Genomic DNA, 111,437 nt, shown 5'->3' with positions numbered 1-111,437 from the left:
ATGTGCTCAGCTTCCCGATGGACGAGCTGCGTCCGGGTACGGAAGACCGCCCCACGGCCCCCGGGCTCCTCGGCGACATCGTGCTGTGCCCGCAGGTGGCGGAGGCGCAGGCTCAGGCCGCGCGTCACACGCTGATGGACGAGCTGATCCTGCTCACCACCCACGGCCTTCTCCACCTTCTCGGATTCGATCACGCCGAGCCCGACGAGGAGCGTGAGATGTTCGGACTGCAGAAGGAACTGATCCAGGGCTTCGCCGCGGCTGAACGTCGCCGATGACGGCCGCCCTCCTTCTCATCGCCGCCGTCCTGCTGGTGGCGTTCGGCGGTCTCATGGCGGCGATCGACGCCGCCTACGGTGTCGCCTCCCGAGCCAATCTCGCCGACATGGCGACCGAGGGCCGCCGGGCCAAGGCGCTCGGGCGCATCGCCGTCGATCTGGACGCGCACGTCAACGCGGTCGCGTTCATCCGCGTGCTCGCCGAGGTGACCGCTGCGGTGCTGGTGACAGTCGCGTTCACGATGCTCATCGACAACAACTGGTGGGCGATGCTCGCCGCCGCGCTGCTGATGACGGCGATCACCTTCGTGCTCGTCGGCGCGAGTCCACGGTCGTTCGGACGCCAGCACGCCGAGGGCATGATCCGCGGCACCGCCTCGATCGTGCGCGGGCTCCGCATCTTCCTCGGACCGCTGGCGCAGGGCCTCGTCGTGCTGGGCAACAAGGTCACACCCGGCACGGGCCGCAGCTCCTTCGCCAGCGAGGACCAACTGCTCAGCATGGTCGATGAGGCGGCGTCGAACGATCTGATCGAGGAGGACGACCGCGACCTCATCCACTCGGTGTTCGACTTCACCGACCAGTTCGTCCGCGCCGTCATGGTGCCGCGCACGGAGATGGTGACCGTCGACGCCAGCGCGAGGACGGATGAGGCGATGTCGCTGTTCCTGAACCGCGGCGTCTCCCGAATGCCTGTCGTGGACGATGACGCCGATGACGTCGTCGGCGTGCTGTACCTCAAAGACCTCGTGCAGTTCGCGTACCGTGACGACAGCGCCTGGCGGGCCGCGTCCATCCGGCCGATCGCGCGACCGGCGACCTTCGTGCCGGAGTCGATGCGCGCTGAGACCCTCCTGCAGCAGATGAAGCGCGACGCCGTGCACGTGTGCCTCGTGATCGACGAGCACGGCGGCATCTCCGGCCTCGTCACCCTGGAGGATCTGATCGAGGAGCTCGTCGGCGAGATCTCAGACGAGTACGATCAAGTATCCGCAGAGTTCGTCGATCTCGGTCACGGACGTTACCGCGTGAGTGCCCGTCTCTCCCTAGAGGACGTGGGCGACCTCTTCGGTCTCGAACTCGAGGACGAGGACGTCGACTCGATCGGCGGTCTGCTCGGCAAGGCGCTGGGACAGGTCCCGCAACCCGGTGCGACGGCGACGGTGGAGGGCCTGGTCCTCACCGGTGGAGCCTCTCGCGGTCGAGGCCGGGGGATCGCGACGGTGTTCGTGGAACGTGCGGCAGGAGACCCTGGCGCTTCGCAGGATGAAGGAGATCGACACGATGACTGACGACACCCGAAGCGGGTTCGTGACCTTCGTCGGCCGCCCCAACGTCGGCAAGTCGACGCTGACGAATGCGCTCGTCGGCGAGAAGATCGCCATCACCAGCGAGAAGCCCCAGACCACGCGTCGAGCGATCCGCGGCATCATGAATCGCCCCGAGGGGCAGCTCGTCATCGTCGACACCCCCGGCATCCACAAGCCGAGGACGCTGCTCGGTGAGCGACTGAACGACCTGGTCGAGCAGGTGCTCGGCGACGTCGACGTCATCGGTTTCTGCGTGCCCGCGAACGAGAAGGTGGGCCCGGGCGATCGCCGCATCGCCGCGTCGCTCGACGGCTATCCGCGTGCCAAGAAGATCGCGATCGTGACGAAGACCGATGCTGCGGCGCGCGACGAGATCACCGAGCGTCTGCTGGAGGTCGATGCGTTGCGCGAGGACTGGTCCGCGGTCATCCCGCTCTCGGCGTTGACGAGGGACCAGCTCGAGGTTCTGTCCGACGAAATCCTCCTGCTGATGCCGAAGGGACCCGCCCTGTATCCGGAAGGCATCACGACCGACGAGTCGCAGGAGGACCGCATCGCCGAGATGATCCGGGAGGCGGCTCTCGAGGGCGTCCGCGATGAGCTTCCGCACTCGATCGCGGTCGTGATCGACGACATCGCGCCGCGCGAGGGCACCGATCTCACCGACGTGCACGCCTCGATCGTCGTCGAGCGCGACAGCCAGAAGGCGATCATCATCGGACACAAGGGCAAGCGGCTCAGCGAGGTCGGGGCGCGAGCCCGCGTCGGCATCGAGGCGCTGATCGGCACCCGGGTGTTCCTGGGCCTGCATGTCAAGGTGGCGAAGGAATGGCAGCGCGATCCGAAGCAGCTCGGCAGGCTCGGCTTCTGACATGAGGCCGGGTCGCACGTCGATGGCGGCGGGAAGGCCGCCGACCCCGGAGACATGAACTTCCGCAGCGATGACCCGAATCCGCTGCGGAACGAGGTCTTCACGCAAGTTTTCGACGCTCACTGGGCGGCGGTACGACACCACATCGAGGGAGTGGTCGGCGACGAGGCGGAAGTCACAGAGATCGTCTCGGAGGTGTTCCTGTCCGCCTGGTCCCGGCTCAGGCCCGCGCGTCCGCCCGGTCGGGTCTGGCTGCTTCGCGCCGCCGACCGGCGTCTGCGCTCTCGTTCCCGTCGATCATCGACGCCGAACGGCGCCCTCGACGCCGTGCACAGCGGAGTGTCCGGCGGCGACGAACAGCCGGGGCTGACGGGTCGCCGCGAGGTCATTCGAGCTTTGGGTGTCCTCACTCCACTTCAACGGCGTATCATCATGCTCACGTACTGGGATGGACTCGCGGTGGGGGAGATCGCGGAATTGCTGCGCGCTTCTGAGTCCCGAGTACGAAAGACGCTGGGCGTCGCGCGGGGACGTCTGCGCGACGAGCTGGGCCTGGAGGGGGCGGACAACGGGTGATGACTGACAACGCCGTGCTCGAGCGGATGCTGATCGAGGCCGACCCCGCACCGACCCCACGCGACGCGCCACCCGATGCCCGTGCTCTCGCGACCCGTGACCGCATCCTCCGCAGCGATACCGCACCGAAGCGGCGTCGGGCGCAGACGCTCGGGTGGGCGGGCGGGCTCACGGCCGTCGCCGCCTCCACCGCGTTGGTGATCGGGGTGCTCTCGCCGCAGGGCGCGGCCGTCGCCGGCACGCCCGCACCCCTAGAATTCAGCGGATCGAACACGATCGCGCAGCTCGTCGACGACGCGGAGACGGCACTCGCCGAAACCCCGGGGCCGACGGCTCCGATGCGAACGGTCAGGACGGCCTCCTGGGGCTTCCAGGTCGATGTCGACACGAAGACCACGACGGTCGTGCCGCAGCTCTCCACGCTCGTGTGGGAACCGGACGGCTCCGGGCGGATGACCATCATCGCCGGTGTGCCGTACGACCCTTCCGACGCGGTCGCCAGCAATGCCGCCGAGGTCTCGAGCAGCGGAGAGGTCGTCACCGATCTGGTGATGGAGCCGGGGGATTTCGACACTCCCTGGACGACGGTGCCCGGCGAGACCCGTGACGACATGGTGGCGGTGCTCGAGGCATTCGGCATGCCGGCAGACCCCACGGCGTTCGACGTCGAGATGGCGCTCACCTCGGTTCTCGACCAGTGGACGCTGACCGACGCGCAGCACGCGCAACTGCTGCTCCTGCTCGAGGAGGCCGGTGGTGGCGAAGCGCTGGGGAACACGACCGATCGCCTGGGGCGCCCCGTGACCGGTGTGCGCGTCCAGTCCCCGGACGGTACCGTGAGCGACCTGCTCCTGGTGTCGCGCGATACCGGACGGATCGTGGGCGTCGAGCGCACGGTCCTGAAAGCCGATGACGTGTTCCCCGCGGGCGCGATCATCTCGTATCAGATGTGGGATCTCGATGAGGAGACCGTGCGATGAAACGCACCACCCTTCTGGCCGCTGCCCTGCTCGTGCTCGTCATGACACTGGGGGCAGCCCCTGCCATGGCCGCCGCCGAAGACGACCGTGAGGTCGACCCCCTGGTCGCGGCGGTGCTCGATGAGGTGCCGGGCGGTGTCATCATCGACGGGCGGCACGCGGTGTGGCCCAAGCTCGACATGGAGCTCACCGTGCCCGCAGCCTCGGGCTTGACATCGTGGTCGGTCGGGAGCTGCACGACCGGCAGGATCTGCGCCTACAGCAGCACTTCGCTCGGCGGAGCATCCCTGACGTTCGGCACCTGTGCCGTGCACACGATCCCGTCGAGCTTCGCGGTCAAGTCCGTCGCCAACGCCCGGGGCTCCGGCTCCGTCCAGGTGCGCAACGGGTCGACCGTCCTGAGGACCGTGGCCGCCGGCGGCTGGAGCAATGTCTCCGGCACGGTCACCAACCTCCGCTGCCTCGTCTGAACCGTGTCGCAGTCGATGTCATCCGGGGAGCTGCCGCTGGCGCAGCACTGGGTGGCGACTGCGCCCGGAGGACCGGAGTCGTGGGAGTTCGTCGAGGAGCGCCTGTCGGCACCCGGGCACGGTGAGGTCACCATCCGAGTGCACGCTGCCGGCGTGAACCCCGCCGACGCGAAGCATGTCGCGTCCGGCCGGCCCGGCCTGGAGTTCCCCGTTCCGATCGGGTACGAGGTGTCCGGTGCGCTCAGCGCGGTCGGTCCGGACACCCGGATCGGCTCCGGCTCCGCGGTGATCGGCGACGAGGTCATCGCGTTCCGGGTGCGCGGCGGCTACGCGACAGAGGTGACGGTCCCGGCGGACAAGGTGTTCGCGAAGCCGTCCACGCTCACGCATTCGGAGGCGGCGAATCTGCTTCTCATCGGCACCACGGCGGCGGAGATGCTCGCGGTCACCGGGGCTGCGCCGGGGGAGACCGTACTGCTCCACGGTGCCTCGGGGGCGGTCGGTGTGAGCGTCCTTCAGCAGGCTCGGCTCCGCGGCATCCGCGTGATCGGCACCGCGAGCGCCGACCGGTTCGACGAGGTACGGCGATTCGGGGGAGAGCCCGTCCGATACGGCCCGGGGCTCGCCGACCGGGTCCGTGAAACGGCAGACGGACCGGTGGTCGCCGCGCTCGATGCCGTCGGCACTGACGAGGCCGTCGACGTGTCACTCGAGCTGGTCGCCGATCGCCGTCGTATCGTCACGATCGCCGCGCTGGGGCGCGCCGAGGCGGAGGGGATCCAGGCGATCGCCGGATCCATGCCCGCCAGTGCCCGGTTCCGCGATGAGGTGCGCAGCGAGCTGATCGCCCTCGCACAGAACGGCGACCTCGTGGTGCCCGTCGCCTGGACCTTCCCGCTCGACGAGGCGCGTCAGGCCCACCGTGTGTTGGCGACCGGTCACCCCGGCGGGAAGCTCGCCCTGATCCCGTAGGTCAGTCGATCTCGCGCAGGGCGGAGGTCACGACCACCACGTCCGCGCCGTATTCGGCATCCACCGCATCCTGGATCGTGCCGTCATCCCACACGACCTGCAGCCAGACGTATCCTCGATCCGGCCCGACCGTGAGCGCATCGGCCCCGAGACGCGCGGAGATGTCGTCCTGCACCCGCGTCAACTCGTCTTCGGCCGTCGAGCCCTCGACGCCGCCGGTCGGGTCCTCCGGAGCGACCGTGTCGTACAGCGCGAGCATGATCGGCGCGTCGGTCCGGGCGAGCCGCTCACCGTCGTACATGGCATACACGGCATACGCGCCCCAGGTCGTCTCCCCGCTGGTCTCGCTGCCGTCGACCCCGTCCCAGGTCCAGTCGTCCAGCGGTACGCCGCTGCACTGCGGCGGGTACGACTCCATGATCGCGCCCATGCACAACGCCACGCCGCCCGCGTCTTCCAGCACGGTGCCCACCCCGATCACGCGCCCCTCCGGCGGCTCGGGATGTGCGTTCTCGAGGCGCTGATCCGACGGGACAGTCGTGCTCGTCGGCGCCGCGGAGCTGCCGGGTCCTGCGGTGCAGGCGGTCAACGCGAGGAGTCCGACGGCGGATGCCAGGGCGAGGATCAGGCGACGCTGCGATGTGCTCATAACGGGGAGTGTCACCGGCCGCCGGATCGTCTCACACGCGTCGAAACCGCCACACCATCCCTGCTAGCATGACCACATGCCTTTCGGCGGTCTGCTTCTTCTTAGCTGCCGCGACGAGTCCTAAAGCTAGGGCCTTCCTCGTCGCGGCGCTTGTGTTGGCCCGTTCATCTTGACGAAGAGAAGAAGCCCCATCATGCAGAACACTCAGCGCCCGACGGCGATGCCGATTCACAAGTACCGGCCGTTCCACGAGCAGATCAACGTCCACCTGCCTGATCGCACCTGGCCCGACGCCCGCATCACCGAGGCGCCGCGCTGGTGCGCCGTCGACCTCCGCGACGGCAACCAGGCCCTCATCGACCCGATGTCGCCCGAGCGCAAGCGCGTCATGTTCGAGCTGCTCGTCAGCATGGGCTACAAGGAGATCGAGGTCGGCTTCCCGTCGGCGAGTCAGACCGACTTCGACTTCGTGCGACAGCTCATCGAAGAGAACCTGATTCCCGACGACGTCACCATCCAGGTGCTGACCCAGGCGCGCGAGCACCTGATCGAGCGCACCTACGAGTCGATCGCGGGCGCCAAGCAGGCCATCGTGCACCTGTACAACTCCACGAGTGTGCTGCAGCGCGAGGTGGTGTTCCGCACCGACAAGCAGGGCATCATCGACATCGCCCTCGAGGGCGCGCGCCTGTGCCGCAAGTTCGAGAAGACGATCCCGGACACGCAGGTCTACTACGAGTACTCGCCCGAGAGCTACACGGGCACCGAGCTCGAGTTCGCCGTCGACATCTGCAACCAGGTGATCGAGATCTTCGAGCCGACTCCCGACCGCAAGGTGATCATCAACCTGCCGGCCACCGTCGAGATGGCTTCGCCGAACGTCTACGCCGACTCGATCGAGTGGATGAGCCGCCATCTCAACCACCGCGAGAACGTCATCCTGTCGCTGCACCCGCACAACGATCGCGGCACGGCCATCGCCGCCGCCGAGCTCGGCTACATGGCCGGCGCGGACCGCATCGAAGGATGCCTGTTCGGCAACGGGGAGCGCACGGGCAACGTCGACATCGTCGCGCTGGGCATCAACCTGTTCACGCAGGGCATCGACCCGCAGATCGACTTCAGCGACATCGATCAGGTCAAGCGCACGGTCGAGTACTGCAACCAGCTGCCCGTGCCCGAGCGCAGCCCCTGGGCCGGCGACCTGGTCTTCACCGCGTTCAGCGGCTCGCACCAGGATGCGATCAAGAAGGGCTTCGAGGCGATGGAGGCCCGGGCGAGCGCGGAGGGCGTCACGGTCGACGAGATCGAGTGGGCGGTGCCGTACCTGCCCGTCGATCCGAAGGACCTGGGGCGCTCGTACGAGGCCGTCATCCGGGTCAACTCGCAGTCCGGCAAGGGTGGCGTCGCCTACCTGCTGAAGTCGGATCACGCGATCGACCTGCCGCGCAAACTCCAGATCGAGTTCTCCGGGGTCGTGCAGGCCAAGACGGATGCCGAGGGCGGCGAGGTCACATCCGACCAGATCTGGTCGATCTTCAACGACGAGTACCTGCCCGCCGACGACTCGGCGGCCAAGTGGGGCCGGTTCGAGTTGCTTGCGACGCAGACCCGCAGCGACATGTCCGGTGATGTGGTGCTCGATGTGGTGCTGCGCGACGACGACGAGCAGGTCTCGGTGTCGGGCAACGGCAACGGCCCGGTGGCGGCATTCGTCGAGGTGCTGCGTGGTCAGGGCTTCGACATCACCGTGTACGACTACGTGGAGCACGCCCTCAGCGCCGGAGGCGACGCACAGGCCGCGGCCTACGTCGAGCTGCAGGTCGGCGACCAGCGCCTGTGGGGCGTCGGCATCGACGGCGACATCTCGACGGCATCACTCAAGGCGATCGTCTCGGGTGTCAACCGCTCGATCCGCACGCGGCAGCAGGAGCTCGCGGCGGTCTGACAGTCCGCGCAGGAACGCCCCCTCGGTGACGACCGAGGGGGCGTTCGTCATTCCCTGTTCAGACCCACTGGACGAGCTGCCAGACGATGCCGTTCGGATCGGCGAACTGGCAGTAGCGCTCGCCCCACGGCTCGGTCTCCGGGGGAGTGATGACACGCGCACCCGCCGCGTCGATGCGGGCGAACTCCGCATCGATGTCCTCCACGACGAACACGAGCAGGGTGCCCTGACCCGCGGAGCCGGCGATCTCCTGGGGTCGGAAGCTTCCCAGGCCGGTCTCCAGGAAGATGAGGTTCGGTGCGTCCGGGTGCTGCAGCGAGACGAATCCCTCGGCGGACATCGCCTCCTCGAATCCGAAGTGGGTCTTCGCGAACGCGGCCGACGCGGCGATGTCGTCGACGTTGAGAGAGATGGCGGTCTGAGTGATGTTCACGGTGTCTCCTGTCTAAACTACGTACAACGTACATGGTTAAGAGATCCCGTGAGAGGATTATTCCGACATGGCCAAGAATCTGGTGGATCTCCTCTGGCGGGACGAATCGTCGGCGGCCGCGGGCGGTCGTCGTGGACCTCGGGCCCGACGTTCGACGGCGGAGGTTATCTCGCGGGCGATCGAGCTCGCCGATCACACCGATCTGGACGCCGTGACGATCCGCGCCCTCGCACAGTCACTCGAGCTGCCGCCGATGTCGATCTACACGCACGTGAACAGCCGTGCAGACCTGCTCGTCCTGATGGTCGACGTGGTGCACTCCCGGATGCGGGTTCGCTCGGTCGAGGAAGTCGGCTGGCCCGCGCGTGTGCGCGCGGTTGCCCAGGACAACCTCGACCTGCTGCGAGGGCATCCCTGGGTGCTCGACATCGCGGACCAGCGTGCCGCGCTCGGGCCCGGCACGATCGCCAAGTACGACCGTGAGCTGCATGCGTTCGATGACACGGGGCTGGGCGACGTCGAACGCGACGCGGCACTGTCCTTCCTCCTGGACTTCGTGCGAGCTGCGGCGACCAGGATGCGGGAGAGCGCCGAGAAGGAGCAGTTCGGCGCATTTTGGGCGGAGGCGGGCCCGCGTCTCGCTACCTACCTGGGGGAGGACTACCCGCTCGCGCAATCGGTCGGTCAGGCCGCGGGCGAGTCCCTGGGGACGCCCTACGATGCCGCAGTCGCGTGGGAATTCGGTCTGGCGAGGGTGGTCGACGGCCTCCGTGCGATCATCGGCGAGCGCCCGGGATCCTGAGATCGAGGCTCAGATGTCGGCGCTGGGCTTGACGATCGCGATGGCGCCCGTCTCCGCGGCCACCTTGCGGCGGTAGATGCGGCGCTGCTCCGGCAGGGAGACGTCGAACGTGACGGCGAGGATGCGGATGACGGTGGTCACGGCGATGCCGGCGATGGCAGCGATCGTGATGGGCATGCCGAGCGCCACGGCGATGACGATGAACGTGCATCCGGCGCCGGCCGCGACGGCGTAGAGCGAGCCGACGTGCATGATCGCGGTCGGCAGCCCCATGAGCATGTCGCGCAGCACGCTGCCGCCCACGGCCGCGCACACGCCGATGAACACGGCCGGCACCTCGGGGATGCCGAAGGCGAGAGCTTTGCTCGTCCCGAATGCGCCGAACATCCCGATGACCACCGCGTCGAGCACCACGATCGCCGTGTTCAAGCGGGTGAACAGACCCGCGAGAAGCATGCCGAGGAGCGCGGCCCCCGCCGCCGTGACGAGATACCACTGGTTCTGCAGGGTGGCCGGCGTCTGCCCGAGCAGGATGTCGCGGATGAGACCGCCGCCCATCCCGATCATGATGCCGATGATCGCGACGCCGAGCCAGTCGAGGCGTCGCTGACCCTGGAACCCCGACGCGAACATCGCGCCCTGGACGCCGCCGAGGCCGACGCCGAGCAGGTCCGCCCACAGCGGAATGGTGAAGAGCGGTTCGGTCACCCGTCCATTCTCCTGTACGGAGGATAATCGAGGGGTGCCCACCTACCGAGACGAAGCGGTGATCCTGCGCACTCACAAGCTCGGTGAGGCGGATCGCATCGTCACCATGCTCTCGCGGCGTCACGGCAAGGTCCGCGCGGTCGCGAAGGGAGTGCGTCGCACGTCGTCGAAGTTCGGCGCCCGGCTCGAGCCGTTCATGGTCGCCGACGTGCAGCTCTACCAGGGGCGCTCGCTCGACATCGTGCAGCAGGCGGAATCACTCGGCTCGTACGGCACGGACATCGCGGCGCATTACGACCGGTTCACCGCGGCGAACGCGATGGTGGAGACGGCCGACCGCCTGAGCGACGCCGAGGCCACCCCCGATCAGTATCTGCTCCTCGTGGGCGGGCTGAGGGCGCTGTCGCGCGGAGAGCACGTCGCGCGCAGCATCCTGGACTCCTACCTCCTGCGGGTCATGTCGCTCTCCGGGTGGGCGCCATCGCTCGACGAGTGCGCCCGTTGCGGGACCCCGGGGCCGCACGCACGATTCGTCGCGCAGCTGGGCGGACTGGTGTGCACGAACTGCGCCCCGGCCGGAAGCCCTCGCGTCGGGGAGAAGACGCTGACCCTGCTCCGCGCCTTGATCTCGGGGGAGTGGGACGTCATCGATGCGTCCGCGCACGCCGACACCGCAGCCGCGTCCGGACTCGTCTCCGCCTACGCCCAGTGGCACCTGGAGCGCGGCATCCGCTCGCTCGCCCATGTGTCGGACATCTCGTCGGAAGGACCACGATGAGCCCGAAGCCCTACACACACAAAGACGCGGTGCCCTATCGTCCGCTGGATTGGACCGGTGTGCACCCGCCGGCGTTCCGGGCCGTGCCCGAGCACGTCGCGATCGTCATGGACGGCAACGGCCGCTGGGCCAACCGCCGAGGTCTCAACCGCATCGAAGGCCACAAAGCGGGCGAGGAGGTGCTGCTCGACGTCGTCGCCGGCGCCATCCAGGCCGGGGTGAAGCATCTGTCCGTGTACGCGTTCTCGACCGAGAACTGGGCGCGCTCTCCCGAGGAGGTGCGCTTCCTCATGGGCTACAACCGCGACGTGCTGCACCGCCGCCGTGACCAGCTCAACGAGTGGGGGGTGCGCATCCGCTGGGCGGGCCGCAAGCCGCGGCTCTGGGGCAGCGTCATCAAGGAGCTGCAGCACGCCGAACAGCTCACCCGCGGCAACGACGTGCTCACCCTCACGATGTGCGTCAATTACGGCGGACGGGTCGAGCTCGTCGACGCGATGCGGGCGATCGCGGAAGACGTCGCCGCCGGGCGCGTGAAGCCCAAGGCCATCACCGAGAAGATGATCCGCCGGAACCTGTACGTGCCCGACATGCCCGACGTCGATCTCTTCCTCCGGAGCTCGGGGGAGCAGCGCACCTCGAACTTCCTGCTGTGGGAGTCGGCCTACGCCGAGATGGTGTTCCTCGACACGCTCTGGCCGGACTTCTCGCGGGAAGAACTCTGGCGGGCGATCGGCATCTACCTGTCGCGGGACCGTCGCTTCGGCGGCGCGATCGACACCCCTGACTCACCCGCCTGAGCCCGGAGCCACTGCTCGGTCTCGTTCGGAGTCCGGAGCCGGACGATCGTGAGCTGCGGGAAGCGCAGGGTGTAGTCCGGCATCCGCTCGGTCCAATGCCCCAGGGTCTTGGTCTGCCAGGCGAGGATGTTCTCGTCGGGATCGCTGCGGAACATCTGCCAGATCGGTTTCTCGACGTTGTCGTTCCACATCCGCGTGCGCAGGATGCTGCGGCGAAGCGTTCGACGCAGCAGGCGTGAGCGCACCACGCGGTACGGATAGTCCAGCCAGATCGCGAGGTCGGCGCGCGGCGTGAGGATCTCGTCGGTGCCCTTGCTCGTGTACTGCCACTCGGTGACCCAGCGGTCCTCGGCCGCGAAGGAGCGCACATCGTCGAGGAACTCGGGCCGCGGAGCCCAGTTCGGCCCGTGGAACAGGCCGTCGATCTCGATCTGGCGCAGTCCCCACACGCCGGCGACGCGGCGCGCGAGAGTGGTCTTGCCGGAACCCGTGACACCGGCGACCAGGACCCGCTCGGGCCGGAAGGGAAGCGGGTCGGCGGCGGTGAGCATCCGAGAATCCTACCGATGTCGCCTCCGCAGCCTCGGAATAGCTCGGGGGCGCATGCGGTTGGATGAAAGTGTGACTGAACCCATCTCCATCGACATCTGGTCCGACATCGCCTGCCCCTGGTGCTACATCGGCAAGCGCAACCTCGAGAAGGGTCTCGAAGCGGTCGCTGCCGATGAGGACGCGCCGCAGGTCAACATCACCTTCCACTCGTTCGAGCTGTCGCCCGACACCCCGGTCGACTTCGACGGCGACGAGATCGACTTCCTCGCCGGGCACAAGGGCATGCCGCGCGAGCAGGTCGAGCAGATGCTGTCGAACGTGACCGGTGTCGCCGCGAACGCGGGGCTCGAGTACCGCTTCGACATCCTGCAGCACACCAACACCGTGAAGGCGCACGAGCTGCTGCACTTCGCGAAGGCCGAGGGGCTACAGCACGAGATGGAGGAGCGGCTCATGTCCGCCTACTTCACCGAGGGCAAGCACGTCGGGCGCATCGATGACCTCGTGGCACTCGCGACCGAGGTGGGCCTCGACGCCGACCGCGCCCGCACGGCGCTCGAGAGCGAGCAGTACCTCCCGGCCGTGCGTCAGGATCAGGCGCAGGCACGCGCCTACGGCATCCAGGGCGTCCCCTTCTTCGTCGTCGACGGCCAGTACGGCATCAGCGGTGCACAGCCGCCGGCCGCGTTCGAGAACGTGATCCGCGACCTGTGGGCCAAGCGGGACGAACCCGTCGAAGCCTGAGAACTGCCGGACACCACGACGCCGGGGACCCGAACGGGTCCCCGGCGTCGCCTTGTGTGTGCGTCAGACGCGCTGCTGCCGCGGGGCGAGAGGCAGCGGCTCCATGGGCTGGTCGTTCGCCGTGAGGTCGATGCCGAGCTCGCGCGCGTAGACGACGCGGGTGGCGATCGTCACCTCGTCACCCGCCTCCTTGAGCTCGAACACCCGACCGCCGCGCATGCGGTTGCGCTCCGCGCCGTCGAGACCGTATGCGCCGAAACCGGTGCCGGGGGCATAGCCGAGCATGACGCCGTAGTAGTCGCCCACGTAGTCGTTGATGTGGTCATGGCCGACGAACACGCCCTTCACGTCGCCGCGCTCGAGGATCGCGTTGAACATCCCCGAGTTGAACGGACCGGGGCACTCATCTTCGTTGCGCTCACCGACGATGGCGTGCCGGGCCCTGCCGCGCGCGGCATCGGCCTCCGTGCGGGTGTCCACGCCGCCCCACCACATGAAGCGGTGCTCCCACAACGCGATGTGCAGGAACATCAGCCCCGGCACCGTGCGCCCGCGACGCTGTTCGAGACGCTGCGACTGCTCGCGGTACCAGGCCACCTGGTCCATCCGCAGCCAGTCCCAGGTCGGGTATCCGGCGAAGTCCTGGCCGTCGATCGTGCCGGGGGCGTAGCGCCCCGAGTCCATCAGCCACAGCGCGAACGCCTCGCGGTTCTTCCGGGCGGCCGAGCCGATCGACACGATCGTGTTGCTCGTGCCCGTCACGCCCCGCGTGCTCTCGGCATTCACGTTGTACTCGTACGAGCGGTAGATCTTCAGCATCCCCGCCTCGTCCACGCCCGACTGCGGGAGCGAGTCCTCGTCGTGGTTGCCGTACGTGACCGCCCAGGGGATGCGCCGGGATTCCATCGGCGTGACGACGTTGTTGATCGCCTGTTTCACCGCGAGCCGGGTCTCGCATCCGCCGGTGATCACGTCGCCGTTGATCACGACGAAATCGGGCTTCTCCTGGTCGAGCACCTTCTCCATCAGCTCGACCGTGCGACGGTCGGTGAGCTCATCGTCCTGCGTGTCGTTGAACTGCACCACCTTGAAGGTCCCGTCGGCACGGAACCGCAGACCGCGGCCTGGCCCGGCGCCTGCCGGGGCGATGTCCGTGGCAGCAGCCGCTGCGGCGGTGCCGACCGGCAGGGCGGTTCCGAGAGCGCCGAGCGCTCCAGCGGTGAGGACGGTGCGCCGGCTGATCGGCAGACGGTCGGGCATGTGTGGTCTCCTTCGTCTTCGGGCGATGTTCGCCGCGGTGAGACTAGGGAGGCCAGATGGCGTCGGACTGACGAGGAGGTGAACGAGACCCGTGTTCGAGCGCGGATCAGCGCGGGGCGCAGCTGACGTGGAGGTGAACGGCGCGGGCCGCTGCGTTCGATCCGGTCGCGTCTAGCGGGTCAGTGCCGCCTCGATCGCGCTGACGATCTCCGGTGCGTCCGGCTTCTGCTTCGGGCGGAAGCGCACGACGTCACCGTCGGGCAGCACGAGGAACTTCTCGAAGTTCCACTCGACCCGCCCGGCCTTGCCGCCCTGGTCCGGGGTCTCCTTGAGCGCCTTGTAGAGCTCCGACGCGTTCTTGCCGTTCACCTTGACCTTGTCGTTGACGGGGAAGGTGACGCCGTAGGTCGTCGAGCAGAACTCGAGGATGTCGTCGACGGAACCCGGCTCCTGGCCGAAGAACTGGTTGCAGGGGAAGCCGACGACGGTGAAACCGCGGTCGCCGTACAGGCGCTGCAGCTCCTCGAGCTGCTCGTACTGGGGGGTGAGTCCGCACTTGGACGCCACGTTGACCACCAGCACGACGTCGGCGCCGAGATCGTCGAGCGTCTTCTCCTCGCCCTTGGCGTCGGTGAACGGGATCGAACGGAGCGCGGAATCGGTCATATTCACAGCTTAGGTCGCAGCATCCCTCCTGGCTCCGCGTCTGGGAGAATGAACAGGACATGACTCTCGCCACCGCCCCCGCCCGCCCCCTTCGCATCGGCCCGATCGACCTCGACGTGCCGGTCGTCCTCGCACCCATGGCGGGTATCACCAACACCGCCTTCCGGCGCCTGTGCCGCGAGTACGGCGCCGGGCTCTACGTGAGCGAGATGATCACCTCGCGTGCGCTGGTCGAGCGCAACGAGACGACCATGCGTCTGATCCGGCACCACGAGTCCGAGACGCCGCGGTCCATTCAGCTCTACGGTGTCGACCCGAAGACGATCGCCGAGGCCGTGCGCATCATCGTCGCGGAAGACCACGCCGACCACATCGACCTCAACTTCGGATGCCCGGTGCCCAAGGTCACCCGCCGCGGTGGGGGAGCAGCGCTCCCGTGGAAGTCGAAGCTGTTCGCCGACATCGTCGACCAGGCGGTCAAGGCCGCCGGTGACGTGCCGCTGACGGTCAAGATGCGCAAGGGCATCGACAAAGACCACCTGACCTTCCTCGATGCCGGGCGCGCGGCGGAGGACGCCGGTGCAGCTGCGGTGGCCCTGCACGCGCGCACCGCGGGCGAGTTCTACTCCGGATTCGCCGACTGGAACGCGATCGGCGAACTGAAGCAGGCCGTCACGAGCATCCCCGTGCTGGGCAACGGCGACATCTGGTCCGCCGACGATGCCGTGCGCATGATGGCGCAGACCGACTGCGACGGTGTCGTGGTCGGACGCGGGTGCCTCGGACGCCCCTGGCTGTTCGGCGAGCTCGCCACCGCATTCGGTGGCGAGGGCAAGACGGTCGACGCCACGCTCGGGTTCGTCGCGAACGCCTTCCGTCGGCATGCCGAGCTGCTGGTCGAGTTCTTCGAGGACGAAGATCGCGGCTGCCGCGACATCCGCAAGCACGTCTCCTGGTACTTCAAGGGATACCCGGTCGGTGGTGACATCCGCACCGGGCTCGCCACCGCATCCAGCCTCGCGGAGATCGACGACTTCCTCGGGCGACTCGATCACACCGCTCCGTATCCCGGTGCGGATGCCGAGGGGCAGCGCGGACGTTCCGGACACCCGAAGCGGACGGCACTGCCGGACAAATGGCTGGAGTCGCGAGAGCTCGCCTCGTCGGCCTCGGAGATGATGCGTGGAGCGGAGATCGAGAACAGTGGCGGTTGACCCTCAGGTCGGCCTGCGCGCCGACGGCTACGACGCGCGCGATGCCGAGCGCTTCTTCGCCGAGACCCATCGATCCGAGCGCAACGACTTCGCCCGCGACCGCGCACGCGTGCTGCACTCTGCCGCGCTGCGCCGGCTCGCGGCGAAGACACAGGTGCTGAGCCCGGCCAGCACGGCCGACTTCGCCCGCAACCGCCTGACGCATTCGCTCGAGGTGGCGCAGGTCGGGCGGGAGCTCGCGGTCGCCCTCGGCGTCTCAGCCGATGTGGTCGACACCGCCTGCCTGAGCCACGACCTGGGCCACCCGCCGTTCGGACACAACGGCGAGCGGGCGCTCAACGAGTGGGCGGAGCCGATCGGCGGGTTCGAGGGCAACGCCCAGTCGCTGCGGATCCTCTCCCGGCTCGAGGCCAAGGTGCTCGACGACGATGACCGTTCGGTCGGCCTGAACCTGACCCGCGCCAGCCTGGACGCGACGTGCAAGTACCCGTGGACGGTCGACAGCCCGGTGCCCGACCCCGGTGGGCGGCTCAAGTTCGGCGTGTACCCCGAAGACGAGGCCGTGTTCCGCTGGATGCGCGAGGGAGCGCCCGGCCGCCTGCGGTGCATCGAGGCCGAGATCATGGATCTCTCCGACGACATCGCGTACTCGGTGCACGACTTCGAGGATGCGATCGTCAATGGCTACGTCGATGTCGCTCAACTGGCCGACCCGCGTGCGCACGACGCGCTCCTCGGCCGCATCCAGCAGTGGGTGGGCTACGACTTCACGCGCGACGAGCTGGCGGATGCGCTGTACCGCCTATCGTCGCAGCCGATGTGGCTGGCGTCTTTCGACCGTTCCCGGCAGGCGCTCGCCCGTCTCAAGAACCTCACGAGCGATTTGATCGGCCGCTTCGCCAAGGCCGCGGTCGCCGCCACCAAAGAGGCGTACGGAAGCACGGCACTCGTTCGCTACAACGCCCATGTCGTCGTCCCGCGGGTGATCGAGGTGGAGATCGCCGTGCTCAAGGGCATCATGGGTCAGGCCATCGTCACGATCGAGGCCCGCAAGGGGGTCTACAAGGAGCAGCGACGCGTTCTGACGCGGCTCGCCGAAGCGCTGTGGTCGACTGACGCCCTGTGGTCCGCCGGATCCGACGTGCTCGAGCCCGCGTTCGCCGCGGACTTCATCGCGGCGGAGAACGACGCCGAGCGTGCCAGAGTCGTCGTGGATCAGATCGCGAGCCTCACTGACCAGAGTGCGATCGACTGGCACAACCGGCTCGTGGGAGAGATCGATCCGGCCGAGGTGGGCATCTGGACTCCTCGTCACGCCCGACCCGGGGCTCGCGCGCACGCCGAGAGGCGGCCCATCGCCGAAGGGGCGCGCTGATGCCGCGGATCCGGCAGGCCGATGTGGACGAGGTCAAGGCGCGCACGAACATCGCCGACATCGTCGGTGAGCGCGTCGCGCTCAAGTCGGCGGGCGTGGGTTCGCTCAAGGGGCTGTGTCCCTTCCACGACGAGAAGAGTCCGAGCTTCCATGTGCGCCAGCAGGTGGGCTACTACCACTGCTTCGGCTGCGGCGAGTCGGGCGACGTCTACTCGTTCCTGCGCGAGATGGACCACGTCAGCTTCACCGAGGCTGTCGAGCGTCTCGCCGGCCGCATCGGGTACACGCTGCACTATGAGGACGGGGGAGCGGCTCCGGAGACGAGCGGCCGCAGCCGCCTCTACGCGGCCAACACCGCGGCCGCGGAGTTCTTCCGTGCCCAGCTCCTCACACCGGATGCGGAGGCCGGCCGCCGCTTCCTCGGGGAGCGCGGCTTCGACGCCGGAGCCGCGGCGCATTTCGGCGTCGGCTTCGCGCCGCGCGGCTGGGACGGCATGCTCAAGGCGCTCACCGCGCAGGGCTTCACGCGTGAAGAGCTCAGCAACGCCGGACTGGTCTCCACCGGGCAGCGCGGCGTCTACGACCGGTTCCGCGGGCGCCTGGTGTGGCCGATCCGCGACGTCTCGGGTCAGACGATCGGGTTCGGCGCGCGCAAGCTCTTCGACGACGACAACGGTCCGAAGTACCTGAACACGCCCGAGACCCCGATCTACAAGAAGGCCCAGGTCCTCTACGGGCTCGACCTCGCCAAGCGCGACATCGCGCGCGGCGACCCCCGCCGCGTCGTGGTGGTCGAGGGGTACACCGATGTGATGGCCTGCCACCTCGCCGGTCTCACCACGGCCATCGCGACGTGTGGCACGGCCTTCGGCACCGACCACATCAAGGTGCTGCGGCGCGTGATGGGCGATGACAACGCCTCGGGCGAGGTCGTCTTCACCTTCGACGGCGATGAGGCCGGCCAGAAGGCCGCGCTACGCGCCTTCACGGAGGACGATCGGTTCAATGCGCAGACCTTCGTCGCGGTCGCGCCCGACGGCCTCGACCCGTGCGATCTGCGTCTCCAGCGCGGTGACGCGGCCGTTCGCGGGCTGATGGACACCAAGCAGCCGATGTTCGAGTTCGCGATCGACCGCAAGCTGGGTGGCTTCGATCTCTCCACTGTCGAGGGGCGCGTCGGTGCGCTGAGGGCTGCCGCGCCGATCGTGGCCGAGATCCGCGACCAGCTTCTCCGCCCGGGTTACGAGCGTGTTCTGGCGCGGCGACTCGGGATGGATCCCACCGAGGTGCGCAGTGAGGTCGAGCGGGCGGCGCGCGGCGGTTCCACGCCGCAGCACGTACGTCGCGAGGCTCCGCAGGTCGATCCCGCGACCGGGGCATCCGTCGTGGCACCGGTCACTCTCGCGAGCCTTCCGCGCAGCCCCGATGTCGCCGTCGAACGCGACGCGCTGATGGGGGCTCTGCAGTATGGGCATCAGGTCGATCAGGCCCTCCTGAATCGGGCGCTGGGAATGCCGTTCCGCACTCCGGGTCTCGACGCCGTGCGCGAGGCCGTGGCAGCGGCCCCCGACCGCACCAGGGCCGGCTGGGTGACGGAGGCCGTCAACAGCGTCCGCGAGCCCTACCGCTCGCTGGCGGGTGAGCTGCTGATGACGCCTTTCCCCGCTCGAGACGAGGAACGTGCCGTCGCCACCGTGGCCGACCTCGCCCGACGACTCGTCCTGCGCCAGCTCGAGCGCGACAAGCAGGAGCTCCTCGGCGCCGTGCAGCGCGTGCCGGCGGATTCCGATGGGGGCCGTGCACTGCGGATGCGCCTTCGCGACATCGATGCCGAGCGTCAGCGCTTCGCCGAGTCGTAACGCTGTCCGGCACCGCGAAGACGGCAGGATGGACACATGTCCCGCAGGCCAGAATCCACGAACGCGATCGATAGCTCCGATCTCGTGATCGACCGGATCGGCCACGGGATGCCGACCCGCGCCGTTGACGGCGTCACCTTCTCTCTCGCTCCCGGGGGACTGATCTGCGTCGCCGGCCCCACGGGTTCCGGGAAGTCGACTCTGGTCGCCGCTCTCGCCGGTTCCACCGACCCCTCGGTGAAGGTCGTCGGCGGAAGCGCTCAGGTGTGCGGCGTCGACGTGCGCCGGCCGGGACGCAAACACCGCATCCTCACTTACCGCACGGGCTTCGTCCCGCAGGGGGCGGGTGCGGACCTGCCGCCGCGGCTGACCGTGAACGAGGTCATCGCCGAGCCGATCCTCGTCCGCGAGCGCAAGGTCAACACCAAGGCGCTCTCGATCCGCGTCGCGACCCTCCTGGACGAGTTGCACCTCCCGCTCGGCACTGCGGCCAAGTTCCCGTACGAGCTCAGCGCCGGCATGCGCCAGCGTGTCGCGATCGCGCGCTCGTTCGTCCTGGAGCCGAAGGTGCTGATCGCCGACGAGATCCTCGCGAACCTCGACCTCGAAGTGCGACCGGTGGTCTTCGATGCCATCACCCGACGCCGTAAGGAGCAGGGGATGGCCGCGCTTCTCGTCACCAACGATGCGGACTTCATCCGCGAGCTCAACGCCGAGACTCTGATGCTGCGTGCCGGTCACGTGGTCGCCCGTGGCGTCGGACGGGACCTGCTGTGGGTGCCGAATGCGGAGTCGGATTCTCGCCGCTGAGCACGACACGCCCGGCATCCGTGAAGGGTGCCCCGGTGTCATGAAGTCGGTCCGGAGTTTGCTAAGCTTGTCGAGTTGCCCGCTGAGCGGGCACATTCCTCGGTAGCTCAATTGGCAGAGCAGCCGGCTGTTAACCGGCAGGTTCTTGGTTCGAGTCCAAGCCGGGGAGCCAACGAGAAAAGCCCCCTCCACGGAGGGGGCTTTTCTCGTTCAGGTGCGGGGTCGAACAGTTGATCCGAGGAGAAGAGCCCCTTCGGCCGAAGGGGCCCTTCTCGTCAGCGGGGAAGACGGTGTCAGCCCACGCCCTCCATGGCGCTCGTCTCGGTGTTGCCGATCCTCGCGATCACGTCGGGTCGACGACGCGAAAGGTAGAGGTACCGGGTCAGCGCGAGGGCGACGGTGGCCAGGAAGATGTACGGGATCACGTTGTACGGGAACGCCGGGACTGGCCAGACGTTCGCGAAGAACACGTACGCCATGGTCACCACCGCGATGGTCGCGCACACCTTCACGAGACCGTTGCGCATCTTCGCCCGCTGCGTGTAGACGACGCAGGCGATCGCGACGAGGGCATAGGCGACCATGTAGCCGTAGGTGCCCCAGGTGTTCACCCAGACGAGGATGTCGCCGGTCGCCGCGCCCGAGATCAGCAGCACGATGTCGACCGCGATCGCGGCTGCGCCGGCGATGATCAGCACACGGTGCGGGGTCAGGTGCTGCTCATGGGTGCGACCGAACCGCTCGGCGACCACGCCCTCCTTGCCCATGACGTACACGATGCGTCCGATCACGTTGAGCGGAGCGACGACGACCGCGAAGAACGAGGCCGAGACCCCGATCGTGAGGGCGGCGGCGAACCAGCTCGGCATGCCGATGAGAGCCGACATGCTCTCCAGCGGGCTGGCTGAGGTGGCGAGGTCGTCGCCCAGCACCGTGATCTGCGTATACGCGGCGAACACGTAGAGGACACCGACGCCGAGCGCGCTCCACATGATCGCGCGGGGGATCGCCTTGTACGGCTCCTTGGCCTCGCGACCGAGTGCGTCAGCGGAGGAGAACCCGACGAACCCGAGAATGCCGAGCACCATGCCCGACGCGACCCCCTGGAACGAGGATCCGGTGGCGAGCACCTGAGCGGGGTCCCACGCGGCGGGTCCGGCCCAGATGAGCGCTGCGACCAGGAGCACGAGGATGATGCCCACGGAGAGGAGTTCGAGAACGAGCGAGATGCGCGCGGACAGGCGGATCCCGCGGATCGTGAACAGGGTCGCCAGTCCGCCGAGGATGATCGCGAGCCCGATGTCCCATCCGAGTCCCTGAGCGGGAAGCCCGAGCATGCGGAGGAACTGCGCCATGTAGCTGACGGAACCGCTGAGGGAGGCGGACGCGATGCCGAAGCAGCCGATCAGCAGGGTGACCCCGGCGAGGAAGGCGCCGAACGGTCCGAGTCCCTTCGACACGTACGTGTACAGCGACCCGGCAGATGCGTGCTTGCGGGCGAACACGACGACGCAGTAGCCGACGCAGAGGATGACGATGGTCGCGAGGGCGAAGGCGTAGATGGTGCCGTTGCCTGCACCGAGGAAGATGGCCGCCGCGGTGAAGGCGATGACGGCGCTGGGGGCGATGTTGGCGATGGCCTGGGCCGCGAGTTCCGGCCCGCTCATGACGCCGGTGCGAAGACCGGCATCCTTGGGGGCACCAGGCGGGGCGACGACGGTGTCTGACATGGTTCTCCTGTATTCGGGTTTCAGGGTGGGGATGCGGTGTGCGGTCAGGGGATGAGGAGCGTGCGAAGTGCCGAACCGGTCTCGAGATCGTCGAGCGCGGCTGCGGCCTCGGAGAGCGGTCGCCGTCCGGAGATCAGCGGGTCGATCTTGAGCTGCCCATCCATGTAGCGGTCCACGAGCGCGGGAACGTCGATGGAGGGCCGGACGGAGCCGTAGTTCGATCCGAGGATGCGCTGGTCGGCTTCGGCGAGGACGAGGGGTTCGAAGGAGGCGCGCGCCCCGGTCGGCGGGAGACCCACGATCACCGCGGCGCCGCCGAGTCCGAGCATCTGGATCGACTGCTCCGTCGTGATCGTGCGTCCGATCGCATCGAAGGCGTAGTCGACCCCGTCGGGGATCAGCTCGCGCAGCTGTGCGACGGCATCGCCCTGCGAGGCGTCGATGCGGTCGGTCGCGCCGAACTGCAGGGCGAGCTGGGTCTTCTCGGGGCGTACGTCGATCGCCACGATGCGCTCCGCACCGGCGAGGCGTGCTCCTTGGACCACGTTGAGTCCCACGCCGCCGCAGCCGATGACCGCGACGGTGGCACCAGGCTCGACGGCGGCGGTGTTGAGTACGGCGCCGACCCCCGTCGCGACAGCGCAGCCGACGACGGCGACGACGTCGAGCGGTGCGTCGTCGCGGACCTTCACGGCACCGGATGCCGGGACCACGACCTCCTCGGCGAAGGAGGAGACACCGAGATAGTGGTGCAGCGGCTCGCCGTCGCGGCTGAGACGCGAGGTCCCGTCGAACAGCACACCGAGCGGTGCGACCACGGTCGCGACCTTCTGGCAGCGAGCCTCGTGCCCGGCGCGGCAGTATCGACACTCGCCGCACGGCGGCACCCAGCTCAGCACGACGTGATCGCCTACGGCGAGTGTCGTGACGCCTTCGCCGAGTTCGGTGACGACGCCGGATCCTTCGTGGCCCATGACCAGGGGAGCGGCGGCGTCCCACTCACCACGCTTGACGTGCAGGTCGGAGTGGCACACGCCGGCGGCGGCGATTCGCACGCGGACCTCGCCGGCGCGCGGGGGTGCGAGGTCGACGTCGACGAACTCGATCGGAGACTGCGGATCGCGGAAGACAACAGCTTTCATGACATCCTTCGGGTGGAGAGGGGATGCGCACGATGCTAGGAGAGCGCGCCCGGTCAGAGCATCCGACAAATGTGTGAAAGGCGTGGCCTGCACTCGACATTTCGTATGATCGAGACATGGTTCGTGATGTCGTCTCCGTAGCGCGGTACCTCGACGGCGAACTGCTGCAGGGCGAGGTCCCGAGCGCCCGGCACGTGAATTCGGTCGTCAGGATCGATTCGTTCGGCGTCCCGACCGATCGACTCTTCGCGACACTCGTGACGACAGATGAGCAGCCGATCCTCGCGCTCATCGACGATCCGGAGCGAGCCGCACTCCTGAGGGAGGTCGTGCTCGTCACGAGCGCCGACACACCTCCTCTGCGTCAGGTGCTCTCCGCAGCGCGGATCACCGCGATCGTTGGTGCACGTACATCGCAGGAACTGCTCATGCCTCGGCTCACGGCCCTCCTCGCCGTTGACCAGGCCGCGGAGGCGAGAGCGATCACCTCGGCGATGCGGGTTCTCACGCTCGCGGCTCGACGCAGCGGGATCACGGGCGTCATCGCCGAACTCGCACACCGGATCGACGGGTGGGCCGTGCTCCTCGACCGGCATGGCGAGGTGATCACGACGGCGGGAGCGGGAAGCCTGCACATCGACGACGCGATGGCGGTCGCGACCGGCCGCCCGGTCCGTGTGCGTCACCGCGCCCTGCAGGTCCATCCGGTGGGGCCGGGGCAGGACATCAGCGCACGACTCGTCACCGCTCCGCGAAACGACAGCTCCGGTCGAGGGAGAGAGCTCAGCTCGCAGGCCGCGGCGCTGCTCGACCTCCTCATGAGAACGCGCGACAGCAGTCATCTCGAGCGTCTCGGCCGATCGATGATGCTCGAAACGGTTCTCGAGGGCGGCGACGGAGCCATGCGTCTGCTCCGTCGCTGGGGCGTGCACGAACGGACGCTGGTGGGATTTGCTCTGGCATCGCGCACGAGCGGCGTCGATGTCGAGCATCTGCTCGCGCTCTGGCTCGACGAGCTGGGTGCCGAGCACGTTTTCACGTCTCAGCGCGGTTTCATCCATGGGCTCCTGCGCGAGGAGCACGCGGAGGAGATCGCGCACAGGGTCCGTGCTTTCGCATCGACGCTCTACCTCGGTCTCGGGCGGTCGGCCGGCACGGATGAGCTGGCGCGAAGTGTCGATGAGGCGCGTCAGGCGTGCGAGGCGGCCCGTACCAGTGGTGAACGCGTGGTGAGCTACGCCGCGATTCCGACTGTTTCCTTCGTGCTTGAGCAACTCGCCCCGGAGCAGGCGCAGCGGATCGGCCGACTGCTCGATCCGCTCCGTTCGGGGGATCAAGGAACCGAACTCATCGAGACGCTGCGGGTCTTCCTCGCCACCAACAGTGCGTGGGGCGAGAGCGCCAGCCGCCTGCAGATCCACCGACAGACCCTGACGGCACGCATCCGGCGGATCGAGGATCTGATTGGGCTGTCGTTGGCGGACCCGGATGATCGTGTCGCCGCGTGGCTCGCGCTGCGCGCATCGGACGGCTGAGAGCCACCGGTGAGGCTGTGTGGTCAGCGCGCGGCGCCTTCGAGCGTTCCCTCGGTCTGCCCCGCTGGGTCGACCAGCACGCAGTAGACGACGCGCCCGCCGGGCTGGTCCCATGTCTCCTCCGTCGGGGGGATGAGATACACGCCGAGCGCGGATTCCTGCCGCGGTACCCCGACGAAGTCCGTGAACGGATCCCCGATGCAGTCGAGGGTGGCGGCTTCGATCGCTTTCTGCGAGAAGGCGCCGCCGGGCATCTCGATCTCGTGGAAGACCTCTTCGTCGTGGGGTTCGGCGCAGGGGACGACTTCCGCGTCTTCGGGAAGGCCGCTGGTGGCTTCGAGGCGACAGTCGCCGACAGCCACAGCGGGAGTCTCGCTCTTCGCGACACCGGCGCCGTCGCCCGTCGCGCTGCGTTCCGGGGAGGGGTCGGCGGTTCCGCAGCCGGTCAGGGCGACCGCGACTGTCAGGGCACACGCGGCGAAGAGCAGCGGGGTCCGTTCGTACGGCTTCATGTTGGTCTTCCTTCGTGCCTTCGGGGACACGATGTCCGCTTGTGCTGCGGCTCAGCCCTCGAGGTCGTCCACGCCGGGCATCCAGCTCGCCCCCGGACGCCCCCAGCCGCGCTTACGGGCGATCTTCTGCACCGTCTTCCAGTCGCCGTCCGAGAGACGATCCACATAGAGGATGCCGTCGAGGTGATCGAACTCGTGCTGCATGATCCGGGCGCGCCATCCGTCGACGTCGATCGTGACCGGTCGACCTTCCAGATCGGTCGCGGTCACGTGGACCCGCTCCGAGCGACGCAGCGGGAATCGTTCGCCGGGGAAGGAGAGGCAGCCCTCGGATTCGAGGTCGGGGTCGGGGTCGCCCGGTTCGAACGGCACCATCCAGAGCTCGGGGTTGATGAGCACGCCGCGCCACGGCTGATCGTCGTCGTCCACGTAGGCGTAGGTGTAGATGCGCAGGGGGACGCCGACCTGCGGGGCGGCCAGCCCGACGCCCGGCGCGGTGTCCATCGTCTCGAACATGTCGGCGACGAGCGTGCGGATGTCGTCGGTGATCTCGTCGACGGGGGATGCGGGGGAGTGCAGGACGGGGTCGCCCATGATGCGAATCGGAAGTACAGCCACGTCACAACCCTAGTCGGCGGCGCTCGCCCGGTAGGCTCGTACCGTGACTGCTGGGGTGTGGATGAACGGGGCCGAACAGGTCGGCGATCAGCTCGTCGGAGCCTTCCAGGACCCCGGAATCCTCCTGGGGATCCCTCTCGCCCTCGCCGGAGCGGTGTTCATGTCGCTCGGCGCGCAGTACCAGCATCGCGGCGTCGAGAAGGTCGAGCGTCTCAGCGGCGCTGATGGGGCGTCGGGACTCAGCCTCAACCAGATCAAGCGGCTGTTGACTCGGCCGTCCTGGCTGGTCGGAACGCTCATGCTCGGGCTCGCGGTCATCTGTCAGCTCGCGGCCCTCGTCCGAGCGCCGCTGATCGTGGTCCAGCCACTGGGAGCGATCGCACTCGTCATCACGACGCTGCTGAATGCGAGGGTCTCCGGTCACAGTCCGACGAGACAGTCGCTCACAGCCATAGCCTGCTGCGTCGGAGGCATCTTCCTCTTCGTCTTCTTCGCCGCGATCTACGCGACCGAGCAGGAGGTGACCGATCGCGAGCTCTTCGTGATCCTGGCCCTCCTGCTGGTGGTCATCATCATCCTCGGTGCCTGCTGGCTGATACTCCGTCACCGCATGCGCGCGCTGTTCTACGTGGTCGGCGCCGGCGTGCTCTACGGCTTCGTCGCCACCCTCGCCAAGGTCGTCATCAAGCGCATCGAGGCCGGTCAGTTCGAGTGGATCACCGCGATCTGTGTCTTCGCCCTGCTCGCCGCGGCCGCGGTCGGCGGTTACTTTGTGCAGACCGCCTACAGTTCGGGCCCGCCCGACCTGGTGATCGCCGGTCTCACCGTCGTCGATCCGCTGGTGGCCGTCGTGATCGGCATGGTCGTTCTCGGCGAGGCCGCAGCTGCACCGCCATGGGTCATGGTGATCTTCGCGATCGCGGGAGCCATCGCCGTGTGGGGAGTGGTGGGCCTCGCCCGCTACCACCCGCAGGTGCTCAGCGACAGCCAGGAGCTGGGAATCGAGCGCGGGAGCACGCCCGCCGCGCAGAGTCAGGGAGCTTCCGGCGACCCCTCGACCTCGCGGGCCGCGGGCGTCGACACTCCCGATCGCCCGGAGAGCCCGGACGACGGCGACCTGCCGCCGGGCCGCTCCGGTCCCCCCGAGCAGCCGTAGCCGCCCGAACGAGGACCGGGAGCGACGCGACGGTCAGTACGCCTGATCGATGAGGTCGGGTGAGACCTCGGAGGCGGCGGCCTCATCCACGAAGAACACGGTGCGCTTGCGCCCCTTGGCGCCGGCAGCCGGCACGCTCGTGTAGCTCGCACCGGCGAGGGCGAGTCCGAGTGCCGAGGCCTTGTCGGCGCCGGTGAGCACGAGCCACACCCGCTTCGATGAGTTGAGCACCGGGCGCGTGAGCGTGACGCGCTCGGGCGGGGGTTTCGGAGAATCGCGGACGGGGAGCGCAGCGGCGTCGGTGACCGTGACTTCCTCCCGATCCGGGAACAGCGAGGCGATGTGTCCGTCCGGGCCGACGCCCAGGAAGCAGACGGCGAACGACGGCCACGGGTGCTCGTCGGTGCCGAAACGGGCGAGTTCGGCGGCATATGCCGCGGCCGACTCGTCGAGCGTGAGCCCGGTCTCCGGCCCTGCCACCTCGTGCACGTTCTCGGCGGGCACGGGAATGTGGTCGAGGAGCGCCTCGCGCGACTGCAGGGAGTTCCTGTCCGCGTCGTCTCGCGGGACGAACCTCTCGTCACCCCACCAGAAGTGCACGAGCGACCAGTCGATCGCGGCCGACCGCGGATCGTCCGCCGCTACGCGCAGCACGGCACCACCCATCGAACCTCCCGTGAGGGCGATGTGGGCGACTCGACCGTTCCGTGTGCGCGCGCGAACACGCGTGAGGAAACGGTCTGCTACTCGGGCGGCGAGGGCGGCGGGGGTGGATTCCACCACGACCCGCTTCTCTGCGGACGATACCGGCATCGACGTCACTCTCCAGTCTCGGGCGGACCCAGTTTCTCCCAGCCCTCGGTGATGACTCGACCGTACAGGACATCGGGGTCGAGCCTGCGCAGCTCCTCCGCGAGGCATTCGCGGAGCGTGCGGCGCGGTAGGTGGAGGTCGTGGTTCGGCTGATCCGGCTGCGTGAGGATGGCGATGCCGGGCGAGGGCCGCTCGAGCAGGATGTCGCCGGAGGCGCGGGTCAGACGGACCGACTTGATGCCCTCCTGCCAGTGCTCGGGGTTCTCATACGACCAGCGCACGCGAACGCCCAGAGCCATCTGCAGCCAGGCGGCGAGCAGCGCGGTCGACGGAGAAGCCGACCCACCGCGCACCTCGACACCCGTGATGGGCTCGTACGGCGGCTGATCGAGCACAGCGGCCAGCTGCTCCCGCCAGTGCGTCAGACGCGTCCAGGCGAGGTCCGTGTCTCCGGGGGCGTGGGTGCGTCCGAGCAGCGCGAGCCGATCGCGCACGTCGGGCGAGGTGGCGGCATCGGTGATGCGGCGCTGGGCGATGCGGCCGAGCGGTGACGTCGACGGCGAGGTCGGAGCATCCTCCGGCCACCAGGCGACCACGGGAGCGTCAGGCAGGAGGAGACCGGTGATCAGGCTCTCCTCATTGCTCGCGGCGTCCCCATAGGCACGCAGCACGACGACCTCGCTCGCGCCGGCGTCGCCGCCCACGCGGATCTGGGCATCGAGGCGGGAATCGCCGTCGCCCGTGGTGATGACGATGACGCGCATGGGGTGTTCACGCGATGCGTCGTTGGCCGCATCGATGGCCGCTTCGGCGACACCGTTGCGGGCGGCGATGACCAGGGTGAGCACACGGCCGAGGGCGACGGCGCCGCCCTCTTCGCGCACCTTGACGAGCTGCTTGGCGACCTGACTGACGGTCGTGTCGGGAAGGTCGATGATCACGGGCGTCTCCAGACTCGTCCGTCGCGGGCCAGCAGGTCGTCGGCGGATGCCGGACCCCACGAGCCCGGAGCGTACTGCTCCACCGGACCGCCGACGGCCGCCCAGTACTTCTCCACGGGGTCGAGGATCTTCCAGGAGAGCTCGACCTCCTCGTGCCGCGGGAACAGCGGCGGGTCGCCCAGGAGGACGTCGAGGATCAGACGCTCGTAGGCCTCGGGGCTCGCCTCGGTGAAGGCGTGGCCGTAGCCGAAGTCCATCGTGACGTCGCGCACGTTGCTCCCGCTGCCGGGCACCTTGGATCCGAAGCGGATCGTCACACCCTCATCGGGCTGCACACGGATGACGAGCGCGTTCTGCCCGAGCTCCGAGGCGTTGCCACGCCCGAACAGGTGCTGTGGGGCCCGCTTGAAGACCACGGCGATCTCGGTCACACGGCGTCCGAGACGCTTGCCGGTCCGCAGGTAGAACGGCACGTCGGCCCAGCGACGGGTGTCGATCTCGAGCTTGATGGCCGCATACGTCTCGGTGGTGGAGTCGGGGTTCATGCCCTCCTCATCCAGGAAGCCGGTGACCTTGTCGCCGCCCTGCCACCCGCCCGCGTACTGGCCGCGAGCCGTGGCGAGGGAGAGGTCGTCCGGCACGTGCACCGCGGCGAGCACCTTCTCCTTCTCGGCACGCAGGTGCTCCGCCGAGAGGCTGATGGGCTCCTCCATGGCGGTGAGCGCGAGAAGCTGCAGCAGGTGGTTCTGGATCACGTCGCGCGCGGCGCCGATACCGTCGTAATACCCGGCTCGACCGCCGACGCCGATGTCCTCGGCCATCGTGATCTGCACATGGTCGACGTAGTTGCGGTTCCAGATCGGCTCGTACAGCTCGTTCGCGAAGCGCAGCGCCAGGATGTTCTGGACCGTCTCCTTGCCGAGGTAGTGGTCGATGCGGAAGATCGAGTCCGCGGGGAACGCGACCTCGAGCGCCGCGTTGAGCGCACGGGCGGATTCGAGGTCGTGCCCGAACGGCTTCTCGATCACGACGCGGCGCCAGCGCTCGTCATCATCGCTGTTCTCGCCGACGAGACCCGAATCCTTCAGCTGCTTCGCGACGAGCGGGAAGTCCTTCGGCGGGATCGACAGGTAGAACGCGTGGTTGCCCATCGTGCCGCGTTCCACGTCGAGCTTCTCGATGGTCTCGCGGAGCTTGCGGAAAGAGTCGGGGTTGTCGAACTCGCCGGAGACGAACCGGATGCCCTGGAGCAGCTGCGTCCACGTCTCCTCGCGGAACGGGGTGCGGGCGTGCTCCTTGACCGCGTCGTAGACGACCTGGGCGAAGTCCTGGTCCTCCCAGTCGCGGCGGGCGAACCCGACGAGGGCGAACCCCGGCGGGAGCAGACCGCGGTTGGCGAGGTCGTAGACCGCGGGCATCAGCTTCTTGCGCGACAGGTCTCCGGTGACGCCGAAGATCACGAGGGCGCTGGGCCCCGCGATCCGGTTGAGACGGCGGTCATCGGGGTCACGCAGCGGGTTGTGCCCGCGCGAGATGGGAACAGACATGGGTGGGGGATTCTCCTGCTGTTACTTCTGTGCGGCTTCGAAGAGGGCGAGCACGTCGTCCGAGGACTCGGTGATCGTCAGCGTGACGACCGGGCGGCCGTGTTCGGCGAGCACGGCGGCGTCACCGGCGGCCTGTGCCTGGATGAGCTGCCCGAAAGTGAACGGGCGATCCGGGATCTCGAGATCGACCTCGGTGCGCTCCAAGATCTGCAGGAACACGCCCTGCGCCGGTCCGCCCTTGTGGTACTGGCCGGTCGAGTGCAGGAAACGCGGGCCCCATCCGAACGTGGTGGGGCGACCCGAATCGGCTGCGACGAGCTCGCGCAGGCCCTGGAGCTGCGGAACTTCGAGGCGGTTGACGTATGCCTGGATGGACACGTAGCCGTCGGCCGGGAGCTGCGCCCAGAGCGCGTCGAGCACGCCCTCGACCGTGCCGGAGGCGGCGAGGGCCGAATCGGACACGCGCACCTCGACGCCGTTCTCGACGAAGGCCGGAGCGGTCGGCTCCGGGCGAGCGTCGAGGAGGCCGCGGGCGGCGATCTTCGCCGACTCGACGTCGGGCTGATCGAACGGGTTGATGCGGAGCAGGTGGCCGGCGATCGCGGTCGCGTACTCCCAGACGATGAGCTGCGCACCCAGTGTGCCGCTGACGAGGATCTCGCCCTCGTGGCGCTCATGCAGGTGGAACTCGTTGGCGTCGTCGACCAGGCGGACGATCTGCAGGTCGGCGGGTACCGGGTCGAGCTCGGGGGAGACCGGGAGCAGGACCACCGGGAGGATGCCGGTGCCGTCCTTGCCGGTCGATTCGGCGATGAGCTGCTCGATCCAGTCCGGCAGACCCTTGATGTGCGTGCCGTCGGTGATCAGGCCGAGCTTGTCGCGCCGCGGGTTCGTCGCGGCGATCGCCGCGCCCAGACGGAGCGCGGGGTTCTCGGCGGAGTCGACCGCGACCTCGAGCGACGAAGCCTCGGCCTCGTTCAGGAGCTCGTCGATGTCGACGCCCGCGAGACCCGAAGGCACCAGACCGAAAGCCGTGAGTGCCGAGTAGCGGCCGCCGACGTTCGGGTCCGCGTTGAAGACGCGGTATCCCGCTTCGCGGGCCGAGACGTCGAGAGGGGAGCCCGGGTCGGTGACGACGACGATGCGTTCCACCGGATCGATCCCGAGGTCGCGGAAGGCGGCTTCGAAGGTGCGGCGCTGCGAATCGGTCTCGACGGTGGAGCCCGACTTCGACGACACGACGAGCACGGTGTCGGCGAGTCCCTCGTCGAGAGCGGCGAGCACCTGGCCGGGGGCCGTGGAGTCGAGGATCGTGAGCGGTACGCCGGCGGTCTGCGCGATGACCTCGGGAGCGAGTGAGGAGCCGCCCATGCCGGCGAGGACCACGCGGGTCACGCCCTTGGCGTTCAGATCGGCGCGCAGGGCGACGATCTCGGCGACGAGCGGGCGGGAGATCGAGACGGCCTCCACCCAGCCGAGGCGCACGGTGGCCTCGGCCTCGGCGGCCGCACCCCAGAGGGTGGCGTCGCCGCCGGTGATGCGCGATGCGACGAGATCGTGGACCAGGCTGGGCACGGTCTCATCGATCGCGGCGCGCGCCGCGCCGGACGTGTGGATCGAGAAGGTCATCGCTGGGACTCCAGAGCCTCGGCCACCTGACCCAGCAGGTCGTGCCAGGAGTCGATGAACTTCGAGACGCCCTCGTCCTCCAGGACCTGCGTGACGTCGGTGAGGTCGATGCCGACGGCGGCGAGGTCGTCGAACACCTGGTGCGCCTCCGCGTAGCCGCCCGTGATGGTGTCACCGGCGATGACGCCGTGATCGAACGTCGCCTCGAGGGTCTTCTCGGGCATGGTGTTCACCACGCCCTCGGCGACGAGTTCGGTCACGTACAGGGTGTCCGGGAGCGCCGGGTCCTTGACGCCCGTCGAGGCCCACAGCGGACGCTGCAGGTTCGCGCCGAGCTTGATCAGGTCCTGCGCGCGCTTCTCGGCGAACTTCTGCTCGAAGAGCTCGTAGGCGAGGCGCGCGTTGGCGAGCCCGGCCTTGCTCTTGAGCGCCTCGGCCTCGGGCGTGCCGATCGCAGAGAGTCGCTTGTCGGTCTCGGTGTCGACGCGGGACACGAAGAACGAGGCGACGGAGTGGATGCTCGACAGGTCGAAGTCGGCGCCGTGCGCGCGCTCCAGACCGGTCAGGTAGGCGTCGATGACCTCGGCGTAACGCTCCAGGCTGAAGATCAGCGTGACGTTGACGCTGATGCCGGTCGCGATCGCCTCGGTGATGGCCGGAAGCCCCGCCTTGGTCGCCGGGATCTTGACGAGGAGGTTGGGGCGGTCGATCTTGGACCACAGCTCCTTCGCCTGCGCGACGGTGCCTGCGGTGTCGTGAGCGAGGTCGGGGGAGACCTCGATCGAGACGCGGCCGTCGACATGTCCCGAGGCTTCCCAGACGGGTCGGAACACATCGAGTGCGGCGCCGACGTCCTGGGTCGTGGCGGCGAAGACGGCTTCCTCGGCGCTCGCGCCGGAGGCGGCGAGCTCGGTGACCTGCGCGTCGTACGACGTGTTGCTCTTGTCGGTGATCGCGTTCGCGAAGATAGTCGGGTTCGTCGTGACGCCGACGACGTTGCGCGACGAGATCAGCTCGGCGAGGTTGCCGGAGTCGATGCGGGTGCGGGAGAGGTCGTCGAGCCAGATGCTGACACCTGCGGCGGCGAGCTGTGCGGTGGGGGTGCTCATGCGTTCTCCTTGGTGCTGTTTGCGGCGATGGTCTCGCGTGCGGCCGCGATGACGGCCTCGGTCGTGATGCCGAACTTCTCGAACAGGGTCTTGTAGTCGGCGGAGGCGCCGAAGTGGTCGATGCCGACCGAACGGCCGCGGTCGCCCACGATTCCGCGCCAGGAGAGCACGGAGCCTGCCTCCACGGAGACACGAGCGGTGACGGATGCGGGCAGCACGCTCTCGCGGTAGGCCTCGTCCTGCTCGTCGAACCACTCCAGCGACGGAGCGGAGACCACGCGGACGTTCACGCCCTCGGCGGCCAGCGCCTCGCGGGCGTTCACGGCGAGCTGCACTTCGGAGCCGGTGGCCACGATGATGACGTCCGGCGTGCCGTTCGGCGCCTCGGCGAGGACGTAGGCACCCTTGGCCGCGTTGTCCGCCGAAGCGAACGTGTCGCCGGAGGCTGCACCCTCGCCGCGCTCGAACACCGGGATGTTCTGGCGGGTCAGCGCGATGCCGGCCGGTCCCTCGTGGCGGCGGAGGATCTCCAGCCAGGTGGCAGAGGTCTCATTCGCGTCGGCGGGGCGGACGACCGTGAAGTTCGGGATCGCCCGCAGCGTCGCCAGCTGCTCGATCGGCTGGTGGGTCGGTCCGTCCTCACCGAGGGCGACGGAGTCGTGGGTCCAGACGAAGATGCTCGGGATGTTCATGAGCGCCGCGAGACGGACCGAGGGACGCATGTAGTCGCTGAAGATGAGGAAGGTGCCGCCGAATGCGCGGGTCTTGCCGTGCAGGACGATGCCGTTGACGATCGCACCCATCGCGTGCTCGCGGATGCCGAAGTGCAGCACTCGTCCGTACGGGTTGCCCGACCACTCGTGTGTCGACCACTCGGCCGGGATGAACGAGGGCGCACCCTTGATCGTGGTGAGGTTCGACTCGGCGAGGTCGGCCGAACCGCCCCACAGTTCCGGGAGCTCGGCGGCCAGGGCGTTGATGACCTGGCCGGATGCGGCGCGGGTCGAGACCTCCTTGCCGGATTCGAACACGGGGAGTGCGGCCGTGATGTCGGCGGGGAGCTCCTGCGCCTCGAGACGGTCGAGAAGCTCCTTCTTCTCGGGGTTCGCGGCGGCCCAGGCGTCGAAGGACTCCTGCCACGTGGCGCGGGCCTTGGCGGCGCGGGCGGCGAGACCACGGGTGTGCGCAAGCACGTCGTCGGCGACCGCGAAGGTCTCCTCGGGGTCGAAGCCGAGAACCTTCTTGGTTGCGGCCAGCTCGTCGGCACCGAGCGCGGAACCGTGGATCTTGCCGGAGTTCTGCTTGCCGGGCGACGGCCAGCCGATGATCGTCTTGAGGATGATGAGCGAGGGCTTCGAAGTCTCGCCCTTGGCGGCCTCGATCGCGGCGAAGAGTTCGGCGACGTCTTCGACGTACTCGCCGGTCTTCTTCCAGTCGACGGTCTGCACCTGCCAGCCGTAGGCCTCGTAGCGCTTCGCGACGTCTTCGGTGAAGGCGACGTTGGTGTCATCCTCGATCGAGATCTGGTTGGAGTCGTAGATCGCGATCAGGTTGCCGAGCTGCTGGTGGCCCGCGAGCGAGGATGCCTCGCTGGTCACGCCCTCCTGCAGGTCGCCGTCGCCGGCCACCACGTAGACGAAGTGATCGAACGGGCTGGTGCCGGCGGCCGCCTCGGGGTCGAACAGGCCGCGCTCGTAGCGGGCGGCGTAGGCGAAGCCGACGGCGGAGGCGAGGCCCTGGCCGAGCGGACCGGTGGTGATCTCGACGCCCTTGGTGTGGCCGTACTCCGGGTGACCCGGCGTCAGCGAACCCCAGGTGCGCAGCGCCTTGAGGTCGTCGAGTTCCAGGCCAAAGCCGCCGAGGTAGAGCTCCACGTATTGCGTGAGCGAGGAGTGCCCTGCAGAGAGGATGAAGCGGTCGCGGCCCAGCCAGTCGACGTCGGTCGGGTCGTGGCGCAGCACGCGCTGGTAGAGGAGGTACGCGGCCGGCGCGAGGCTCATGGCCGTGCCGGGGTGACCGTTGCCGACCTTCTCGACGGCATCGGCCGCCAGGATTCGGGCGGTATCCACCGCGCGTCGATCGATCTCATCCCACTGCAATTCCGACACGTTCATGCCCTTTCCGACAGTTTCGAGGGCGCCCTTATTCCCTGGCGCATCCGCAACTTCCCTGGCGCATCCTGCACCGTCGCGGAGACGAGTGGAGGGGTGTGCGCAGCGCCGGGCGCGCGAGTGCTCTCAGCATAGCGAAGACGACTGTCGTGCTACGCGAGCGGACGGCGCGGATGGCGTCATCCGGTGTCATACACTGGAGAGGTTGTCCGGTCACACGTGCAGAGGAGGCGATCGAGATCTCGACGATGTCTGATCAGACCGTGAGGAAGTCGTCCATCGGTCGCACGGTGAAGGCCTACATCACGCTCACCAAGCCGCGTGTCCTCGAGCTTCTGCTCGTCTCGACCGTTCCGGTGATGTTCCTGGCGCAGGGCGGACTGCCCAACCTGTGGCTGGTGCTGGCGACCGTCATCGGCGGCTCGTTGAGCGCCGGTTCCGCCGCCGCATTCAACATGTACCTCGATCGTGACATCGACGCGCACATGCACCGCACCGAGAATCGACCGCTGGTCACGGGCGAGATCAGCCCGCGCGGCGCGCTGATCTTCTCCTGGACGCTCGCGATCGTCTCGACGGTCTGGCTGCTCGCCACGACCAACTGGCTCGCCGCAGCCCTGTCCGCGACCGCGATCTTCTTCTATGTCGTGATCTACACGATGATCCTCAAGCGCCGCACCGAGCAGAACATCATCTGGGGCGGCATCGCCGGGTGCTTCCCCGTGCTCATCGGCTGGTCCGCCGTCACCGGCTCGCTCGACTGGCCGGCGTTCGTCCTCTTCCTCCTGATCTTCCTCTGGACGCCGCCGCACTACTGGCCGCTGTCGATGAAGTACAAGGACGACTACGAAGACGTCGATGTGCCGATGCTGGGTGTCACCCGCAACGCCTCGCAGGTCGGCCTCCAGGTCATCCTCTACGCGTGGGCGACGGTGGCGTGCTCGCTCCTCCTCGTCCCGATCGCGAACATGGGTCTGGTGTACACCGTGTCCGCCACGGTCTTCGGCGGATGGTTCATCTACGAGTCGCACCGGCTCTACAACCGTGCCGTGCACGGTACCGAGCCGCGGCCCATGCGCGTGTTCCACGCCTCGATCACCTACCTGACGCTGATCTTCGTCGCGGTCGCGATCGACCCGCTGCTGCCGTTCTGACCCGACGCTTCTGAAACGACGGAGCGGCGCCGAATTCCTCGGCGCCGCTCCGTCGTTGTTTTCGCGAGAAGATCAGCGTGTGATCGTCGAGTCGTCCGGCTTCGCCTCGGTCGTGGGCGCGTCATCCCGAGCGGCGTCGTCCGCGTCAGCGGCGGGGACCACGTCGACCGCAGCGGCGTCGTATGCGGGCGCTGCCTCGGGGGACGCGGTGGTCTCGGACGTGGCGGTCTCGACCGGAGTCTGCGTCGTCTCGGCGGTCCAGTCGATCGCCTCGACGACGGCCGGGGCGGGAGCGGGGACGAGCGAGCGTGCTGCGACGAGCCCGAGGGTGAGCAGGATGCCGACGATGCCCGCGGCCAGGACGCCTGCGCCCACGACGACGAGCGACTGGCCGACGTAGACCTCGACGCCCGTGGCCGTACCGTCGAGCAGGGTGGCCGTCATCGTCCCGATCTGACCGGAGATGAGCCATCCGCCGACAGCCGTCGTGGCGAGGGAAACGACGAGGAGGAGCCAGAATCCGATGCTGCGTGAGAGTGACTTGTTCATGTCGTCCACGATCGCGGACGCGCTGATGAGTCGGCGATGTGCGAGCTGTGGATCGCCTGTGCGGGCTCAGTCGTCGGTGGGCACCGAGCGCTTCAGGTGCAGCACGACCACGGTGTACGTGGCGGCGGAGAGCGAGGCGAGGACCATGTGGATGCCGACCAGCAGCGGAGGCAGTCCCTCACGTGCCTGCCAGATCCCGACGCCGACCTGCACCAGGATCGCGAGCACCAGCACGAGGAGCCAGCGCCGCGGCTCCAGGCGCAGCACCCAGGCGGCGACCGTGAGGAACAGCACGAGCGCGGCCAGGATGTAGCCGGGCCACGAATGCACGTGGGCGAGCACGGTCGCATCGAAGCCGTGTCGCAGCACGTCGGCATCGCCGGAGTGGGGACCGGACCCGGTCGTCAGCACGCCGAAGACGATCGTCACGGCGAGTGCGAGGCCGGTCACATGGGTGACGGCGGAGAACCACGCGGGAACCGCGCGCTCACGAGGCCCGCCGTCCGTCTTCAGGCGCACCAGGAAAGCCGCGGTGATGCAGACGAGCAGCAGGGACGACGTGTAGTGGAAGCCCACGATGAAGGGGTTCAGACCCGTCAGCACCGTGATGCCGCCGACGAGCGCCTGGGCCACCACCCCGATGAGTACGAGCCACGCGAGCAGGACCAGGTCACGTCGTGCGGGCGTCGTGCGGACGGAGCGGACCGCCGCCGCGATGACGGCGATCAGGAGGACCCCGAGCGCGATGGGGGAGGCCGGGAAGTGCAGGGGGGCGGCGATGCCGAACGCGGCGACGGCTGCCACGATGCCGCCGGCGGCGAACCAGAGCGCGGTGACGAGGCCGCGCTTCCCGCTGAAGAGATGCAGGACCAGCAGCACGACGGCCAGCGCGATGATCCCGACCACGCCCGTCATCAGGCGGTTGCCGAATTCGATGATGCCGTGGATGCCCTGCACCTCGAGAATGGGGACCAGGGAGTCCGGCGTGCACAGCGGCCAGTCGGAGCATCCGAGGCCCGATCCGGTGAGGCGCACGGCGCCGCCGGTGCCGATGATGATGGTCTCGCTGATGAAGGAGAGCCATGCGAAGACCGTCAGCGCTCGTCCCCACGGAGCAGAACGGGGCGGAGCCGTCTGCGTCGGAGTGGAGGCGGGGATCGTCGTCTCGGGCATTAGTCCTCCGGACCGCGCTGGAACCTGCGGGCATGGCCCGTCTGTCAGGCGGAACCTGTAGAATCGGATTGTTGCGATGAGCGCTGACCGCGCTGAAGCATCGACAACAGTTTAGGCGCGATGGAAGCGCCGGTGATGAGGGCCCACCAACGGCACCCGCTCCCGCAGACTCGACGGGGATCAGGTGTGTCGGGGCGGATGACACCGTTTGGGACCTGTGAGGAGAGTGTTGGATGTCGGATGTACTGATCGACCGCCCGGAGCTTGACGGTCTGGGGGTGTACGAATTCGGCTGGCACGATGAGGACGCCGCCGGCGCCATCGCCAAACGCGGGATCTCGGAAGAGGTCGTGCGAGGAATCTCTGCACTCAAGAACGAACCCGAATGGATGCTGAAAACCCGTCTCAAGGGGTACCAGCTCTTCGGGAAGAAGCCGATGCCGACCTGGGGCGCCGACCTCAGCGAGATCGACTTCGACAACATCAAGTACTTCGTGCGTTCCACGGAGAAGCAGGCGCAGTCCTGGGAGGACCTGCCTGTCGAGATCCGCGAGACGTACGAGCGCCTCGGCATCCCCGAGGCCGAACGCCAGCGTCTCGTCGCCGGTGTCGCCGCCCAGTACGAGTCCGAGGTCGTCTACCACCAGATCCGCGAGGACCTGGAGGCGCAGGGCGTCATCTTCATGGACACCGACACGGCCCTGCGCGAGCACCCCGAGTTCTTCGAGGAGTACTTCGGCACGGTCATCCCGGCCGGCGACAACAAGTTCGCCGCGCTGAACACGGCCGTGTGGTCGGGTGGCTCGTTCGTCTACGTCCCCAAGGGCGTGCACGTCGAGATCCCGCTGCAGGCGTACTTCCGCATCAACACCGAGAACATGGGCCAGTTCGAGCGGACCCTGATCATCGCAGACGAAGACAGCTACATCCATTACATCGAGGGCTGCACGGCTCCGATCTACAAGTCGGACTCGCTGCACTCGGCCGTCGTCGAGATCATCGTGAAGAAGAACGCCCGCGTTCGCTACACGACGATCCAGAACTGGTCGAACAACGTCTACAACCTGGTCACCAAGCGTGCCGTGGCCTATGAGGGCGCGACCATGGAGTGGGTCGACGGCAACATCGGCTCCAAGGTGACGATGAAGTACCCGTCGATCTACCTGATGGGCGAGCACGCCAAGGGCGAGACGCTCTCTGTCGCCTTCGCCGGTCCCGGTCAGCACCAGGACGCCGGCGCAAAGATGATCCACATGGCTCCGTACACGCAGTCGTCGATCGTCTCGAAGTCGATCGCCCGCGGTGGCGGTCGTGCGGGCTACCGCGGTGAGGTGCGAGTGGATGCCGCGGCACACCACTCCGCGAACACCGTGCGCTGCGACGCCCTGCTGGTGGACACCAAGTCCCGCTCCGACACCTACCCGGCGATCGACATCCGTGTCGACGACGTGCAGCTCGGACACGAGGCCACGGTCTCCAAGGTCAGCGAGGAGCAGCTGTTCTACCTGCAGTCCCGCGGCATGCCCGAGGACGAGGCGATGGCGATGATCGTGCGCGGCTTCATCGAGCCGATCGCGCGCGAGCTGCCCATGGAATATGCGATGGAACTGAACAAGCTCATCGAGATGGGCATGGAAGGATCGGTCGGCTAGTGACCGCCGCTACGACAGCGCCTGCCGAGGCGCAGCACACGAACGCGCACATCGACCCCGCAGCCCAGGTGGCCGCAGCCGGATTCGTCCCGGTGCAGACGCGCTCAGAGCGTCCGCACTCCTTCGAGCCCGCTGACTTCGGTGCCCCCACCGGGCGTGAGGTCAACTGGAAGCACACCCCGGTCGCGCAGCTCACTTCGCTGTTCGAGGTGGCTTCGCAGAACGACGGCGTCGATTACACGGTCAACGAGGGGGAGCAGTACATCGCCGCCCCGCTCGCGATCGGCACCGCCCCCCGTGGCGAGATCTTCCTCGCGGAAGACGTCACCGCGGCCGTGGCCTGGCAGGGATCCGCTGAGGCCCTCCACGTGCGGATCCCGCGCGAAGAAGAGGTCGCCGAGCCGATCTTCGTCTCCATCGCCGGTCTCGGCGCCGACCGTCGTGCCGACGCGCACATCGTGATCGAGGCGCTCGAGCACAGCTCGGCGACGGTCGTCCTGCAGCACACCGGGTCCGCCCAGTATGCGCAGAACCTCGAGATCATCGTCCGCGACGGTGCGAAGCTCACGGTCATCAGCCTGCAGCAGTGGGCGGACGACGCGGTGCACGCGTCTGCGCACCAGGCGCGGGTCGGCGCGGATGCGACGCTCAAGCACTTCGTCGTGAGCTTCGGCGGCGGCGTCGTGCGCGTCAACCCGAACGTCGAGCTCGCAGGCGCCGGCTCTGAGGGGTACCTCTACGGCCTGTCCTATGCAGACGCCGGGCAGCACCTGGAGAGCCAGGTGTACCTGCACCACAAGGGACCGCACACCAAGGGTGACGTCCTCTACAAGGGTGCGCTGCAGGGGCAGGGCGCGCACAGCGTCTGGATCGGCGACGTGCTGATCGGAGCCGACGCCACGGGCACCGACTCCTACGAGGCCAACCGCAACCTGGTCCTCACCGAGGGTGCCCGCGCCGACTCGATCCCGAACCTCGAGATCGAGACCGGCGACATCCTCGGCGCCGGACACGCGAGTGCGACCGGTCGTTTCGACGACGAGCAGCTGTTCTACCTGCAGGCGCGCGGTATCAGCGAGGAGGAGGCACGTCGGCTCGTCGTGCTCGGCTTCCTCACCGACATCGTGCAGCGCCTCGGCATCCCCGCCCTCGAGGCCGAGCTTCTGGCGGCGATCGAGACGGAGCTGGCCGAGGTGAGTGCATGACCGCCGAACGCGTCTGCGGAGTCGCCGACCTCGAGCAGGACATGCCGTTGCGTGTCGATCCGGGCGGCGTGCCGATCACGGTGATCAAAGACGGCGAGGGAGTCATCCACGCCATCGGCGACACCTGCACACACGGCGACATCTCGCTGTCCGAAGGCTTCGTCGAAGGTGACACGGTGGAGTGCTGGGCTCACGGCTCCGCGTTCTCGCTGCTCACCGGCAAGCCCCAGAATCTCCCCGCATATGAGCCCGTTCCGGTCTACGTCGTCCAGATCGACGGCGACGACGTGCTCATCGATCCGACTGTTATTAAGGAAGTTTGAAGAATGTCTGTTCTCGAGATCCGCGACCTGCATGTGACGGTCGAGACCGATGCGGGGACCACCCCGATCCTCAACGGAATCAACCTCACCATGAACACCGGTGAGACCCACGCCATCATGGGCCCCAACGGCTCGGGCAAGTCGACCCTGGCCTACACGATCGCCGGTCACCCGAAGTACACGGTGACCTCCGGCTCGATCACGTTCGACGGCCAGGACGTTCTGGAGATGACGGTCGACGAGCGCGCCCGTGCCGGGCTCTTCCTCGCCATGCAGTACCCGGTCGAGATCCCGGGCGTCACGGTGACGAACTTCCTCCGCACGGCGAAGACCGCGCTCGACGGCGAAGCACCGGCGATCCGCGGCTGGACCAAGGACGTCAAGGCCGCCATGGCGAACCTGCGCATGGACCCGAAGTTCGCGCAGCGCAACGTCAACGAGGGCTTCTCCGGTGGCGAGAAGAAGCGCCACGAGATCCTGCAGCTCGAGGTGCTGAAGCCGAAGTTCGCAGTCCTCGACGAGACCGACTCGGGTCTCGATGTCGACGCGCTCAAGATCGTCTCCGAGGGCGTCAACCGCGCGAAGGAGTCCACCGGACTCGGCGTGCTGCTGATCACGCACTACACCCGCATCCTCCGCTACATCCGCCCCGACTTCGTCCACGTGGTCGTCGCGGGCAAGATCGTCGAAGAGGGCGGCCCCGAGCTCGCAGACCGGCTGGAGAACGAGGGATACGACCGTTTCCTCGACCCTGCAGCCCCCATCGAGGCGTAGGCTGATCGCATGACAGCGACCCTCACGGACGAGAAGTACGACGCGGTCACCGAGGCTCTCAAAGACGTCATGGACCCCGAGCTCGGGATCAATGTCGTCGACCTCGGCCTCATCTACGACCTCGCGTGGGACGACGAGAACGATGCTCTCGTCATCCACATGACGTTGACCAGCGCCGGCTGCCCGCTCACCGATGTTCTCGAGGACCAGACCGCTCAGGCTCTGGACAGCGTCGTCGATCGATTCCGCATCAACTGGGTCTGGATGCCGCCGTGGGGTCCGGAGAAGATCTCGGACGACGGGCGCGACATGATGCGCGCGCTCGGCTTCGCGATCTGATCCGCACGGGACCGCTGCCGAGCGGCGGTGTGCGACGACGCGCGCGTAGGGTCTGGCGACACGACGCGGCGCGTCCCGGAACCTCGGGAGAACGAATGCTTCAGGTGAAGGCACTGCCGCTGGCAGAGCTTCGCGAGCGCAGCAGCGAGAAATGGCGCGAGTACCCGGCCGACGTGCTTCCGCTGTTCGTGGCCGAGACCGACTTCCCGCTGGCGCCGGCGATCTCGGATGCGCTGCGGCGCGCCGTGGAGATCGGTGACACCGGGTACGTCGCATCGCGGACGCCGCTCGCCGAGTCGTTCGCCGCCTTCGCCAGCAGACGCTACGGCTGGGAGCCCGACCCCGGGCGGATGCGGAGCACGGCCGATGTGAGCATGGGGATCGTCGAGATCCTCCGCCGCGTCACGCAGCCGGGGGAGCGGGTCGTGGTCACCCCTCCCGTGTATCCGCCGTTCTTCGACTTGGTCGCCGAGGCCGGTGCCGAGGTGGAGCGCGTGCCCCTGCGCGACACGGGAACCCACTGGGAACTCGACCTCGACGGCATCCGTGCCGCGTTCGAGGGCGGCGCGACGGCGATCCTGCTCTGCAATCCGCACAATCCGACCGGCACGGTGCATGACCGCGACAGCCTCGCCGCGCTCGCGGACCTGGCGGAGGAGTTCGGGGCGGCCGTCGTCTCGGACGAGATCCATGCGCCGCTCGCGCAACCCGGGACCGGGTTCACGCCGTTCCTCGCCGTGAGCGATGCGGCCCAGCGCGTCGGCTATGCCGTCGTCAGCGCCAGCAAGGCGTTCAACCTCGCGGGTCTGAAGTGCGCACTGATGGTCACCGCCGACGACGCGACGAGTGAGGTCGTGCGCGGCCTGCCCGTCGAGGTGGAGTGGCGCACCGGACAGTTCGGCCTGCTCGCCGCCGTGGCAGCGTTCTCGGAAGAGAGCGACCCGTGGCTCGACGGACTGCTGCGCACCCTCGACGAGAACCGGGTGCTGCTCGAGGACCTGCTGGCCGCGCACCTGCCGGGTGCGCGCTATCGCATCCCGGATGCCGGGTACCTCGCGTGGATCGACCTCTCCGCACTCGACTGGGGAGACAACCCCGCGCGGCGCATCCTTCGCGATGCGAAGGTCGCCCTGCATTTCGGCCCTGCCTTCGGGGCCGAGGGCGCAGGCCACGTGCGGCTGAACTTCGGCACCGGCCCGGAGATCATCACCGAGGCCGTCGAGCGCATCGCGGCGCTCGTGGGCCGATGACGACTCCGGCTGACGTCGCGACGATCTGGGACCGCCAACGCATCTGGGTGACGCTCGGTGCGGTCGCGCTGATCTTCCTCGCCGCCATCGAGGCACTCGCGGTGACGACGGTCATGCCCATCGTCAGCGAAGCCCTCGACGGGCAGGCACTGTTTGCTGTCGCCTTCGCCGGGACCCTTGCGACGAGCGTGATAGGCATGGTCGCCACCGGGGCGTGGTCGGATGCGCGCGGTCCGCGCGGGGCGCTCTACGTCGCTGTGACCCTCTTCATCATCGGCCTTCTGATCTCGGGCTTCGCCGTGACGATGCACCAGTTCCTGATCGGGCGACTCGTCCAGGGGCTCGGCACCGGCGGGCAGACCGTCGCGCTGTATGTGGTGGTGGCGAGGCTCTACCCGCCCCATCTGCACGGCAGGATCTTCGCCGCGTTCGCTGCGGCCTGGGTCGTGCCGTCGATGGTCGGACCGTTCCTGGCCGGGGCCGTCGCTGAATACCTCGACTGGCGATGGGCGTTCCTGGGCGTCGCGGTGCTGACGGGAGCCGCGTTCGTGATGATCGCGGTGCGCCTCCGCGGTGTCGATCTGGGGCATGGAGAGCCGCAGGATCGACGCACTCTCGTTGTGCGCCTCGCACTCGCCGTCGTCGTCGCGGTGCTCGCCGTGGTGGTCGGCTTCTCTGCCGACATGGCGCCGTCGATCGGTTGGCCGGTCGCGCTCGGTGCCGTCATCGCGATCGGACTCGCCGTGCTGCCGCTGCTGCCACGGCGAACGTTGCGCTCGGGCCAGGGGCTCCCGAGCGTGGTGCTGATGCGCGGCATCGTGGCGGGCGCGTTCTTCGCCGCCGAGGCCTACATCCCGTACCTGCTGATGAAGAAGTTCGACTTCAGTGCGACGTGGGCGGGAGTCGCTCTGATGCTCGCGGCATTGGCCTGGGCCGGTGCGTCGGCGCTGCAGGGGCGGTATGGCGAGCGGTTGGGGAATCACCGCATCACACTGATCAGTCTCGGCTCGCTCCTGATCGCACTGCTGTGCGTCCTCGTCGCCGCGCTCTTCGACGTCTCGGCGGCCGTGGTGGTGCTCGGCTGGGCGTTCGCCGGTGGCGGGATGGGCCTGCTGTATCCGCGACTGACCGTCCTGACGCTCGCCTACTCGGACGAGACGAATCAGGGGTTCAACTCCTCGGCGCTGTCGATCTCGGACGCCACCGGATCGGCCGTCGCGATCGCGCTGGCCGGGCTCGCGGTGGCATCCCTCGGAGGTGAGGCGGGCGCGTTCGGTGCGGTCTTCGCCTTCTGCGTCGGGCTCGTCGTTCTCGCGGTCGTGCCCGGCCTCAGGCTCGGGCACGCGGCGGAGTCGCCGGTGCGCTGAGCGCCCCCGCGAGAGCGGTCACCCCGAGGTCGAAGATCCGGTCGAGGCCGGCTGTGACGTCGATCTCGCCGGCGGTGGGCAGCGCCCCGTGGCTGTCGGCGTGCATGCGCTGCTGCACGAGTGTGGCGTGTCCGAGCACGAAGTGCAGGATGGCCGCGCCCCGGTCGGCCGCGTCTGGTGCGCCGTCGGCCTGCAGCGCTTCGGTCAGCGCCGCCTGCGCATGCGAAGAACCGAGTTGCAGCGCGTAGGTGCTGAGGACCAGTTCAGCGCCGTCGCGGTGGGTGAAGAGCGCGTCGCGGATCCCTCGGGCGGTCGCCATCACGCCGTCGCTGCCGCGGGGGATCGACGCCGTGATCCGGTCGGCGAGTTCGGCGAGCAGCTCCTGCTTGCTGGTGAAGTGCCAGTAGAGGGCGCTGGGCTGCACGTCCAGCCGGGCCGCGATGCGCCGCATCGAGAGGTCGGCGAGCCCGACCTCATCGAGGAGGGTGAGTGCGCTCCGGGCGACGCTGTCGCGGTCGTGCCGTGCCTGATTCGTCTCCGGGCTCATCCTCCGATTATAGTGAACGGCGTTCAGGTGAACGGTGTTCAGGTCGCATCGCGCTCGGAGGGATCCACATGACACGCACACGCGAGGCGGGGGTCGCGACCATCGCCCTGGATGAGGTCTCGGTGGTGCTCGACGGTCGTCCCGTGCTCCGCGACGTCTCCGTGACGATGACGGCTCCGGTGATCGCGGTGATCGGGGCGAACGGCTCGGGGAAGTCCACGTTCGCCCGGCTGCTGAACGGACTCGTCACCCCGTCCTCCGGTGAAGTGAGGGTGCACGGCCTCGACACGGTGCGCGACCGCGCAGCCCTCCGTCGCCGGGTCGGATTCGTGTTCACGAACCCCGATGCGCAGATCCTCATGCCCACCCCGGCCGAAGACATCGCGCTGTCCCTGCGCGGGCGGGCGAAGACCGAGGTCGCCGACCGTGTGAGAGAGACCCTCGCTGCGCACGGGCTGGCAGACCACGCGGATGTCCCCGCATCCAGCCTGTCGGGGGGCCAGAAGCAGATGCTCGCGCTGGCCTCGGTGCTGATCACCGAACCGCAGCTCATCGTCGCCGACGAACCGACCACACTCCTCGACCTGCGGAATTCTCGACGCATCGGCGACCTGCTTCTGGCGCAGGAGGCCCAGGTCGTGGTGGTGACGCATGACCTCGAACTGGCTGCGCGCTGTGACGCCGCGATGCTGTTCGACGAGGGGCGCGTCACGGCGTCCGGAGAGCCGTCCACCGTGATCGCGGCCTATCGTCGATCGTGCGCATGATCGCGCTCTACCGTCCGGGCACCGGCATCCTCCATCGCGCTCCCGCCGGGGTCAAGCTCGCAGCGCTGGCGGTCGGAGCGCTCGTGCTGTCGCTGTATCCCCACAACGCCGTGAGCATCGCCGTCTCGCTCGGGGTGGTGCTCGCGCTGTACGGCATCGCGGCGATGCCGATTCGTGTGCCCGTGCTCGAGATCTGGCGTCTGCGCGGGATCATCGTCCTGCTCGCCGCGGCACTCGTGATCTTCGTCTCGCCTCTCGCCGCGTGGATCAGCACCGGACGCGTCGTCGCGATCCTCCTGCTCGCGAGCCTGCTGACGCTCACCACCCGGATGGCGGATCTCGTCGAGGTGCTGCAGAGGACCTTGCGCCCGCTTCGTCGATTCGGACTCGATCCCGCCGCGGTGGCACTCACGATCTCCCTCACCATCACGACGATCCCCGTGATCGCCGGCTTCGCGGAGCGCGTGCGGGATGCGGCGCGAGCCCGCGGCGTGCGGTTGGGCGTGCGCGCCGCGGTTCCGCTGCTCGTCCTCACCCTCCGACACGCGGACGATGTGGGTGACGCGCTGGCGGCACGGGGCCTGGGCTGACCTACGCCCTACGCGGGTCGAGCGTGCGCACTCCGATCGGCGGCAGCGGCGTCGTCCGAGACGCGAGCCGGAGCGCCGCGAGGATCAGGGCGACCGCGATCAGGGCGGTCGCGACGGATGTGCCGAGCACCAGGAGCATCAGGACACCGACCAGGCCGCTCAGCGCTCCCACGACGATCCGCGGAAGTGAACCGGTGGCCTGCGGCGCGGGCTGCGACTCGAACCGGGTGAAGGCCACGGCGACGAGTGCGGTCAGTGCGAGTGCGGTCGCGAGCCAGAGCGGTCGGGCGGCCCACCAGTCCGCGCTGTCGAGCGCCGGGAGCGCGACGCCCGTGACGAGGGCGTACACGGCGCTGGCGCCGGCCATCACCAGCAGGACGGGCATGTGCCACAGGTAGATCGTCATGGTGCGCACGGTCACGAACGCCGTGAACGCCGCCACGCGCGGCCGGTGGCTGAACCGCTCGATGCGTTCGCGATGCAGGGAGAGGAGGCTGGTGTGCGCCACGCCGACGAGGAGCAGGGCCGCAGTCGGCGGGTTGATGTTGGCGATGAGGTCGGGGGAGTACACACCGGTCAGGAAGGTCGCGACGAGCAGAAGAAGCGCAGCGACCCCTGTTGCGGCGCGGAGGCGTCGACTCAGACGCCCGATGCGTCCGTCGGCGAGGAAGAACCCCAGCTGCTGCAACGTCATCCACACGAAGGCGAGGTTCAGGAAGCCGAGTCCGTCGAGCCCGGTCGCGGCGCGCAGCACGTCGACGGCGATGGGTGCCACGACGAGAGCACCGATCGTGCGGTAGGGGGCACGCTCATGGGCGGCGGCGAGTGCGGGAAGCAGCGCCTGGCACAGGAGGAAGACGCCGAGGAACCAGAGCGGCTGACCGTAGCGGAAGCCCGCGGTCGCGATCAGATCGGCGGGTACGCCGAAGACCGTGAGCAGCGCGAGCCCGACGCCGACGATGGCGATCGTGAAGACGGCGGGTCGTAGCAGGCGATGCAGTCGGCCGGCGACGAAGCCGACGGCGGTGCCGCCGCGCTCCCGCATCCGGCGGTAGGCGAGGAGCCCGGAGAACCCGCCGATCACGAAGAACAGCGGCATCACCTGGAGGAGCCAACTGAGCGGCGCGATCCAGCCGGTGCCGTCGCTGGCGTTCTCGAACACAGGGCCGGACGCGTCGACCGTGACGCCCACCATGATCGAGTGCAGGAGCACGACGCCCAGAACGCACAGCGCCCGGACGAAATCGATCCCGGTGTCGCGGGACGCGCGCTGCGGAGGCGCGCTGATGCCGGCAGTGGTTGCCTGAACGATGGCCATGAGTCCTCCTCGGGGGCGGTGTCCCAGGAGACTATGGACGCCGTACCCGCGGACGCATCACCCTCGGGTGCCGTTACGACCCCCTACGACGGGGTGAGTCAGGCGGACGGCTCGACGAGCCCGGTGTCGTAGGCGAGGATCACGGCCTGCACGCGGTCGCGCAGATTCAGCTTGGCGAGCACCTTGCCGACGTGCGTCTTGACGGTCTGCTCCGCGATGAAGAGGTCGGCGGCGATTTCGGTGTTCGAGCGGCCCTTCCCGATCAGCACCAGCACCTCGCGCTCGCGGTCGGTGAGTTCGGCCAGCGCGGTGGCGGAGCGAGGTGCACGGGGCCTGCGGCCGGCGAACTGCTCGATGATGCGTCGTGTCACGCTCGGCGCGAGGAGCGCATCGCCGTTCGCGACGACGCGCACCGCGTGCACGAGCTCCTCGGGGAGCGCGTCCTTCAGCAGGAACCCGCTGGCGCCGGCCTCGAGCGCGTCGTACACGTAGTCGTCGATGTCGAAGGTGGTGAGCATCAGGATCCGGGGAACATGCGCGGCGGGGTACGACGGACCGAGAATCCGACGGGTGGCTTCGATCCCGTCCAGTTCGGGCATGCGCACGTCCATGAGGATCACGTCGGGATCCAGACGCGCCGCGAGGGCGACGGCTTCGGCGCCGTTCGCCGCCTGTCCGGCCACCCGAATACCGTCGTGGGCATCGAGAAGAGCGGCGAAACCCGCACGGACCATGGCCTGGTCGTCGGCGATGAGGACGCTGATCGTCACGGGGTCTCCTTGTCGAGGGAAGCGGGGCCGGGGCCGTCGGCGTCCAGGGGGAGCACGGCCTCCACGTCCCAGCCGCCGTCGGATGCGGAGCCGGCGGTGAGGCTGCCGCCCAGGATCTCGGCGCGTTCACGCATCCCGCGCAGGCCGTACCCGCCGCCGGGGCCCTCAGGGGTGCGAGGCGGGGCGCCGTTGTGTACCAGGATGCGGATGCTGCGCGCCTCGGCGTGCAGCCGCACGGCGATGCGCGCACCGGGCGCATGCCGCACCGCGTTGCTCAGCGCCTCCTGGACGATCCGGAACGCGGCGATCTGCACCGCGGCGGTCGCGGCGGCTGCGGCCTCCCCGCCTTCGAGCACGAGCCCGACCTCGACGCCGGCGCGGCGGATGGTGTCGACCAGCGCCGGGATGTCGTCGATGCCCTGTTGCGGAGCGAGCTCAGCGGTCTGATCCTCGGTGCGCAGCACCCCGAGCATGCGCCGCATCTCGGTGAGTGAGCCACGGGCGGTTGCGGCGATGTCATCGAACTCGGCTGTCGCCGCATCGCTGAGCGCCGGGATGCGGTACTTGGCGGTCGACGCCTGCACCTGGATCACGGACATGCTGTGCGCGACCACGTCGTGCAGCTCCCGCGCGATCCGGGTGCGTTCCTCGACGAGTGCGCGCCGGGCCTCCTCGAGCGCGCTGTGCTCCTTCTCGCGCGTCAGCTCGGCGGCGACCCGGACCCTCCCGGCGACGAGTGCCGCGATGAGGTACGCCGCGGATGCCACCGCCGTCGTGACGATGAGGTCGGCTGTCGCGCTGGCGGAGGACCCGGGCAGCGCGACCATGTCGGGGCGGAGCACCGGCGCCAGGAGAGACGCGATCGCTCCGAGCAGCAGTGTGAACGCGCCGAGGCGTGCGCCATGGAGGAACGTGACCACGCCGACGAAGAGCACGAAGGTGAGGAGGGCGGGTACGGACCAGGGCCACGGCGACTGGATCGCGAGTTCCGGCACGACCGTGAGCGGCAGGGTCAGCGCACCCGCGGTGAACAGGCCGATGGCCCAGATCGGACGGCTGATCGCGAGTACGGGCGACACGCACAACGCGGCGCCGAGGATGAACGACAGGGGCAGCGGGGTGCCGGAGAGGACGGTCTGGAGCGGGACGAGGATCGCGTACAACGCCACGACCGCCCCACCCAGCGCCCCGAGGGCGAAGGTGCGGCGGCTGATCCGTTGGCGCAGCGGTATGCGCTGCCGGCGGCGTGCCATGACTGTCATCCTGCCAGTTGCGGCATGGGTGCGCGGCGGCGCCGGGCCGCGGCGATGCGGTCGATCGTGAAGCCGACCAGGAGCGCGATGACGATTCCGAGACCGGCACTGAGCAGCGGCTGGTCCTTGATCCAGGCTCCGGCGAGGAGGCCGATCGCCAGGCTGAAGACGCTCCAGCTGGCACCGGCGATCAGGCTCAAGGGCAGGAAGCGCCGCCACGGGAACTCGAGAGCCCCGGCGGACATGTTGACGGCGACGCGTCCGACCGGGATGTAGCGGGCGCCGAGGATGAGGGTGGCGCTGCGCCGGTCGAGCGCCTGCTGCGCGTACGCGAATGTCGCGGCCACTCGGGGGCGTCTCATCCAGGCGAAGCGAGTGGTGCCGAGACTTCGGCCGATCACGAAGGCGATGTTGTCGCCGATCGCCGCGCCGATCGCGGCGACCGCACCCAAGAGCAGCAGGTTGCCGTCGCCGGTCGATGCGGCGACGGCCGCTGCGGCGACGAGCACCGTCTCGCTCGGTACCGGGGGGAAGAACCCGTCGATCACGGTGACCGCGAACAGGACCAGGTACAGCCAGGGCGAGGCGATGGCCTGCATGATGAGCTCGTTGAGGATGTCCACTCCTGCACGCTATGCAGCGCGTACCCGGACGGTCATCCCTCTGCGGTATCGCGGGTCTCACTCTCCGGACTGATCTTGCTGACCGTCGCTCCCGGCCACGGCGCTTATACTGGGAGGCTGGCCGATCGGCCGAACACCCTCCCTGAAAGAATGGACGTCCGCTGTGCTTGCCGTGCACGACCTCGAGATCCGCGTTGGCGCGCGCCTGCTGATGGAGAACGTCTCGTTCCGCGTCGCCGACGGAGACAAGATCGGACTCGTCGGCCGCAACGGGGCCGGCAAGACCACCCTCACCAAGGTGCTCGCGGGCGACGTCCTGCCCTCCGGCGGCAGTGTGACGCGTTCCGGCGAGCTCGGCTACCTGCCGCAGGACCCTCGCTCCGGCAACCCCGAAGACCTGGCGCGCACGCGCATCCTCGATGCCCGCGGCCTCGGTCAGCTCAACCTCGGGATGACCGAAGCGGCACTCGCGATGGGCTCGGACGACCCCGCCGTCGCCGACAAGGCGATGAAGCGCTATGCCCGCCTCACCGAGCAGTTCGAGGCACAGGGCGGATATGCGGCAGAAGCCGAGGCGGCGTCCATCGCCAACAACCTCTCGCTGCCCGACCGCATCCTCGACCAGCCACTGTCGACCCTCTCCGGTGGTCAGCGTCGTCGCATCGAGCTCGCCCGCATCCTCTTCTCGGACGCCCAGACGATGATCCTCGACGAGCCGACCAACCACCTCGACGCGGACAGCGTCGTGTGGCTGCGTGAGTTCCTCAAGGGCTACAAGGGCGGACTGATCGTGATCAGCCACGATGTCGAGCTCGTGGGTGAGACCGTCAACCGCGTCTTCTACCTCGACGCGAACCGCCAGAGCATCGACACGTACAACATGAACTGGAAGAACTACCTGCGTCAGCGGGTGGCTGACGAGGAGCGCCGCAAGAAGGAACGCGCCAACGCCGAGAAGAAGGCGACGACCCTGCAGCTGCAGGCGGCTCGCTTCGGCGCGAAGGCATCCAAGGCCGCTGCGGCGCACCAGATGATCGCGCGCGCCGAGAAGCTGCTCGCCGGACTCGACGAGGTGCGCCAGGAAGACCGGGTCGCGAAGCTGCGCTTCCCGAAGCCGGCGCCCTGCGGCAAGACTCCGATGATGGCGAGCGGGCTCTCGAAGTCGTACGGATCGCTCGAGATCTTCACCGATGTCGATCTCGCGATCGATCGCGGCTCCAAGGTCGTCATCCTCGGACTCAACGGTGCGGGCAAGACCACGCTGCTGCGGATGCTTGCCGGCGTCGACCAGCCCGATACCGGGCAGCTCGAGCCGGGGCACGGCCTCAAGGTCGGCTACTACGCGCAGGAGCACGAGAACCTCGACGTGAACCGTTCGGTGCTCGAGAACATGGTCTCGGCCGCACCGCACATCACCGAGACCGAGGCGCGCAAGGTGCTGGGCTCGTTCCTGTTCACCGGCGACGACGTGCTGAAGCCCGCGGGAGTCCTCTCCGGTGGAGAGAAGACGCGTCTGTCGCTCGCGACTCTCGTCGTCTCCTCGGCGAACCTGCTGCTGCTCGACGAGCCGACCAACAACCTCGATCCCGCCTCACGTGAGGAGATCCTCGGCGCGCTCGCGCACTACGAGGGTGCTGTGGTCCTCGTGTCCCACGATCCCGGTGCCGTGCAGTCGCTCAACCCCGAGCGTGTGCTCATCCTGCCTGACGGTGTCGAAGACATCTGGAGCCAGGAGTACCAGGACCTCATCGAGCTCGCCTGATGTGCGGGGGTCGCATGTCGGCGGCCCGTTGTAGCGTGACAGCATGGATCTCGCTCACATCCGCGCCGTGTGCTGGGACTGGAACGGCACGCTGCTCGACGACGTGGAGATCTGCCGTCAGGTGATGAACTCCGTGCTCGAGGAGCACGCGCTCGATCCGCTGGTCGATGAGCACGCGTATCGATCGGTCTTCCGATTCCCGATCCGAGACTTCTACGGCTCTGTCGGGCTCGGTGACGACAGGTTCGTGTCCGCCGCGACGGCCTACCTCGACCTGCTCGCGGTGCGCGTCGGAGAGGCGCAGCTCCACCCCGATGCGCGTTCGACGCTCGCGGCGCTCGACGAGCGCGGCATTCGTCAGGTACTCGCCTCGGCGACCCTTCCCGATGCGCTCGCGCGGCAGATGGCCCCGCACGATCTGGTCGATGCGTTCGAAGATGTGCTGTCGATCGACGACCCGTATCGGGCGTCGAAGCACGACGTCATCGCGCGGTGGCTGTCGAGATCCGGCCTCCGGCCGAGCGCTGTGCTCGTCATCGGTGATACCAATCACGACGGGGAGATCGCGGCCGATCTCGGCACGGAGTTCGTCCATTTCGATGGCGGGCACCAGAACTGGTCCGGTGACACGCGTCGGATCGCGACGCTCGCCGAACTGCTCGACGTGCTGCCCCCGATCGCCGATCATCCCGAGCTGAGGGAACTCGCCTGAGCCTTCCGACGTGCAGTCGCTGCGCCCATGGCATAGTCGGGAGCATGTCGACAGAGCGGGATCTCCTTTCGTCAGAGGTCAGTCGGTGGCTGCGTGCTCAGCCCGCGCTCACCGGTGCGGCGCCTCCGCTCGCGCGCGTCGACCTTCCTGACGATCCGGCGTCACTCTTCCTCGACTGGATCGGGAAGGCCGTCACCGCAGGCGTGCCCGAGCCACACGTCGCCACCTTGGCGACGGTCGACGAAGACGGCATGCCGGATGCGCGCTCACTGATCCTCAAGGACGTCGACGAGCGCGGATGGGCCTTCGCCGGAGCGCGCTCCTCTCGAAAGGGTGCGCAGATCGGCGCGCATCCTGCGGCGGCACTGAACTTCTGGTGGCAGCCCCTCCTGCGAGCGGTGCGCGTTCGCGGGCGGGTCCAGGAGGCCTCCGCGGAGGAAAGTGCGGCAGACCTCGCTGCGCGCTCCGCCGCCGCTCGTGAGGGCTTCAGCCCAGGGGAGTGGGTCCTCTGGCGGATCATCGCCGCACGAGTCGAATTCTGGCAGGGGTCGCCGGAACGAGTCCACACGCGGATCGTCTACGAGCGCACGGAGACCGGCTGGGCATGCACGATGACGCCCTGGATGGACTGACTCCGGGCGAGTCGGTCAGCGGACGTCGAGCAGCTCATCTTCGACGTCGGCGTCGTGATCTTTGCGCCGTGGCGTCTTCACGGGTGTCGGGACGCCCTCGACTTCCTCACGGTGCTTCACGATCTCGGTCCGGATGATGTAGCCGATGAAGATGAAGCCCATCAGGGCGAACAGAATCCATTGGATCGCGTAGGAGAGATGCGGGCCCGGGTCGTCCGTGGGGGAGTCGAAGCCACCCAGCGCGCCGGCACCGGCCGGCTCCTCGGTCACGACGCGGCCGTAGGCGCTGGTGATCACATCCCCGTCGGTCAGCGTGGCGATCGAGGGCAGATAGATGGTCGGCACCTGACCTTCCGGTGCGCCGCGGCCCGATGCGGGCAGCTGTTCCCCGGGCCGCAGGCGCACCGTCACTTCGGCCTCGCCCTCCGGCGGGGACGGCACCGAGTCGGGCTCCGCACCCTCGCCCGGCGCCACCCAGCCGCGATCGACGATGAACACGCGACCATCGGCGTCGCGGAACGGCACCAGCACCTCGAAGGCGCTCGTACCGCCGTGCGGTCGGTTGCGCACGAGCAGCTGCTGGTCGGCCAGGTACTCGCCCTGCAGCGTCACCGGGCGCCACTCGTCGGAGGGGTCGAGGGCGCCGTCAGCGCCGATGACGTCGGACAGGGGCACGGGATCCGCGTCGTAGTTCTGCTCGACGAGTTCGATCTGGGCGGCGCGAGTCTCGTTTCGCTCGAACTGCCAGTTCGACAGGAAGACGCACGCGACGGCGAAGCCGATCGCGATGAGCACGTACACCGCCCACCGGGTGAGACGTCGACTCATGCGGGAACACCGTCGCGGACAGTCACCGGGAAGTCGCGTGCAGCCAGGTAGTCGCGGAGGAAGTCCACGTGCTCGTCACACGCCAACCACACCTTCTCGCGATCGGCGGCATGGATGCGGGGGTTGCGCCACACCACTTGTCTGGTCGCCGCGCTCCGGCAGCCGGCGCGCGAACACTCGAAGTCTGTCATCGGTCTTTCGGGCCTTCGTGGATTGTGAACACCTGCGGGGCAGGTGCCTCGGGCTCGATCGGAGTGGGGCGGGGGGCGTCGATTTCGCGCACCGGCGACTCGGCGGTGGTCTCTGTGCTGTCGCTTCCGGCGTTCGCGAAGACGACCGCGATGTAGGGCAGGACAGCGGCCGCGATCCCGAAGACCCAGGTGTACCAGCCGTACGGCTGCACGAGCACCATGAGGCCGAAGCACACGATGCGGATGGTCATCGTCAAGGCGTAACGGCGCACACGATGATCAGCCTCATCCCGCGGAGACTGCGGCAGTGAGGTGACGGCCGGGACTTGACGCGCGTTCTTCACGATGCTTCCAGCCTACGCCGGTGCAGCCCTGGAGGCGTGCCGTTCGGTGACTCAGCTGGAGAAGAGGAACGGCAGGCTGAACGCGCCGACGAACAGGAAGCTGATGATGGTGCTGACGATCGTGAAGGCGCCGATGGCGACCACCGCGTAGCCGAGGATGAGACCGGCGATGGCGAGTCCTCGCCCGCCGATCCCCGGCTGGCGCTTGATCTGTCCGAGCGCCATGTGGCCCGTGATGACGGCGGCGATCGAAGCCAGTACCGGGATGATGGCCCAGATCAGGACGACCCCGGCGATGCCGCAGATGAGCGAGGCGACAGCCAGCGGGCTGGTGGGCCGGGACGCAGCGGCGGGATACCCGGCGCTCGGGTAGGCGCCGTATCCGGGCTGAGAGGCGGGCGGGGCGTATCCGGGCTGAGAGGCGGGCGGGGCGTAGCCGGGCTGAGCGGGCGGCGGAGCGTATCCCGGTTGCGGTGCCGCGGTCGGCTGGGCGCCGTAGGGCGGGTATCCGGGTGGCGCGTAGGTCGGCGCGGCTCCCGGGTAGCTCTGCGTCGGTTGCGCAGCGGGCTGCACCGGGTCGGCGGGAAGCGCCGGCGCGGCCGCGGGCGGCGGCGGCGGTGTCAACGGCGGCTCGCCACCGGGAGAGGGGATGCGGTTGTCGCTCACGATGAAGCCTTTCGTCACGATCAGGGTTCCAGCAGCGTCCCCGTCTGTCAAACGCCATGATGCAGACGACCCGACAAGAGGGAGCAGCCGGCGGCGGCATGGTCGATAGGATCGATGACGGCCCGGGACCGCGGGCCGACCGGCCAGATCAGGAGTGTCCCCCCATGAGTGCTGAGCGCGTCGTCCTCGTCACCGGCGGCAATCGCGGCATCGGCCGCGCCATCGCAGAGCGCTTCGTGCGCGACGGGTACCGGGTCGCCGTCACCGCCCGCAGCGGCGAAGGGCCGGAGGGGACGCTCACCGTCCGTGCGGATGTGACCGACGCCGCGGCTCTCGACGCGGCGTTCACCGAGGTGGAGCAGCAGCTCGGCCCGGTCGAGATCGTTGTCGCGAACGCCGGCATCACGAAGGACACGCTGCTCCTCCGCATGAGCGAAGACGACTTCGACAGCGTGGTCGCGACGAACCTCGGCGGCACGTTCCGCGTCGTCAAGCGCGCCTCGAAGGGTATGCTCCGCGCACGTTTCGGCCGCATCATCCTGATCTCGAGTGTCGTGGGGCTCTACGGTTCCGCGGGTCAGGTCAATTACTCCGCGTCGAAGAGTGCGCTCGTCGGGTTCGCGCGCTCCATCACCCGCGAACTCGGCGCGCGCGGGATCACCGCCAACGTCGTCGCGCCTGGTTTCATCGAGACCGACATGACGGCGGAGCTCCCGGAGGAGACGCAGAAGCAGTACAAGGCGAACATCCCGGCCGGACGGTTCGCCACTCCCGACGAGGTCGCGGGTGTCGTGACCTGGCTCGCGGGCGACGACGCCGGGTACATCTCCGGTGCGGTCATCCCCGTCGACGGCGGCCTCGGGATGGGGCACTGACCCCACCCTTGCGCCGTCAGCGGGTGATCGCCCCGTTGAGCAGTTCGGCGAGACGATCGGGCACGGTGAACTGGGGCCAGTGGGCGGAGCCGATCCGGATGACCTCGGCATCCTGGATCGCGCGGTACTCCTCGCCGAATGGGCCCCACTGGTCGATCAGCCCGTCGAACGTCGCCTGGTCCAGGTCGCCCATGAGCAGCGTCACCGGCACGCGGTAGCGCGCGGGATCGGTGAGGGAGATGCCGTCGGTCGGCACGCGTGCGGGGACGCTGGAGGTGAGCGGCGTTGTGCGTGCGCGTGTGGCCTCGTCGAGGTCGTGCACGTCTTCGTCCTCGAAGAAGTCCCAGCCGGGGAACGGCACGACCCCGTCGACGATCGGAAACTCGCTGATCCCGTTTCCGGGCGGAGGAGGGACGGTGTCGACGAAGATCACTCGGCTCACACGGTCGGGGCGCGCATCGGCGACACCCCAGGCGACGTTGCCGCCTCCGCTGTGTCCGACGACCACGACATCGCCGTCGACCGCGTCGACCGCGGCGACGGCGGCGTCGACCCAGTCGGCGATGCCGATGTCGGAGGTGACGGCCGCGGGCTCGCCGAGCCCCGGCATGGTGAGGGCGTGAACGCGGTGCCCTGCCCGGTCGAGAGCGGGGATCACGTCGTCCCAGCTCGAGGCGTCGAGCCAGAGTCCGGGGATGAGGATGATGTCCATGTGCCGACGCTAGCGGCGGGGGCGGACATTCACCAGAGATCCGGACTACGGCAGGAGTGCGATGACCTCGGACAGGTCCTGCGGTCCGATGACGAGACTCGCGGCCTCGCGAACAGCGGGCTTCGCGTTGAAGGCGAGGCCGAGTCCGGCGACCGCCATCATCTGCAGGTCGTTCGCGCCGTCGCCGATCGCGATCGTCGCGTGCGAGGGCACGCCGAGTTCCGCCGCCCATTGCTGGAGCGAGGTGGCCTTGGCTGCCCCGTCGACAATCCCGCCGTCGACGCGACCGGTGAGTTCGCCGTCGGCGAGCTCCAGACGATTGGCCCGCCACCGGTCGACGCCGAGTCCCGGCGCGATGTGGTCGAGGATCTCGTGGAAGCCCCCGGACACGACTCCGACGATGCCACCGCGGTCGTGGACGGCCGCGGTGAGCTCGTGCACTCCCGGCGTCGGCTCGATCCGCGCACGCACCCGCTCGAATGCCGGGACCGGCACGCCCTGAAGCGCGGCGACGCGGGCGCGAAGGCTCTCCGCGAAGTCGACCTCGCCACGCATGGCCGCCTCGGTGGCCGCCTGCACTTCCGCACGGCGTCCGGCCTCGTCGGCGAGCAGCTCGATCACCTCGTTGCGGATCAGAGTGGAATCGGCATCGAGGACAACGAGGAAGCGCGCGGCGGTCACCCGTCGAGCCTATCGATCACCCGACCTGCCGCTGCGCCGCATGACGGAGTCAACGCTCGATGAACACGCCCTTGCCGACGACGGTGATGCCGGACTCCGTGACGGTGAAACCCCGCGCGAGGTCTCGTTCGCGGTCGACGCCCACTGTCGCGCCGTCAGCCAGCACCACGTTCTTGTCGAGGATCGCCCGGTGGATGCGCGCGCCCTGCCCCACCTGGACGTGGTCGAAGACCACTGAGTCGGTGATGGTCGAGCCGCCGCCGGCGAGAGTCCAGGGGCCGACCACACTGCGTTCCAGATGGGTGCCGGACAGGACCGATCCGAGCGAGACGATCGAATCGATCGCGTTCCCGATCCGGCCGACCGAGTCCCGCACGAACTTGGCGGGCGGCGAGTTGACCGCCTGCGAGTGGATCGGCCACTCCATGTTGTAGAGGTTGAAGATAGGGAGAGTCGAGATCAGGTCGCGGTGCGCGTCGAAGAACGAATCGATCGTCCCCACATCCCGCCAGTAGGAGCGATCGCGCGGCGATGACCCGGGGACATCGTTCTGCTTCATGTCGTAGTAGCCGGCCTCGCCGCGGTCGACGAAGTACGGAACGATGTCGCCGCCCATGTCGTGCCCGGATGTCGGCAACTCGCCGTCGGCCTCGACAGCGGCGATCAGGGCGTCGGCGTCGAAGATGTAGTTGCCCATCGAGGCGAGCACCTCGTGCGGCGAATCCTCGAGGCCGGCGATGTCGGTCGGCTTCTCCAGGAACTGCTTGATACGGCCGGATTCGGCATCGGCATCGATCACCCCGAACTGCGAAGCCAGGGCGAGCGGCTGACGGATGCCGGCGACCGTCGCTTTCGCGCCGGATTCGATGTGGGCCTCGAGCATCTGCCGGAAGTCCATCCGGTACACGTGGTCGGCGCCGATGACGACGACGATGTCGGGCTTCTCGTCGTTGATCAGGTTCATGCTCTGGAGGATCGCGTCGGCGGATCCCGAGAACCATCGCTTGCCGAGTCGCTGCTGCGCGGGAACCGACGTCACGTACGAGTCGAGGAGCGCCGACATCCGCCAGGTCTGCGAGATGTGCCGGTCGAGGCTGTGCGACTTGTACTGCGTCAGCACGACGATCTGCCGCAGGCCCGAGTTGATGAGGTTCGAGATAGCGAAATCGATCAGGCGATACTGTCCGCCGAACGGCACGGCGGGTTTCGCGCGATCCGCCGTGAGCGGCATGAGGCGCTTGCCCTCGCCGCCGGCGAGGATGATCCCGAAGACCTTCTTTGGAGCGGACATGGCTCCACCATAGATGCGTTCCCGGCCGCTGTACTAGCGTTCAGACATGCGAGTCGAAATGATCACGAAGGAGTACCCGCCCGAGGTCTACGGCGGTGCCGGAGTACACGTGGCGGAACTCGTCGCTGCGCTTCGAGAGCACGTCGACGTGCGGGTGCGCGCTTTCGGCGCGACCCGCGACGAGCCCGGCACCTTCGCGTATCGCACGCCCGCGGAGCTCGCCGGTGCGAACCCCGCATTGCAGACGCTGGGGACGGATCTCGAGATCGTCTCCGCGATCGCCGAGGCCGACCTCGTGCACAGTCACACCTGGTACGCGAACTTCGCCGGTCACCTCGCCTCGCAGCTGCACGGTATCCCGCATGTGCTCACCGCGCACAGCCTGGAGCCCCTCCGCCCCTGGAAGGCCGAGCAGCTGGGCGGCGGGTACGCGATCTCCAGCGGCATCGAGCGACTCGCCTACGAGAACGCCGCCGCGGTCATCGCGGTGAGCGCCGGCATGCGCGCCGACATCCTCCGCAGCTACCCGCAGGTGGATCCGGCAAAGGTTCGCGTGATCCATAACGGCATCGACGTCGAACGCTGGCGCCCGGTGCAAGACGCGGAATTCCTCCGTTCGATCGGAATGGACCCCGCCCGCCCGTCCGTGGTGTTCGTCGGTCGGATCACGCGGCAGAAGGGTCTGCCGTACCTGCTGCAGGCCGCCCGACTCCTTCCGCCCGAGGTGCAGCTCGTCCTGTGCGCCGGTGCCCCGGACACTCCCGAGATCATGGCCGAGGTGCAGGAGGGCGTGCGCCTTCTGCAGGAGACGCGTGGCGGCGTCATCTGGGTGGAGAGGATGCTGCCCCGCGACGAGCTGTCGGCGATCCTGACCGCGGCGACGACCTTCGTGTGTCCCTCCGTGTACGAGCCGCTCGGGATCGTGAACCTCGAGGCGATGGCCTGCGGTGCCGCTGTCGTCGGCACCGCGACCGGGGGCATCCCCGAGGTCGTGGCCGACGGTGTCACGGGCCGGCTCGTGCCGATCGAACAGCTGCAGGACGGGACCGGCACGCCGGTGGATCCGGAGCGCTACGTGGCGGATCTGGCCGCGGTGCTCACCGAGGTCGCCATGGATCCGGAGCGGGCGCGGGCCTACGGAGAGGCCGGACGCGAACGCGCACGGGATGACTTCAGCTGGGCCGCGATCGCCGAGACGACGCGCGCGCTCTACGCGGAGCTCACCGCCTGAGCCGATAGGCTGGAACCATGCCGAGCGCTCTGGAATTCACCGACGTCGTCGTGCGCCGTGAAGGACGCAACATCATCGATCACGTGACCTGGGAGGTCGACGACGATCAGCGATGGGTGATCCTCGGACCGAACGGTGCGGGCAAGACCACCCTTCTGCAGCTGGCCGACACGCTCATGCACCCGACCGCGGGCACCGTGACGGTGTTGGGGGAGACCCTGGGGCGTACCGACGTCTTCGAGGTGCGCCCGCGCATCGGCTTCGCGTCGTCCGCGATGGCCAAGCGCGTTCCCCGCGACGAGACGGTCCTCAACACCGTACTCACCGCCGCATACTCGGTGCTCGGTCGCTGGAACGAGAACTACGAGGACATCGATGAGCGCCGCGCGCTCCGCGTCCTCGCCGACTGGCGCCTAGACCATCTGGCGGAACGCACGTTCGGCACGTTGAGCGACGGCGAGCAGAAGCGCGTGCAGATCGCGCGCGCCGTGATGACCGATCCGGAGCTCCTGCTGCTCGATGAGCCGACCGCCTCGCTCGATCTCGGTTCGCGTGAAGAGCTGCTGGCGCTGCTCAGCGGGTATGCGTCCTCGCCGACGACGCCGGCGATGCTGATGGTGACGCACCACGTCGAGGAGATCCCCGTGGGCTTCACGCACGTGATGCTGATTCGCGACGGCGCGATCGTCGCGGCCGGACCGATCGCCGAGACTCTCACGGCCGAGGCGCTCACCGACACGTTCGGCATGCCCATCGTGCTCAGCAGTGAAGACGGCCGCTACGCCGCCCGCGCAGCATCCTGATCCAGGTCTGATAGAATCGATCCTTGGTGCTCTCCGCACCGCAGACTTCCCTCGTCCCTGGCACAATCCAGGGCAGCAACTAAGGAATCCCATGAAGACTGACATTCACCCCGAGTACAAGGCTGTCGTGTTCCGCGACCTCGGCTCGGGCGAGACGTTCCTCACCCGTTCGACCGTGACCGGCGACAAGACCATCGAGCTGGACGGCGTGGAGTACCCCGTCATCGATGTCGAGATCTCGGCCGCGTCGCACCCGTTCTACACGGGCAAGCAGCGCATCATGGACTCGGCCGGCCGCGTCGAGAAGTTCAACCAGCGCTTCAAGGGCTTCGGCGGATCGTCCAAGTAACGACTGCCACGATGAAGGCCCCATGCTCCTCGGAGTGTGGGGCCTTCTTCGTTCCTCGAGAGCTCTGCGACGGTCTCAGACGTCGATGACGATGCGGCCGGCGTCGATGCGGCTCGGCGGGTCGCCGGGCGACGGCGCCGGCGCAGTCCGCTGCGTCTGCCGGTCGCGTTCCTGGCTCGCCTCATGAGCGGTGGGCGACCAGACGCTGTCAAAGACGCCGACGAGGCCGCCGTTGGCGACGTGCTCGTACTTCTCCTCGACCGGCTTCCGCGAGAAGGTGTGCATCATCCCGAAGATCAGCAGGGCGGGGCCCATGCCCAGCACGATGACCACGGTCGCCCACGCCATCAAGTCCTTCATGACTTCAGGATAGGCGTGACGGAGAAGAGCGGCATCCTCCTCGAGGCGGAGATCCTCAGCGCAGGCGGCCGCCCTGTGCCAGGTCGATGAGGCGGGAGAGCACGGGACCCGAACGCAGCCCGTTGTGCTCGTGTTCGCTGGTCACCCACAGCTTCACCCCGGGCAGCAGGCGTGCTGTCTCGAGCGAGAAGTCCATGGGCACGTAGACGTCATCGACGTAGACCGCGGCAGCACCCGTCGCGCCGGACGCGGCGATCGCCTCGGCGTCGTAGATGCTCGGCCACTCGTGCTCAGCCAGTGCGAGGGTCACGTCACGCCAGGGGCGGAAGGCGGGGACCGTCTCGGTCCAGTCGCGTCGGATGTGCTCGCCCGTGAAGAGCGTGGGGTCGTCACGGAAGTCGGAGGGCTCTGTCCGTTCGGCCGACCAGCGGGTGGCATGGCCGTCGGCATAACTGGACTCGTGGAACGCGAAGTAGAGCGGGTTGCGGCCGTCGAAGGGCATCGCGTGCATCAGGTCGTATCGGAACGCGTTGGACGACGGATCGCGCTCGAGCAACGACCAGACGGTCTGCCAGCCGTCGTTCGTGCCGAGAGCAGAGCCCATCGACCGCAACCGTGATCGGGACACGATCTCGCCGTCGGGGAGCACGATGTCACCGGCATCCGCCATATCGACGAGTCTCCGCATGGCGTCGCGGTGCTCCGGGAACCGACGGTAGTACCGCTCGGAGGTCGTGCGCATCTTGTCGTAGCAGAGCGCGTACACATCATCGGGGTGGCGGCCGATGGCACTGAGCCCACCCGTGATGAAGACGTCTTCCAGGGAGGAGGCGTCCGTCGACAGGTAGGCCAGGGTCGTGAAGCCGCCGAAGGACTGCCCGAGCACGCTCCAGGTGGCAGCACCCAGGTGTTCGCGCAACGCCTCGCAGTCGCGCACGATCGCGTCGGCCCGCAGATGGGTGAGGTGCTCGGCCACGGCCTCAGCGCCCCGCGCGAGATCCTCGTCGCCGACCGGGGTCGAGCGACCCGTGCCGCGCTGGTCGAGGAGCACCAGTCGGTAGTGGGCGAGTGCCTCGTCGAGCCAAGCCGGCGAGGTCGAAGAGTGGAACGGACGGGGAGCCTCGTGTCCCGGTCCTCCCTGCAGGAAGACCAGATAGGGGAGGGTCTCACCGCCTTCGCGGGAGACCACGCGCGCGAAGACGTCGATGGTGCGGGAGTCGGCAGGATCGCCCCAGACGAGCGGGACGGTGAGCGTGTGCTCTTCGACGGTGAGATCCAGCAGCTGGCGGACGACGGTGGTCATGGTCACATCACATTCCCGATGTAGGAGTACTTGACGAAGACCTCCGAGGCGATGCCCGACTCCTCGAGCACCCCCTGCACAGCGGTCATCATGTAATTGGAGTCCCAGCCCATGTAGAGGAAGTGGGACTCGTCGAGCTCGTCCCATTGCCCCTTCCACGCCATGTCCTGGTAGATCGGTCCGCCGTGGGCGGCGCAGTATGCAAGGGCAGCGGCCCTCGTGTCGGTCCATGCGCGTCGGAACACCCGGTTGAACAGGTACTTGACGTCGGGCACCTCCCAGCGTTCACCGCGGTACTCGACGTAGTCGAACTCGCGCTCCCAGCCGGTGGGCCAGCCGCGACGGCGCACGGCATCCAAGATCGGGGTCAGGCCGTCGTCGTCGATCTCCGGCAGTGCGGGTCGCGCCCAGATGCGGATCAGGTCGGCAGTGAGAGCGACCGTGCGCTGGGTGATCGCCGCGGTGTTCCATGTCGCGACCTCGGCCAGCTCGCGGGTCGCCGGCACCGCGCTGCGGGCGTACGCCTCGGTGCGCTTGACCGGGAAGGCGGCGCCGAACACGCGCTCGGTCAGCGGCTGCTCGAGCAGCGTCAGGTTGCCGAGAGTCGGGGCGAGCGCGCGATGGCTGTTCTGCTCGTCCTCGGAGTACTCGTTCCAGGGCCGCTCCCCGTCTCCCGACCAGGCGTCGCCGGGGACGGTCGGCACGATGTGCTCCACGTCGAACGCGTCGACGTCGTCGACTCCCTCCAGCCGCCCGAGCACATACGTGGGGTGGGGGAGTTCGCTGTACTTCAGCACGGCGCTCACACGCTGGTCGGACGGGGTGATCCGTGCGAAGGCGCGCGCGAGTGAATCGCGGCCATCCCGGCGGGCTCGGCAGAGCCTGGCGATGAGCCTCTCGGCCGGAAGGTTGACCAGCGCCCGACGGAGGTACAGGGCCTGGATCCACTCCAGCGTCTCGATGAGTTCGACGCGATCGATGAGCCCCCGTGCGTGGTCGCTGTACACACTCATCACGAGGGGATACGACGAACGCCCGAAGGTGTTGACATGGCGGAGCTGCTGCGCGATCTCGGGGTCCTGCTCCCGTGACGGGTCGAGGAGGGTGCCGTAGATCTCAGCGAAGTGCCTCCACTCCTCCGCGTCCGCCTGCAGGTGGGCGACGTCGACGCGGGGGAACGACTGCCGGAACGCGCTGTACACGCCGTGCTCGCCGTTCGCCGCCACCTCTCGTCCGGTGACGAGCACCAGGTAGTGCCGCCAGAACGCGCCGATCGCCTCTCCGGTGTGATTCTCGATCGGCACCCAGAACCGGGCTTCGACATCGACCTGCTCCGCGTGGCTGAGCCCCATCAGGATGTAGTTGTGGATGAGCTCATGGTCGCGCAGCGGCTCGCCCGTCGAGTTCAGGCTCTCGAAGATCTGCTGCGCGTTCGCCTGGGCTCCGAGGGTGATCGACACGTGCTCGAGCTTCTGCAGCCCACGCCAGATGAGCGGGACCTCGTCCACAAGGATCTGACTGCGGAAGAAGGCGTAGTTATCGTCGAAGCGGGACTCGCGGTCCGCATCGTCGCGACGGTCGAGCACGACGGACTCGTACAGGTCGGCCCAGGCATCGTGCGGGCGCAGCTTGGTGCGGCCGGGGGCATCCGAGCGCACGAGCACGCGTTCCAGCGAAGCGGCCAGAGTGGGGTCGGTGTCGCGGATCGCATGGTGCAGCGCGGCGACCAGCAGCATCAGCGTGGTGATGCGCTGCTGACCGTCGATGAGGATCAGGTCGGAATCCGCCGAGGTGCCGTCTTCGGCGGAGAGGATCGAGCCGATGAAGTGGCGGTGGGCGTCGTCTTCGCGAGCGACGGCGCGGATGTCGGAGAGGAGGCGCTCGCACCCGCCGATGTCCCAGCGGTACTGCCGCTGATACACGGGGACCACGATGGTGGTGGTGCCCGCCGCGAGCCACTCGATCGTGTTGACTGCTGTCGCCTCGACGTTGGTCGCGGTGCTCATACTGGTGTCTCGTCCTCCCGTAGCGACGGGTGCCGAGGACTCGCCGGGCGCCCCGATCAGTCTATTCGGTTATCCACGGCCGACCTCCGAAGGGCTCGCGGGCTTCGCTGTTAGGCTTGCCTTATCAGGGCCTGTTAAAACGTGCTGGCCCCCGATGAAAGGAACATGACTCGATCATGGGTTACATCAAGTCCGCTGCCCTCGAGGAAAAGGGATTCGTCGTCCTCGACAGCTACAACCAGGAGCTCGACCCCAAGGAATGGCTCGACATCGAGTACAACGACTGGAAGTCGTCGGGTGACACACGCTTCGCGCCGCTCGCCAGTGCCTTCGGCGACATCGAGTGCAACGGCTTCTGGAACCACAAGCCGCCGCGCACCGACAAGGACGGCGTCTGGATCGATTCGCAGACCGAGAAGGCTCCGAACCTGACGCGTCGTGCGCAGGAGCCCGGCGCCAACGTCGGCCGCTGCCGCGTGATCGAGCTGCAGCCGACCCCGTACGGCGAGTGCCTCTACAACCTCCACCAGGACGACAACAACCGTCTGAACCCCGACGGCACCGGCTGGGTGGTCCGCGGCTTCTTCAACCTGACGGACGACAAGGACAGCTACTTCGTCCTGCGTGAGAACCGCACCGACCCGAGCATCGAGTACCGCATCGCCCTTCCGGCCGGCGCGCAGCTCATCGTCGACACCCAGCGTCTGTGGCACGCCGCCACGCACAACGGCACCGAGCCGCGCTACTGCCTCATCACGTCGTGGACCTCGGGCCCCGAGCTCGACGCCTACATCGAGAAGTACAACGGCACCGACGATGTCCCCAACTACGAGGTCGACCAGGAGACGCTGGAGTTCGGCTACGCCGAGCAGGCGCGCAAGGACGCTGCTCGTGCCGCGTACTACGCCGCGAAGGGCCAACAGGTCAAGCAGGCCATGAGCGAGGCGTGATCCTCTTCTGAGCACTGCGAAGGCCCCGGTCCCTGTGACCGGGGCCTTCGTCGTCGAATCACATGCTTGTGATTTCAGGAGATCTCGGCGAGAATGGGCCCACAACCGCATATTCTCGCCACTTCGTGGTTCAGGTCGTTGGGGAAGACGCACCTGATGAAACGGAGAGATCATGGCGACGGCTTACTCACGCGGAGTGGTGTTCATCCACTCTGCGCCTCGCGCGCTCTGCCCGCACCTCGAATGGGCGGTGGGTCGCGCTATCGGGCGCGCGGTGAATTTCGACTGGACCGCGCAGCCCGTCCTCGAGGGTGCCCGGCGGGCCGAGTTCTACTGGGACGGCCCTGTCGGCACCGGTGCTGCTCTCGCGACGTCCATCCGCGGGTGGGAGCATCTGCGGTTCGAGGTGACCGAGGACCCCACTCCGCGCAGCGACGGCGGACGCTGGCTGCACACTCCCGACTTGGGCATCCATTACGCCCAGACGGATGCCGCCGGCAACATCGTCATCGGCGAGGACCGGATCCGCTACGCGATGGAGATCGCCGCGGGCAGTGCGATCGAGTTGCAGCGCGAGTTGGACATCGCGCTCGGATCCGCCTGGGACGAGGAACTGGAGCCGTTCCGTCATGCCAGCGACGACGCCAGGGTCGTCTGGCTCCACAAGGTCGGTTAGCCGACACCACAGACCGGGAGCGGGGGAGGCGTGAGTATCGGATGCCGGTGAGTCATCCCGGACGCTGAGAAGACGTATCCCCGCTCCGCACGACGAGGACCCCGCCCCGGAAACGAGGCGGGGTCCTCGTCGTGCAGAGGTGGCCCGCCGGTCAGATGACCGCGGTGTGCTGCAGCTCGTGGGTGCGCGAGTGCGCGCCGCCGCGCACGTCTTCCCAGGCGAGAGCCAGTCGTTGCATGGCCTCGGTCGTCCGCTCCGGCGGGAGGGTGATGGGGATGCGCAGGCGACGTTCGAGCACGCCGCCGGTCGTGAAGCGGGGGCCCGGCGGCAAGACGAGACCTTGCTCTCTCGCAGCCAGGGAGAGCGAGGTAGAGAGCGGCGCCCCGATGTCGATCCAGGCCGAGAGGCCGCCGGGCGTAAACGGCATCCGGAACCCGGCGATCCCTGAGACGCCGCGCTCGACCGCGTCGCGCCCGGCGCGCAACCTGCGGCGAACATGAGACGTCAACGCCGGCATGTCGTCCAACAGCTCCACGGCGATGCACTGCTCCAGCAGGGCGGTGCCCAACTCGAAGGAGGGGCGCACGGCGAGCAGTCGCGCGATCACCGAGCGCTCCGCGCGGATCCAGCCGATGCGCATACCGCCCCAGGCGATCTTCGACATCGATCCGACGGTGATGACATTCGGTCCGCTCGCAGCCATCGGTGCAGGCGCCCATCCGCGATCGATGTCGAGTTCTGCGGTCGTCTCGTCGACGATGAGGTGGGTGCCGACGTTCCGAGCCGTCGTCACGATCCGCGAGCGCTCGTCATCGGGCAGCGTCGCGCCGGTCGGGTTGTGGAAGTCGGGGATGAGGTAGGCGACGTGCGGACGCGTCCCGAGAAGCGTCTCGTTCAGATGCCGGGTGTCCCAGCCGTCGACGTCGACGGGCGTGGGCACCAGTCGGTATCCGTGCCGGTGCAGCGCTTCGAGCGCGTGGGGGAACGTCGGCTGCTCGACCAGTGCCTTCTCGCCGCGACGTCCGATGGCCGTGAGGATCAGGTTCACGGCGTTGAGCGCCCCCGACGTGATGATGATCTCGTCGGCGGAGGTCGGCGCCCCGCGATCGCGGAACCGCTGGGCGACGGCTTCACGGAGCTCAGGGAGCCCGCGGAGCGAATACCCGCTCGTGCCGCGCAAGGCCGCGAGACGGGGAAGGGAGCGGACTGTCGCGTCGTACAGGCCGGGTGTCGAATCCATCGAGGCGATCGAGAGGTCGATGGCGTCGTCGTCGGCGTCCGCGCCCGCAGCGGTGCGACCGTGCGGCAGCGTGACCCGGGTGCTTCCTCCGTGCAGGCGGGAGACGTAGCCGTCGGCCTCCAGCAGGCCGTAGGTGCGGGTGATCGTCGAGCGCGATCGGCGCAGTTCGAGCGCGAGTGCCCGCTCACTCGGCAGACGCTCGCCGACCGTGAGGCGGCCGTCGAGGATCAGCGCCCTGATGCGGTCGGCGAGCGCCGTCGCCGCGGTGCCTGCGACGTTATCCGCTCCGAGCTGTTCGACGAGCCGTGATCCCATGCCTCCAGCATGGCGCAAAGTGGTCTGATATGTGCAGGCCACTTTGCGGCGAGTGGCTTCGCATCGGACCGTGGTCCACGGGCCAGAGTAGGAGGATGTTCCTCCGTTCTCTGTTCCTCCCCATAGCCGCCACCAGCCGGCGTGACCTCGTCGAGCGGCTCGTGCAGCTTCTCGTCGGCCTGTTCCTCTACGGTGTGGCGCTCGGCTTCATGGTGCGAGGCGGCATCGGTGTGGCGCCGTGGGATGTTCTGGCGTTGGGCCTGGCGCGGCAGACAGGCGTCGGATACGGGGCCATGACCGTGCTCGTCTCGATCGTCGTGCTGCTGCTGTGGATCCCGCTGCGTCAGCGGGTGGGGCTCGGCACGGTGCTGAACGCGCTCCTGGTCGGGCCGAGCGCCGATCTTGCGCTCTTCCTGATCCCGCAGCCCTCTTCGGTGTGGATCGGTGCCCCCATGTTCGTCTTCGGGCTCCTGCTCCTCGCCTTCGCTACGGGCCTCTACATCGCTGCTGACTTCGGGCCGGGGCCGCGCGATGGCCTGATGACGGGGCTGGTCCGCCGCACCGGATGGGCGGTGTGGCTCGTCCGCACCCTGATCGAGGGAAGTGTGCTGCTCGTCGGCTTCCTCCTCGGCGGCCCGGTGGGCGTCGGAACGGTGCTCTTCGCCTTCGGAGTCGGTCCGCTGATCGGGTGGTTCCTGCCCCGTATCACCCGCATCCGTGAAGCCCGTTCGCGTCAGCTCGGCGCGCTGCGCACCGCCTGATCGGCACCGGACTCCGGTCCTGTTGCGCGAAGAGAGGCCCTCGGAATCCCGAGGGCCTCTCTTCGTGTTCTGCAGTGTCAGTCGGCGCTGGCGACGACCAGCACGGCGTTGTGTCCGCCGAAGCCGAACGAGTTGCTGATGGCGATCTGCGGACCGTCGCCGAGCGGCGTGGCCTCGCCGGAAAGGCGGAACGGAACCGCCGGGTCGGGCTCGGTCATGTTGATGGTCGGCGGAGCGACGCGATCACGCAGCGCGAGAAGCGAGAAGATCGCCTCGAGTGCCCCCGTGCCACCGAGCAGGTGTCCGGTGGAGGCCTTCGTCGCCGACACGGGGATCTCGTCGATCCGGTCACCGAAGACCTTCTTGAGCGCGACGTACTCGTTGGGGTCGCCGACCGGGGTCGACGTCGCGTGCGCGTTGATGTGCGTGACCTGGTCGGCGGTCACGCCGGCCTCTTCGAGCGCCTGCGTGACCGCCCGCGCCGCGCCGTTGCCCTCGGGGTCGTTTCCCGTGATGTGGTACGCATCGGCCGTGACTCCGCCGCCGAGCACGTAGCCGTAGATCTTGGCGCCGCGTGCCTTGGCGTGCTCCTCGGTCTCGAGGATCAGTGCGGCAGCGCCCTCGCCCATGACGAACCCGTCACGGTCGATGGCCCCGGGGCGGGAGGCGTGGGCAGGATCGTCGTTGCGACGCGACAGCGCCTGCGCCGACGCGAACGAGGCCATCGTGATCGGGTGGATCGCAGACTCGGTGCCACCGGCGATCACGACGTCCGCAAGGCCGTCCTGCAGGTGGTGGAAAGCGTGGATGATCGACTCGGTGCTGGAGGCGCACGCACTGACGACGGTCTGTGCGTAGGCGCGGGCCTCGAACTGCAGCGAGAGGTTGCCCGCCGCGGCGTTCGGCATGAGCATCGGAACCGTGAGCGGCATGACGCGTCGCGGGCCCTTCTCGCGGAGCGTGTCCCAGGCGTCCAGGAGGGTCCAGAGGCCACCGATGCCGGTGGCGAAGTCGATGCCGAGCCGCTCGGGCGCGACCTCGGGGGAGCCGGCGTCGGCCCACGCCTCGCGGGCTGCGATGAGGGCGAACTGCGACGACGGATCGAGGCGCTTGGCCTCGTGGCGGGGGAGCACCTCTTCCGGGCGCACGATCGCCTCGGCGGCGAACGTGACGGGCAGCTCGTACTGCTGAACCCAGTCGTGTTCGAGCGTGCGGGTGCCGGACATTCCGGCCAGCAGGTTCGTCCAGTTCTCCGGGGCCGTGCCGCCGATGGCGGACGTGGCGCCGATGCCGGTGACGACGATGCGCTTGGTCATGGGGTGTGGTTCCTTGTCGAACGTCGAAGGGGGTGAGAGGGCAGGGCGGAGGATGCCACTCCCCGCGAGATGCGGGGGTGGCATCCTGCCGGGATTACTCCTGGCCCGCGACGATGAAGCTGACGGCGTCGCCGACGGTCTTCAGGTTCTTGACCTCGTCGTCGGGGATGGTGACGCCGAACTTCTCCTCGGCGTTGACGACGATCGTCATCATCGAGATGGAGTCGATGTCGAGGTCATCGGTGAACGACTTCTCGAGGGCGACCTCGGAGGCGTTGATGCCGGTCTCGTCGGTGATGAGCTCTGCGAGGCCTGCGAGGACCTCATCGTTGGTGAAAGCCATGTGGTCTTCCTCTTTCTTACGGGTTGTATTCGGAACCGTGGAACAGTCTAGAGAAGGTCAGCGCATTCTCAGGGAAGGACGACGACCTGTGCGGCGAACACGAGTCCGGCGCCGAAGCCGATCTGGAGGGCGAGACCGCCCGAGAGCTCGGGGTGCTCGGCCATCAGACGGTGGCTCGCCAGGGGGATCGACGCCGCCGAGGTGTTGCCCGTGGTCTCGATGTCGCGGGCGATCACCGTGGTCTCCGGCAGCTTCAGCTGCTTCGCGAACTCATCGATGATGCGCATGTTCGCCTGGTGCGGGATGAATGCGGCGATGTCGGCGGGCTCGACGCCGGCCCGGTCGAGCGCCTCGCGCGCGACCTTGGCCATCTCCCACACGGCCCAGCGGAAGACCGTCTGGCCCTCCTGGCGCAGGGTCGGCCACGGCACCACGCCGTCGCGGAAGTCGGTCAGCGTGCCGTTCATGCCCACCGCTTCGGCCTTCGAGCCGTCGGAGCCCCAGACAGCGGGGGCGATGCCCGGCGTGTCGCTCGGGCCGATCAGTGCGGCACCCGCGCCGTCGCCGAGGAGGAAGGAGATGCTGCGGTCGGTCGGGTCGACGACGTCGGACAGCTTCTCGGTGCCGATGACCAGGGCATAGCGGGCTGCCCCCGCCTTGATCAGCGCGTCGGCCTGGGCGATCGCATAGGCGTAACCGGCGCAGGCCGCGTTGATGTCATATGCGGCGGCCGGATTCGCACCGACGCGGTCGGCGACGATGGCGGAGACCGAGGGGGTCTGCTTCGGGTTGCTGATGGTCGCGACGATCACCAGGTCGACCTGATCGGCAGGCACGCCCGACTTCTCGATGGCCTCGGCTGCGGCCGTGGTGGCGAGGTCGATGGCGTCGGTGCTCTTGTCGGCACGGGCACGGGTGATGATGCCGGTGCGCTGGCGGATCCACTCGTCGCTGGAGTCGATCGGCCCGATCAGGTCTTCGTTCGGTACGGCGTTCTCACCGCGGGCGGCACCGTACGAGTAGATGCGCGTGTAGGCGGGGCCGGTGACCTGGGCGAGGGTGACGCTCATGCGGCTTCTCCGTTCAGCAGCGCGACGGCTGCATCGAGGTCTTCGGGGGTCTTCACAGCAACGTTCGGCACGCCACGGAGGCCGCGCTTGGCGAGACCGACCAGGGCGCCAGCGGGCGCGAGTTCGATCACACCGGTGACGCCGGCGTCCGAGAACGACTGCATGCACAGGTCCCAGCGCACGGGGGAGGAGACCTGGTCGACGAGGTAGTTGAGCGCCTGTGCGCCGTCGGCAACGGCAGAGCCGTCACGATTGGTCCACAGCGTGATGTCGGGGTTCGCGGGCGTGACATCGGCGACCGCATCGCGGAGGGCCGAGACGGCCGAGGCCATGTAGCGGGTGTGGAACGCGCCGGCGACCTGGAGGGGGATCACGCGCGTGCCCTTGAGGGGCTCCTCGGCGAGAGCGGCGAGGGCGGGAAGCGCGCCGGCGACCACGATCTGTCCGCCGCCGTTGTAGTTCGCGGGGGCGAGGGCGAGGTCGGCGAGTCGTGCGAGGAGGGCTTCCTCATCGCCACCGAGAACCGCGCTCATGCCGGTCTGCTCCTGCGCTGCGGCATCGGCCATCGCGCGACCGCGGATGCCGACGAGGCGCATGCCGGTCTCGGCGTCGATCACATCGCTGCCGACGAGCGCGGCGATCTCACCCACCGAGTGACCCGCGATTCCGTCGGCGCGGCGGCCCGCCTTCTGCACCAGCGCGTCACCGGCGATCAGGGAGGCCGCGACGATCAGCGGCTGCGCGATACGCGTGTCGCGGATCGTGTCGGCATCCGACGTCGTGCCGTGTTCGCGGAGATCGACCTGTGCGGCATCCGAGTACGCGGCGAGGCGCTCGGCCACTCCGTCGAGCTCGAGCCAAGGAGTGAGGAAACCGGGGGTCTGCGAGCCCTGACCTGGGCATACGACGACAATCACCCACCCAGTCTGCCAACGATTGCGGCAGAGCGGTGGATGATCCATCACAAGATTGCGAGAAACCCTTGTGTGTGGCGTACAGATCGGCCGGGTATCAGCGCTGCTGTCGCCGAAGCGGGGCTCGTCGCCTCACCTGCTCGGCCGTGCCGATGGAGCCGAGGATCAGCGCGGTCTGCAGGATGAGCGCCTCGCGGGGACCGGTGGCATCCCACCCGATGACCTCGCTCACGCGCTTGAGCCGGTAGCGCACGGTGTTCGGGTGCACGAAGAGCTCGCGGGCCGTCGCCTCGAGGGAGCGCCCGTTGTCGAGGTAGCTCCAGAGCGTCGTGACCAGGTCGGTGGAGTGCGCCTGCAGGGGACGGAAGATGCGCTCGATCAGCGTCTGCTTCGCGAGCGGGTCTCCGGCGAGGGCTCGTTCCGGGAGCAGGTCGTCGGCTTCGACCGGCCGGGGAGCGCTGCGCCAGGCACGGGCGACGGCGAAGCCGGCCAGGGCTGCCCGCGCGCTCTGGCTCGCGTCGACCAGCGCCGCGACAGCGGGCCCGAGTACGACATAACCCGGTCCGAACGACGGCTCGAGCCGGGTCGCGATCTCCTGGAACCCCAGCTCCTCTTCTTCCCCTTCAGCTCCTTCAGCGCGTGCGCGCCCGAGGACGAGGACGAGACGAGAACCCTGAACGCCGATGAGCACGTCGACGGCGAGCTTTCTGGCCGTTCGGCGGACGAGGTCCACGTCGAACTGCGGGGGCGTGGTGCCGACCAGGACGGCGACCTCGCCGTGGCCGTGCCAGCCGAGTGCCGCGATCCGGCTCGGGAGCTCTTCGTCAGCTTCGCCGGTGAGGATCGAGTCGACGACGAGGGCTTCGAGGCGCGCATCCCAGAGGCCTCGGGCCTCCGCAGCTCTGGCGTACACATCCGCCGCCGCGAAGGCGACGTCGCGCGAGTACAACAGGATCGCCTCGCGGAGATCGTTCCCCCGACCGGCGACGCGTTCCTCGGTGACCTCGACGGTCACGCGGATGAGCTGCAGGGTCTGCTGGAGGCTGACGCTGCGCAGCAGCTCACGCGGTGCCGCGGCGAAGATGTCCGCCGCGATCCACGGCGTGGAGTTGGGGTCTTCGTACCACTGGATGAACGACGTGATTCCCGCCTGGGCCACCAGCCCGACCGCGGAGCGGCGGGCTGGTGGCATGTCGGCGTACCACGGGAGGGTGTCCTCCAGGCGCTTGATCGTCACCGAGGCGATGTCACCGGAGATCCGGCGCAGCCAGGTGAGCGTCGCGGCCTTGTCCATGCCGGAAGGAGAAGAACCTGTCACTGAGGGCTCAGCTTTCGCCACCCGCGTTGCCGCTGGTGCCGGCGTTCACGTCGTGCAGACGGTACTTCTCGATCGCCTGCGCCGCGAGCGAGCGGTCGACCTTGCCGTCTTCAGCGAGCGACTGCAGCGTGCGGACGACGATCGACGGGCCGTCGATCTTGAAGAAGCGACGAGCGGCTGCACGGGTGTCCGAGAAGCCGAAGCCGTCGGCGCCGAGCGTGGCGAAGCGGTTCGGCACCCACGGACGGATCTGGTCCTGCACAGCGTGCATGAAGTCGCTGACCGCGACGACAGGTCCTTCGGAGCCCTGCAGCTTCTCGGTGAGATACGCGGTGCGGGGCTCCGCCTCGGGGTGCAGGAAGTTGTGCTCGTCAGCGGCGAGGCCGTCGCGGCGCAGCTCGGTCCAGGAGGTGACCGACCAGACGTCGGCGATCACGCCCCAGTCGTTCTTCAGCAGCTCCTGGGCCTCGAGAGCCCAGGGGAGTCCGACACCCGATGCGAACAGCTGCGCACGGGGGCCGTCGCCCTCGCCGACGGAGATGCGGTGGATGCCGCGGACGATGCCGTCCACGTCCACGTTCTCCGGCTCGGCGGGCATCACGATCGGCTCGTTGTAGAGCGTGATGTAGTACATCACGTTCGGGTCCTCGTGGTTGCCGCCGTACATGCGCTCGAGACCGGAGCGCACGATGTGCGCGATCTCGTAGCCGTAGGCCGGGTCGTACGAGATCGTCGCCGGGTTGGTGGCGGCGAGCAGATGCGAGTGGCCATCGGCGTGCTGGAGGCCTTCACCTGTGAGGGTGGTGCGACCGGCGGTGGCGCCCATGATGAAGCCGCGGGCCATCTGGTCTCCGGCAGCCCACTGGGCGTCGCCCGTGCGCTGGAAGCCGAACATCGAGTAGAAGATGTAGACCGGGATGAGTGGCTCGCCGTGCGTGGCGTAGGAGGTTCCGGCGGCGGTGAAGGCCGCGAGTGCGCCGGCCTCGTTGATGCCGACGTGCACGATCTGGCCCTGCGGGCTCTCCTTGTAGGCGAGGAGCAGCTCACGGTCCACCGACGTGTAGTGCTGGCCGTTCGGGTTGTAGATCTTCGCCGAGGGGAAGTACGCGTCCATGCCGAACGTGCGCGCCTCGTCCGGGATGATCGGCACGATGCGGTGGCCGAAGTCCTTCGAACGCAGCAGGTCCTTGAGCAGACGGACGAAAGCCATGGTGGTGGCGATCTCCTGCGTGCCGGAACCCTTCTTGGGAAGCGCGTACGCAGTGTCGTCCGGCAGCGACAGCCCGACGTGCGTCGAGCGGCGCTCCGGAAGGAAGCCACCGAGCGCATTGCGGCGCTCGAGCATGTACTGGATCGTCTCGTCCTGGGGTCCCGGGTTGTAGTACGGGGGCAGGTACGGGTTCTCTTCGAGCTGCGCGTCCGTGATCGGGATGTGCATCGCGTCGCGGAACGTCTTGAGGTTGTCCAGCGTCATCTTCTTCATCTGGTGGGTCGCGTTGCGGCCCTCGAAGTGCGGACCGAGGCCGTAGCCCTTGACGGTCTTCGCGAGGATGACGGTGGGCTTGCCCTTATGCTCGGTCGCTGCCTTGAACGCGGCGTAGACCTTGCGGTAGTCGTGGCCACCGCGCTTGAGGTTCCAGATGTCGTCGTCGGAGTAGTCCTTGACGAGGGCGGCGGCGCGCTCGTCGCGGCCGAAGAAGTGCTCGCGGATGTACGCGCCGGACTCGGCCTTGTACGTCTGGTAGTCACCGTCGGGGGTGACGTTCATCAGGTTGAGCAGAGCGCCCTCGGTGTCGCGGGCGAGCAGGTCGTCCCACTCACGACCCCAGACGACCTTGATGACGTTCCAGCCGGCGCCGCGGAAGAACGACTCCAGCTCCTGGACGATCTTGCCGTTGCCGCGCACAGGGCCGTCGAGGCGCTGCAGGTTGCAGTTGACGATGAAGGTCAGGTTGTCGAGGCCCTCGTTGGCGGCGACCTGCAGCTGGCCGCGGCTCTCGACCTCGTCCATCTCGCCGTCGCCGAGGAACGCCCAGACGTGCGACTGGGACGTGTCCTTGATGCCACGGTTCTCGAGGTACTTGTTCGACATCGCCTGGTAGATCGCGTTGATCGGGCCGAGACCCATCGACACGGTCGGGAACTGCCAGTACTCCGGCATCAGGCGCGGGTGCGGGTAGGAGGGGATGCCGTGCGGCGCGTGCGACTTCTCCTGGCGGAAGCCGTCGAGCTGGTCCTCGCTCAGGCGTCCTTCGAGGAAGGAGCGGGCGTAAGTGCCGGGGGAGGCGTGACCCTGGATGAAGATCTGGTCGGCGCCGCCCGGGTTGTCGGCACCCTTGAAGAAGTGGTTGAAGCCGACTTCGTAGAGAGCCGCCGACGAGGCGTAGGTCGAGATGTGACCGCCGACACCGATGCCGGGGCGCTGTGCGCGGTGCACCGTGATCGCGGCGTTCCACCGGATCCAGGCGCGGTAGCGGCGCTCGATCTCCTCGTCACCGGGGAACTCGGGCTCGTTCTCGGAGGCGATCGTGTTGATGTAGTCCGTCGTCGGGACCATCGGCACGCCCAGGTGCAGCTCCTTCGAGCGCTTGAGCAGGCTGAGCATGATCTCGCGGCCTCGGCCGTGGCCCTTGGCATCGACCAGCTCGTCGAGGGACTGCTGCCACTCGCCGGTCTCCTCCGGATCGCTGTCGAGTGGGCCCTGGGAATAAGGATCCTGGTCGTGCACGGTCACGGGGCGAACCTTTCGTCAAGCTGGCAGGTCATGCCAAGGAAACGGGAAGCGACACGGGCAGCCTTGTCAGCTGTGCACAACGCGCGCCGCAATCAGCCTATCCCTCTTCTACGACACGGGTGCGCATCGGGTGGCCGATACACTGGGTGCACCAGGGCCTTTAGCTCAGCTGGTAGAGCGCCACGTTTACACCGTGGATGTCGTCGGTTCGATCCCGGCAGGGCCCACACCACCTCGAACCCTGGCGGTCGCCGCGTCGCAGTCCTATGCTCCCCGCATGGGACTCCTGACCTTCAGCATCAATGTCACCCTCGACGGCTGCGTCGACCATCGGGAGGGCATCGCCGATGACGAGACCCATCCCCTCTTCACTCAGCTCATGGATGATGCCGGCGCGATGCTCTGGGGGCGCACGACCTACGAAATGATGGAGAGCGCGTGGCCGGCGGTCGCCCGCGGAGAAGTGGAGGCGGACTCCACGATGCGGGAATGGGCGGTCAAGCTCGACGCCAAGCCGAAGTACGTGGTGTCGTCCACCCGCGAGGACTTCCCCTGGGCGAACAGCCACCGCATCGCCGGAGACCTGCGCGAGGGCGTGCAGAAGCTCAAGGACGAGACACCGGCGGGGGTGCTGCTCGGCAGCATCTCTCTGGCCGCGGAACTCGACCGGCTCGACCTCATCGACGAGTACTGGTTCCTCGTCCAGCCCCGCATCGCCGGTCACGGACCGACCCTCTATCGGAGCGGGCTGCCGAGCACGCGACGGCTCGAGCTGATCTCGGCGACGCCGCTCCGGAACGGAGCTATCTGGACGCACTACCGACGCGCCGATTGACGGCGACAGGCGGGGAAGGAATCGATGACCGGACCTACCCTTCGCGAGCCATCGGCTCAAGGCCCGCAGCTCCTCGAGCCTTGAGCGCGTACCCTCGGATCCACAGCAAGACTCGATGATCGAGGGACGGGGAGTTCTCACACATGGCGCAACGCATCGTCATCAGCGGGGCATCGGGGCTGATCGGTTCAGCCCTCGCGTCATCACTCCGCGCCGACGGCGTCGAGGTGACCGCTCTCGTCCGCCGGCCTCCGCGGTCAGACGACGAGGCGCAGTGGGAGCCGGGGGAGCGCGCGCTCGATCCGGATGTTCTCGCCGGAGCCGATGCCATCGTCGCGCTGGGCGGCGCCAGCGTCGGGCGACTGCCATGGACGAAGAGGTACCGTCGCGAGCTGACCGACTCTCGTCTGCAGGCGACGCGGACGATCACGACCGCTCTGCGTTCTCTGCGCTCCGAGGCGCCCGCCCTCGTCTCGGCGTCCGCTGTCGGCTACTACGGGTCCGTTCCCGGCGAGGTGCTCACGGAGGATTCCACGGCCGGACAGACATTCCTGGCCGACCTCACCGTGCGCTGGGAGGCCGAGGCGCGCCAGGCCGAGGACCACACCAGGGTCGCGCTGCTGCGCACGGCGCCCGTCATCCACCGGCGCGGAGTGCTCAAGCCGCTCATCCAGCTGACCCGGTTCGGCGTCTCCGGCCCGCTCGGTCGCGGCACGCAGATCTGGCCGTGGATCTCGCTCGATGACGAGGTGGCGGCGATCCGTCACGTGTTGGACCAGAAGATCGCCGGTCCCGTCAATCTGACGGGGCCCACTCCTGCCTCCTCGAACGACATCGGCCGTGCCCTCGCGGCCCGGATGCACCGTCCGTTCTGGCTGCCGGTGCCGACCTGGGCACTCCGGTTCGCACTCGGTGATGCGGCGGAGTCTCTGCTGCTCCCGGATGCGGACGTGCGCCCTCAGGTGCTGGAGCGCACGGGGTTCCGGTTCACACACGCCACCGCGGCCGCCGCCGTGGATGCCGCGCTCTGAGATCTCCCGGCGTCACCCCTCCCGGATCGGCACCCGGCACTGCAAGACTGAGCGCATGGAGATCATCGAGAACTCGAAGCTCACGGTCGTCGGTGCGGGAAGCGTGGGATCGAGCGTCGCCTACGCGGCGCTGATCCGCGGGTCGGCCCGACATGTCGCGCTGTACGACATCGCGACCGAGAAGGTGGAGGCCGAGGTGCTCGACCTCGCCCACGGGACACAGTTCACCGGTTCGAGCGACATCGTCGGCGGCAGCGACATCTCGGTGGCCGCGGGGTCGCATGTCGTGGTGATCACCGCCGGAGCGAAGCAGAAGCCGGGTCAGACCCGCATCGAACTCGCCGAGGTGAACGCCGGCATCATCCGCCGCATGATGCCGGATCTGCTCGAGGTCGCCCCGAACGCTGTCTACGTGATCGTGACCAATCCGTGCGATGTGCTCACCGTGATCGCGCAAGAGGAGACGGGGCTTCCGCCGGAGCGTATCTTCGCCTCCGGAACCGTGCTCGACACGTCCCGGCTGCGCTGGAAGCTAGGGGAGCGCGCCGGAGTCTCGACCGCCAGTGTGCACGCATACATCGTCGGCGAGCACGGCGATACGGAGTTCCCGCTGTGGTCGCGGGCGACGATCGGCACGGTGCCGATCCTGGAGTGGGAGACGCCGGGGCACCCGCGATTCACCCTCGACGAGCTGCAGGAGATCGCGGTCGACGTACGCGACGCCGCGTACAAGGTCATCCTGGGCAAGGGCGCGACCAACTACGCGATCGGTCTGTCCAGCGCGCGGATCGTCGAGGCGATCCTGAGCGACGAGCACGCCGTGATGCCCGTCAGCACCGTGCTGCGCGACTTCCATGGCCTCGACGGAGTCGCCCTGTCGGTCCCGTCGATCGTGAGCGCGAAGGGCGCCGTCCCCATCCGGAACACCTCGTTCTCGAGCGAGGAGCTCGCGCTGCTGCGTCAGTCGGCTGAGGCGCTCACGGCCGCGGCGGCGTCGCTGCGTCCCTGAGCGGGGAGCCGGAGCGGATCCGACACCCCGCGTCGGATCACCGCCCGTGCGGGTCCGTGCGGTTCAGCGTGGCGACGACCTGGTTGTAATCTCCACGCGCTTCGCCGTAGCGGAGGAACTTCACGCGCTCGACCTGGATCTCCGTGGCATCCGGCCGGGACTCGATCAGTGCCGTCACCTCGTCGATGAACTCGTCGAGCGGCATCGCTGCCTCGTTGTCCTCGTGACCCGGCATGAGCGGCGTACGGACCGCCGGCGGCTCCAACTCGAGAACCGAGACGCTCGTCCCCGCCAGCTGCAGGCGCAGCGATTCGCTGAGCATGTGGATCGCGGCCTTGCTCGCGTTGTAGGTGGGCGTCACTCGGAGGGGCGCGAAGGCGAGCCCGGAAGAGACCGTCATGATCGTCGCGTCCGACTGCGCACGCAGATGGTCGATGAATGCGGCGATGAGGCGGATCGGCCCGAGGATGTTCGTGGTGACGGTCTCTTCCGCCGTGGTGAGGAAGCCCGAAGGCGTCGTCCAGTCCTCGGTGCGCATGACCCCGGCCATCGTGATGAGGACGTTCAACTCGGGGTGCTCGGTGATCACCGTGCGCGACGCGTCGTCGATGCTTGCCGCATCCGTCGTGTCGATCCGAACCGTGTGGATGCCGGGGTGCTCCTCGGCGATTGAGGTGAGACGGTCCTGCCGGCGCCCGCCCACGATGACAGTATTGCCGCGTTCGTGCAGGCGCAGAGCGAGAGCGAGGCCGATGCCGCTGGTCGCGCCGGGGATGAAGATGGTGTTTCCGCTGATGTTCATGTTCCCAGCCTCGGCGCCGCACGGCTGGTGCTTCAGAGAGCGGTCATCCAGGGATCAGCGGTCCCTGGAATGTGCGGCGACGCCGGTGGATACTTCAGGAGTGGATCGTGATGCATTGGCCGAGTTCCTGCTCCGTCGAAGGGAGTCCCTGACCCCTGCGGATGTGGGGCTCTCGGCGGGCGCCCGTCGGCGTACGACAGGGCTGCGCCGCGAGGAGGTGGCCCAGCTGGCGACCATGTCGACGGACTACTACACGCGCCTCGAACAGCGGCGGGGTCCGCAACCCAGCGTGCAGATCCTCGCCTCGCTCGCCCGTGCGCTGCGGCTCACCGAGGACGAACGCGACTACCTGTTCCGCCTCTGCGGACACAGCGCTCCCGACCGTGCGCACGTGACCGACTACGTGCGCCCCGGCATCCTCCGCGTGCTCGACCGGTTGCACGACACCCCCGCCTTCGTCGTCTCGCTCTTCGACGAGGTGCTCGTGCAGAACGACGCCTCCCGCGCGCTCGTGGGCGACGCGAGTTCACTCACCGGTCTCGACCGCAGCGGCATCTACCGGTGGTTCGCTTATCCCGACGACGAGCGGCGTCGGTATCGCGAGGCCGACCACCCGCGACAGGCTCGTGCACTCGTCGGGTCCCTTCGTGCGGCCCACGGTGTGATGGGGGCGCGTTCACGGGCGGGCGAGATCGTCGCAGAACTCACTGCTCGGAGCCCGGAATTCGTCGAGCTGTGGGATGCGCACGAGGTGAGCCGCAGGTTCGAGCAGCACAAGGTCATGGTGCACCCCGAGCTCGGCGAGATCGAGGTCGACTGTCAGGCGCTCTTCACCGAAGACGAGTCGCAGGCGTTGATCGTGCTCACGGCCGCGCCAGGCAGCGAAGCGGCGAGCAAGCTCGAGTTCCTGCGGGTGTTGGGGACGCAGAACGTCTGATCAGACGCTAGTCAGGACTCCTCGTGGGTCCTCGGGTCGCCGTCGAACAGCCGGCCGTCGGGGCGTCCGAGTGCGGTGATCGCAGAGACCTCGGCATCGTCGAGCACGATCTCGGCCGCCGCGAGGTTCGCCTCCTGGTGCTCCCGGGACGACGCCTTCGGGATCGATACCGTGCCGCGGGCGACGTGCCACGCGAGGACGGTCTGCGCCGGGGTCGCGCCGTGCGCGGTCGCGACCTCATGGATCACCGCTTCGTCGAGCAGCTCCTTGGCGCGCCCCAGAGGGCTCCAGGCCTCGGTGAGGATGCCGTGCTCGCGGTGGTAAGCGAGCTGCTCCTCCTGCGGAAAGTACGGGTGAACCTCGATCTGGTTGACGACGGGACGCACACCGGTCTCGCGCTCGATGCGCTCCAGGTGCTCCGGGAGGAAGTTCGAGACGCCGATCTGTCGGACGATTCCGCGCGCCTGCGCGTCGACCAGCGCTGCCCATGCCTGGACGTATTCGTCCTGGCTCGGGTTGGGCCAGTGGATGAGGTGCAGGTCCGTCGCGTCGAGCCCGAGGCGCGAGCGGCTCTCCTCGATGCTGGTGCGCGCCTTCGCAGACGCGTGGTGGCGTCCGGGCAGCTTCGTGGTGACGATGATCTCCGAGCGATCGACGTCGGACGCGGCGACGCCTCGGCCGACGGATCCCTCGTTCTCGTAGTTGAAGGCCGTATCGATGAGTCGGTAGCCCGCTCCGATGCCCCCGGCGACGGCATCCGCTCCGGCATCGCCGTTGAGCGCATACGTGCCGAGCCCGATCGCCGGGAGGGCGAAGCCGTTGTGGGCGGTGAAGGTGGGGACAGTGGTCATCGTGACTCCTCCGGTGCGTTTCCTCCGAGCGTACGCTGAGGGGATGACAGCAGAGACGGACATGGCGTCGGATGACGTCGTGATCGAGGGCGCGATGCGATGCCCGTGCTCGTCCGGCGACGTGTTCGGAGGATGCTGCGGTCCGCTGCTGCGCGGCGCCCCCGCTCCGACGGCGGAGCGCCTGATGCGGTCGCGGTACACGGCTTTCGGTCTGCACGACGCGGATCACCTGCTGCGCACCTGGCATCCGACATCGAGACCGCGGACGATCGACTTCGAGCCGGATCTCGAGTGGCGGCGGCTGCTCATCCTCGATCGCGTGGCTGGCGGTCCGTTCGATGACCAGGGCGTCGTGGAGTTCGAGGCGATCTGGCGGCAGGGCACTGAGCGGGGCTCCCTGCACGAGCGCAGCCGCTTCGTCCGCGAGGATCGGCAGTGGTACTACGTGGACGGCGACGTGAGCTGATGGGCGGACGTCGCCGCAGCGACTAGATTTGAGAGCGTGAACGCCAGCCCCGAGAACCAGCGCACCCTGCTCGACATCGCCGACCTCGACCGGCGCATCGCGCAGGCCGAGCGCGCCCGTACCAAGCCGAGCCAGGCGGGGCGGATCACCGAGCTCGTCGCCATCCGTCAGGAGCAGCTCCGCGAGCTCACGACGCTCACCGGTACCCGCGACGACGTTCGCACCGAGCTGAAGCGGCTGGAGTCCGATGTGGCCGTGGTCGAGGCACGCCGGAACCGTGACGCCGAGCGGCTCGCGGCATCGACGAACTCGAAAGACGCGCAGGCGCTCGAGCACGAGCTCGCCAGCCTCGCCCGACGGCAGAGCGACCTCGAAGATGCCGAGCTCGACGTGATGGGGCGGCTGGAAGAAGCAGAGGCCGCAGTCGCCGCACAGCAGGCGCTCCTCGAGACGACCACGGCCGAGGGATCGGCGCTCACCGCGCAGGCCAAGGCCGATGTCGCCGCGGCGACGGATCTGGGTGCGCAGCTCGCCCGCGATCGAGCGGCCGTGGCCGAAGGCGTCTCGCCGGAACTCCTGGCCGAGTACTCCCGTCGCGCCACGAACAGTGCCGGCGCCGCTCTTCTCACCCGCGGCACCTGTGAGGGCTGCCGCATCCTGCTTCCCAGCACCGATCTGAACGACATCCGCCGCGCGGCGGACGACCTCGTGGTCTCCTGCCCCGAGTGTGGCTGCATCCTCGTGCGCACCGAGGAGTCCGGGCTCGCATGAGCGGTGCCCGCGCCCGCCGCCGATGACAGCGCCGGCGTCGGGGATCGAACGCCGCATCGCGCTCATCTCCGTCGGCGCACAGGAGTACGTCGCGATCGAACTCGGTGCCGACGACCAGGAGCAGAACCGCACGGCTCTGCGCACCGACGAGCTCCCGGGATGGGTCCGCTCCGCCGAGGAATCCGATGCTCCGCGGTGGATCATGCGCACCGCCGCAGAGACCTACGCCCTCCTCCTCGACGACGGAGTGCGGATCTCGCGCAGCCATGATCTGGTGCTGTGTCACGCGATCCTGCGCGATACCTCCGCGGTGCCGAGCCCGCTCCCGGCGTCACACGAGTGGGAGCGGCGTGAGCCGACCGTGGCGGCGCCGTCTCTTTTCGACGTGTTCGACGATGCGAGCGGCGATGACGCGATCGTCACGGCGCTCGATCAGTACCGGGCGCAGCGCGAGGTGATCGCGGCAGCTCCGGACGGTCGCCTCACGCTGCTGTGCGCGGCGGAGTCAGCGGGCGGACTCATCGCGGAAGAGATGCGGGCCGCGGGGTTGCCGTGGGATGAGGGCGTGCACGATGCGATCCTGACCGACACCCTGGGCACTCGTCCGGTGGCCGGCGGAACGCCGAGCCGCATGGTCGAGCTCGGTGATCGGGTGCGGGAGCTCCTCGGCGATCCATCTCTCCACCTCGACAGCCAGCAGAAGCTCCTCAGGGCGCTGCATCGTGTCGGAGTGCACGTCGAGTCCACCAGCCGCTGGGAGCTCGCCGAGCACGACCACCCGGTCGTCGAACCGCTGCTGGCGTACAAGAAGCTTTCCCGGCTGCTCAGCGCCAACGGCTGGGCCTGGCTCACCGAATGGGTGCACGAAGGTCGATTCCGTCCCGTGTACATCCCCGGTGGCGTGGTCACCGGGCGCTGGGCCTCCGCCGGCGGGGGCGCGCTTCAGCTTCCGCGGAGTCTGCGCCCCGCGGTACGCGCCGATCCCGGATGGACTCTGGTCGTGGCGGATGTCGCGCAGCTGGAGCCGCGGATGCTCGCGGCGATGGCCTCCGACGAGGCGATGGCACGGGCCGCGCGGGGGAGCGATCTCTACGCCGGCGTCGTCGCATCCGGAGCGGTCGCCACGCGTGAGGAGGCGAAGTACGCGGTCCTCGGTGCGATGTACGGCGCCACGACCGGTGACAGCGGCCGGCTCGTTCCGCGTCTGAGAAAGGTGTACCCGCGCGCCATGGCGCTGGTCGACGCGGCGGCTCGCACGGGGGAGGACGGCGGCATCGTGTCCACCTGGCTCGGCCGATCGTCGCCCCGACCTTCGGTGGAGTGGATGCGTCTGCAGGCTGATGCCACCGGGGCTGATGCCGATCCTGCGGTCGTGGCGCTCGCTCGGCGCCGGGCGCGTGACTGGGGGCGATTCACGCGGAACTTCGTGGTGCAGGGCACGGCCGCCGAGTGGTCGCTGATCTGGCTGGCCGAGATCCGGCACCGTCTGCAGCAGATCCCGGAGGGGTTCACCACGGCCGCCGCGTCCGGACCGTTCGCGCAGGCACCGCACCTGGCCTTCTTCTTGCACGACGAGGTCATCTTGCACGTTCCGCAGGAGCACGCAGAAGCGGCGGCCGAGGCCGTGCGTGAAGCGGCCGCGGTCGCGACGACCCGGCTCTTCGGTTCCTTCCCGATCGACGTACCCCTGGACCTCCGGATCGCAGAGTCCGCCGAGAAGTAGGAATGGCCTCCCGAGAAGTAGACTGGGAGTGCGAATGGGTCGACTGGACGGCCGCGTGGCGGGTGACCGCACCGAGGAACGTCCGGGCTCCTCAGGGCAGGACGGTGGGTAACGCCCACCCGGAGCAATCCGCGAGAAAGTGCCACAGAGAGTAGACCGCCCCGCAAGGGGTAAGGGTGAAAGGGTGGTGTAAGAGACCACCGGGGGCCATGGTGACATGGCCCGCCAGGTAAACCTCGTCCGGAGCAAGGTCAGACAGAGGATGTTGACGCGGCTCGCCGAGTCCTCGGGTAGACCGCTAGAGTGCCACGGCAACGTGTCGCCGAGAGAGATGGCCGTCGAAGGGGCGAAGAACCCCGGAACAGAACCCGGCGTACAGGTCGGCCCATTCGCATAAATCGGCCTGAGGACGCCGTGCCGACGACGGATCCAGTGGTCGGGTTCGGTCGATATCCGCGAGCCTCGCTGTGTTACCCCCGCCGAAGATGGGGTGATGCTTTCGCCGGATGCGGCGTAGCGTCGGACTAGAGCGCGGCCCCGGCTCTGGGGGACCGCGGGTGTCGCTCTACGTGGGGGGCTCTTGTCCGCTGCTCTCACGATGCTGGCCGAGCGAGAGCCCTTTCACACGTTCGAATCGCATGAAGGTGCGTCCGCCGTTCTGAGGGACCCCAGACCCCCGGCGGGCGCACCGTTGACGCGTGAGCTCACCGTTCGTCTTCACCTCGCCTGAGCACCGGCCGTTCGTCCAAGACAGGAGAAGGCCCCGATGATTGCGGAGTCATCGGGGCCTTCTCATGTCAGGAACGGGTCAGTCGCCGGCCAGGGATGCCGCGCCGATGATGCCCGAGTTGTTGCGGTGGATCGCGGGGACGATCGGGGTCTTGAGGTCAAGCAGGGGGAGGAAGTCGCCGGCGTTCTTGGAGACGCCGCCGCCGACGACGAACAGGTCGGGGCTGAACAGGAACTCGATGTGCGAGTAGAACGCCTGCAGGCGCTCCGCCCACGCGGCCCAGCTGAGGCCCTCGCGCTCGCGCGCCGAGGTCGCGGCATACGTCTCGACCGACTCGTACTCGCCGAAGTTGAGGTGACCGAGCTCGGTGTTCGGCAGCAGCACGCCGTCGTAGAGGAAGGCCGAGCCGATGCCGGTGCCCAGCGTCGTCAGCAGGGTGAAACCGCGCACGTCCCTGGCCGCCCCATGGCGGGCCTCGGCGACGCCGGCGGCATCCGCGTCGTTCACGAACACGATGTTGCGGCCGAGACCGTCGCGGAAGAAGCGCTCCGCATCGAAGTCGATCCATTCCTTCGACACATTCGCTGCGGAGAGCGTCTTGCCGCGCTTGACGATCGCCGGGAAGGCGACGCCGAGCGGGAGGGTCGAGTCGTGCACGTCGAGGGTCTTCAGAACGGTCTGCACGGCGTTCAGGACATCCTGAGGCGATGCTCCTTCAGGAGTGGGGACCCGCACCCGGTCGGATGCCATGATTCCGTGCTCGAGGTCGACGATTCCTGCTTTGATTCCCGTGCCGCCGATGTCGACGCCGATCGCTTTTGCCATGGGCGATAGCTTAGCGACCGCGGTGCACGCCAGTAGGATCGATGACATCACGTGAAGAAGGGACAGGCATGTCTGACGGTGACCACAAGTACTGGTACAACTCCGAGACCGGCGAGGTCGAGTTCGGCATGATCTCGCCCTCCATCGATCGGATCGGGCCCTTCGACTCGGAGGCCGAGGCCCGCCGCGCGCCCGAGGTGCTCAAGGAGCGCTCGCGCGCCTGGGCCGAGGAAGAGGCCGTCGAGCAGGGCTGGGACGTCAAGGGCGACGCAAAGGGCCAGGGCACAGAGTAGCCATGGACAAGCAGAGGGATTTCGTCCTGCGGACGATCGAGGAGCGCGGCGTCAAGTTCGTGCGGCTGTGGTTCACCGACGTCATCGGCACGCTCAAGTCGGTGGCGATCGCTCCGGCTGAGGTCGAGGGCGCGTTCGCGGAAGGCATCGGTTTCGACGGTTCGGCGATCGAGGGACTGACCCGCACGTACGAGTCGGACCTGCTCGCGCAGCCGGATCCGACGACGTTCCAGACGCTGCCGTGGCGTGGCGAGATCGATCCGACGGCGCGCATGTTCTGCGACCTGACGACGCCCGACGGTCAACCGGCCGTCGCCGACCCCCGGCACGTGCTCAAGCGCACGCTCGCGAAGGCCGCGGATGCCGGCTTCACGTTCTACACGCACCCGGAGATCGAGTTCTACCTGCTCAAGTCGTCGTCGTTCGGACCTGACGGTCCTGTGCCCGTCGACTCGGCCGGCTACTTCGACAACGTTCCCGGTGGCACGGCACACGACTTCCGTCGCCGTTCGGTGCGCATGCTCGAGGACCTCGGCATTTCCGTCGAGTTCAGCCACCACGAGGGTGGCCCCGGCCAGAACGAGATCGATCTCCGTTATGCGGATGCGCTCACGACGGCCGACAACATCATGACCTTCCGCACGGTGATCAAGGAGGTGGCGATCGAGCAGGGCGTCTACGCGACGTTCATGCCGAAGCCGCTCAGCGATCAGCCCGGCAGCGGCATGCACACCCACATGTCGCTCTTCGAGGGCGACCAGAACGCCTTCTACGAGGAGGGCGCGAAGTATCAGCTCTCCAAGACCGGTCGGCACTTCATCGCGGGTCTCCTGCGACACGCGAACGAGATCTCGGCCGTCACGAACCAGTTCGTGAACTCCTACAAGCGGCTCTGGGGTGGCGACGAGGCGCCGAGCTTCGTCACCTGGGGGCATGCGAACCGCTCGGCCCTCATCCGCGTGCCGATGTACAAGCCGAACAAGAGCCAGTCGTCGCGCGTGGAATACCGCGGCATCGATTCCGCCTCGAACCCGTACCTCGCGTACGCGCTGCTGCTCGCGGCAGGACTCAAGGGCATCGAGGAGGGCTACGAGCTGCCGCCCGAGGCGGAGAACAACGTGTGGTCGCTGAGTGACGCCGAGCGGCGCGCACTGGGCTACGAGGCGCTGCCCGCGAGCCTCGATCACGCTCTGGAGTACATGGAGGCGTCCGAGCTCGTCGCCGAGACGCTGGGGGAGCAGGTCTTCAATTACGTTCTGCTCAACAAGCGCAAGGAATGGGAGGCCTACCGCGGCCAGGTCACCCCGTTCGAGCTGAAGAGCAACCTCGAGCTTCTCTGACCCGCGCCGATGGCCCGACCGGACGACTCCGTCTCCCTCTCCGCCCTGGCCAGGCTCGGCTTCGCCGAGTTGAGCGAGGCGGCGGCATCTCTGTCCGAGTTGGCAACGGATCTCGGAATCTCGCGATCGTCGCTTCTCGAAGGAGCGGATGCTGCCGACCCCGACGCCGCGGTTCGGGGAATGGTCCGTGTTGCGCGTCGGGAGCCCGGACCCCTGAAGGACCTGCTCGACAGCGCGGAGACGCGTCACCGCGTGTGGCGCGTCTTCGGCGCCTCGGAGGGGCTGGCCGACTTCTTCCTCCGGCATCCCGATCAGCTCTCGGTGCTGGGGGAGCCTCTCGACGCGTTGCCGTCGCCGGAGGCGCTCCGTGCGCGGCTGCTGGCCTCGGTCGGCACCCGAGATGGCTTCGCGAAGTCAGCGGACGACGCGGCGGTCGTCGCCGTGCGTGTCGCCTACCGCCGCAGCCTCGCCGCCATCGCTGCCTATGACCTGACCCACCCCGAGCCGAAGACGGTGGTTGCCGCGGTGTCAGCCGCGCTGTCGGACGCCGCCGGAGCGGCCTTGGAGGCCTCGCTCGCGATCGCACGCGCGCGCCTCAGCGAGACCACCCCGGTGGAGCAGGTAGCGGCGACGCGGCTCTCGATCATCGGCATGGGAAAGGCCGGCGCCCGCGAGCTCAATTACGTCAGTGACGTGGATGTGATCTTCGTGGGCGGCACCAGCGACGAGGAGGTCGTGACGGAAGCCCGCGCGATCGATATCGCGACGCGGCTGGCTCGCGAGACGATGCGGGGTCTGGACAGCATCGAGGTGGAGCCCCCGCTGTGGGAGGTCGACGCCAACTTGCGGCCCGAGGGCAAGCAGGGTGCGCTGGTGCGCTCGCTCGCCTCGCACCTCGCCTATTACGATCGCTGGGCCAAGAGCTGGGAATTCCAGGCGCTCCTCAAGGCACGGCCTCTCGCCGGCGACACCGACCTGGGCGCCGAGTACATCGAGGCGGTGCAGCCGAAGATCTGGTCCAGCGCCGCCCGCGAGGATTTCGTCGAGAGCGTCCAACGGATGCGCGAGCGCGTGACCGAGCACATCGATCCGGACGACGCGCCGTATCAGCTCAAACTCGGCGCGGGCGGTCTGCGCGACATCGAGTTCACCGTGCAGCTGCTTCAGTTGGTCCACGGCCTCACCGACGAGTCGATCCGCACGCGCGGCACGCTCGAGAGCCTCGATGCTCTCGTCGCCGGCGGGTACATCGGACGAGCGGATGCTGCGACGTTCGCTGACGACTACCGCATCCTGCGACTCATGGAGCACCGCCTGCAGCTACGCGAACTGAGCCGCACGCATCTCCTTCCGCGGACTCCCGCAGGCCTGCGCGTACTGGCGCGCAGCACGGCCCTCGCTGAGAGCGGCGACGGTGTCTGGACGCGGTGGGAGGCTGTGCGCCGCGAAGTGCGCGAGATCCACACTCGGCTTTTCTACCGTCCGCTTCTCAGTGCCGTGGCCAGTCTCCCCGAGGAGGAGCGCACGCTCTCCACGGCGCAGGCGCGCGACCGCCTGGCGGCCATCGGGTTCCGCGATCCCGCGGGGGCCCTGCGGCACATCGGTGCGCTCACGACCGGGCTCAGCCGCAAGGTGACGATCCAGCGGGCGCTGATGCCGATCATGGTGCGGTGGTTCGCCGACGGAAGTGACCCCGACTACGCGCTTCTCGCGTTCCGTCGGATCAGCGAACGCCTCGGCGACACCCCATGGTTCCTTCGGATGCTGCGAGACTCATCGGGTGCTGCCGAGAGTCTCACGCGGCTGCTGTCCTCTTCGCGCTACGTCGGGGAGCTCCTGGAGTGGATTCCCGAGTCCGTCGCCTGGCTCGACAGCACCGATCGACTGCGTCCACGCGGAGCGCACGCGCTCGACGAAGAGGCGCGGGCCATCCAGACACGTCACGAGACCATCGGCGATGCCCTTCGAGCAGTGCGAGCTCTGCGCCGTCGGGAGTTGCTGCGCACAGCGATGGGCGCCGTGCTCGGCGTGCTGACGATCGAGGAGGTGGCCGTTGCGCTCACCGAGATCACCGAGGCGACCATCCAGGCGGCCCTGCGCGCCGTCATCCGCGAGGTGGTTCCCGAAGACGCGGCAGGGCTCGACTTCGCCGTCATCGCCATGGGGCGCTTCGGGGGTGCGGAACTCGGCTTCGGGTCCGACGCCGACATCCTCTACGTGTACGACGCGAACGGAGTCGACTCGCAGCGGGCGCAGAAGCTCGCCACGCAGATCGTGGCAGGGCTCCGCGAGCACCTGACCGATCACCGGGTCCCGCTCGATCTCGACGCCGACCTCCGGCCCGAGGGGCGCAACGGACCGGTCGTGCGATCGATCGCGGCGTATGCCGAGTACTACCGGCGCTGGTCCCTCTCCTGGGAGGCGCAGGCCCTGCTTCGTGCGCGGGGGGTGGCGGGGAGCGCGAAGCTCATCGAGCGGTTCACGGCCCTCGCAGACACGATCCGATACCCGGAATCCGTCGACCTTCAGGGCACGCGCGAGATCAAGCGCATCAAGGCCCGGGTCGAGGGGGAGCGGCTGCCGCAGGGCGCGGATCCGCGGCGACACCTGAAACTCGGTCCCGGCACGCTCAGCGATGTCGAGTGGCTGGTGCAGCTGCTGCAGCTGCAGCACGCGCACGAGATCCCCGGGCTGCGGACCACGGCGACACTCGGTGCGCTGGATGCCGCGGTCGCCGCCGATCTCGTGGAGGAGGACGACGCCGAGCGGTTGCGGGAGGCGTGGCGCCTGTCGAGCAGGCTGCGCTCGGCGATCACTCTGCTCACCGGGCAGACGAGTGACCTTCTCCCTGCGGATCGGCGCCAGCTGGATTCGATCGGCAGCCTGCTGGGATACCCGGACCGTTCGGCGACCGAGCTCGAAGAGGACTACCTCGGCGTCACGAGGCGCGCGCGCAAGACCTTCGAGGACCTGTTCTACGGCTAGCCGAAACGGGTGAGTTTGCAGTATCGGGTGGCGTGTCCCAAGCTGACGATATGACCCTTACGCGTATCGGCATCGTCTGGAATCCCTCGAAGGTCGCGCAGGAGGCCCTTCAGGATGCGGTGAGCGACGTGTTCGACGAGCAATACGACATCCGCTGGTGGGAGACGACGCCGGAGGACCCGGGTCGCGGGATGGCACGGGAGGCCCGCGAAGACGACCGCGGCATCGTGATCGCCGTCGGCGGCGACGGCACGGTTCGTGCGGTAGCGGAGTCGCTGGCGGGTTCGGAGACTGCCCTCGGGATCGTTCCGCAGGGCACCGGCAACCTCCTCGCCCGCAATCTCGAGGTGCCGCTGAACAACGTCGCCGCGGCGCTCCAGAGGGTTCGGGATGCGGAGCCGCGTCGCATCGATCTCGGCTGGGTGTCGTACGACGGAACCGAGCACGCCTTCGCTGTCATGGTCGGATTCGGGATCGACGCGCAGATGCTGGTCGAGACCGACGACGACCTCAAGTCGAAGGCCGGATGGCTGGCGTACGTCGAGGCGATGGGCCGCGCCCTGGCCGGCACCGAGATGACCGACATCACGCTCGCCATCGACGGCGAGAAAGCTGTCGCCGTGCGAGGCCACACCATGCTCATCGGCAACTGCGGAATGGTGCAGGGCGGCATCCGTCTGCTTCCCGATGCGGTTCTCGATGACGGCAAGCTCGATGTGCTCATGATCAGCGCCGACGGCGCGCTGCAGTGGCTGGACACCCTGCGCTCCTTCGTCTGGGACAACGGCATCCGACGGATCTTCGGAGCGACAGATGAGGCCGTGAGCACCGATTCTGCGCGCCACCTGCCCGTCGAGAACATCTCGGTGCAGTTGAAGACGCCCCTCATGTTCGAGATCGACGGCGAGGAGATGGGCGAGATCTCCGCATTCGACGTGCGCGTGGAAGCCGGCGCGCTGCTGGTGCGCTGAGAGGTGTTCGGCCTGCGTGCGCGGGTCAGCCGGCGTTGACCGGGGGCACGATCTTCCGGTCCTGAGCGGGGAACGTCACCTTCTGCACGATGATGATGATGCTCGCGGCGACCGGGATCGCGACGAGAGCGCCGAGGATGCCGCCCAGTGCACCGCCGGCGACGGCGGCGATGACCACGAGCGCCCCGGGAACGGCGACGGCCTTGCTCATGATGCGCGGCGAGAGCACATATGCCTCGATCTGCATGTAGATCAGGTAGTAGATGATCGCGATCAGTGCGGTCAGCGGCGAGACGAAGAGGCAGATCAGCGAGTTGATGATCGATGCCGTCAGCGTGCCCACCAACGGGATCATGGATCCGATGAAGGCGATGAGCGCGAGCAGCGCGGGGACCGGTGCCCCGATGATGCTGAGGAAGATCAGGCTCAGGATGCCGTTGATGAGCGCCAGGCTGGCCTGCCCGATCACGTAGCGGCCGACCGCGCCGGAGACGTCTTCGAGCAGTCCGCTGAAGGTACCCCGCTGGTAGGCGGGGACGAACCGTGCGGCCACGTGCTTCATGCTCCGCAGCGAGGCCATGAAATAGAGGGTCAGGATCAGGACGATCGTGATGCCGGTGAATCCGCCGGCGATACCCGCGCCGACCGCGAACACGCCACCGCCGATGTCGAGGAAGTTGTCCGGGTCGCCGACGAAGTCGAGGATGCCCTGAACGGCATCCTTGATGCTCGAGCCGAACTGGCCGCTGACGTCTTTGTACCAGGCGCTGGCCATGAAGTCCTCGACCATCTGCGGGCCGTCCTTGATCAGGTTGCTGATCTGCTCCACGAGGATCGGGACGATGGCGAGGATGATGCCCGCGAAGGCGAGCACCACACCGGCGACGACGATGGTGACGGCGGCAGGGCGGGGGAGCTTCTTCTCGATGAAGGTGACGATCGGATCCAGCCCGAGGGCGAGGAAGATCGCCACGCCGATGTAGACGAGTACGGTCGCGAGCTGGCCGACGATGCTGCCGACCGCCAACGCGACCAGCACCCCGAGCGCACCGAGCAGACCGAACATGAAGGGGTTCGTGCGTGCGTATGCGGCCACCGCGTTCGACGGCTGTGACGGCGCGGCTTCCACAGGTGTGTGCCGATCGGCTTTCGCGATCACTCTTCTACGGCGCATGGTTCCCCCGGTCGATGGTCAGACTCACAAGTTGACCATTCGCGTGACCGGCGGTCAAGCACAGCGCCCGCGCGGCGCGGAGTCGGTCGCTTCGGCGCCGGTGCCGGACCGATATGGTGGGATCGAGGGCCCCGTACCCGGGGGGCCGGACTGCGGTGGGGAACCGCATGGGGAGGGTTTCATGATGCTGTGGGGACGCGGTCCATCGAGAGAAGTCGACCGATCGTCGACGTTCGAACCGAACGCGCCGTGCGCGCGGATGGGGGAACACGCTCTGACGCTCTCCCGACGCCGCTGAGGTGGCCCGCGAGAACTGCCCCACGCCTTCTGCGGCGCGGGGCGTCGATCGACTGCGATCGGGAGCCGCGCCGTGCCCGTGATGAGGGCGCGCACGCTCGCCATGTTCGGGAGCGTTCGCATCCGCGAGTTCGTGTCGGGGCGCGATGACGCGCGTTCGAGGCTCGACCGTGTACCGGGACTGATCGGGCTGCACAGTGTCCGCTCCGGGAGCATCGACGTCGGCTCCCCGTCCGGCACGCTGCGACTGGCGGAGGACGATGCGTTTCTGCTCAGCCACGATGCCGCCCCTCCGACATCGCCGCCGAAGCGACTGCGGCTTCTTTCGATCGTTCTGCCCGCAGAGGTGCTCGCCGGGTTCACGGCGCCGGCGCCTGGCGAGGTCCGCCCCGTGTCACGCTCGACTTCGTTGCTCGACCCGGCGGTCGCGTTCGCCGAACGAGCAGCAGTCGCGGATGCGGATCCGGTGAGCGCCTTCGGGAACTACTACCTCGAACGCCTGCTTCAGGAGATGGTGCTGGGAGTGGCGGTCGAGGCCACCCGTGGGGTGGCGGCCGGTCTTCCGCCCGATCACCATCGGGATGCCCTGAACCTGATCGCCGCACAGGCGTCCGATCCTGTGCTGTCACCGCGCGGCATCGCCGAGCAGCTCCGCCTCTCCCTGCGTCAGCTGCAGCGTGCCTTCCGGGCACACGGCACGACGGTGGAACGGGAGATCCGCCGATCGCGGGTCGAGCACGCGATCGGTCTGCTCACGGATCCCGCGTACGACCGCCTGAGCATCGAGGAGATCGGCCGGTACTCGGGCCTCTCCGGCGGGTCGAGCCTGGCGCGGGCGATGGCGCAGGAGGGGCGGCGTGCCCCGTCAGAGGTCCGAAAGCGACGACAGGGCTGACACCCCGCCTGTGGGCGCGTGTCATACCGAGCGCGACATCCCTGGTTGAGAAAGCGACAGGTGCCTGCTGGACGGGAGGTGCCGGTCGTTCCCAATGCGAGCATGACGGTGGCCGGCCGAACTCCCATTCGCGGCCGCCGCAAGAAGAGCGCGGAACCCGCCGCGCGATCCACACGGCTCCAGCGGGTGTGCCGATGTCGTCGATGTTCCGCGCGGTCAGCGCCACGCGTCGCCACGTCGCGCCACCGTGCTTCCGTGTGGGCAGCGCCGACCCCCGAGGAGAACATCGAGATGAACGAGAACGAGAACCAGCGCGGTACCGGCTTCGACCGCCGCACCGTGATCAAGGCGGCGGCCTGGTCTGCACCGGTCATCGCTGCAGCCGTCGCCACCCCGCTCGCCGCCGCGAGCGAGAACACGCCCGACCCCCAGCCGCAGCCGGCCCCCGGCGGAGGCCTCTCGTCCTGGCAGGGCGGCACCTCCGTCCAGACCTGGACGGCCACACAGCCGAACCGCGTCCAGGTGAACACGGGACAGACCCTCGGCTTCAACGCCTTCGACGGCACCACCGGCAACATGGAGCCGGCGGGCAAGTTCACGGCGGGGACCGCCACCGTCACCGTCGCGTGGGGTGCCGGTAACGGCGTGACCAGCCCGGGCAGCTACCGCCTCCAGGAGCAGGACCTCCACGGATGGGCCCGCGTCGGATCGCTGCCGGCTGACGGCACCTCTGGGAGCGTGACCTACACCTACAGCGGCGTGCTGAACGGCGCGGAGAACCTCGTCCAGCTGCCGGTGCTCTGGCTGCTGCCCTCCGCGGGGGGTGCGCTCGTCGACACGTACGTCACCACCACGCTCTCGTCGGACTTCCTCAGCGAGAAGACCTCCGGCTCGAAGGTGCCGTAACCACCGCGTATCGACGTTGTGATCGCAGAAGCGCCCGCCGGGATGACCGGCGGGCGCTTCGTCGTCGTGCGCGTCTTCTCCCACGGCGCGTGCGCATCACCGGCCGATGGGCGAGCGGACGGCCTCACGTCGGGTGGTCACACCGAGCTTCCGGTAGACCGAGCGGATGTGCGTCTTCACGGTCGGGTAGGCCATGCCGAGGTGCGTGGCGATCTCGTCGGCCGTCATCGTCGTGCGCAGGCACCCGAGTACCTCGCTCTCACGCGGTGTGAGCACGCCGGCGAGGCGTCGCGACAGCTTTCCTCGTCGCTCCAGGACGACGGCGAGGAAGGGATCATGACGTGATCCCCGATGCGCGTGTGCGCTGAGGAGGTCGCCGATCAACGGATCATCCGACAGGAACGGGGCAAGTATCCGCTCGGAGGCGGCTGCCTCCAGCGCTCGGTCCAGGAGCTCGTGCGCTTCCGGCCCCCGACCGGCCGCAGAGCGCAGCGCGGCGGAGGTGATCAGCGTGCTCACGCGCGCGTACTGCGGCAGAGCACCGGCAGACGCCAACCGCAGCGCCTGAGCGGCGAGCGCAGGCTCGTCGAGGACCCGGTAGAGCTCGGCCAGCACCGCGTGCGCGACGGCGGCACCGGGTCGTGTCAGCGCGGGGGCCGCGATGGTTCGCGCACGCTGATCATGCCCCTCCGCATGCGCGAGCAGGGCGGAGACCACCCGTCGCAGGGTGTCCCACGGAATGCCGTGCTTGTCGGCCCTGCTCACGCCGCGGATCAGCTCGGATGCCGCGTAGTAGCGGTCATCGCGCCGCAGCGCGACGAGGCTCATCACCAGGTAGAGGCGGGCGAGGGCCTCGAAGTTGTGGCCGGGAGCGGTATCGGCGACCGCAGGATCCAGGTGGCGGATCGCCTCGTCGAAGTCGCCGCGCCAATAGGCGATGGTTCCACGATTCGCCTCGGGAAGCCCTCCCTCGAAGACATCCCAATCGGAAGGCGCCGGCGCGACCGGAAGCGCGTCGAGAGTCTGCTCGGCCTCGGCGAAGAGCCCGGCGTGGGTCAGCGCGAAGGCGAGGTTCGACTGGGCGAGCCGGAAGGTTTCCGTTCTGTCGTGCAGGCGCGCCTCGGCCGCCGCGGAGCGGAGCAGTGCGATGGCCTCGCCGAGGTCCCGCCGGAGTCGAACCTCGGTCCACCCCAGCAGGAAGAGCGCGGAGGGATAGTCATCCTCCGGGCCGCATCGGGTCAGGGCCTCGCGGGCACGGTCGGCCGCGGCGGCCTTCGCGGAAGCATCCGTGGCGAGAAGGAGCTCGGTGAAGCAGACGACGAAGTCCTCTGCGGCGACGCTCAACCCCTGACCTCGAAGGAATGACGCGCCGTGGGAGTCGCCAAGCAGGTCGCGGCAGCACGCGCGGATGAGGAGGACGTGCGCGTCGTGCGGGTCTGGTTGAGCGAGACAGAGCTGCTCGAGTTCGCGGGTCCGGGACTCGAGGATGAAGCGGAGCCAATTCCGGCGCAGCGCCGTACGGGCGAGCGCCGGATCAGTGGGGGAGATGTCCTCGCGGACGGCGTCGATCACGCGTCAACGATATCGGCGCCGAGACAGGCGAGGGCGGACCGAGGGCGGCGGATGGCTCCGGCTCTCATCCGGCGAGGATGAGAAGCGCATTCCGAGGGTGCGGGACTGGCCAGAATTTCAGCGACGCTCGTGTCTTCGGCCAGACCGCAGGACGAGCACCCGACACTGCTCTTCATCCTCGCGGGACGCGAATGCGCTCCGGCGGGAGAACGGAATCAACAGACATGCTCTTCTGGGAAACGCTCGGCTGGATGCTATGGGCGACCGTCTTCATCGGCTACCTGTTCGCCCTCTTCGCCATCATCGCGGATCTGTTCCGTGACCGTGGCCTGAACGGGTGGTGGAAGGCCGTGTGGGTCGTCTTCCTCATCTTCCTGCCGTTCCTGACGGTGCTGGTCTACCTCATCGCTCGCGGCCAGGGCATGGCCGAGCGGAGCAGCAGGGCAGCGCGCGAATCGACGGAGGCGACCGAGTCCTACATCCGCCAGGTCGCAGGCAAGACCGCCACCGAGGAGATCGAGGCCGCGGCCCGACTCCGCGATGCCGGCGCGATCAGCTCCGAGGAGTTCGACCGGCTCAAGGCCAAGGCTCTCGCCTGAGGCCGTCGACACCGACAGCAGGGAATCTCATGTCCGCAACGAAAGTGACCGTGCGCGACTTCGCCCGCGCCGAGTCCGACCTCATGTTCTCCCGGCTGGCGGCCGGAGTCGGACTCGGAGCGTGGAATCACAGCCGCGGCCTGAAGTCTCTCGATGATCAGCCCATCATCCGGCAGAACCGCGACACGCTCTACAGCAGCGCCGTCATCGATGTGCGCGAGGACGTGACTCTCACGCTGCCGGACACCGCGGGACGCTACATCTCCGCCTTCGTCGTGAACCAGGATCACTACGGTCCGCTGCTGCTGCGGGACGCCGGTGCCCACGTGCTCACCCGTGACGCGGTCGGGACCGACTACGCGGTGATCCTGGTACGCATCCTGGTCGATCCGAACGATGCCGCCGACGTCGACGAAGTGAACCGCCTCCAGGATGCGATCGTCCTGGAAGGCGGGGGCGCGGGGGAATTCCCGCTACCCGCGTACGACGAAGCTTCCCACGCAGAGACGCGCGACGCGCTCCTCTCCTTGGGACGCGGCGTCGCCGCCTACGACCACGCGTTCGGCACGAGGGCGGAGGTCGACGCGGTCATGCATCTGCTCGGCACCGCCGGCGGCTGGGGCGGTCTTCCCGAGTATGAGGCCACCTACATCAGCGTCGACGAGGGTCTGCCCGTGGCCGACTACCGGTTGCGGCTGGAAGACGTGCCCGTCGATGCCTTCTGGTCGGTGTCGCTCTACAACGCCGCCGGCTACTTCGAGCTGAACACCCTCGGCGTGAACAGCATCAACAGTCTCACGGCGGTCGCAGACGACGACGGGGGAGTGACCATCCACTTCGGTCCTGACCCGGTCGACCTCCCGAACGCGCTGCCGATCATGCCGGGCTGGAACTACACGCTGCGGCTCTATCGTCCGCAGCAGTCGGTCCTCGACGGGAGCTGGGTTCCGCCGCGCCCCGAGCCGGTACCGACTGACGCACGATGACGACGGCCGAAGAACAGAAGGAGAAGAGTCGATGACCAATCCGATCACCCGCCGCGTTCCGTTGCGCAGCGCCCCGAACCTGCGTGACCTCGGCGGGCTGCGCGCGGCCGGGGGAGTCGTCCGGACCGGTGCCGTCTATCGCTCGGCCACACTCGCTCGGCTGGAAGGCGATGACATCGAGGCCTTCCTCGGGCTGGGCATCACGACCGTCTATGGCCTCCGTACGGTCGGCGAGCGCAGCGCGTCACCGGATCAGTTGCCCGACGGGGTGCGGCTCGTCGGCCTGGACGTGCTGGCCGACAGCACCACGGATGTCGCAGCGGGCGTCGGTCAGCTCGCCAGTGACCCCGCCGGGCTCGCCGCGACGCTCGGAGACGGGCGCGGCGTCGAGCTGATGCGAGATTCCTACCGGAACATCGTGAGTCTCCCATCCGCCGTCGCGGCCTACCGGGCGTTCTATCTCGACCTCATCGATCCGGCTCGTCGTGGTGCGGCGCTGTTCCACTGCACGACCGGCAAGGACCGCACGGGGTGGGCGGCGGCCTCGCTTCTTCTGCTGCTCGGGGTGAACGAGGGTGCCGTCCGCGCCGACTACCTCGAGACCAACACCGACCTGCTGCCCGCTCTGCAGCCGCTTCTCGCCGCTGCCGCAGGGAGGGGTGTCGACACGAGACTGCTCCTTCCCGTCCTCGGCGTGCGCGCCGAGTATCTCGATGCGGCCATCGACGAGGCACGGACGAGGTTCGGAGGAATCGAGGGGTATGCCGTGGAGGGGCTCGGTCTCGATCTCGCAGATCTCGCCGCGCTGCGTCGACGGCTCATCCTGCATGACGACGACGCGCCGCTGTCGACCGATGAAAGGCGCTCCTGGTGAATCCGCAAGACGTCCTCCCGTTCCCGCCGACCCCGTCCGCGAGCGTTGCGGGCCGCACGATGCAGGAATCTGTGTACGGCCAGCGGGCTGCTCCGTCTCGGCTGCCCGATGACGCGCCGAACATCCTCATCGTCCTGATCGACGACGCCGGGCCCGGTCTTCCCGACACCTTCGGTGGTGAGGTGCGCACCGACACGCTGTCCCGCGTCATCGACGAGGGAATCGGCTTCAACAGGTTCCACACGACGGCGATGTGTTCGCCGACGCGGGCGTCTCTGCTCTCCGGTCGAAATCACCATCGGATCGGGAACGGACAGATCGCCGAGCTGGCGAACGATTTGGACGGGTACGCGGGGGAGATCCCGCGCTCGAGCGCCCTCGGGGCGGAAGTGCTCAAGGACTACGGGTATTCGACCGCAGCTTTCGGCAAGTGGCACAACACGCCCGCGATCGAGACCGGAGCCACCGGGCCGTTCCACAACTGGCCCTCCAGCATCGGGTTCGAGTACTTCTACGGCTTCCTCGCGGGTGAAGCCTCGCAGTATGAGCCTCACCTGGTGCGCAACACCACGAGCGTCCTGCCGCCGAAGACCGCTGCCGAGGGGTACCACCTCAGTGAGGACCTCGCCGACGATGCCATCGGCTGGCTCCGCGACCACAAGGCGCTGGCTCCGGACAAGCCGTTCTTCCTCTACTGGGCGTCCGGCGCGATGCACGGCCCGCATCACATCATGAAGGAGTGGGCGGACAAGTACTCGGGACGATTCGACGGTGGCTGGGACGAATACCGCGAACGGGTCTTCGCGCGTGCCAAGGAGAAGAACTGGATCCCCGAATCGGCGGAGCTGACCGAGCGGGACGCGCGGATGCCCGCGTGGGATGACATCCCCGAGGGCGAACGGGAGTTCCAGACCCGGTTGATGGAGATCGCCGCAGGCTTCGGAGAGCACGCCGACGTGCAGGCGGGTCGAGTCATCGACGAGATCGAGGCGCTCGGATACGGGGACAACACCCTGATCATGTACATCTGGGGAGACAACGGGTCGTCCGGTGAGGGGCAGAACGGCACGATCAGCGAACTGCTCGCCCAGAACGGCATCCCGTCGACCGTGCAGATGCACATCCAGGCGATGAACGAGATGGGCGGCCTGGACGCTCTCGGCACCGCCAAGGCCGACAACATGTACCACGCGGGATGGGCCTGGGCGGGAAGCACCCCGTACAAGGGTATGAAGCTGCTCGCCTCCCACCTCGGGGGCACGCGCAACCCGTTGGCGGTGCGCTGGCCGGCGCGGATCGCCCCGGACCCCACACCGCGGTCTCAGTTCGTGCACTGCACGGACGTCGTTCCCACCCTCTACGACGTGATCGGGATCAGTCCGCCTCGCGAAGTCCGTGGCGTACACCAGGATCCGATCGACGGGTCCAGCTTCGCAGCCGCGCTCACGGATCCGGAGGCCGAGGAGACACACGTCACCCAGTACTTCGAGATCCTCGGCAGCCGGGCCATCTATCACGACGGGTGGATGGCGTCGGCGTTCGGCCCCCGCGCCCCCTGGGTTCCCGGAATGCCGGAGGGGATCGCGGATTGGAGCCCCGACCAGGATGCGTGGGAGCTCTATCACCTCGACGAGGACTGGACGCAGGCGCACGACCTCGCCGACGAGCATCCCGAAAAGCTCGCCCAGCTCAAGGAGCTGTTCGCCATCGAGGCGGCGAAGAACAGTGTCTATCCCGTCGGAGGCGGCCTCTGGGTGCCGATCTATCACCCCGAGTTCCGCATATCGACGCCATACCGGAGCTGGAACTTCACCGGCAGCCTTCGACGGATGCCGGAGTTCATCGCACCGGCGCTGGGGAACCGCGCGAACAGGGTGACGATCGACGCATCGCTGCCGGAGAAAGCCGAGGGAGTGCTCTACGCGCTGGGAGGCGCCGGGGGAGGCCTCACGTGCTACCTCGACGACGGCTACCTCTGCTACGAGTACAACACGTTCATCGTGCACCGCACCAAGATCCGGTCCGTAGAGCGGTTGCCTGCGGGGCGCGCCGAGATTGTCGTGGAGACGAGCTATCTCGAAGCGCGGCCGGCCGGACCGCTGCGCATCGACATCTCGCTCGACGGACGGCAGATCGCGACCGGGACCGTGCCCGTCAGCGTCCCGCTGCTGTTCACCGCCAACGACTGTCTCGACATCGGCGTCTGCCTGGGCGGTTCCGTCTCGCTCGACTACTTCGACCGTGCGCCGTTCGCCTTCACCGGTGAGATTCACGCGGTCGACGTGATCTATACGAGCTGACACCGGCGGTCGAGATGGAGGTGCTGAAGCAGAGCCTCAGGCACGGGTGGAGTTACGACGCTCGACCGCAGGTCTACGAGTACGACGAAACGGCCACCGATGACTTCGGGTTCGCGCGGCTGTGGAGCGGGGGGATGAGTACTGCGCTCCTGAGCCGCGAGGGGATCGTCCATGTGGCGGCGATCGTGGAGGGAACCGCCGAGGTGACGGTGGACGGCAGCAAAGTGCAGATCGAGGCGGGGCAGATCATCCTGCTCGACGGCGACTCCGCACTCCACGCCCACTCGCCGAAACCGTGGGCCCGCTACGGCTGGTTCTTCCGCGACAGCATCCTGCGGGGGCGGGAGTATCGCCGCCTGATGGGAGAGCCGCGGTCGATCACGCGAGAGTCCCTCCTCGCCATGACCTCTGTGGCCAACACATCGCTCGATGCGAACCGGGCCGGGGTGAAGCCCTCCATCCACTCTCGGATCGCGATGGAGCATCTGGCCGCCGCTGCGGCCTATGAGCATTCGTCCCGGTCCCGCACTGATCCTGTTCACCGAGATGGCCTGTTCCTCGCCGCGCAGACGCTCATCTCCGACCGGTTTCGCGACCCCGCCCTGACCGTCGAGGTGCTGTGCCGAGACCTCGCCGTGAGTGCCAGTTCGCTGCATCGCGCCTATCAGCCGATGGGCATGAGCCCGCGGAGAGAGATCGAGCGTCATCGCGTCGCGGAGGGTCTGCGCCGGCTCGCATCCGACGACGGGAAGCACGTTCCCTCGATGGCGGACATCGCCGCCGAGTCCGGATTCACCTCCGTTGTCACGATGCGACGTGCGCTCACGAGGGCGGGACATCGCGCGCCCCGCGGGAACTGACCGCTCCCACGCTCGTCGCCGTCTCGCGGCTCGGCGTGCCCGAAGGCAAGCCTCGACGGAACATTTTCTGTCACGACGAACCTCTTTGTTGCAGATGCCGCCCCCGCTCTTCAACCGGGAACGTCTTGTCGAGAAACTGACACTGCTTCACCACCCGTCGTTGGAAAGCCGGGATGGAGCAGCACCCGAATCCGTGACGAAAGGCAACCAGCGCTGTGAACGAATCACCCTCCGAGTCCACGAGCGACGTCACTCAGGCGACGACGAAAGCGGGACTCTCCCGTCGCGTCGTTGTCCAGGGTGCCGCGTGGAGCATCCCCGTGATCGCGGCCGCCGTTGCCACACCACTCGCTGCAGCCTCGGGAGACGGCGCCCTGAGCTTCACCCTTCGCGCCTATGCCGGCACCGCCTGCACGGAGATCACGAACGTCCAGGCCACCCTCACGAACTCGTCCGGCGCACCGGATGCCGGCAAGCCGGTCACGGTCACCCTCTCCGATGGCTACACGTTCGCCGACGGCTCCACGACCTACACCGGAACGACCAACGCGAGCGGCAAGGTCACGTTGCCCGCTGTTCGGGTGCCGGCGACAGGAGGTGCCACGACGTTCTTGGCGTCGTCTGCAGCCCTCACAGCATCAGCACCTGGCACTGCACCCAAGGTGGGCGAGGCGCACATTTACGATCGCAGCACTGGCCAGACCTACACGTTCCCGACGGTTCCTGCCGGGTCAACGGCGATCGGCGACACGACGTTCTTGGCTTCCGACGGCGACTTGTACGTCGGAAATGTGCTCATCGCCTCCGGTGTCAGTTCCGTCGGTGCCCCTTCGCTCGACAACAGCAACAACTCGTGGACTCCCTACATGTCTTCGTCGGGTGTGGCCAGCATCTACAGTCGCGATGCTGGCCAGACCTACACCTTCCTCTCCGTCCCTGCAGACTCGAAGCCGTTGGGTGACACCGCATTCTTGGCACCCAACGGTGATCTCTACGTGGGGAACGTGCTCGTTTCAACCGGAGTTACTTCGGCAGGCGTCCCTTCTCTCGATTCCGGCAACAACTCCTGGACTCCTTACGTGTCGTCCGCTGGTGTGGCTGGCGTCTACAGCCGCGATGACGGCCAGACATTCACGTTCCCGGCGGTACCTGTCGGTTCGACGGCAATCGGGGATGCGACGTTCCTTGCCCCGAACGGTGACCTCTACGTCGGAAACTCGCTCGCTGCTTCCGGCGTCACCTCTGTCGGCGTCCCTTCGCTCGACACCAGCAACAACTCCTGGACGCCGTACATATCATCGACTGGAATTGCGAGTATCTACAGTCGGACCAACGGTCAGAGCTACACGTTCCCGTCGATCCCTCTCGGGTCAACTCCGATCTCGGACACAACGTTCCTCGCGCCTAACGGCGACGTCTACGTCGGGAACACACTTATCGCTTCCAACGTCACCTCCGTGGGCCTTCCGTCCCTGGCCTCGGGGAACGACACCTTCACCCCGTACGTGGTCGCCCCAGCCTGTGCGTGGTGATGCTCGCCGGTCCCGAATGACCGGCTAGAGCAGCGAGGACCTTCGGGAACGATGTTCGGCCCCCAGCCGGACTCGTTCCTGGAGGTCCTCGCGGTCGCGGGGGTCCGCGTGCCGGAAGGTACGACAGCGACGGAGGGGAGATCCGTGAACGGTGCAGACGGCTTCGACGATGCCTTCCGCTTCACCAAGAACGGCGCACGCCTCGCGAAGGACGGCACCGGTCTGAAGCGGAGCACCTACGTGCCGCCCCAGCGTCCGGCGCTGGTCGGGTCGCGCCGGGATCGTCGTCGTCGCCGCCGCCAGAAGCGACGTCTCCGCCGCGTGTATCGCGCTCATCGGTCGGAGAGACGCTGGGTCGCTCGGGTGAAGCGAACCGCCCTGATTCTGTTCCTTGTGATCAGTTCACTGCTGTGCGTGTACGCATTCTTCCTCTCCCGATGAGCTGGCGGTCCGAAACGAAAGGTCGTCTCATGCGCGTCCCCACACAGGAGACAGTCACGGTGTTCTCGATCCTGCCGGCATTCCCGTCCGAGGTCGTGGAGCCGAATGCCGCCCAGACCCTCGTCGCGATCGGTGCAGTCAGTCTGCTTCTCGCGTTGGTTTCCGCAACAGCGCTGGGCGTGGTGCGAGCCGTTTGCCTGCCTCTCGCGCCGGAATGGCGCTGGGTGCTCGCAGGAGTCTGGGGCGTGAGCACACTCGGCTCTGTGATCGCGGCCACCTCGACCTCGGCTTGGGGCGTCACGATCGCCGCAGCCGTCGCGCTCCCGTTGCTCTGGTTGGTGAGCCGGACGGCGGTGGTGCGCTCGTTCCTGGCGGGTGCGGGTGTCGCCACGAAGGAACCAGATGAAAACACGAAGATCACGACGCGCAGCGAGCCTGCAGCGCGCAACCGAAAGGAACAGAGTTGACGAACTCGAATGCCCCGCTCACCAATCGCCGGGCGGGGGTCGACCGGCGAACCGTAATCCGAGCTGCGGCGTGGAGTGCGCCGGTCGTAGCCATAGCGGTCGCGACGCCGCTCGCTGCCGCTTCGACGCAGCAGCCGGTACTCACCGTCGAGGTCAGTCCGTTCTCTGATGCGGACGCTCCCTACGGCACCCGCTCCGTGCGCATCTCGAACTCCGGCCCGGCCGGCTTCACCGGGCCACTCACTTTCCGGATGCCGGGCATGAACGTTGCAGCCCCATTCCTGCTCGGCGGTGCTGTGCACAGTCGCAGCGCCGACGAAGACATGTGGACCGTCCCTTCGATCTCGGTTCCGGTCGGCGAGACCGTCACACTGGCCCTCACCTGGCCCGGCCCCTTCCCGCTGACCCCGGAAACACAGCCCCTCACCGTCGCGACCGACCCCGAACGAGGAACGATCACCGACACCGGGAGCATGGAGATCACGTCTCCGTATCAGCACCTCTGGGCTGCGGTAACGCCCGGCGGCGATGGGTCACCGGGAGGCACAACGTCGATCTTCATCGGCAACACCACCGAGGCGCCGTACGACGCGCAGGTCTCGTCGCGCCTGCCGCTCTGGACGCTCCCGGTGGTGACGGCCGTGCCCCTATCTGTGAACGGCACGAGGTACCCGGGGGTCAAGACGCTGGAGAACAACCAGCTGCTCGTGGCTTACCCCGACATCCCGGTCTCTGTCGAAGCCCGCACCGGCAAGCAGCTCTTCACACTTCTCTGGGGACCGGGCGGTCTCGGAGCAAGCGGTCAGCAGCACAAGGCGCTCATCGCGCTAGGTGGGCTTCCGTTCCTCGGCGACGTCGTGATCCACTCCCGGTACCGCGTCGCGTGAAGTGACCCGTACGCGGAAGAGCCCGCCCCAGCAGAAGCTGAGGCGGGCTCTTCGAAATTCCTGCGGTCGTCAGACGCCGAAGTACAGCTCGTACTCGAACGGGTGCGGGCGCTGGGCCATCGGCAGGATCTCGTTCTCGTACTTGTACGAGATCCAGGTCTCGATGAGCTCCTTGGTGAACACGCCGCCCTCGAGGAGGAACTGGTGGTCGGCCGCCAGGGCGTCGAGCGAGTCGAGCAGCGAGTTCGGCACCTGGGGGATGTCCTTGGCCTCCTCGGGCGGAAGCTCGTAGAGGTCCTTGTCGACCGGCTCGTGCGGCTCGATGCGGTTCTTGATGCCGTCGAGGCCCGCCATCAGCTGCGCGGCGAAGGCGAGGTACGGGTTGCCGGAGGCGTCGGGCGCGCGGAACTCGATGCGCTTGGCCTTCGGGTTGGAGCCCGTGATCGGGATGCGGATCGCGGCGGAGCGGTTTCCGGCCGAGTAGACCAGGTTGACCGGAGCCTCGAAGCCCTTCACCAGACGGTGGTAGCTGTTCAGCGTCGGGTTGGTGAAGGCGAGCAGGGCCGGCGCGTGTGCCAGGATGCCGCCGATGTACCAGCGTGCGATGTCGCTGAGCTGGCCGTAGCCGGCCTCGTCGTAGAAGAGCGGCTTGCCGTCGGCCCACAGCGACTGGTGGGTGTGCATGCCCGAGCCGTTGTCGCCGTACAGGGGCTTGGGCATGAAGGTCGCGACCTTGCCCCACTCCTCGGCGGTGTTCTTGACGATGTACTTGAACTTGAGGATGTCGTCCGCCGCGTGGACCATCGTGTCGAAGCGGTAGTTGATCTCCTGCTGTCCACCGGTGCCGACCTCGTGGTGCGAGCGCTCGAGGATGAAGCCGGCGTCGATCAGCTTGAGGGTGATGTCGTCGCGGAGGTCAGCGGTCTTGTCGACCGGGCTCACCGGGAAGTAGCCGCCCTTGTACGGGGTCTTGTTACCGAGGTTGCCGCCCTCTTCTTCGCGGCCGGTGTTCCAGGCGCCCTCTTCGGAGTCGACGCTGTAGAAGCTGGAGTTCGAAGTGACGTTGTAGCGGACGTCGTCGAAGATGTAGAACTCGGCCTCGGGGGCGAAGAACGCCGTGTCGGCGATGCCGGTCGAGGTGAGGTACTTCTCCGCCTTCTTGGCGACCTGACGCGGGTCCTTCGAGTAGATCTCGCCGGTGCGGGGGTTGTAGATGTCGAACAGCATGACGAGGGTGCTCGCCTCGCGGAAGGGGTCGACGTACGCGGTGGTGACGTCGGGGATGAGCTGCATGTCCGACTCGTGGATGCTCGCGAAACCGCGGATCGAGGAGCCGTCGAACAGCTGACCGTCGGTGAAGAAAGCCTCGTCGACCGTCGATGCAGGAATGTTGAAGTGCTGCTGCACACCAGGGAGATCGGTGAAACGGATGTCAAGGAACTTGACGTCGTTCTCCTTGATGTAGGTCAGTACCTCGGACGAATCTTTGAACATGTACGACTCCTGTAATGCGGATCGATGGCTTCACGGCCACTCTGCAGAGTACGGACGGGGGATTTCTCTACGGTATCCGCTTTGTTTCGGGCGTGTTACAGGAGCCCGGCGACGAAAGCGGCATTTGGCGCTCGGTAGGCTGGGGGAGTGACGGATGCTGTGAACACGTACCCCGGTGAGCGACTCGGACTCCCGGAGTCGGGTCCCGGCAGCATCGCCAGGCCGGGCCGCCGCATCGGGGCCCTGCTCATCGATTACCTCGCCGCGACCATCATCGCCACCGCATTCCTCGGCTACGACCAGTTCGCGCTTCCCACCGAAGCCGGGCTCACGCAGTTCGCGCCGATGCTCGTGTTCGCCGTGCTGCAGATCCTCTTCATCCCGACCGCGGGAGGCAGCCCGGGCCACCGGATCCTCGGAATGCGGCTCGTGCGCCGCGACGGCGCCTGGGTCGGCCTGTGGCGGCCGATCGTCCGCACCCTGCTGCTCGTCGTCGTCGTACCGGCGGTGATCTGGGACGCCGATCAGCGCGGCCTCCACGACAAGGCCGTCGGCACCGTGCTCATCCGCGCCTGAGCGCCGCGTTCAGATCTTGCCGCGGTTGCGGCGACGTGCCTCGCGGGGCGCTCGCCCTCCGAGGAACGATCGAGCCGGGTCGACCGAGAATCCCTGCCGCAGTGCTTCTCTTCCGATGAGCATCCGGAAGCCCATCTCGTCGCGATTGCTCAGCGTCACCTCGGCGAGCACTTCGCGGTCGACGAGGCGGATCAGCAGCTCCACCACGAGGCGCTGCTGCGCGTGCCCCGACGAGCTGCGCACGGCGCGCCGGTCGTGGACCGGGCATTCGACGACCACGGCGTCCTCTTGACTGTCTTGCCAGGGTTTGACCTTGAAACGGACCCAGGGCTGGTCGTCCTGTTCGAACTCGACGATGTCGAACGCGTGCAGTGAGGAGGTGCGCGCACCCGTGTCGATCTTGGCTTTCAACCAGTCGACTCCGAGATCGGGCAGGCTCACCCATTCTCGCCACCCCGTAAGGGTGTTTGAATGGGGGGTAGTCCTACTCACCTGATACATCCTGGCAGGAAAAATCCCCCGTGAAGATCGCAGTGCTCTCCCGTGCGCCGCAGGCGTACTCCACCCAGCGACTACGCGCAGCTGCGCTTCAGCGCGGACACAACGTCAAGGTGCTCAACACGCTGCGCTTCGCGATCGATCTCACCGCCGATGAACCCGACCTCCACTATCGAGGTCGTCAGCTCAGCGACTACGACGCGATCCTGCCCCGCATCGGCAACTCGATCACCTACTTCGGCACGGCCGTGGTCCGGCAGTTCGAGCAGATGGACGTCTACACGCCGAACACCGCGAACGGGATCTCCAGTGCACGCGACAAGCTTCGCGCGAACCAGATCCTGTCACGGCACAACATCGCGATGCCGCCGACGGCGTTCGTGCGCAACCGCGCCGACGTGCGCCCGGCGATCGAGCGCGTCGGTGGGGCACCGGTCGTGATCAAGCTCCTGGAGGGGACCCAGGGCATCGGCGTCATCCTCGCTCCCCAGGTCAAGGTGGCCGAGGCGATCATCGAGACGCTGCACTCCACCAAGCAGAACGTGCTGATCCAGAAGTTCATCTCGGAGAGTCGTGGGCGCGACATCCGGGCGCTCGTCGTCGGCGACCGGGTCGTGGCCGCGATGCGGCGTTCGGCCGCCGGAGACGAATTCCGCTCGAACGTGCATCGCGGCGGATCGGTCGAGGCCGTCGAGCTCGACCCCGTGTACGAGCGTGCCGCCGTCCGTTCCGCGCAGATCATGGGGCTGCGGGTCGCTGGCGTCGACATGCTCGAGGGCGACGACGGACCGCTGGTCATGGAGGTCAACTCCTCGCCGGGACTGCAGGGCATCGAGACGGCGACGAAGCTCGACGTCGCCGGCGCCATCATCGACTACATCGCCGGTCAGGTCGCGTTCCCCGAGATCGATGTGCGCCAGCGGCTCACAGTCTCGACGGGATACGGCGTCGCGGAACTGATGGTGCATGGCGCCGTCGACCTGGTCGGCAAGACGCTGGGCGAGGCGGGCCTCTGGGAACGAGACATCACGGTCCTCACGCTCCACCGCGGCGTGAGCGTGATCCCGAACCCGCGCAAGCACGTTGTCCTCGAGGCCGACGACCGACTGTTCTGCTTCGGCAAGCTCGACGAGATGCGGTCGATGGTTCCCGAGCGTCGTCGACGGCGTGCGAAGGTCCGTCGCCTGCCCCGGCAGCCGCTCTCCGAATGAACGAGAGCGCGGCCGCCCTCGGAGGAGGATGGCCGCGCTCTTCGTATCAGAGTGCTGAACTCAACGAGGTCGCTGTGAGCGCACCTTCGTCGGGTCGATCCCCTTGGGGATCGGCAGCGAGGACAGCGACTGCGAGACCGAGTCCACGCGGCGGATGACCGCTGCCATGGTGGTCTTGTCGATGGCCTTCGGAAGCTTCTTGATCGTCTTCGCCAGGTCGGCGATCGCGACCTCGTCCTCGCCGTGTCCGACGTAGAGCACCGTGACGGGCACACCGTGCGCGACGCGCTGGGCCTTGCTGCGCTCCTCGTTGACGAGGCGGGTCAGGCGACCACGCGCGCCTTCGCCGACGACGACGATCCCCCCGCGACCGATGGTGCGGTACACCGCCTCCTGCGTCTTCGGGTTGATGCCGACGGGGGTCTCCGAGGCCTGCCAGCTGCGTCCGAGGCTGGTGCTGAGCACGTGGCCGGTGGCGCCGGGCATGCCGTCGATCTTCGTGTACATGGCCGACGTCGACAGGCGCGTCATGAGGAAGAGGGCGCCGAGGACACCCAGCATGAGGCCGGTGATGCCCCAGAGGATGAGCGTCCAGATCTGGAACGGCGGGATCAGGTATCCGGCGAGGAGGCCGATGAGGACGCCGCCGACGAGGATCGCGAGCTGTGCCCAGGGAAGCCACGCGTATGCCTCGCGGGTGAACCGGAAGAGGGACTTGATCTGGGAGAAGAACCCAGGACGCTTTTCGGGTTCAGGAGCACTCTTTGCCATGGAGACCAGCCTACCGAGTCCGCAGCCCTCGTGATGTCGCCGTTCGCGCGAAGCGGAGTCGGATGTGACGGCACTCTTCCTGCACATTCTCGCCATCGGCCGGAACCTGTTCACCATGGTCCCGATCGCGCAGATTCGGGTGTGCCGTCGGCTGTGATGGAGGAATGACAGACATCGGTACCCGTGACGTCCGGGGGACGGCCCTCGTTCCGGCCGCACATCGGGTGGTGCGGGTTCTCGACGCCGATGAGGGGCCGTTCGAGGGGGCGCTGGTCACTTCGGGGGACGGAGTGGCTGTGCGAGTGGACGCCTCGGCGCTCGAGGGGTGGATCGGATGGCGGTATGCGGGAGCGGAGCATGTGGCCGCGCCGATCGACGTCATCCGACGAGGCGGAGGCCATGATGTGCTGCTCCCGTGGTGCACGGATCAGGTGCTGGGGTTCCTGATCCGCCGATCGGCCACGGGGGCAGTGCTGAAGCCGGGGGAGTGCTGCACCCTCGTGATCAGCCTGCTGCGCGGTCTCGACGAGATCGGCGATGGTGCGGAGGGGCCGCGCACCGGTGCATGGTGGGTGACCGACGGTGGTCGGCCC

Annotated in this window: 111 protein-coding genes, 2 tRNA genes and 1 other RNA gene (2 of these 114 running past the window's edge); 66 read left to right on the top strand and 48 right to left on the bottom strand. The window is 68.1% G+C overall.

All coding sequences use genetic code 11. From position 1 onward, the window contains the following. The 7 genes in view from ybeY to BQ2383_RS17675 are tightly spaced (at most 54 nt apart) and all read left to right on the top strand, a layout consistent with a single transcriptional unit that may run on beyond the window. Positions 1-278, top strand: partial view of an rRNA maturation RNase YbeY gene (gene ybeY, locus BQ2383_RS17705; RefSeq protein ID WP_029261717.1) — the 3' portion only. Its footprint begins 181 nt before the window's first position; only the last 278 of its 459 coding nucleotides appear in the window; its start codon lies beyond the left edge, outside the window; it ends in the stop codon at positions 276-278. Further along, the gene (locus BQ2383_RS17700) at positions 275-1,570 is read left to right on the top strand and encodes a hemolysin family protein (protein WP_091036943.1); all 1,296 of its coding nucleotides are present in this window, start codon (positions 275-277) and stop codon (positions 1,568-1,570) included. The genes ybeY and BQ2383_RS17700 overlap by 4 nt, the downstream gene beginning before the upstream one ends. Next, positions 1,563-2,459, top strand: coding sequence for a GTPase Era (gene era / locus BQ2383_RS17695; RefSeq protein WP_237682573.1), 897 nt, complete (start codon positions 1,563-1,565; stop codon positions 2,457-2,459). Before BQ2383_RS17700 ends, era begins: the two co-directional genes overlap by 8 nt. A 54-nt stretch (positions 2,460-2,513) precedes the next feature. Continuing rightward, the gene (locus BQ2383_RS17690; RefSeq protein ID WP_091036937.1) at positions 2,514-3,035 is read left to right on the top strand and encodes an RNA polymerase sigma factor; all 522 of its coding nucleotides are present in this window, start codon (positions 2,514-2,516) and stop codon (positions 3,033-3,035) included. Continuing rightward, positions 3,035-4,015, top strand: a complete 981-nt coding sequence (locus BQ2383_RS17685; RefSeq protein WP_091036935.1) for a hypothetical protein — start codon at positions 3,035-3,037, stop codon at positions 4,013-4,015. Before BQ2383_RS17690 ends, BQ2383_RS17685 begins: the two co-directional genes overlap by 1 nt. Further along, positions 4,012-4,485, top strand: coding sequence for a hypothetical protein (locus BQ2383_RS17680; RefSeq protein ID WP_091036932.1), 474 nt, complete (start codon positions 4,012-4,014; stop codon positions 4,483-4,485). The genes BQ2383_RS17685 and BQ2383_RS17680 overlap by 4 nt, the downstream gene beginning before the upstream one ends. Positions 4,486-4,500: 15 nt before the next feature. Next, positions 4,501-5,457, top strand: coding sequence for a quinone oxidoreductase family protein (locus BQ2383_RS17675; protein WP_091037650.1), 957 nt, complete (start codon positions 4,501-4,503; stop codon positions 5,455-5,457). Between the two features lies 1 nt (position 5,458). Here the strand turns inward: BQ2383_RS17675 and BQ2383_RS17670 are convergent, their stop codons facing one another. Beyond that, entirely contained in the window at positions 5,459-6,106 is a 648-nt protein-coding gene (locus tag BQ2383_RS17670; RefSeq protein ID WP_091036929.1) for a hypothetical protein, read from the bottom strand. Positions 6,107-6,299: 193 nt separating this feature from the next. Between BQ2383_RS17670 and leuA the strand changes: the two genes are divergently transcribed. Next, on the top strand, positions 6,300-8,054 hold the full coding sequence (leuA, locus tag BQ2383_RS17665) for a 2-isopropylmalate synthase (protein WP_091036927.1): 1,755 nt from the start codon (positions 6,300-6,302) through the stop codon (positions 8,052-8,054). Positions 8,055-8,112: 58 nt separating this feature from the next. On the opposite strand, the gene BQ2383_RS17660 is transcribed toward leuA, so the two are convergent. Further along, positions 8,113-8,487 (bottom strand): VOC family protein, encoded by a 375-nt coding sequence (locus BQ2383_RS17660; RefSeq protein WP_091036924.1) that lies wholly within the window; start codon positions 8,485-8,487, stop codon positions 8,113-8,115. Positions 8,488-8,554: 67 nt separating this feature from the next. On the opposite strand from BQ2383_RS17660, the gene BQ2383_RS17655 reads away from it, so the two are divergent. Next, a complete protein-coding gene (locus BQ2383_RS17655) occupies positions 8,555-9,289 on the top strand; it encodes a TetR/AcrR family transcriptional regulator (protein WP_091036921.1) in 735 nt (244 codons plus the stop codon). A gap of 9 nt (positions 9,290-9,298) precedes the next feature. On the opposite strand, the gene BQ2383_RS17650 is transcribed toward BQ2383_RS17655, so the two are convergent. After that, the gene (locus BQ2383_RS17650) at positions 9,299-9,997 is read right to left on the bottom strand and encodes a trimeric intracellular cation channel family protein (protein ID WP_091036919.1); all 699 of its coding nucleotides are present in this window, start codon (positions 9,995-9,997) and stop codon (positions 9,299-9,301) included. A 34-nt stretch (positions 9,998-10,031) separates the two neighbouring features. Between BQ2383_RS17650 and recO the strand changes: the two genes are divergently transcribed. Together recO and BQ2383_RS17640 are read left to right on the top strand one after the other, a co-directional pair. Beyond that, positions 10,032-10,775 carry a DNA repair protein RecO gene (gene recO, locus BQ2383_RS17645; protein ID WP_091036917.1) on the top strand — a complete coding sequence of 248 codons (744 nt, stop codon included), beginning with the start codon at positions 10,032-10,034 and terminating at the stop codon, positions 10,773-10,775. Then, on the top strand, positions 10,772-11,575 hold the full coding sequence (locus tag BQ2383_RS17640) for an isoprenyl transferase (RefSeq protein ID WP_029261730.1): 804 nt from the start codon (positions 10,772-10,774) through the stop codon (positions 11,573-11,575). Before recO ends, BQ2383_RS17640 begins: the two co-directional genes overlap by 4 nt. Here the strand turns inward: BQ2383_RS17640 and BQ2383_RS17635 are convergent. Beyond that, positions 11,515-12,126, bottom strand: coding sequence for an AAA family ATPase (locus BQ2383_RS17635; protein ID WP_091036915.1), 612 nt, complete (start codon positions 12,124-12,126; stop codon positions 11,515-11,517). The two genes, BQ2383_RS17640 and BQ2383_RS17635, sit on opposite strands and share 61 nt — an antisense overlap. Positions 12,127-12,196: 70 nt before the next feature. Here BQ2383_RS17635 and BQ2383_RS17630 point away from each other — a divergent pair, with 70 nt between their 5' ends. Then, positions 12,197-12,871, top strand: a complete 675-nt coding sequence (locus BQ2383_RS17630; RefSeq protein WP_091036912.1) for a DsbA family oxidoreductase — start codon at positions 12,197-12,199, stop codon at positions 12,869-12,871. A gap of 63 nt (positions 12,872-12,934) precedes the next feature. Here the strand turns inward: BQ2383_RS17630 and BQ2383_RS17625 are convergent, their stop codons facing one another. Both BQ2383_RS17625 and BQ2383_RS17620 read right to left on the bottom strand, forming a co-directional pair. Continuing rightward, complete coding sequence (locus BQ2383_RS17625) at positions 12,935-14,131, bottom strand: metallophosphoesterase family protein (protein ID WP_167381657.1); 1,197 nt, start codon at positions 14,129-14,131, stop codon at positions 12,935-12,937. A gap of 171 nt (positions 14,132-14,302) precedes the next feature. Next, positions 14,303-14,797, bottom strand: coding sequence for a glutathione peroxidase (locus tag BQ2383_RS17620; RefSeq protein ID WP_091036909.1), 495 nt, complete (start codon positions 14,795-14,797; stop codon positions 14,303-14,305). A 59-nt stretch (positions 14,798-14,856) separates the two neighbouring features. On the opposite strand from BQ2383_RS17620, the gene dusB reads away from it, so the two are divergent. The 5 genes from dusB to BQ2383_RS17595 all read left to right on the top strand — a co-directional run bounded on the left by dusB (position 14,857) and on the right by BQ2383_RS17595 (position 20,227). Next, on the top strand, positions 14,857-16,011 hold the full coding sequence (dusB, locus tag BQ2383_RS17615) for a tRNA dihydrouridine synthase DusB (RefSeq protein ID WP_091036907.1): 1,155 nt from the start codon (positions 14,857-14,859) through the stop codon (positions 16,009-16,011). Continuing rightward, the gene (locus BQ2383_RS17610) at positions 16,001-17,386 is read left to right on the top strand and encodes a deoxyguanosinetriphosphate triphosphohydrolase (RefSeq protein ID WP_029261736.1); all 1,386 of its coding nucleotides are present in this window, start codon (positions 16,001-16,003) and stop codon (positions 17,384-17,386) included. The genes dusB and BQ2383_RS17610 overlap by 11 nt, the downstream gene beginning before the upstream one ends. Further along, positions 17,386-19,245, top strand: a complete 1,860-nt coding sequence (dnaG, locus tag BQ2383_RS17605; protein WP_091036903.1) for a DNA primase — start codon at positions 17,386-17,388, stop codon at positions 19,243-19,245. Before BQ2383_RS17610 ends, dnaG begins: the two co-directional genes overlap by 1 nt. A gap of 36 nt (positions 19,246-19,281) precedes the next feature. Beyond that, complete coding sequence (locus tag BQ2383_RS17600) at positions 19,282-20,055, top strand: ATP-binding cassette domain-containing protein (RefSeq protein ID WP_091036901.1); 774 nt, start codon at positions 19,282-19,284, stop codon at positions 20,053-20,055. A 96-nt stretch (positions 20,056-20,151) separates the two neighbouring features. Further along, positions 20,152-20,227, top strand: a tRNA-Asn gene (locus BQ2383_RS17595). 121 nt (positions 20,228-20,348) lie between these two features. Here BQ2383_RS17595 and BQ2383_RS17590 read toward each other — a convergent pair. Next, positions 20,349-21,785 carry an APC family permease gene (locus BQ2383_RS17590; RefSeq protein ID WP_091036898.1) on the bottom strand — a complete coding sequence of 479 codons (1,437 nt, stop codon included), beginning with the start codon at positions 21,783-21,785 and terminating at the stop codon, positions 20,349-20,351. 44 nt (positions 21,786-21,829) lie between these two features. After that, entirely contained in the window at positions 21,830-22,927 is a 1,098-nt protein-coding gene (locus BQ2383_RS17585) for an alcohol dehydrogenase catalytic domain-containing protein (protein WP_091036896.1), read from the bottom strand. 116 nt (positions 22,928-23,043) lie between these two features. On the opposite strand from BQ2383_RS17585, the gene BQ2383_RS17580 reads away from it, so the two are divergent. After that, positions 23,044-24,462 (top strand): PucR family transcriptional regulator, encoded by a 1,419-nt coding sequence (locus tag BQ2383_RS17580; protein WP_091036893.1) that lies wholly within the window; start codon positions 23,044-23,046, stop codon positions 24,460-24,462. 23 nt (positions 24,463-24,485) lie between these two features. Here BQ2383_RS17580 and BQ2383_RS17575 read toward each other — a convergent pair whose 3' ends face one another. After that, positions 24,486-24,974 carry a septum formation family protein gene (locus tag BQ2383_RS17575; RefSeq protein WP_091036891.1) on the bottom strand — a complete coding sequence of 163 codons (489 nt, stop codon included), beginning with the start codon at positions 24,972-24,974 and terminating at the stop codon, positions 24,486-24,488. A gap of 51 nt (positions 24,975-25,025) precedes the next feature. After that, complete coding sequence (gene def / locus BQ2383_RS17570; RefSeq protein ID WP_091036889.1) at positions 25,026-25,592, bottom strand: peptide deformylase; 567 nt, start codon at positions 25,590-25,592, stop codon at positions 25,026-25,028. 61 nt (positions 25,593-25,653) lie between these two features. On the opposite strand from def, the gene BQ2383_RS17565 reads away from it, so the two are divergent. Next, on the top strand, positions 25,654-26,748 hold the full coding sequence (locus BQ2383_RS17565; protein ID WP_244176061.1) for a DMT family transporter: 1,095 nt from the start codon (positions 25,654-25,656) through the stop codon (positions 26,746-26,748). A gap of 33 nt (positions 26,749-26,781) precedes the next feature. Here the strand turns inward: BQ2383_RS17565 and pgl are convergent, their stop codons facing one another. Genes pgl through tkt form a run of 6 tightly spaced genes read right to left on the bottom strand, consistent with a single transcriptional unit; the run spans position 26,782 to position 34,895 of the window. After that, a complete protein-coding gene (pgl, locus tag BQ2383_RS17560) occupies positions 26,782-27,561 on the bottom strand; it encodes a 6-phosphogluconolactonase (RefSeq protein ID WP_208617693.1) in 780 nt (259 codons plus the stop codon). Positions 27,562-27,566: 5 nt separating this feature from the next. Beyond that, positions 27,567-28,502 (bottom strand): glucose-6-phosphate dehydrogenase assembly protein OpcA, encoded by a 936-nt coding sequence (locus BQ2383_RS17555; RefSeq protein WP_029261746.1) that lies wholly within the window; start codon positions 28,500-28,502, stop codon positions 27,567-27,569. Beyond that, complete coding sequence (gene zwf, locus BQ2383_RS17550; RefSeq protein ID WP_029261747.1) at positions 28,499-30,049, bottom strand: glucose-6-phosphate dehydrogenase; 1,551 nt, start codon at positions 30,047-30,049, stop codon at positions 28,499-28,501. Before zwf ends, BQ2383_RS17555 begins: the two co-directional genes overlap by 4 nt. Positions 30,050-30,070: 21 nt before the next feature. Continuing rightward, positions 30,071-31,678, bottom strand: coding sequence for a hypothetical protein (locus tag BQ2383_RS17545; protein WP_091036884.1), 1,608 nt, complete (start codon positions 31,676-31,678; stop codon positions 30,071-30,073). Next, a complete protein-coding gene (gene tal / locus BQ2383_RS17540; RefSeq protein WP_091036881.1) occupies positions 31,675-32,787 on the bottom strand; it encodes a transaldolase in 1,113 nt (370 codons plus the stop codon). Before tal ends, BQ2383_RS17545 begins: the two co-directional genes overlap by 4 nt. Beyond that, on the bottom strand, positions 32,784-34,895 hold the full coding sequence (gene tkt / locus BQ2383_RS17535; protein WP_091037646.1) for a transketolase: 2,112 nt from the start codon (positions 34,893-34,895) through the stop codon (positions 32,784-32,786). The genes tal and tkt overlap by 4 nt, the downstream gene beginning before the upstream one ends. A 251-nt stretch (positions 34,896-35,146) precedes the next feature. On the opposite strand from tkt, the gene BQ2383_RS17530 reads away from it, so the two are divergent. After that, the gene (locus BQ2383_RS17530) at positions 35,147-36,052 is read left to right on the top strand and encodes a heme o synthase (RefSeq protein ID WP_029261751.1); all 906 of its coding nucleotides are present in this window, start codon (positions 35,147-35,149) and stop codon (positions 36,050-36,052) included. A gap of 72 nt (positions 36,053-36,124) precedes the next feature. Here the strand turns inward: BQ2383_RS17530 and BQ2383_RS17525 are convergent, their stop codons facing one another. Together BQ2383_RS17525 and BQ2383_RS17520 are read right to left on the bottom strand one after the other, a co-directional pair. Beyond that, positions 36,125-36,601 carry a hypothetical protein gene (locus BQ2383_RS17525; RefSeq protein ID WP_091036878.1) on the bottom strand — a complete coding sequence of 159 codons (477 nt, stop codon included), beginning with the start codon at positions 36,599-36,601 and terminating at the stop codon, positions 36,125-36,127. Between the two features lie 66 nt (positions 36,602-36,667). Next, entirely contained in the window at positions 36,668-37,774 is a 1,107-nt protein-coding gene (locus tag BQ2383_RS17520; protein WP_091036875.1) for a COX15/CtaA family protein, read from the bottom strand. A gap of 233 nt (positions 37,775-38,007) precedes the next feature. Here BQ2383_RS17520 and sufB point away from each other — a divergent pair, with 233 nt between their 5' ends. The 7 genes from sufB to BQ2383_RS17485 all read left to right on the top strand — a co-directional run bounded on the left by sufB (position 38,008) and on the right by BQ2383_RS17485 (position 44,684). Further along, positions 38,008-39,426: a Fe-S cluster assembly protein SufB gene (sufB, locus tag BQ2383_RS17515; RefSeq protein WP_091036873.1), complete on the top strand. Its 1,419-nt coding sequence runs from the start codon at positions 38,008-38,010 to the stop codon at positions 39,424-39,426. Further along, a complete protein-coding gene (gene sufD / locus BQ2383_RS17510) occupies positions 39,426-40,631 on the top strand; it encodes a Fe-S cluster assembly protein SufD (protein WP_091036870.1) in 1,206 nt (401 codons plus the stop codon). Before sufB ends, sufD begins: the two co-directional genes overlap by 1 nt. After that, positions 40,628-40,954: a non-heme iron oxygenase ferredoxin subunit gene (locus BQ2383_RS17505; RefSeq protein ID WP_017830403.1), complete on the top strand. Its 327-nt coding sequence runs from the start codon at positions 40,628-40,630 to the stop codon at positions 40,952-40,954. Before sufD ends, BQ2383_RS17505 begins: the two co-directional genes overlap by 4 nt. Positions 40,955-40,957: 3 nt before the next feature. Next, positions 40,958-41,728 carry a Fe-S cluster assembly ATPase SufC gene (sufC, locus tag BQ2383_RS17500; protein WP_091036867.1) on the top strand — a complete coding sequence of 257 codons (771 nt, stop codon included), beginning with the start codon at positions 40,958-40,960 and terminating at the stop codon, positions 41,726-41,728. Between the two features lie 9 nt (positions 41,729-41,737). After that, positions 41,738-42,067, top strand: coding sequence for a metal-sulfur cluster assembly factor (locus BQ2383_RS17495; protein WP_028501690.1), 330 nt, complete (start codon positions 41,738-41,740; stop codon positions 42,065-42,067). A 95-nt stretch (positions 42,068-42,162) separates the two neighbouring features. Beyond that, positions 42,163-43,317, top strand: coding sequence for a MalY/PatB family protein (locus BQ2383_RS17490; protein WP_091036865.1), 1,155 nt, complete (start codon positions 42,163-42,165; stop codon positions 43,315-43,317). Further along, positions 43,314-44,684: an MFS transporter gene (locus BQ2383_RS17485; RefSeq protein WP_091036863.1), complete on the top strand. Its 1,371-nt coding sequence runs from the start codon at positions 43,314-43,316 to the stop codon at positions 44,682-44,684. Before BQ2383_RS17490 ends, BQ2383_RS17485 begins: the two co-directional genes overlap by 4 nt. On the opposite strand, the gene BQ2383_RS17480 is transcribed toward BQ2383_RS17485, so the two are convergent. After that, complete coding sequence (locus BQ2383_RS17480; protein WP_091036860.1) at positions 44,647-45,231, bottom strand: TetR family transcriptional regulator; 585 nt, start codon at positions 45,229-45,231, stop codon at positions 44,647-44,649. The genes BQ2383_RS17485 and BQ2383_RS17480 overlap by 38 nt on opposite strands. Positions 45,232-45,299: 68 nt before the next feature. On the opposite strand from BQ2383_RS17480, the gene BQ2383_RS17475 reads away from it, so the two are divergent. Both BQ2383_RS17475 and BQ2383_RS17470 read left to right on the top strand, forming a co-directional pair. Further along, positions 45,300-45,998: an energy-coupling factor ABC transporter ATP-binding protein gene (locus BQ2383_RS17475; RefSeq protein WP_091036858.1), complete on the top strand. Its 699-nt coding sequence runs from the start codon at positions 45,300-45,302 to the stop codon at positions 45,996-45,998. Continuing rightward, the gene (locus BQ2383_RS17470; protein WP_091036855.1) at positions 45,995-46,588 is read left to right on the top strand and encodes an energy-coupling factor transporter transmembrane component T family protein; all 594 of its coding nucleotides are present in this window, start codon (positions 45,995-45,997) and stop codon (positions 46,586-46,588) included. The genes BQ2383_RS17475 and BQ2383_RS17470 overlap by 4 nt, the downstream gene beginning before the upstream one ends. Position 46,589: 1 nt before the next feature. Here BQ2383_RS17470 and BQ2383_RS17465 read toward each other — a convergent pair whose 3' ends face one another. From BQ2383_RS17465 to BQ2383_RS17450, 4 genes are all read right to left on the bottom strand, one after another. Further along, entirely contained in the window at positions 46,590-47,906 is a 1,317-nt protein-coding gene (locus BQ2383_RS17465) for an acyltransferase family protein (protein ID WP_091036852.1), read from the bottom strand. Between the two features lie 98 nt (positions 47,907-48,004). Further along, positions 48,005-48,676 carry a response regulator gene (locus tag BQ2383_RS17460; RefSeq protein ID WP_091036850.1) on the bottom strand — a complete coding sequence of 224 codons (672 nt, stop codon included), beginning with the start codon at positions 48,674-48,676 and terminating at the stop codon, positions 48,005-48,007. Continuing rightward, entirely contained in the window at positions 48,673-49,929 is a 1,257-nt protein-coding gene (locus tag BQ2383_RS17455; RefSeq protein ID WP_091036848.1) for a sensor histidine kinase, read from the bottom strand. The genes BQ2383_RS17460 and BQ2383_RS17455 overlap by 4 nt, the downstream gene beginning before the upstream one ends. Before the next feature lie 5 nt (positions 49,930-49,934). Next, positions 49,935-50,552 (bottom strand): DedA family protein, encoded by a 618-nt coding sequence (locus tag BQ2383_RS17450; RefSeq protein ID WP_091036845.1) that lies wholly within the window; start codon positions 50,550-50,552, stop codon positions 49,935-49,937. 163 nt (positions 50,553-50,715) lie between these two features. Here BQ2383_RS17450 and abc-f point away from each other — a divergent pair, with 163 nt between their 5' ends. The 3 genes from abc-f to BQ2383_RS17435 are packed head-to-tail and all read left to right on the top strand — an operon-like array spanning position 50,716 to position 53,658. Next, entirely contained in the window at positions 50,716-52,314 is a 1,599-nt protein-coding gene (gene abc-f / locus BQ2383_RS17445) for a ribosomal protection-like ABC-F family protein (protein WP_091036843.1), read from the top strand. 43 nt (positions 52,315-52,357) lie between these two features. Next, entirely contained in the window at positions 52,358-53,026 is a 669-nt protein-coding gene (locus BQ2383_RS17440; protein ID WP_091036841.1) for an HAD family hydrolase, read from the top strand. A gap of 44 nt (positions 53,027-53,070) precedes the next feature. Beyond that, complete coding sequence (locus BQ2383_RS17435; RefSeq protein WP_091036838.1) at positions 53,071-53,658, top strand: pyridoxine/pyridoxamine 5'-phosphate oxidase; 588 nt, start codon at positions 53,071-53,073, stop codon at positions 53,656-53,658. A 15-nt stretch (positions 53,659-53,673) separates the two neighbouring features. Here the strand turns inward: BQ2383_RS17435 and BQ2383_RS17430 are convergent, their stop codons facing one another. From BQ2383_RS17430 to BQ2383_RS17415, 4 genes are read right to left on the bottom strand one after another with little or no spacing between them, the layout of a single operon-like run. Beyond that, positions 53,674-54,486 (bottom strand): SURF1 family cytochrome oxidase biogenesis protein, encoded by an 813-nt coding sequence (locus BQ2383_RS17430; protein ID WP_091036835.1) that lies wholly within the window; start codon positions 54,484-54,486, stop codon positions 53,674-53,676. Next, the gene (locus BQ2383_RS17425; protein ID WP_091036832.1) at positions 54,483-54,677 is read right to left on the bottom strand and encodes a hypothetical protein; all 195 of its coding nucleotides are present in this window, start codon (positions 54,675-54,677) and stop codon (positions 54,483-54,485) included. Before BQ2383_RS17425 ends, BQ2383_RS17430 begins: the two co-directional genes overlap by 4 nt. After that, on the bottom strand, positions 54,674-55,021 hold the full coding sequence (locus BQ2383_RS17420; protein ID WP_091036830.1) for a DUF3099 domain-containing protein: 348 nt from the start codon (positions 55,019-55,021) through the stop codon (positions 54,674-54,676). The genes BQ2383_RS17425 and BQ2383_RS17420 overlap by 4 nt, the downstream gene beginning before the upstream one ends. A gap of 51 nt (positions 55,022-55,072) precedes the next feature. Beyond that, entirely contained in the window at positions 55,073-55,687 is a 615-nt protein-coding gene (locus BQ2383_RS17415; protein WP_140403381.1) for a DUF4190 domain-containing protein, read from the bottom strand. A 164-nt stretch (positions 55,688-55,851) separates the two neighbouring features. Here BQ2383_RS17415 and BQ2383_RS17410 point away from each other — a divergent pair, with 164 nt between their 5' ends. Continuing rightward, positions 55,852-56,562: a beta-ketoacyl-ACP reductase gene (locus BQ2383_RS17410; RefSeq protein ID WP_029261772.1), complete on the top strand. Its 711-nt coding sequence runs from the start codon at positions 55,852-55,854 to the stop codon at positions 56,560-56,562. A 16-nt stretch (positions 56,563-56,578) separates the two neighbouring features. Here BQ2383_RS17410 and BQ2383_RS17405 read toward each other — a convergent pair whose 3' ends face one another. The 3 genes from BQ2383_RS17405 to glgC are packed head-to-tail and all read right to left on the bottom strand — an operon-like array spanning position 56,579 to position 59,246. Beyond that, the gene (locus BQ2383_RS17405) at positions 56,579-57,274 is read right to left on the bottom strand and encodes an alpha/beta fold hydrolase (RefSeq protein ID WP_091036824.1); all 696 of its coding nucleotides are present in this window, start codon (positions 57,272-57,274) and stop codon (positions 56,579-56,581) included. 45 nt (positions 57,275-57,319) lie between these two features. Next, positions 57,320-57,955, bottom strand: a complete 636-nt coding sequence (gene serB / locus BQ2383_RS17400; RefSeq protein ID WP_091036822.1) for a phosphoserine phosphatase SerB — start codon at positions 57,953-57,955, stop codon at positions 57,320-57,322. Between the two features lie 49 nt (positions 57,956-58,004). Then, entirely contained in the window at positions 58,005-59,246 is a 1,242-nt protein-coding gene (gene glgC / locus BQ2383_RS17395; protein ID WP_091036818.1) for a glucose-1-phosphate adenylyltransferase, read from the bottom strand. A 46-nt stretch (positions 59,247-59,292) separates the two neighbouring features. On the opposite strand from glgC, the gene glgA reads away from it, so the two are divergent. The 3 genes from glgA to BQ2383_RS17380 all read left to right on the top strand — a co-directional run bounded on the left by glgA (position 59,293) and on the right by BQ2383_RS17380 (position 61,629). Then, the gene (gene glgA / locus BQ2383_RS17390) at positions 59,293-60,477 is read left to right on the top strand and encodes a glycogen synthase (protein ID WP_091036815.1); all 1,185 of its coding nucleotides are present in this window, start codon (positions 59,293-59,295) and stop codon (positions 60,475-60,477) included. A gap of 17 nt (positions 60,478-60,494) precedes the next feature. Further along, complete coding sequence (locus BQ2383_RS17385; protein ID WP_091036812.1) at positions 60,495-61,280, top strand: ABC transporter ATP-binding protein; 786 nt, start codon at positions 60,495-60,497, stop codon at positions 61,278-61,280. Between the two features lie 91 nt (positions 61,281-61,371). Then, positions 61,372-61,629: a type B 50S ribosomal protein L31 gene (locus BQ2383_RS17380; protein ID WP_091036810.1), complete on the top strand. Its 258-nt coding sequence runs from the start codon at positions 61,372-61,374 to the stop codon at positions 61,627-61,629. A 75-nt stretch (positions 61,630-61,704) separates the two neighbouring features. Here BQ2383_RS17380 and BQ2383_RS17375 read toward each other — a convergent pair whose 3' ends face one another. Genes BQ2383_RS17375 through BQ2383_RS17365 form a run of 3 tightly spaced genes read right to left on the bottom strand, consistent with a single transcriptional unit; the run spans position 61,705 to position 65,298 of the window. After that, on the bottom strand, positions 61,705-61,989 hold the full coding sequence (locus BQ2383_RS17375; protein ID WP_091036807.1) for a hypothetical protein: 285 nt from the start codon (positions 61,987-61,989) through the stop codon (positions 61,705-61,707). A gap of 55 nt (positions 61,990-62,044) precedes the next feature. Continuing rightward, a complete protein-coding gene (locus tag BQ2383_RS17370; protein WP_091036804.1) occupies positions 62,045-63,298 on the bottom strand; it encodes an alpha/beta fold hydrolase in 1,254 nt (417 codons plus the stop codon). Then, a complete protein-coding gene (locus tag BQ2383_RS17365; protein WP_091036801.1) occupies positions 63,295-65,298 on the bottom strand; it encodes a DUF262 domain-containing protein in 2,004 nt (667 codons plus the stop codon). The genes BQ2383_RS17370 and BQ2383_RS17365 overlap by 4 nt, the downstream gene beginning before the upstream one ends. A gap of 176 nt (positions 65,299-65,474) precedes the next feature. On the opposite strand from BQ2383_RS17365, the gene BQ2383_RS17360 reads away from it, so the two are divergent. After that, on the top strand, positions 65,475-66,248 hold the full coding sequence (locus BQ2383_RS17360; RefSeq protein ID WP_029261781.1) for a hypothetical protein: 774 nt from the start codon (positions 65,475-65,477) through the stop codon (positions 66,246-66,248). A gap of 172 nt (positions 66,249-66,420) precedes the next feature. Beyond that, complete coding sequence (locus tag BQ2383_RS17355; protein WP_029261782.1) at positions 66,421-66,924, top strand: DUF3145 domain-containing protein; 504 nt, start codon at positions 66,421-66,423, stop codon at positions 66,922-66,924. 151 nt (positions 66,925-67,075) lie between these two features. Here BQ2383_RS17355 and BQ2383_RS17350 read toward each other — a convergent pair whose 3' ends face one another. Then, complete coding sequence (locus tag BQ2383_RS17350; RefSeq protein ID WP_091036798.1) at positions 67,076-68,479, bottom strand: PLP-dependent aminotransferase family protein; 1,404 nt, start codon at positions 68,477-68,479, stop codon at positions 67,076-67,078. Between the two features lie 95 nt (positions 68,480-68,574). Between BQ2383_RS17350 and BQ2383_RS17345 the strand changes: the two genes are divergently transcribed. Continuing rightward, positions 68,575-69,240: a YczE/YyaS/YitT family protein gene (locus tag BQ2383_RS17345; RefSeq protein ID WP_091036795.1), complete on the top strand. Its 666-nt coding sequence runs from the start codon at positions 68,575-68,577 to the stop codon at positions 69,238-69,240. Positions 69,241-69,317: 77 nt separating this feature from the next. Here the strand turns inward: BQ2383_RS17345 and BQ2383_RS17340 are convergent, their stop codons facing one another. The 6 genes from BQ2383_RS17340 to aceE all read right to left on the bottom strand — a co-directional run bounded on the left by BQ2383_RS17340 (position 69,318) and on the right by aceE (position 76,935). After that, on the bottom strand, positions 69,318-70,556 hold the full coding sequence (locus BQ2383_RS17340; RefSeq protein WP_091036792.1) for a beta-ketoacyl-[acyl-carrier-protein] synthase family protein: 1,239 nt from the start codon (positions 70,554-70,556) through the stop codon (positions 69,318-69,320). A 94-nt stretch (positions 70,557-70,650) separates the two neighbouring features. Beyond that, positions 70,651-70,899: an acyl carrier protein gene (locus BQ2383_RS17335; RefSeq protein WP_017830435.1), complete on the bottom strand. Its 249-nt coding sequence runs from the start codon at positions 70,897-70,899 to the stop codon at positions 70,651-70,653. Between the two features lie 68 nt (positions 70,900-70,967). Beyond that, positions 70,968-71,969, bottom strand: coding sequence for a beta-ketoacyl-ACP synthase III (locus BQ2383_RS17330; RefSeq protein WP_091036787.1), 1,002 nt, complete (start codon positions 71,967-71,969; stop codon positions 70,968-70,970). Beyond that, a complete protein-coding gene (locus BQ2383_RS17325) occupies positions 71,966-72,886 on the bottom strand; it encodes an ACP S-malonyltransferase (protein ID WP_091036784.1) in 921 nt (306 codons plus the stop codon). The genes BQ2383_RS17330 and BQ2383_RS17325 overlap by 4 nt, the downstream gene beginning before the upstream one ends. A gap of 94 nt (positions 72,887-72,980) precedes the next feature. Then, positions 72,981-74,177 carry a PucR family transcriptional regulator gene (locus BQ2383_RS17320; RefSeq protein ID WP_029261788.1) on the bottom strand — a complete coding sequence of 399 codons (1,197 nt, stop codon included), beginning with the start codon at positions 74,175-74,177 and terminating at the stop codon, positions 72,981-72,983. Positions 74,178-74,208: 31 nt separating this feature from the next. Next, a complete protein-coding gene (gene aceE / locus BQ2383_RS17315; protein ID WP_091036781.1) occupies positions 74,209-76,935 on the bottom strand; it encodes a pyruvate dehydrogenase (acetyl-transferring), homodimeric type in 2,727 nt (908 codons plus the stop codon). A gap of 154 nt (positions 76,936-77,089) precedes the next feature. Here aceE and BQ2383_RS17310 point away from each other — a divergent pair. From BQ2383_RS17310 to BQ2383_RS17295, 4 genes are all read left to right on the top strand, one after another. Continuing rightward, a tRNA-Val gene (locus tag BQ2383_RS17310) sits at positions 77,090-77,162 on the top strand. A 50-nt stretch (positions 77,163-77,212) separates the two neighbouring features. Next, on the top strand, positions 77,213-77,770 hold the full coding sequence (locus tag BQ2383_RS17305) for a dihydrofolate reductase family protein (protein WP_091036779.1): 558 nt from the start codon (positions 77,213-77,215) through the stop codon (positions 77,768-77,770). Positions 77,771-77,913: 143 nt separating this feature from the next. Then, positions 77,914-78,801: a TIGR01777 family oxidoreductase gene (locus tag BQ2383_RS17300; RefSeq protein ID WP_091036776.1), complete on the top strand. Its 888-nt coding sequence runs from the start codon at positions 77,914-77,916 to the stop codon at positions 78,799-78,801. Positions 78,802-78,856: 55 nt separating this feature from the next. Further along, positions 78,857-79,810 (top strand): L-lactate dehydrogenase, encoded by a 954-nt coding sequence (locus tag BQ2383_RS17295; protein WP_091036774.1) that lies wholly within the window; start codon positions 78,857-78,859, stop codon positions 79,808-79,810. Positions 79,811-79,847: 37 nt separating this feature from the next. Here BQ2383_RS17295 and BQ2383_RS17290 read toward each other — a convergent pair whose 3' ends face one another. Further along, a complete protein-coding gene (locus tag BQ2383_RS17290) occupies positions 79,848-80,612 on the bottom strand; it encodes an SDR family oxidoreductase (RefSeq protein ID WP_091036770.1) in 765 nt (254 codons plus the stop codon). 100 nt (positions 80,613-80,712) lie between these two features. On the opposite strand from BQ2383_RS17290, the gene BQ2383_RS17285 reads away from it, so the two are divergent. Beyond that, entirely contained in the window at positions 80,713-81,549 is an 837-nt protein-coding gene (locus tag BQ2383_RS17285) for a helix-turn-helix transcriptional regulator (RefSeq protein WP_091036768.1), read from the top strand. Between the two features lie 11 nt (positions 81,550-81,560). Here BQ2383_RS17285 and BQ2383_RS17280 read toward each other — a convergent pair whose 3' ends face one another. Continuing rightward, a complete protein-coding gene (locus BQ2383_RS17280; protein ID WP_091036764.1) occupies positions 81,561-82,400 on the bottom strand; it encodes an aldo/keto reductase in 840 nt (279 codons plus the stop codon). 43 nt (positions 82,401-82,443) lie between these two features. Between BQ2383_RS17280 and BQ2383_RS17275 the strand changes: the two genes are divergently transcribed. From BQ2383_RS17275 to rnpB, 4 genes are all read left to right on the top strand, one after another. Further along, entirely contained in the window at positions 82,444-82,866 is a 423-nt protein-coding gene (locus tag BQ2383_RS17275; protein ID WP_091037644.1) for a YchJ family protein, read from the top strand. A gap of 36 nt (positions 82,867-82,902) precedes the next feature. After that, positions 82,903-83,637 (top strand): zinc ribbon domain-containing protein, encoded by a 735-nt coding sequence (locus tag BQ2383_RS17270; protein WP_091036761.1) that lies wholly within the window; start codon positions 82,903-82,905, stop codon positions 83,635-83,637. Between the two features lie 22 nt (positions 83,638-83,659). After that, positions 83,660-85,360, top strand: coding sequence for a bifunctional 3'-5' exonuclease/DNA polymerase (locus BQ2383_RS17265; RefSeq protein WP_091036758.1), 1,701 nt, complete (start codon positions 83,660-83,662; stop codon positions 85,358-85,360). A 35-nt stretch (positions 85,361-85,395) separates the two neighbouring features. Next, positions 85,396-85,752, top strand: an RNA gene (gene rnpB / locus BQ2383_RS17260) — RNase P RNA component class A. Positions 85,753-86,168: 416 nt separating this feature from the next. Here rnpB and ppgK read toward each other — a convergent pair. Next, entirely contained in the window at positions 86,169-86,915 is a 747-nt protein-coding gene (gene ppgK, locus BQ2383_RS17255) for a polyphosphate--glucose phosphotransferase (protein WP_029261802.1), read from the bottom strand. A 68-nt stretch (positions 86,916-86,983) separates the two neighbouring features. Here ppgK and BQ2383_RS17250 point away from each other — a divergent pair, with 68 nt between their 5' ends. From BQ2383_RS17250 to BQ2383_RS17235, 4 genes are read left to right on the top strand one after another with little or no spacing between them, the layout of a single operon-like run. Then, the gene (locus BQ2383_RS17250; RefSeq protein WP_091036756.1) at positions 86,984-87,208 is read left to right on the top strand and encodes a hypothetical protein; all 225 of its coding nucleotides are present in this window, start codon (positions 86,984-86,986) and stop codon (positions 87,206-87,208) included. A gap of 2 nt (positions 87,209-87,210) precedes the next feature. Continuing rightward, positions 87,211-88,548, top strand: coding sequence for a type I glutamate--ammonia ligase (gene glnA, locus BQ2383_RS17245; protein WP_029261804.1), 1,338 nt, complete (start codon positions 87,211-87,213; stop codon positions 88,546-88,548). A 9-nt stretch (positions 88,549-88,557) separates the two neighbouring features. After that, a complete protein-coding gene (locus BQ2383_RS17240) occupies positions 88,558-91,533 on the top strand; it encodes a bifunctional [glutamine synthetase] adenylyltransferase/[glutamine synthetase]-adenylyl-L-tyrosine phosphorylase (RefSeq protein WP_091036751.1) in 2,976 nt (991 codons plus the stop codon). 50 nt (positions 91,534-91,583) lie between these two features. Beyond that, complete coding sequence (locus BQ2383_RS17235) at positions 91,584-92,504, top strand: diacylglycerol/lipid kinase family protein (protein ID WP_091036748.1); 921 nt, start codon at positions 91,584-91,586, stop codon at positions 92,502-92,504. Positions 92,505-92,529: 25 nt separating this feature from the next. Here the strand turns inward: BQ2383_RS17235 and BQ2383_RS17230 are convergent, their stop codons facing one another. Continuing rightward, positions 92,530-93,678, bottom strand: coding sequence for an AI-2E family transporter (locus BQ2383_RS17230; RefSeq protein ID WP_091036746.1), 1,149 nt, complete (start codon positions 93,676-93,678; stop codon positions 92,530-92,532). A gap of 379 nt (positions 93,679-94,057) precedes the next feature. Here BQ2383_RS17230 and BQ2383_RS17225 point away from each other — a divergent pair, with 379 nt between their 5' ends. Beyond that, entirely contained in the window at positions 94,058-94,870 is an 813-nt protein-coding gene (locus BQ2383_RS17225; RefSeq protein ID WP_091036743.1) for a helix-turn-helix domain-containing protein, read from the top strand. A gap of 291 nt (positions 94,871-95,161) precedes the next feature. Continuing rightward, positions 95,162-95,776, top strand: a complete 615-nt coding sequence (locus BQ2383_RS17220; RefSeq protein ID WP_091036741.1) for a hypothetical protein — start codon at positions 95,162-95,164, stop codon at positions 95,774-95,776. A 96-nt stretch (positions 95,777-95,872) separates the two neighbouring features. Here the strand turns inward: BQ2383_RS17220 and BQ2383_RS17215 are convergent, their stop codons facing one another. Beyond that, entirely contained in the window at positions 95,873-97,348 is a 1,476-nt protein-coding gene (locus BQ2383_RS17215; RefSeq protein WP_091036738.1) for a helix-turn-helix transcriptional regulator, read from the bottom strand. Between the two features lie 224 nt (positions 97,349-97,572). Between BQ2383_RS17215 and BQ2383_RS17210 the strand changes: the two genes are divergently transcribed. The 9 genes from BQ2383_RS17210 to BQ2383_RS17170 all read left to right on the top strand — a co-directional run bounded on the left by BQ2383_RS17210 (position 97,573) and on the right by BQ2383_RS17170 (position 106,294). After that, on the top strand, positions 97,573-97,947 hold the full coding sequence (locus tag BQ2383_RS17210; protein ID WP_091036735.1) for an SHOCT domain-containing protein: 375 nt from the start codon (positions 97,573-97,575) through the stop codon (positions 97,945-97,947). A 29-nt stretch (positions 97,948-97,976) separates the two neighbouring features. Continuing rightward, the gene (locus BQ2383_RS17205) at positions 97,977-98,933 is read left to right on the top strand and encodes a DUF1214 domain-containing protein (RefSeq protein ID WP_091036732.1); all 957 of its coding nucleotides are present in this window, start codon (positions 97,977-97,979) and stop codon (positions 98,931-98,933) included. Between the two features lie 31 nt (positions 98,934-98,964). Continuing rightward, on the top strand, positions 98,965-99,807 hold the full coding sequence (locus tag BQ2383_RS17200; protein ID WP_091036729.1) for a tyrosine-protein phosphatase: 843 nt from the start codon (positions 98,965-98,967) through the stop codon (positions 99,805-99,807). Next, positions 99,804-102,107: an arylsulfatase gene (locus tag BQ2383_RS17195; RefSeq protein WP_244176040.1), complete on the top strand. Its 2,304-nt coding sequence runs from the start codon at positions 99,804-99,806 to the stop codon at positions 102,105-102,107. The genes BQ2383_RS17200 and BQ2383_RS17195 overlap by 4 nt, the downstream gene beginning before the upstream one ends. 134 nt (positions 102,108-102,241) lie before the next feature. Next, positions 102,242-102,967, top strand: coding sequence for a helix-turn-helix domain-containing protein (locus BQ2383_RS17190; protein WP_167381655.1), 726 nt, complete (start codon positions 102,242-102,244; stop codon positions 102,965-102,967). Positions 102,968-103,287: 320 nt separating this feature from the next. Then, the gene (locus tag BQ2383_RS17185) at positions 103,288-104,499 is read left to right on the top strand and encodes a hypothetical protein (RefSeq protein WP_140403379.1); all 1,212 of its coding nucleotides are present in this window, start codon (positions 103,288-103,290) and stop codon (positions 104,497-104,499) included. A 144-nt stretch (positions 104,500-104,643) separates the two neighbouring features. After that, positions 104,644-104,940 carry a hypothetical protein gene (locus BQ2383_RS17180; RefSeq protein ID WP_140403378.1) on the top strand — a complete coding sequence of 99 codons (297 nt, stop codon included), beginning with the start codon at positions 104,644-104,646 and terminating at the stop codon, positions 104,938-104,940. Positions 104,941-104,969: 29 nt separating this feature from the next. Then, a complete protein-coding gene (locus BQ2383_RS17175; protein WP_091036715.1) occupies positions 104,970-105,407 on the top strand; it encodes a hypothetical protein in 438 nt (145 codons plus the stop codon). Next, complete coding sequence (locus BQ2383_RS17170; protein ID WP_091036712.1) at positions 105,404-106,294, top strand: hypothetical protein; 891 nt, start codon at positions 105,404-105,406, stop codon at positions 106,292-106,294. Before BQ2383_RS17175 ends, BQ2383_RS17170 begins: the two co-directional genes overlap by 4 nt. Before the next feature lie 69 nt (positions 106,295-106,363). Here BQ2383_RS17170 and glnA (BQ2383_RS17165) read toward each other — a convergent pair whose 3' ends face one another. Next, on the bottom strand, positions 106,364-107,788 hold the full coding sequence (glnA, locus tag BQ2383_RS17165) for a type I glutamate--ammonia ligase (protein WP_091036709.1): 1,425 nt from the start codon (positions 107,786-107,788) through the stop codon (positions 106,364-106,366). Between the two features lie 147 nt (positions 107,789-107,935). Here glnA (BQ2383_RS17165) and BQ2383_RS17160 point away from each other — a divergent pair, with 147 nt between their 5' ends. After that, on the top strand, positions 107,936-108,364 hold the full coding sequence (locus BQ2383_RS17160) for an RDD family protein (RefSeq protein WP_029262829.1): 429 nt from the start codon (positions 107,936-107,938) through the stop codon (positions 108,362-108,364). A gap of 9 nt (positions 108,365-108,373) precedes the next feature. Here BQ2383_RS17160 and BQ2383_RS17155 read toward each other — a convergent pair whose 3' ends face one another. Next, the gene (locus tag BQ2383_RS17155) at positions 108,374-108,865 is read right to left on the bottom strand and encodes an ATP-dependent zinc protease family protein (protein ID WP_205820314.1); all 492 of its coding nucleotides are present in this window, start codon (positions 108,863-108,865) and stop codon (positions 108,374-108,376) included. A gap of 20 nt (positions 108,866-108,885) precedes the next feature. Between BQ2383_RS17155 and BQ2383_RS17150 the strand changes: the two genes are divergently transcribed. Then, entirely contained in the window at positions 108,886-110,073 is a 1,188-nt protein-coding gene (locus tag BQ2383_RS17150) for a RimK family alpha-L-glutamate ligase (RefSeq protein WP_029262827.1), read from the top strand. Positions 110,074-110,133: 60 nt separating this feature from the next. On the opposite strand, the gene BQ2383_RS17145 is transcribed toward BQ2383_RS17150, so the two are convergent. Further along, entirely contained in the window at positions 110,134-110,844 is a 711-nt protein-coding gene (locus BQ2383_RS17145) for a DUF4191 domain-containing protein (protein ID WP_091036703.1), read from the bottom strand. 164 nt (positions 110,845-111,008) lie between these two features. Here BQ2383_RS17145 and BQ2383_RS17140 point away from each other — a divergent pair, with 164 nt between their 5' ends. Further along, positions 111,009-111,437: the start of a hypothetical protein gene (locus BQ2383_RS17140; protein WP_091036700.1), read on the top strand. It continues 1,089 nt past the right edge of the window; the window shows 429 of its 1,518 coding nt (coding positions 1-429); it begins with the start codon at positions 111,009-111,011; its stop codon lies off the right edge, out of view.

The organism is Microbacterium oxydans (genome assembly GCF_900095745.1).
GTDB classification, from domain to species: Bacteria; Actinomycetota; Actinomycetes; order Actinomycetales; family Microbacteriaceae; genus Microbacterium; species Microbacterium oxydans_B.
Note: the sequence above shows the minus strand (reverse complement) of the source record. Positions and strands in the feature narration are given on the sequence as shown.

What these genes read in the sequence shown, in the direction of transcription:
- BQ2383_RS17700 (WP_091036943.1), top strand. Translation starts at nt 275, where the DNA reads ATGACGGCCGCCCTCCTTCTCATCGCCGCCGTCCTGCTGGTGGCGTTC.
- era (WP_237682573.1), top strand. Translation starts at nt 1,563, where the DNA reads ATGACTGACGACACCCGAAGCGGGTTCGTGACCTTCGTCGGCCGCCCC.
- BQ2383_RS17690 (WP_091036937.1), top strand. Translation starts at nt 2,514, where the DNA reads ATGAACTTCCGCAGCGATGACCCGAATCCGCTGCGGAACGAGGTCTTC.
- BQ2383_RS17685 (WP_091036935.1), top strand. Translation starts at nt 3,035, where the DNA reads ATGACTGACAACGCCGTGCTCGAGCGGATGCTGATCGAGGCCGACCCC.
- BQ2383_RS17680 (WP_091036932.1), top strand. Translation starts at nt 4,012, where the DNA reads ATGAAACGCACCACCCTTCTGGCCGCTGCCCTGCTCGTGCTCGTCATG.
- BQ2383_RS17675 (WP_091037650.1), top strand. Translation starts at nt 4,501, where the DNA reads ATGTCATCCGGGGAGCTGCCGCTGGCGCAGCACTGGGTGGCGACTGCG.
- BQ2383_RS17670 (WP_091036929.1), bottom strand. Translation starts at nt 6,106, where the DNA reads ATGAGCACATCGCAGCGTCGCCTGATCCTCGCCCTGGCATCCGCCGTC.
- leuA (WP_091036927.1), top strand. Translation starts at nt 6,300, where the DNA reads ATGCAGAACACTCAGCGCCCGACGGCGATGCCGATTCACAAGTACCGG.
- BQ2383_RS17655 (WP_091036921.1), top strand. Translation starts at nt 8,555, where the DNA reads ATGGCCAAGAATCTGGTGGATCTCCTCTGGCGGGACGAATCGTCGGCG.
- BQ2383_RS17640 (WP_029261730.1), top strand. Translation starts at nt 10,772, where the DNA reads ATGAGCCCGAAGCCCTACACACACAAAGACGCGGTGCCCTATCGTCCG.
- BQ2383_RS17635 (WP_091036915.1), bottom strand. Translation starts at nt 12,126, where the DNA reads ATGCTCACCGCCGCCGACCCGCTTCCCTTCCGGCCCGAGCGGGTCCTG.
- BQ2383_RS17625 (WP_167381657.1), bottom strand. Translation starts at nt 14,131, where the DNA reads ATGCCCGACCGTCTGCCGATCAGCCGGCGCACCGTCCTCACCGCTGGA.
- BQ2383_RS17620 (WP_091036909.1), bottom strand. Translation starts at nt 14,797, where the DNA reads ATGACCGATTCCGCGCTCCGTTCGATCCCGTTCACCGACGCCAAGGGC.
- dusB (WP_091036907.1), top strand. Translation starts at nt 14,857, where the DNA reads ATGACTCTCGCCACCGCCCCCGCCCGCCCCCTTCGCATCGGCCCGATC.
- dnaG (WP_091036903.1), top strand. Translation starts at nt 17,386, where the DNA reads ATGCCGCGGATCCGGCAGGCCGATGTGGACGAGGTCAAGGCGCGCACG.
- BQ2383_RS17600 (WP_091036901.1), top strand. Translation starts at nt 19,282, where the DNA reads ATGTCCCGCAGGCCAGAATCCACGAACGCGATCGATAGCTCCGATCTC.
- BQ2383_RS17590 (WP_091036898.1), bottom strand. Translation starts at nt 21,785, where the DNA reads ATGTCAGACACCGTCGTCGCCCCGCCTGGTGCCCCCAAGGATGCCGGT.
- BQ2383_RS17585 (WP_091036896.1), bottom strand. Translation starts at nt 22,927, where the DNA reads ATGAAAGCTGTTGTCTTCCGCGATCCGCAGTCTCCGATCGAGTTCGTC.
- BQ2383_RS17580 (WP_091036893.1), top strand. Translation starts at nt 23,044, where the DNA reads ATGGTTCGTGATGTCGTCTCCGTAGCGCGGTACCTCGACGGCGAACTG.
- BQ2383_RS17575 (WP_091036891.1), bottom strand. Translation starts at nt 24,974, where the DNA reads ATGAAGCCGTACGAACGGACCCCGCTGCTCTTCGCCGCGTGTGCCCTG.
- BQ2383_RS17565 (WP_244176061.1), top strand. Translation starts at nt 25,654, where the DNA reads ATGAACGGGGCCGAACAGGTCGGCGATCAGCTCGTCGGAGCCTTCCAG.
- pgl (WP_208617693.1), bottom strand. Translation starts at nt 27,561, where the DNA reads ATGCCGGTATCGTCCGCAGAGAAGCGGGTCGTGGTGGAATCCACCCCC.
- zwf (WP_029261747.1), bottom strand. Translation starts at nt 30,049, where the DNA reads ATGTCTGTTCCCATCTCGCGCGGGCACAACCCGCTGCGTGACCCCGAT.
- BQ2383_RS17545 (WP_091036884.1), bottom strand. Translation starts at nt 31,678, where the DNA reads ATGACCTTCTCGATCCACACGTCCGGCGCGGCGCGCGCCGCGATCGAT.
- tal (WP_091036881.1), bottom strand. Translation starts at nt 32,787, where the DNA reads ATGAGCACCCCCACCGCACAGCTCGCCGCCGCAGGTGTCAGCATCTGG.
- BQ2383_RS17530 (WP_029261751.1), top strand. Translation starts at nt 35,147, where the DNA reads ATGTCTGATCAGACCGTGAGGAAGTCGTCCATCGGTCGCACGGTGAAG.
- BQ2383_RS17525 (WP_091036878.1), bottom strand. Translation starts at nt 36,601, where the DNA reads ATGAACAAGTCACTCTCACGCAGCATCGGATTCTGGCTCCTCCTCGTC.
- BQ2383_RS17520 (WP_091036875.1), bottom strand. Translation starts at nt 37,774, where the DNA reads ATGCCCGAGACGACGATCCCCGCCTCCACTCCGACGCAGACGGCTCCG.
- sufB (WP_091036873.1), top strand. Translation starts at nt 38,008, where the DNA reads ATGTCGGATGTACTGATCGACCGCCCGGAGCTTGACGGTCTGGGGGTG.
- BQ2383_RS17505 (WP_017830403.1), top strand. Translation starts at nt 40,628, where the DNA reads ATGACCGCCGAACGCGTCTGCGGAGTCGCCGACCTCGAGCAGGACATG.
- sufC (WP_091036867.1), top strand. Translation starts at nt 40,958, where the DNA reads ATGTCTGTTCTCGAGATCCGCGACCTGCATGTGACGGTCGAGACCGAT.
- BQ2383_RS17495 (WP_028501690.1), top strand. Translation starts at nt 41,738, where the DNA reads ATGACAGCGACCCTCACGGACGAGAAGTACGACGCGGTCACCGAGGCT.
- BQ2383_RS17490 (WP_091036865.1), top strand. Translation starts at nt 42,163, where the DNA reads ATGCTTCAGGTGAAGGCACTGCCGCTGGCAGAGCTTCGCGAGCGCAGC.
- BQ2383_RS17485 (WP_091036863.1), top strand. Translation starts at nt 43,314, where the DNA reads ATGACGACTCCGGCTGACGTCGCGACGATCTGGGACCGCCAACGCATC.
- BQ2383_RS17480 (WP_091036860.1), bottom strand. Translation starts at nt 45,231, where the DNA reads ATGAGCCCGGAGACGAATCAGGCACGGCACGACCGCGACAGCGTCGCC.
- BQ2383_RS17475 (WP_091036858.1), top strand. Translation starts at nt 45,300, where the DNA reads ATGACACGCACACGCGAGGCGGGGGTCGCGACCATCGCCCTGGATGAG.
- BQ2383_RS17470 (WP_091036855.1), top strand. Translation starts at nt 45,995, where the DNA reads ATGATCGCGCTCTACCGTCCGGGCACCGGCATCCTCCATCGCGCTCCC.
- BQ2383_RS17465 (WP_091036852.1), bottom strand. Translation starts at nt 47,906, where the DNA reads ATGGCCATCGTTCAGGCAACCACTGCCGGCATCAGCGCGCCTCCGCAG.
- BQ2383_RS17455 (WP_091036848.1), bottom strand. Translation starts at nt 49,929, where the DNA reads ATGGCACGCCGCCGGCAGCGCATACCGCTGCGCCAACGGATCAGCCGC.
- BQ2383_RS17440 (WP_091036841.1), top strand. Translation starts at nt 52,358, where the DNA reads ATGGATCTCGCTCACATCCGCGCCGTGTGCTGGGACTGGAACGGCACG.
- BQ2383_RS17435 (WP_091036838.1), top strand. Translation starts at nt 53,071, where the DNA reads ATGTCGACAGAGCGGGATCTCCTTTCGTCAGAGGTCAGTCGGTGGCTG.
- BQ2383_RS17430 (WP_091036835.1), bottom strand. Translation starts at nt 54,486, where the DNA reads ATGAGTCGACGTCTCACCCGGTGGGCGGTGTACGTGCTCATCGCGATC.
- BQ2383_RS17425 (WP_091036832.1), bottom strand. Translation starts at nt 54,677, where the DNA reads ATGACAGACTTCGAGTGTTCGCGCGCCGGCTGCCGGAGCGCGGCGACC.
- BQ2383_RS17410 (WP_029261772.1), top strand. Translation starts at nt 55,852, where the DNA reads ATGAGTGCTGAGCGCGTCGTCCTCGTCACCGGCGGCAATCGCGGCATC.
- BQ2383_RS17405 (WP_091036824.1), bottom strand. Translation starts at nt 57,274, where the DNA reads ATGGACATCATCCTCATCCCCGGACTCTGGCTCGACGCCTCGAGCTGG.
- glgC (WP_091036818.1), bottom strand. Translation starts at nt 59,246, where the DNA reads ATGTCCGCTCCAAAGAAGGTCTTCGGGATCATCCTCGCCGGCGGCGAG.
- glgA (WP_091036815.1), top strand. Translation starts at nt 59,293, where the DNA reads ATGCGAGTCGAAATGATCACGAAGGAGTACCCGCCCGAGGTCTACGGC.
- BQ2383_RS17385 (WP_091036812.1), top strand. Translation starts at nt 60,495, where the DNA reads ATGCCGAGCGCTCTGGAATTCACCGACGTCGTCGTGCGCCGTGAAGGA.
- BQ2383_RS17380 (WP_091036810.1), top strand. Translation starts at nt 61,372, where the DNA reads ATGAAGACTGACATTCACCCCGAGTACAAGGCTGTCGTGTTCCGCGAC.
- BQ2383_RS17375 (WP_091036807.1), bottom strand. Translation starts at nt 61,989, where the DNA reads ATGAAGGACTTGATGGCGTGGGCGACCGTGGTCATCGTGCTGGGCATG.
- BQ2383_RS17365 (WP_091036801.1), bottom strand. Translation starts at nt 65,298, where the DNA reads ATGAGCACCGCGACCAACGTCGAGGCGACAGCAGTCAACACGATCGAG.
- BQ2383_RS17360 (WP_029261781.1), top strand. Translation starts at nt 65,475, where the DNA reads ATGGGTTACATCAAGTCCGCTGCCCTCGAGGAAAAGGGATTCGTCGTC.
- BQ2383_RS17355 (WP_029261782.1), top strand. Translation starts at nt 66,421, where the DNA reads ATGGCGACGGCTTACTCACGCGGAGTGGTGTTCATCCACTCTGCGCCT.
- BQ2383_RS17350 (WP_091036798.1), bottom strand. Translation starts at nt 68,479, where the DNA reads ATGGGATCACGGCTCGTCGAACAGCTCGGAGCGGATAACGTCGCAGGC.
- BQ2383_RS17345 (WP_091036795.1), top strand. Translation starts at nt 68,575, where the DNA reads ATGTTCCTCCGTTCTCTGTTCCTCCCCATAGCCGCCACCAGCCGGCGT.
- BQ2383_RS17340 (WP_091036792.1), bottom strand. Translation starts at nt 70,556, where the DNA reads ATGACCAAGCGCATCGTCGTCACCGGCATCGGCGCCACGTCCGCCATC.
- BQ2383_RS17335 (WP_017830435.1), bottom strand. Translation starts at nt 70,899, where the DNA reads ATGGCTTTCACCAACGATGAGGTCCTCGCAGGCCTCGCAGAGCTCATC.
- BQ2383_RS17330 (WP_091036787.1), bottom strand. Translation starts at nt 71,969, where the DNA reads ATGAGCGTCACCCTCGCCCAGGTCACCGGCCCCGCCTACACGCGCATC.
- BQ2383_RS17320 (WP_029261788.1), bottom strand. Translation starts at nt 74,177, where the DNA reads ATGGACAAGGCCGCGACGCTCACCTGGCTGCGCCGGATCTCCGGTGAC.
- BQ2383_RS17305 (WP_091036779.1), top strand. Translation starts at nt 77,213, where the DNA reads ATGGGACTCCTGACCTTCAGCATCAATGTCACCCTCGACGGCTGCGTC.
- BQ2383_RS17300 (WP_091036776.1), top strand. Translation starts at nt 77,914, where the DNA reads ATGGCGCAACGCATCGTCATCAGCGGGGCATCGGGGCTGATCGGTTCA.
- BQ2383_RS17295 (WP_091036774.1), top strand. Translation starts at nt 78,857, where the DNA reads ATGGAGATCATCGAGAACTCGAAGCTCACGGTCGTCGGTGCGGGAAGC.
- BQ2383_RS17290 (WP_091036770.1), bottom strand. Translation starts at nt 80,612, where the DNA reads ATGAACATCAGCGGAAACACCATCTTCATCCCCGGCGCGACCAGCGGC.
- BQ2383_RS17280 (WP_091036764.1), bottom strand. Translation starts at nt 82,400, where the DNA reads ATGACCACTGTCCCCACCTTCACCGCCCACAACGGCTTCGCCCTCCCG.
- BQ2383_RS17275 (WP_091037644.1), top strand. Translation starts at nt 82,444, where the DNA reads ATGACAGCAGAGACGGACATGGCGTCGGATGACGTCGTGATCGAGGGC.
- BQ2383_RS17265 (WP_091036758.1), top strand. Translation starts at nt 83,660, where the DNA reads ATGACAGCGCCGGCGTCGGGGATCGAACGCCGCATCGCGCTCATCTCC.
- ppgK (WP_029261802.1), bottom strand. Translation starts at nt 86,915, where the DNA reads ATGGCAAAAGCGATCGGCGTCGACATCGGCGGCACGGGAATCAAAGCA.
- BQ2383_RS17250 (WP_091036756.1), top strand. Translation starts at nt 86,984, where the DNA reads ATGTCTGACGGTGACCACAAGTACTGGTACAACTCCGAGACCGGCGAG.
- glnA (WP_029261804.1), top strand. Translation starts at nt 87,211, where the DNA reads ATGGACAAGCAGAGGGATTTCGTCCTGCGGACGATCGAGGAGCGCGGC.
- BQ2383_RS17240 (WP_091036751.1), top strand. Translation starts at nt 88,558, where the DNA reads ATGGCCCGACCGGACGACTCCGTCTCCCTCTCCGCCCTGGCCAGGCTC.
- BQ2383_RS17235 (WP_091036748.1), top strand. Translation starts at nt 91,584, where the DNA reads ATGACCCTTACGCGTATCGGCATCGTCTGGAATCCCTCGAAGGTCGCG.
- BQ2383_RS17230 (WP_091036746.1), bottom strand. Translation starts at nt 93,678, where the DNA reads ATGCGCCGTAGAAGAGTGATCGCGAAAGCCGATCGGCACACACCTGTG.
- BQ2383_RS17225 (WP_091036743.1), top strand. Translation starts at nt 94,058, where the DNA reads ATGAGGGCGCGCACGCTCGCCATGTTCGGGAGCGTTCGCATCCGCGAG.
- BQ2383_RS17220 (WP_091036741.1), top strand. Translation starts at nt 95,162, where the DNA reads ATGAACGAGAACGAGAACCAGCGCGGTACCGGCTTCGACCGCCGCACC.
- BQ2383_RS17210 (WP_091036735.1), top strand. Translation starts at nt 97,573, where the DNA reads ATGCTCTTCTGGGAAACGCTCGGCTGGATGCTATGGGCGACCGTCTTC.
- BQ2383_RS17205 (WP_091036732.1), top strand. Translation starts at nt 97,977, where the DNA reads ATGTCCGCAACGAAAGTGACCGTGCGCGACTTCGCCCGCGCCGAGTCC.
- BQ2383_RS17200 (WP_091036729.1), top strand. Translation starts at nt 98,965, where the DNA reads ATGACCAATCCGATCACCCGCCGCGTTCCGTTGCGCAGCGCCCCGAAC.
- BQ2383_RS17190 (WP_167381655.1), top strand. Translation starts at nt 102,242, where the DNA reads ATGAGTACTGCGCTCCTGAGCCGCGAGGGGATCGTCCATGTGGCGGCG.
- BQ2383_RS17175 (WP_091036715.1), top strand. Translation starts at nt 104,970, where the DNA reads ATGCGCGTCCCCACACAGGAGACAGTCACGGTGTTCTCGATCCTGCCG.
- glnA (WP_091036709.1), bottom strand. Translation starts at nt 107,788, where the DNA reads ATGTTCAAAGATTCGTCCGAGGTACTGACCTACATCAAGGAGAACGAC.
- BQ2383_RS17155 (WP_205820314.1), bottom strand. Translation starts at nt 108,865, where the DNA reads ATGTATCAGGTGAGTAGGACTACCCCCCATTCAAACACCCTTACGGGG.
- BQ2383_RS17145 (WP_091036703.1), bottom strand. Translation starts at nt 110,844, where the DNA reads ATGGCAAAGAGTGCTCCTGAACCCGAAAAGCGTCCTGGGTTCTTCTCC.